112 protein-coding genes and 1 other annotated feature (2 of these 113 running past the window's edge) are annotated in these 115343 nt (G+C 36.7%); of the genes, 104 read left to right on the top strand and 8 right to left on the bottom strand.

The window, feature by feature from the left end:
• The 7 genes from coxB to FCI53_RS01335 all read left to right on the top strand — a co-directional run.
• Positions 1-847, top strand: the 3' portion of a protein-coding gene (gene coxB / locus FCI53_RS01365) for a cytochrome c oxidase subunit II (RefSeq protein ID WP_138415071.1). 263 nt of this gene lie to the left of the window's left edge; only the last 847 of its 1110 coding nucleotides appear in the window; its start codon lies beyond the left edge, outside the window; it ends in the stop codon at positions 845-847.
• Positions 848-900: 53 nt separating this feature from the next.
• A complete protein-coding gene (gene ctaD / locus FCI53_RS01360; RefSeq protein WP_138415249.1) occupies positions 901-2742 on the top strand; it encodes a cytochrome c oxidase subunit I in 1842 nt (613 codons plus the stop codon).
• Between the two features lie 2 nt (positions 2743-2744).
• Complete coding sequence (locus FCI53_RS01355; protein ID WP_138415069.1) at positions 2745-3365, top strand: cytochrome (ubi)quinol oxidase subunit III; 621 nt, start codon at positions 2745-2747, stop codon at positions 3363-3365.
• Positions 3366-3368: 3 nt separating this feature from the next.
• Positions 3369-3677: a cytochrome c oxidase subunit IVB gene (ctaF, locus tag FCI53_RS01350; RefSeq protein ID WP_138415067.1), complete on the top strand. Its 309-nt coding sequence runs from the start codon at positions 3369-3371 to the stop codon at positions 3675-3677.
• Positions 3678-3803: 126 nt separating this feature from the next.
• Positions 3804-4703: a cytochrome c oxidase assembly factor CtaG gene (gene ctaG / locus FCI53_RS01345; protein ID WP_138415065.1), complete on the top strand. Its 900-nt coding sequence runs from the start codon at positions 3804-3806 to the stop codon at positions 4701-4703.
• 18 nt (positions 4704-4721) lie between these two features.
• On the top strand, positions 4722-5183 hold the full coding sequence (locus FCI53_RS01340) for a DUF420 domain-containing protein (protein ID WP_138415063.1): 462 nt from the start codon (positions 4722-4724) through the stop codon (positions 5181-5183).
• 66 nt (positions 5184-5249) lie between these two features.
• Positions 5250-5735, top strand: coding sequence for a GNAT family N-acetyltransferase (locus FCI53_RS01335; RefSeq protein ID WP_138415061.1), 486 nt, complete (start codon positions 5250-5252; stop codon positions 5733-5735).
• A gap of 98 nt (positions 5736-5833) precedes the next feature.
• Here FCI53_RS01335 and ytvI read toward each other — a convergent pair whose 3' ends face one another.
• Positions 5834-6892 (bottom strand): sporulation integral membrane protein YtvI, encoded by a 1059-nt coding sequence (gene ytvI / locus FCI53_RS01330; RefSeq protein WP_138415059.1) that lies wholly within the window; start codon positions 6890-6892, stop codon positions 5834-5836.
• A gap of 197 nt (positions 6893-7089) precedes the next feature.
• Positions 7090-7455 (bottom strand): YugN family protein, encoded by a 366-nt coding sequence (locus FCI53_RS01325; RefSeq protein ID WP_138415057.1) that lies wholly within the window; start codon positions 7453-7455, stop codon positions 7090-7092.
• Positions 7456-7674: 219 nt separating this feature from the next.
• On the opposite strand from FCI53_RS01325, the gene FCI53_RS01320 reads away from it, so the two are divergent.
• The 5 genes from FCI53_RS01320 to FCI53_RS01300 all read left to right on the top strand — a co-directional run bounded on the left by FCI53_RS01320 (position 7675) and on the right by FCI53_RS01300 (position 10479).
• The gene (locus FCI53_RS01320) at positions 7675-8748 is read left to right on the top strand and encodes a CAP domain-containing protein (protein WP_138415055.1); all 1074 of its coding nucleotides are present in this window, start codon (positions 7675-7677) and stop codon (positions 8746-8748) included.
• Positions 8749-8973: 225 nt separating this feature from the next.
• Positions 8974-9390, top strand: a complete 417-nt coding sequence (gene ylbD, locus FCI53_RS01315; protein WP_138415053.1) for a YlbD family protein — start codon at positions 8974-8976, stop codon at positions 9388-9390.
• 11 nt (positions 9391-9401) lie between these two features.
• Positions 9402-9635 carry a YlbE-like family protein gene (locus FCI53_RS01310; protein ID WP_138415051.1) on the top strand — a complete coding sequence of 78 codons (234 nt, stop codon included), beginning with the start codon at positions 9402-9404 and terminating at the stop codon, positions 9633-9635.
• 61 nt (positions 9636-9696) lie between these two features.
• Positions 9697-10140, top strand: coding sequence for a YlbF/YmcA family competence regulator (locus FCI53_RS01305; protein ID WP_138415049.1), 444 nt, complete (start codon positions 9697-9699; stop codon positions 10138-10140).
• Positions 10141-10203: 63 nt separating this feature from the next.
• Positions 10204-10479, top strand: a complete 276-nt coding sequence (locus tag FCI53_RS01300; RefSeq protein ID WP_138415047.1) for a YlbG family protein — start codon at positions 10204-10206, stop codon at positions 10477-10479.
• 51 nt (positions 10480-10530) lie between these two features.
• On the opposite strand, the gene FCI53_RS01295 is transcribed toward FCI53_RS01300, so the two are convergent.
• Positions 10531-10908, bottom strand: a complete 378-nt coding sequence (locus tag FCI53_RS01295) for a DUF7147 family protein (protein ID WP_138415045.1) — start codon at positions 10906-10908, stop codon at positions 10531-10533.
• A 480-nt stretch (positions 10909-11388) separates the two neighbouring features.
• Between FCI53_RS01295 and rsmD the strand changes: the two genes are divergently transcribed.
• Both rsmD and coaD read left to right on the top strand, forming a co-directional pair.
• The gene (gene rsmD / locus FCI53_RS01290) at positions 11389-11952 is read left to right on the top strand and encodes a 16S rRNA (guanine(966)-N(2))-methyltransferase RsmD (protein WP_138415043.1); all 564 of its coding nucleotides are present in this window, start codon (positions 11389-11391) and stop codon (positions 11950-11952) included.
• Entirely contained in the window at positions 11949-12434 is a 486-nt protein-coding gene (coaD, locus tag FCI53_RS01285; RefSeq protein ID WP_138415042.1) for a pantetheine-phosphate adenylyltransferase, read from the top strand. Before rsmD ends, coaD begins: the two co-directional genes overlap by 4 nt.
• Positions 12435-12624: 190 nt before the next feature.
• Here the strand turns inward: coaD and ylbJ are convergent, their stop codons facing one another.
• The gene (gene ylbJ / locus FCI53_RS01280) at positions 12625-13842 is read right to left on the bottom strand and encodes a sporulation integral membrane protein YlbJ (RefSeq protein ID WP_342774153.1); all 1218 of its coding nucleotides are present in this window, start codon (positions 13840-13842) and stop codon (positions 12625-12627) included.
• 170 nt (positions 13843-14012) lie between these two features.
• Here ylbJ and FCI53_RS01275 point away from each other — a divergent pair, with 170 nt between their 5' ends.
• Together FCI53_RS01275 and FCI53_RS01270 are read left to right on the top strand one after the other, a co-directional pair.
• Complete coding sequence (locus FCI53_RS01275) at positions 14013-14807, top strand: patatin-like phospholipase family protein (protein ID WP_138415038.1); 795 nt, start codon at positions 14013-14015, stop codon at positions 14805-14807.
• A complete protein-coding gene (locus FCI53_RS01270) occupies positions 14797-15822 on the top strand; it encodes a SepM family pheromone-processing serine protease (RefSeq protein WP_138415036.1) in 1026 nt (341 codons plus the stop codon). The genes FCI53_RS01275 and FCI53_RS01270 overlap by 11 nt, the downstream gene beginning before the upstream one ends.
• 32 nt (positions 15823-15854) lie before the next feature.
• Here FCI53_RS01270 and FCI53_RS01265 read toward each other — a convergent pair whose 3' ends face one another.
• Positions 15855-17072, bottom strand: a complete 1218-nt coding sequence (locus FCI53_RS01265; RefSeq protein WP_138415034.1) for a nucleotidyltransferase — start codon at positions 17070-17072, stop codon at positions 15855-15857.
• A gap of 213 nt (positions 17073-17285) precedes the next feature.
• On the opposite strand from FCI53_RS01265, the gene FCI53_RS01260 reads away from it, so the two are divergent.
• The 43 genes from FCI53_RS01260 to pyrE all read left to right on the top strand — a co-directional run bounded on the left by FCI53_RS01260 (position 17286) and on the right by pyrE (position 65973).
• Positions 17286-17816, top strand: a complete 531-nt coding sequence (locus FCI53_RS01260) for a YceD family protein (protein ID WP_138415032.1) — start codon at positions 17286-17288, stop codon at positions 17814-17816.
• Between the two features lie 71 nt (positions 17817-17887).
• Positions 17888-18061, top strand: coding sequence for a 50S ribosomal protein L32 (rpmF, locus tag FCI53_RS01255; protein WP_138415030.1), 174 nt, complete (start codon positions 17888-17890; stop codon positions 18059-18061).
• Positions 18062-18650: 589 nt separating this feature from the next.
• Entirely contained in the window at positions 18651-19142 is a 492-nt protein-coding gene (locus tag FCI53_RS01250) for an RsfA family transcriptional regulator (RefSeq protein WP_138415028.1), read from the top strand.
• A 443-nt stretch (positions 19143-19585) separates the two neighbouring features.
• Positions 19586-21205, top strand: coding sequence for a bacillithiol biosynthesis cysteine-adding enzyme BshC (bshC, locus tag FCI53_RS01245; RefSeq protein WP_138415026.1), 1620 nt, complete (start codon positions 19586-19588; stop codon positions 21203-21205).
• A gap of 240 nt (positions 21206-21445) precedes the next feature.
• Positions 21446-21877, top strand: a complete 432-nt coding sequence (gene mraZ / locus FCI53_RS01240) for a division/cell wall cluster transcriptional repressor MraZ (protein WP_138415024.1) — start codon at positions 21446-21448, stop codon at positions 21875-21877.
• Positions 21878-21983: 106 nt separating this feature from the next.
• Positions 21984-22961: a 16S rRNA (cytosine(1402)-N(4))-methyltransferase RsmH gene (gene rsmH, locus FCI53_RS01235; RefSeq protein WP_138415022.1), complete on the top strand. Its 978-nt coding sequence runs from the start codon at positions 21984-21986 to the stop codon at positions 22959-22961.
• On the top strand, positions 22961-23356 hold the full coding sequence (gene ftsL, locus FCI53_RS01230; protein ID WP_138415020.1) for a cell division protein FtsL: 396 nt from the start codon (positions 22961-22963) through the stop codon (positions 23354-23356). Before rsmH ends, ftsL begins: the two co-directional genes overlap by 1 nt.
• 17 nt (positions 23357-23373) lie before the next feature.
• Positions 23374-25560, top strand: a complete 2187-nt coding sequence (locus tag FCI53_RS01225) for a penicillin-binding protein (protein ID WP_246049979.1) — start codon at positions 23374-23376, stop codon at positions 25558-25560.
• 119 nt (positions 25561-25679) lie between these two features.
• Positions 25680-27620 (top strand): stage V sporulation protein D, encoded by a 1941-nt coding sequence (locus tag FCI53_RS01220; protein ID WP_138415018.1) that lies wholly within the window; start codon positions 25680-25682, stop codon positions 27618-27620.
• A gap of 825 nt (positions 27621-28445) precedes the next feature.
• On the top strand, positions 28446-29924 hold the full coding sequence (locus FCI53_RS01215; protein WP_138415016.1) for a UDP-N-acetylmuramoyl-L-alanyl-D-glutamate--2,6-diaminopimelate ligase: 1479 nt from the start codon (positions 28446-28448) through the stop codon (positions 29922-29924).
• Between the two features lie 2 nt (positions 29925-29926).
• Entirely contained in the window at positions 29927-31282 is a 1356-nt protein-coding gene (locus tag FCI53_RS01210; protein ID WP_138415014.1) for a UDP-N-acetylmuramoyl-tripeptide--D-alanyl-D-alanine ligase, read from the top strand.
• A gap of 17 nt (positions 31283-31299) precedes the next feature.
• On the top strand, positions 31300-32313 hold the full coding sequence (mraY, locus tag FCI53_RS01205; RefSeq protein WP_171038023.1) for a phospho-N-acetylmuramoyl-pentapeptide-transferase: 1014 nt from the start codon (positions 31300-31302) through the stop codon (positions 32311-32313).
• Positions 32310-33659, top strand: coding sequence for a UDP-N-acetylmuramoyl-L-alanine--D-glutamate ligase (murD, locus tag FCI53_RS01200; protein WP_138415010.1), 1350 nt, complete (start codon positions 32310-32312; stop codon positions 33657-33659). Before mraY ends, murD begins: the two co-directional genes overlap by 4 nt.
• 137 nt (positions 33660-33796) lie before the next feature.
• On the top strand, positions 33797-34906 hold the full coding sequence (spoVE, locus tag FCI53_RS01195; RefSeq protein ID WP_246049978.1) for a stage V sporulation protein E: 1110 nt from the start codon (positions 33797-33799) through the stop codon (positions 34904-34906).
• Positions 34907-35360: 454 nt separating this feature from the next.
• A complete protein-coding gene (locus FCI53_RS01190) occupies positions 35361-36152 on the top strand; it encodes a cell division protein FtsQ/DivIB (protein WP_138415006.1) in 792 nt (263 codons plus the stop codon).
• Complete coding sequence (locus FCI53_RS01185; protein ID WP_138415004.1) at positions 36149-36853, top strand: DUF881 domain-containing protein; 705 nt, start codon at positions 36149-36151, stop codon at positions 36851-36853. The genes FCI53_RS01190 and FCI53_RS01185 overlap by 4 nt, the downstream gene beginning before the upstream one ends.
• A gap of 6 nt (positions 36854-36859) precedes the next feature.
• Entirely contained in the window at positions 36860-37582 is a 723-nt protein-coding gene (locus tag FCI53_RS01180) for a DUF881 domain-containing protein (protein ID WP_138415002.1), read from the top strand.
• On the top strand, positions 37582-37932 hold the full coding sequence (locus FCI53_RS01175; RefSeq protein WP_138415000.1) for a small basic family protein: 351 nt from the start codon (positions 37582-37584) through the stop codon (positions 37930-37932). Before FCI53_RS01180 ends, FCI53_RS01175 begins: the two co-directional genes overlap by 1 nt.
• A 240-nt stretch (positions 37933-38172) precedes the next feature.
• Entirely contained in the window at positions 38173-39456 is a 1284-nt protein-coding gene (gene ftsA, locus FCI53_RS01170) for a cell division protein FtsA (protein ID WP_138414998.1), read from the top strand.
• Between the two features lie 74 nt (positions 39457-39530).
• Positions 39531-40673, top strand: a complete 1143-nt coding sequence (ftsZ, locus tag FCI53_RS01165; RefSeq protein ID WP_138414996.1) for a cell division protein FtsZ — start codon at positions 39531-39533, stop codon at positions 40671-40673.
• Between the two features lie 739 nt (positions 40674-41412).
• Positions 41413-42333, top strand: coding sequence for a sigma-E processing peptidase SpoIIGA (gene spoIIGA / locus FCI53_RS01160; protein ID WP_138414995.1), 921 nt, complete (start codon positions 41413-41415; stop codon positions 42331-42333).
• Positions 42334-42359: 26 nt separating this feature from the next.
• Positions 42360-43079 carry an RNA polymerase sporulation sigma factor SigE gene (gene sigE, locus FCI53_RS01155; protein ID WP_138414993.1) on the top strand — a complete coding sequence of 240 codons (720 nt, stop codon included), beginning with the start codon at positions 42360-42362 and terminating at the stop codon, positions 43077-43079.
• Positions 43080-43212: 133 nt separating this feature from the next.
• Positions 43213-43992, top strand: a complete 780-nt coding sequence (sigG, locus tag FCI53_RS01150; protein WP_138414991.1) for an RNA polymerase sporulation sigma factor SigG — start codon at positions 43213-43215, stop codon at positions 43990-43992.
• 722 nt (positions 43993-44714) lie between these two features.
• A complete protein-coding gene (locus FCI53_RS01145; protein ID WP_138414989.1) occupies positions 44715-44984 on the top strand; it encodes a YlmC/YmxH family sporulation protein in 270 nt (89 codons plus the stop codon).
• Positions 44985-45042: 58 nt separating this feature from the next.
• A complete protein-coding gene (gene pgeF / locus FCI53_RS01140) occupies positions 45043-45855 on the top strand; it encodes a peptidoglycan editing factor PgeF (RefSeq protein ID WP_138414987.1) in 813 nt (270 codons plus the stop codon).
• Between the two features lie 12 nt (positions 45856-45867).
• Positions 45868-46548 (top strand): YggS family pyridoxal phosphate-dependent enzyme, encoded by a 681-nt coding sequence (locus tag FCI53_RS01135; RefSeq protein ID WP_138414985.1) that lies wholly within the window; start codon positions 45868-45870, stop codon positions 46546-46548.
• Between the two features lie 11 nt (positions 46549-46559).
• A complete protein-coding gene (locus tag FCI53_RS01130) occupies positions 46560-46982 on the top strand; it encodes a cell division protein SepF (protein ID WP_138414983.1) in 423 nt (140 codons plus the stop codon).
• A 16-nt stretch (positions 46983-46998) separates the two neighbouring features.
• On the top strand, positions 46999-47262 hold the full coding sequence (locus FCI53_RS01125) for a YggT family protein (RefSeq protein ID WP_138414981.1): 264 nt from the start codon (positions 46999-47001) through the stop codon (positions 47260-47262).
• Positions 47263-47319: 57 nt separating this feature from the next.
• A complete protein-coding gene (locus tag FCI53_RS01120; protein WP_138414979.1) occupies positions 47320-48093 on the top strand; it encodes a YlmH family RNA-binding protein in 774 nt (257 codons plus the stop codon).
• Positions 48094-48196: 103 nt separating this feature from the next.
• Positions 48197-48715: a DivIVA domain-containing protein gene (locus tag FCI53_RS01115; protein ID WP_138414977.1), complete on the top strand. Its 519-nt coding sequence runs from the start codon at positions 48197-48199 to the stop codon at positions 48713-48715.
• Between the two features lie 71 nt (positions 48716-48786).
• Positions 48787-49026: a binding site (T-box leader), on the top strand.
• Between the two features lie 145 nt (positions 49027-49171).
• On the top strand, positions 49172-51931 hold the full coding sequence (ileS, locus tag FCI53_RS01110; protein ID WP_138414975.1) for an isoleucine--tRNA ligase: 2760 nt from the start codon (positions 49172-49174) through the stop codon (positions 51929-51931).
• A 713-nt stretch (positions 51932-52644) separates the two neighbouring features.
• A complete protein-coding gene (lspA, locus tag FCI53_RS01105; protein WP_138414973.1) occupies positions 52645-53112 on the top strand; it encodes a signal peptidase II in 468 nt (155 codons plus the stop codon).
• Positions 53109-54020, top strand: a complete 912-nt coding sequence (locus FCI53_RS01100) for an RluA family pseudouridine synthase (RefSeq protein WP_138414971.1) — start codon at positions 53109-53111, stop codon at positions 54018-54020. The genes lspA and FCI53_RS01100 overlap by 4 nt, the downstream gene beginning before the upstream one ends.
• Before the next feature lie 175 nt (positions 54021-54195).
• Positions 54196-54738: a bifunctional pyr operon transcriptional regulator/uracil phosphoribosyltransferase PyrR gene (pyrR, locus tag FCI53_RS01095; RefSeq protein WP_138414969.1), complete on the top strand. Its 543-nt coding sequence runs from the start codon at positions 54196-54198 to the stop codon at positions 54736-54738.
• Positions 54739-55054: 316 nt separating this feature from the next.
• Positions 55055-56443, top strand: coding sequence for a solute carrier family 23 protein (locus FCI53_RS01090; RefSeq protein ID WP_138414967.1), 1389 nt, complete (start codon positions 55055-55057; stop codon positions 56441-56443).
• Positions 56444-56510: 67 nt separating this feature from the next.
• Positions 56511-57443: an aspartate carbamoyltransferase catalytic subunit gene (locus FCI53_RS01085; RefSeq protein ID WP_138414965.1), complete on the top strand. Its 933-nt coding sequence runs from the start codon at positions 56511-56513 to the stop codon at positions 57441-57443.
• Positions 57403-58701: a dihydroorotase gene (locus FCI53_RS01080; protein WP_138414963.1), complete on the top strand. Its 1299-nt coding sequence runs from the start codon at positions 57403-57405 to the stop codon at positions 58699-58701. Before FCI53_RS01085 ends, FCI53_RS01080 begins: the two co-directional genes overlap by 41 nt.
• Complete coding sequence (locus tag FCI53_RS01075; RefSeq protein WP_138414961.1) at positions 58676-59791, top strand: carbamoyl phosphate synthase small subunit; 1116 nt, start codon at positions 58676-58678, stop codon at positions 59789-59791. The genes FCI53_RS01080 and FCI53_RS01075 overlap by 26 nt, the downstream gene beginning before the upstream one ends.
• Entirely contained in the window at positions 59770-62970 is a 3201-nt protein-coding gene (carB, locus tag FCI53_RS01070; protein ID WP_138414959.1) for a carbamoyl-phosphate synthase large subunit, read from the top strand. The genes FCI53_RS01075 and carB overlap by 22 nt, the downstream gene beginning before the upstream one ends.
• Entirely contained in the window at positions 62970-63740 is a 771-nt protein-coding gene (locus FCI53_RS01065) for a dihydroorotate dehydrogenase electron transfer subunit (RefSeq protein WP_138414957.1), read from the top strand. The genes carB and FCI53_RS01065 overlap by 1 nt, the downstream gene beginning before the upstream one ends.
• A complete protein-coding gene (locus tag FCI53_RS01060) occupies positions 63737-64672 on the top strand; it encodes a dihydroorotate dehydrogenase (protein WP_138414955.1) in 936 nt (311 codons plus the stop codon). The genes FCI53_RS01065 and FCI53_RS01060 overlap by 4 nt, the downstream gene beginning before the upstream one ends.
• Entirely contained in the window at positions 64647-65360 is a 714-nt protein-coding gene (pyrF, locus tag FCI53_RS01055) for an orotidine-5'-phosphate decarboxylase (protein ID WP_246049977.1), read from the top strand. Before FCI53_RS01060 ends, pyrF begins: the two co-directional genes overlap by 26 nt.
• Positions 65344-65973, top strand: a complete 630-nt coding sequence (pyrE, locus tag FCI53_RS01050; RefSeq protein WP_138414951.1) for an orotate phosphoribosyltransferase — start codon at positions 65344-65346, stop codon at positions 65971-65973. The genes pyrF and pyrE overlap by 17 nt, the downstream gene beginning before the upstream one ends.
• 619 nt (positions 65974-66592) lie before the next feature.
• Here the strand turns inward: pyrE and FCI53_RS01045 are convergent.
• Complete coding sequence (locus FCI53_RS01045) at positions 66593-68314, bottom strand: Rqc2 family fibronectin-binding protein (protein ID WP_138414949.1); 1722 nt, start codon at positions 68312-68314, stop codon at positions 66593-66595.
• Between the two features lie 406 nt (positions 68315-68720).
• On the opposite strand from FCI53_RS01045, the gene FCI53_RS01040 reads away from it, so the two are divergent.
• From FCI53_RS01040 to spoVM, 15 genes are all read left to right on the top strand, one after another.
• Positions 68721-71369 (top strand): calcium-translocating P-type ATPase, SERCA-type, encoded by a 2649-nt coding sequence (locus tag FCI53_RS01040; protein ID WP_281279484.1) that lies wholly within the window; start codon positions 68721-68723, stop codon positions 71367-71369.
• 474 nt (positions 71370-71843) lie between these two features.
• Positions 71844-72728 carry a YicC/YloC family endoribonuclease gene (locus FCI53_RS01035; protein ID WP_138414945.1) on the top strand — a complete coding sequence of 295 codons (885 nt, stop codon included), beginning with the start codon at positions 71844-71846 and terminating at the stop codon, positions 72726-72728.
• Between the two features lie 142 nt (positions 72729-72870).
• Positions 72871-73131, top strand: a complete 261-nt coding sequence (remA, locus tag FCI53_RS01030) for an extracellular matrix/biofilm regulator RemA (protein WP_138414943.1) — start codon at positions 72871-72873, stop codon at positions 73129-73131.
• Positions 73132-73146: 15 nt separating this feature from the next.
• A complete protein-coding gene (gmk, locus tag FCI53_RS01025; protein ID WP_138414941.1) occupies positions 73147-73767 on the top strand; it encodes a guanylate kinase in 621 nt (206 codons plus the stop codon).
• Positions 73764-73967 carry a DNA-directed RNA polymerase subunit omega gene (rpoZ, locus tag FCI53_RS01020; protein WP_138414939.1) on the top strand — a complete coding sequence of 68 codons (204 nt, stop codon included), beginning with the start codon at positions 73764-73766 and terminating at the stop codon, positions 73965-73967. Before gmk ends, rpoZ begins: the two co-directional genes overlap by 4 nt.
• Before the next feature lie 139 nt (positions 73968-74106).
• Positions 74107-75312: a bifunctional phosphopantothenoylcysteine decarboxylase/phosphopantothenate--cysteine ligase CoaBC gene (gene coaBC, locus FCI53_RS01015; protein WP_138414937.1), complete on the top strand. Its 1206-nt coding sequence runs from the start codon at positions 74107-74109 to the stop codon at positions 75310-75312.
• The gene (gene priA / locus FCI53_RS01010) at positions 75309-77717 is read left to right on the top strand and encodes a primosomal protein N' (protein WP_138414935.1); all 2409 of its coding nucleotides are present in this window, start codon (positions 75309-75311) and stop codon (positions 77715-77717) included. The genes coaBC and priA overlap by 4 nt, the downstream gene beginning before the upstream one ends.
• Positions 77718-77732: 15 nt before the next feature.
• Positions 77733-78671 carry a methionyl-tRNA formyltransferase gene (gene fmt, locus FCI53_RS01005; RefSeq protein WP_138414932.1) on the top strand — a complete coding sequence of 313 codons (939 nt, stop codon included), beginning with the start codon at positions 77733-77735 and terminating at the stop codon, positions 78669-78671.
• Position 78672: 1 nt separating this feature from the next.
• Positions 78673-80022: a 16S rRNA (cytosine(967)-C(5))-methyltransferase RsmB gene (rsmB, locus tag FCI53_RS01000; RefSeq protein WP_138414930.1), complete on the top strand. Its 1350-nt coding sequence runs from the start codon at positions 78673-78675 to the stop codon at positions 80020-80022.
• A gap of 76 nt (positions 80023-80098) precedes the next feature.
• Positions 80099-80854: a Stp1/IreP family PP2C-type Ser/Thr phosphatase gene (locus FCI53_RS00995; protein ID WP_138414928.1), complete on the top strand. Its 756-nt coding sequence runs from the start codon at positions 80099-80101 to the stop codon at positions 80852-80854.
• Positions 80855-82843 (top strand): Stk1 family PASTA domain-containing Ser/Thr kinase, encoded by a 1989-nt coding sequence (gene pknB, locus FCI53_RS00990; protein WP_138414926.1) that lies wholly within the window; start codon positions 80855-80857, stop codon positions 82841-82843. It begins immediately after the preceding gene.
• 4 nt (positions 82844-82847) lie between these two features.
• Positions 82848-83729, top strand: a complete 882-nt coding sequence (gene rsgA, locus FCI53_RS00985; RefSeq protein ID WP_138414924.1) for a ribosome small subunit-dependent GTPase A — start codon at positions 82848-82850, stop codon at positions 83727-83729.
• A 2-nt stretch (positions 83730-83731) separates the two neighbouring features.
• Positions 83732-84379: a ribulose-phosphate 3-epimerase gene (gene rpe, locus FCI53_RS00980; protein ID WP_138414922.1), complete on the top strand. Its 648-nt coding sequence runs from the start codon at positions 83732-83734 to the stop codon at positions 84377-84379.
• Positions 84380-84584: 205 nt separating this feature from the next.
• Positions 84585-85238: a thiamine diphosphokinase gene (locus tag FCI53_RS00975; protein ID WP_138414920.1), complete on the top strand. Its 654-nt coding sequence runs from the start codon at positions 84585-84587 to the stop codon at positions 85236-85238.
• Positions 85239-85300: 62 nt separating this feature from the next.
• Positions 85301-85384 carry a stage V sporulation protein SpoVM gene (gene spoVM / locus FCI53_RS00970; RefSeq protein WP_342774155.1) on the top strand — a complete coding sequence of 28 codons (84 nt, stop codon included), beginning with the start codon at positions 85301-85303 and terminating at the stop codon, positions 85382-85384.
• Positions 85385-85619: 235 nt separating this feature from the next.
• On the opposite strand, the gene rpmB is transcribed toward spoVM, so the two are convergent.
• The gene (gene rpmB / locus FCI53_RS00965) at positions 85620-85808 is read right to left on the bottom strand and encodes a 50S ribosomal protein L28 (protein ID WP_138414918.1); all 189 of its coding nucleotides are present in this window, start codon (positions 85806-85808) and stop codon (positions 85620-85622) included.
• Between the two features lie 333 nt (positions 85809-86141).
• On the opposite strand from rpmB, the gene FCI53_RS00960 reads away from it, so the two are divergent.
• The 11 genes from FCI53_RS00960 (at position 86142) to rnc (ending at position 97209) form a co-directional block, all read left to right on the top strand.
• Positions 86142-86504 (top strand): Asp23/Gls24 family envelope stress response protein, encoded by a 363-nt coding sequence (locus FCI53_RS00960; RefSeq protein ID WP_138414916.1) that lies wholly within the window; start codon positions 86142-86144, stop codon positions 86502-86504.
• A gap of 98 nt (positions 86505-86602) precedes the next feature.
• Complete coding sequence (locus FCI53_RS00955) at positions 86603-88267, top strand: DAK2 domain-containing protein (RefSeq protein ID WP_171038022.1); 1665 nt, start codon at positions 86603-86605, stop codon at positions 88265-88267.
• An 854-nt stretch (positions 88268-89121) separates the two neighbouring features.
• The gene (gene sdaAB / locus FCI53_RS00950; protein ID WP_138414913.1) at positions 89122-89784 is read left to right on the top strand and encodes an L-serine ammonia-lyase, iron-sulfur-dependent subunit beta; all 663 of its coding nucleotides are present in this window, start codon (positions 89122-89124) and stop codon (positions 89782-89784) included.
• Positions 89785-89810: 26 nt separating this feature from the next.
• Positions 89811-90695, top strand: a complete 885-nt coding sequence (gene sdaAA / locus FCI53_RS00945) for an L-serine ammonia-lyase, iron-sulfur-dependent, subunit alpha (RefSeq protein ID WP_138414911.1) — start codon at positions 89811-89813, stop codon at positions 90693-90695.
• A 5-nt stretch (positions 90696-90700) separates the two neighbouring features.
• Positions 90701-92737: an ATP-dependent DNA helicase RecG gene (recG, locus tag FCI53_RS00940; protein WP_138414909.1), complete on the top strand. Its 2037-nt coding sequence runs from the start codon at positions 90701-90703 to the stop codon at positions 92735-92737.
• Positions 92738-92881: 144 nt separating this feature from the next.
• Positions 92882-93457, top strand: coding sequence for a transcription factor FapR (gene fapR / locus FCI53_RS00935; protein WP_138414907.1), 576 nt, complete (start codon positions 92882-92884; stop codon positions 93455-93457).
• A complete protein-coding gene (gene plsX / locus FCI53_RS00930; protein ID WP_138414905.1) occupies positions 93441-94445 on the top strand; it encodes a phosphate acyltransferase PlsX in 1005 nt (334 codons plus the stop codon). The genes fapR and plsX overlap by 17 nt, the downstream gene beginning before the upstream one ends.
• A gap of 2 nt (positions 94446-94447) precedes the next feature.
• On the top strand, positions 94448-95395 hold the full coding sequence (gene fabD / locus FCI53_RS00925) for an ACP S-malonyltransferase (RefSeq protein ID WP_138414903.1): 948 nt from the start codon (positions 94448-94450) through the stop codon (positions 95393-95395).
• Positions 95395-96135: a 3-oxoacyl-[acyl-carrier-protein] reductase gene (gene fabG, locus FCI53_RS00920; RefSeq protein WP_138414901.1), complete on the top strand. Its 741-nt coding sequence runs from the start codon at positions 95395-95397 to the stop codon at positions 96133-96135. Before fabD ends, fabG begins: the two co-directional genes overlap by 1 nt.
• 41 nt (positions 96136-96176) lie before the next feature.
• Positions 96177-96410, top strand: coding sequence for an acyl carrier protein (acpP, locus tag FCI53_RS00915; protein WP_138414900.1), 234 nt, complete (start codon positions 96177-96179; stop codon positions 96408-96410).
• A gap of 118 nt (positions 96411-96528) precedes the next feature.
• Complete coding sequence (rnc, locus tag FCI53_RS00910; RefSeq protein WP_138414898.1) at positions 96529-97209, top strand: ribonuclease III; 681 nt, start codon at positions 96529-96531, stop codon at positions 97207-97209.
• Positions 97210-97251: 42 nt separating this feature from the next.
• On the opposite strand, the gene FCI53_RS00905 is transcribed toward rnc, so the two are convergent.
• Positions 97252-97476 (bottom strand): DUF1128 domain-containing protein, encoded by a 225-nt coding sequence (locus tag FCI53_RS00905; RefSeq protein WP_138414896.1) that lies wholly within the window; start codon positions 97474-97476, stop codon positions 97252-97254.
• Positions 97477-97636: 160 nt separating this feature from the next.
• Between FCI53_RS00905 and smc the strand changes: the two genes are divergently transcribed.
• The 19 genes from smc to topA all read left to right on the top strand — a co-directional run.
• Positions 97637-101203 carry a chromosome segregation protein SMC gene (smc, locus tag FCI53_RS00900; protein ID WP_138414894.1) on the top strand — a complete coding sequence of 1189 codons (3567 nt, stop codon included), beginning with the start codon at positions 97637-97639 and terminating at the stop codon, positions 101201-101203.
• Positions 101204-101230: 27 nt separating this feature from the next.
• Positions 101231-102226 carry a signal recognition particle-docking protein FtsY gene (gene ftsY / locus FCI53_RS00895; RefSeq protein WP_138414892.1) on the top strand — a complete coding sequence of 332 codons (996 nt, stop codon included), beginning with the start codon at positions 101231-101233 and terminating at the stop codon, positions 102224-102226.
• Positions 102227-102301: 75 nt separating this feature from the next.
• Positions 102302-102628, top strand: coding sequence for a putative DNA-binding protein (locus FCI53_RS00890; RefSeq protein WP_138414890.1), 327 nt, complete (start codon positions 102302-102304; stop codon positions 102626-102628).
• A 12-nt stretch (positions 102629-102640) separates the two neighbouring features.
• Entirely contained in the window at positions 102641-103993 is a 1353-nt protein-coding gene (gene ffh, locus FCI53_RS00885; RefSeq protein ID WP_138414888.1) for a signal recognition particle protein, read from the top strand.
• A gap of 79 nt (positions 103994-104072) precedes the next feature.
• Positions 104073-104345 carry a 30S ribosomal protein S16 gene (gene rpsP / locus FCI53_RS00880; protein WP_138414886.1) on the top strand — a complete coding sequence of 91 codons (273 nt, stop codon included), beginning with the start codon at positions 104073-104075 and terminating at the stop codon, positions 104343-104345.
• A gap of 14 nt (positions 104346-104359) precedes the next feature.
• Complete coding sequence (locus FCI53_RS00875) at positions 104360-104587, top strand: KH domain-containing protein (protein WP_138414884.1); 228 nt, start codon at positions 104360-104362, stop codon at positions 104585-104587.
• Between the two features lie 81 nt (positions 104588-104668).
• Positions 104669-105058 (top strand): YlqD family protein, encoded by a 390-nt coding sequence (locus FCI53_RS00870; RefSeq protein ID WP_138414882.1) that lies wholly within the window; start codon positions 104669-104671, stop codon positions 105056-105058.
• A gap of 12 nt (positions 105059-105070) precedes the next feature.
• The gene (gene rimM / locus FCI53_RS00865) at positions 105071-105592 is read left to right on the top strand and encodes a ribosome maturation factor RimM (RefSeq protein WP_138414880.1); all 522 of its coding nucleotides are present in this window, start codon (positions 105071-105073) and stop codon (positions 105590-105592) included.
• Positions 105589-106320, top strand: a complete 732-nt coding sequence (gene trmD, locus FCI53_RS00860; protein ID WP_138414878.1) for a tRNA (guanosine(37)-N1)-methyltransferase TrmD — start codon at positions 105589-105591, stop codon at positions 106318-106320. The genes rimM and trmD overlap by 4 nt, the downstream gene beginning before the upstream one ends.
• Positions 106321-106448: 128 nt before the next feature.
• Positions 106449-106793, top strand: coding sequence for a 50S ribosomal protein L19 (rplS, locus tag FCI53_RS00855; protein WP_138414876.1), 345 nt, complete (start codon positions 106449-106451; stop codon positions 106791-106793).
• 193 nt (positions 106794-106986) lie between these two features.
• Positions 106987-107547 (top strand): signal peptidase I, encoded by a 561-nt coding sequence (gene lepB / locus FCI53_RS00850; protein WP_138414874.1) that lies wholly within the window; start codon positions 106987-106989, stop codon positions 107545-107547.
• Positions 107548-107557: 10 nt separating this feature from the next.
• Positions 107558-108412 carry a ribosome biogenesis GTPase YlqF gene (ylqF, locus tag FCI53_RS00845; RefSeq protein ID WP_138414872.1) on the top strand — a complete coding sequence of 285 codons (855 nt, stop codon included), beginning with the start codon at positions 107558-107560 and terminating at the stop codon, positions 108410-108412.
• Between the two features lie 612 nt (positions 108413-109024).
• A complete protein-coding gene (locus FCI53_RS00840) occupies positions 109025-109801 on the top strand; it encodes a ribonuclease HII (RefSeq protein ID WP_138414870.1) in 777 nt (258 codons plus the stop codon).
• Positions 109802-109810: 9 nt separating this feature from the next.
• Positions 109811-111067: a hypothetical protein gene (locus FCI53_RS00835; protein ID WP_138414868.1), complete on the top strand. Its 1257-nt coding sequence runs from the start codon at positions 109811-109813 to the stop codon at positions 111065-111067.
• A complete protein-coding gene (locus FCI53_RS00830; RefSeq protein ID WP_138414866.1) occupies positions 111064-111348 on the top strand; it encodes an EscU/YscU/HrcU family type III secretion system export apparatus switch protein in 285 nt (94 codons plus the stop codon). The genes FCI53_RS00835 and FCI53_RS00830 overlap by 4 nt, the downstream gene beginning before the upstream one ends.
• 85 nt (positions 111349-111433) lie before the next feature.
• Entirely contained in the window at positions 111434-112594 is a 1161-nt protein-coding gene (gene sucC, locus FCI53_RS00825; protein ID WP_138414864.1) for an ADP-forming succinate--CoA ligase subunit beta, read from the top strand.
• A 66-nt stretch (positions 112595-112660) separates the two neighbouring features.
• Complete coding sequence (gene sucD, locus FCI53_RS00820; RefSeq protein ID WP_138414862.1) at positions 112661-113563, top strand: succinate--CoA ligase subunit alpha; 903 nt, start codon at positions 112661-112663, stop codon at positions 113561-113563.
• Positions 113564-113629: 66 nt separating this feature from the next.
• Positions 113630-114565, top strand: a complete 936-nt coding sequence (dprA, locus tag FCI53_RS00815) for a DNA-processing protein DprA (protein WP_138414860.1) — start codon at positions 113630-113632, stop codon at positions 114563-114565.
• A 194-nt stretch (positions 114566-114759) separates the two neighbouring features.
• Positions 114760-115343, top strand: the 5' portion of a protein-coding gene (topA, locus tag FCI53_RS00810; RefSeq protein ID WP_138414858.1) for a type I DNA topoisomerase. The gene runs 1495 nt beyond the window's last position; 584 of the gene's 2079 nt are visible here — the first part of the coding sequence; the start codon lies at positions 114760-114762; its stop codon lies off the right edge, out of view.

The raw sequence follows: 115343 nt of genomic DNA, 5'->3' as shown, positions 1-115343 counted from the left end.
CAAAGTATTAGAGGTTGTCTGGACAGCAATTCCAATTCTATTATTATTAATTATTGCTGTACCAACCGTGCAAGCAACATTTGATCTTGCAGATGAATCAAGCAAAGGGGATGCTCTGAATATTAATGTAACTGGTAATCAATACTGGTGGCATTTCAATTATGACGAGCAAGATATTCAAACAAGTCAAGACTTGTACATTCCAACTGGAGAACGTGTTTATTTAAACATGATGTCAAGTGATGTGATCCATTCATTTTGGGTTCCTTCTATCACAGGGAAAATGGATACAAACCCTGAAAATGAAAACACAATGTATATCGAAGCAAATGAAGAAGGCGTTTATTATGGTAAATGTGCAGAGTTCTGTGGACCATCACACTCGTTAATGGACTTCAAAATTATTGCAGTAAGTCCTGAAGAATTTGAAACATGGGTTGCGGACATGCAAAATGTTGATCCAGAGGAAACTGTCGCTCAAGATGCAACGGAAGCAGTACAAGAAGGTCGAGAGCTATTCGATGAGTATAGTTGTATCAATTGTCACGCGATTGGATCTTCACCAACTGCCATTGGACCAAATTTAACAAACTTTGGTGATCGCACAAAGGTTGCTGGGGTTATACCTAGTGCTGTAGATGAGCAATATTCTAAAGAGGATCTTGTTAATTGGATTCTAAATCCTGATGAGTTAAAGCCAGGTAATAAAATGACAGATGCAGGATATCTATCAGATGAAAGTTTCGGTGAAGAAGAAGCAAGTAAAATTGCTGATTACTTAATGCAGTTACAACCATCCGAAATCACGCCTGATGATGCGGGTGAAGGTTTAACTGTCGAACAATAAAAATTAGGGATGGAAGAGGTTAAGGGAGGTTTATAAGCGTGAGCTCTACTACAATGACGCAAAAACAAGGATTCGCCGCCACGTTATGGGATTACTTAACCACTGTCGATCACAAAAAAATAGCTGTGCTCTATTTAATTGGTGGTGGGTTTTTCTTCATACTTGGTGGGCTGGAAGCGTTAGCGATTCGTATTCAGCTAATACAGCCAAACAATGATTTCGTAAGTAATGGTTTTTATAACGAAATAATGACAATGCATGGAACTACGATGATCTTTTTAGCGGCCATGCCGTTAATATTTGCATTAATGAATGCTGTTGTCCCATTGCAAATAGGCGCAAGGGATGTTGCATTTCCATTTTTAAACTCGTTAGGGTTTTGGTTGTTTGCATTTGGGGGTATTCTACTTAATTGTAGTTGGTTCTTAGGTGGAGCACCCGATGCTGGATGGACAGCGTATGCACCTTTATCGGTTGTATCGCCTGGACATGGAGTTGACTTTTATGTTCTAGGGTTACAGATATCTGGTGCGGGTACATTAATTGCAGGTATTAACTTTTTAGTTACAATTATTAACATGAGAGCGCCAGGTATGACCTATATGCGTATGCCTTTATTTACCTGGACAACATTTGTGGTAAGTGCTCTTATTTTATTTGCATTTCCAGCATTAACTATTGGTTTATTCTTACTAATGTTTGACCGCTTATTTGGTTCTGGATTTTTCGATGCAAGCTTAGGTGGTAACTCGATTATATGGGAGCACTTATTCTGGATTTTTGGTCACCCTGAAGTATACATTTTAATTCTTCCTGCTTTTGGGGTGTTTAGTGAAGTTATACCAACATTTTCCAAAAAGCGTTTATTTGGTTATACAGCCATGGTGTTTGCTACTGTACTAATTGGTTTCTTAGGATTTATGGTATGGGCCCACCACATGTTTACAGTTGGTATGGGACCTGCAGCTAACTCTATTTTTGCTGTAGCAACAATGGCAATTGCCGTACCGACTGGTATTAAAATCTTTAACTGGTTGTTTACGCTTTGGGGCGGTAACATTAAGATTAATTCTGCCATGCTATGGTCATTAGGCTTTATACCATCATTTACGATCGGTGGGATGACTGGTGTCATGGTTGCGACTGCACCTGCAGATTATCAATATCATGATTCGTACTTTGTTGTGGCACACTTTCACTACGTAATTGTAGGTGGGGTAGTGTTCGCTATTTTTGCGGGTCTTCATTATTGGTGGCCAAAAATGTTTGGTAAAATTTTAAATGAAACATTAGGCAAAATTACCTTTTGGACATTTTTCTTTGGTTTTCACCTAACCTTTATGATTCAACATTTCCTTGGGTTAATGGGAATGCCACGTCGTTATGCGGTGTACCTACCAAACCAAGAACTCGAATTAGGAAATGTTATCAGTACTATAGGCGCATTTTTAATGGCGTTTGGTGCGATTGTATTTGTCATTAATATCATTGTGACAACCACAAAGGGAGAACAGGTAAGTGGTGATCCATGGAATGGACGTACATTAGAATGGGCGATTCCAAATCCAGTACCACATTACAATTTTAAACAATTACCACTTGTACGTGGTTTAGATGCGTTATGGATTGAAAAAACAGAAGGAAGAAAAGAACTGGCACCTGCTGAACCATTGGATGATATCCATATGCCAAATCCATCCATATTACCATTTGTGATGTCCTTGGGCTTATTTATTGCTGGATTTGGATTTATCTATCAAGTCGATCATCCGAGCTGGCTAATTGTTCTGTTTATTGGTATGGGCATAACATTAGGCACAATGTTTATCCGTTCTATCAAGGATGATCATGGCCATCACATTCATAAAGAAGATTTAGATGAGGAGGCTCGGTAATTATGAGTCAAGATCATACATTAAATCCAGAAGTAATGCCGTCGGAGCCCGAGAAGGCCACATTAGAAGGTAAGAATAAGTTTTTAGGTTTTTGGTTTTTTCTAGGTGGAGAAACAGTTCTTTTCGCTAGTTTATTTGGGACCTATCTAGCTTTACAAGGATCAACTATGGGGGATAACACACCAGAAAAGTTATTTGGGCTTGGTTTAGTTTTCATTATGACAATGTTACTTCTAACAAGTTCTTTAACAAGTGTCTATGCGATTTATCATATGAAAAATAATGATTTTCGTAAGATGCAATTGTGGTTAGGGATTACAGTTATCCTTGGATTCACATTTCTCGGGTTTGAAATTTATGAATTCTATCATTATATTCACGGATATGAATTTACATTTCGATCATCTGCGTTTGGATCTGCTTTTTACACGTTGGTAGGATTCCATGGAGGCCACGTATTATTTGGTCTTTTATGGATTGTTACCCTAATGGTTCGTAATGCAAAACGTGGATTGAATTTATACAACGCACCAAAGTTTTACATTGCAAGTCTTTATTGGCATTTTATTGATGTTGTTTGGGTATTCATCTTTACTGTTGTCTATCTAATGGGGGTGATTTAAGCGATGGCTGAGAACACCAATTTAGATTACCAAAAAAAGAAGAACAAAGAAGAAATGAAACAACAAGTTATCACATTTGCATTAATGATTGTGTTTACCATCATTGCTTTTGCGATGGTTCTATCAGACTTAGATAAACTATTTGTAGTTCCGATTTTATTTCTATTGGCTGTTGTGCAAGTTATCTTTCAACTTTATTATTTCATGCATATGAGTCATAAAGGACACGAAATGCCAGCATTTATGATGTACGGCGGAATCTTTGCTGCATTTCTAACACTATTAGGTCTTACCGTACTTGTGTGGTGGTAAGTCTCAGCAAAAAGAGGTTCGGTTTTCCGAACCTCTTTTGTTTACATGAATAGAAAAAACAAGGTATGATAAGGGAGGAAAGAAATATATTACATACCTTAGAATGCATTGATGGAGTGGATAAAGATGTGGTTAGAATTACAAATTTTTGGATTTCGAGCACTTTGGAGTCCATATTATTTCTTGTTTATAGTAGCTTTAGGTATTATCTATCAATTGGTGACCGTTTTTTATCGGCATAAATTCACTTCAGAACCTAAACCAAGTAGGAAACAGCAGCTTTACTTTTATACTGGATTACTACTCTTATATATCATAAAGGGTTCCCCAATTGACTTACTAGCGCATATATTGTTTACGGCACATATGATCCAAATGGCACTATACTATTTAGTATTGCCAATTTTAGTAATTAAGGGACTACCTGTTTGGATATGGAAAAAAATCTTTTCGGCCCCTATTATCAAAAGAATTTTAAGTGTAATAACGAGGCCATTGATTGCATTGTTATTGTTTAATGCGTTGTTTTCAATGTACCATATCCCGAAGGTTTTTGATTTTGCAAAAGGTTCTCCACTTGCGCATGCGGTTATTACAACTGTCATATTAGTTGCCGCTTTTTGTATGTGGTGGCCGATCTTTTCCCCATTGCAGGAAACGAAGAAACTTTCCGCACTTGCGAAGATTGGGTATATTTTTGCTAATGGTGTATTGATTACGCCTGCTTGTGCGTTAATTATTTTTTCAGGCGGTCCACTATATGCCACTTATAATGAAGTAGGTGGATGGGTTCAAGCTCTGTCATTGTGTGTTCCTACTTCTGTACTCGGTGAATTGTCATTGACAGGACCGGAAATGTTTTCTCCTATGCCATTAATTGAGGATCAACAATTAGGTGGGATCCTTATGAAGGTAACGCAAGAAATTGTATATGGAGCGGTATTAGCACATGTGTTTTTTGGTTGGTTTAGAAATGAAAGTGAGCGAGTTGATCCACTGCCAACGACCAACCCAACTGAATCTTGAGATGGAAAGGGAATGTAAATGAATATAGAAGTGTTACCAACAATTAGTACATTTTTTATTGTTTTGAGTGCTGTTCTCGTCGCTGTCGGTTGGTACTTTGTTTCTAAGAAGAATTTCCGTGCACATAAAAAAATGATGGTTAGTGCAGCAATAAGTGCATTAGTGTTTTTTATCATCTATATGTCACGCACTATTTTTATAGGAAATACGAGTTTCGGTGGACCAGAACATTTAAAAATTTATTATACAATTTTTCTTATTTTCCATATTGCACTAGCTACTACGGGAGCAGTGTTTGGAATTGTTACCTTAACATTAGCATTTAAAAGAAAAATTGCAAAACACCGTAAGATTGGACCAATAACTAGCATCATATGGTTTTGTAGTGCATTCACCGGGGTCATTGTCTACTTATTACTTTATGTTTTTTATGATGGTGGACATACGACAAGTTTATTTAAAGCTATATTGGGATTATAATTATTAAAGACTATCTTCGCATATGTGAGGTAGTCTTATTTTATTAGGAAAAGGAAGTTATCAAAAATGTTAGCGACAAATCGAATCATGATTGAGCCTGTAAACACAGAGGAAGGGTACCATTTACTTCAAATGAAATATAAGAACCTTCATGATTGGCCGCCTTTTTCTTTAAAAGCACTACTGCCTTTTTATTTAGAACAAATAAACAATGATCCAAGTGTGATTGGTTATGGGCCTTGGTTGATAAAAGGTGCGAACAAAAAGGAACTTATTGGGAGTGTAAGTTTCAAAGGTAAACCTAATTCATTAGGTGAAATAGATATTGGCTATCATATTATTACTCAATACCGTCAGAAAGGGTATGCAACCGAAGCGGTCCAGTTACTTACAGATTGGGCTTTATCACAACTAGAAGTTAATGCTATAACTGCTAGTTGTTCGATTGATAATACCTCATCGCAAACGGTTTTAATTCGCAATAATTTTTTTAAAGTTGATGAGGTTGGAGAATGGCTCGTATATAATAAATCAAAAAACAACCTTTTATAAATGCAATAAATAATCTACAATCATGTTTTCGTATGTAACAAAAGTTCAGCGAAAAAAGGGTGTACTTCTGTTGAATGGAGTACACCCTTTTTCTTATATTAAATTTTTATGTTCCATCTTATAATTCCAGCTTCCTTAGCTGAATTAAATGCAATCACAACGAGTGGTCCTAAGATAAACCCAAGCACACCAATCAGTTGCAAACCTAAATACATAGCAATCAAGGTAGCGAGTGGGGATAGCCCAATATGTCTTCCCATTACTTTTGGTTCAACCGTACGTCTGATTGCAAGTAAGATAATGGCGAGTATGGCTAGTTCTGTTCCCATTACCAGATCACCAGTTATAAACATGTATAGCGACCATGGAGCAAGTACTGCAATCGATCCTATAATTGGGACAAAATCGATTAACCATATTAGGATGGACATAATAACAGCAAATTCAGGTGCTATATACAGTAACCCAATTAATGTCACAATAAAAATAATGATACTAACTAAAAATTGAGCTTTTAAAAACCCAAGTACGACATAAGCAAGACGAGCATTCATAAACTTTACTTTCTCTGCAGTCTCATCTGTTAAAAGCTCGTAGGTATTACTTTTTAATTTAGGAAGTTCTAGCATAAACATAAACAAAGCAATTAAATAAACAATTAAACTTACTAGATATTGTGGTATCTTAGCAACTGCACTCGCTATTTTATCTAATTGGATTTGTTCTTTAATTGTATCGCTAAATGCTCCTAAATTTTCTTGAATACCATTTTTAACTTCTTTAACGAATTCAGAAGGTAAATCTTCAGTGAAATGGTCTAAATCTGATTCCCATTTAATTAATTGTTCATTCATTTGATTCACGTAGGAAGGAGCATCTTCAGCAAAGTTAACTACATGAGTGACCGCTTTTGTAACAAAGTAAGTTCCTGTAATACTAATAAGAATTACAAAAACTAGAAATACAATAATAACTGATATTTTTCTGTTAATTTTAAACCGAAATTGTAACCATCGAATAGCAGGATTTAAAAATAGGGCTGTGAACAATGCCAATAATAAAGGAATTGACACTGGTAAAATAAAATATCCTGCAATGATTAATAAGATAGTAAGTAGTATTAAGATCCATTGACGTTTAGTTAGCAACCGAAACAATTTATGTATGTATCTCCTTTCATAAGGACAACCTTCTCTTTAAGCTTAACCATTTGAACTTAAAGGTATCATATTTTATGTAAATAATAATTTAATTTTAACATTTATTAGCGAAATATGTTAGTAATTTCAAGTGATTTTACAATGAAATAAACAGCTGTTGATTTATGTTTCAACAGCTGTTTTGTAACCGACTATTACTTTTTGTGTTGATCAATGTATTCTTTGATCTTTTTAATGGAGCGGTTCGCCCGATCAATAACGGTGTCAGGAAAAGTCTCTTGTTCCCCATATTCAACACCGTGAGGGTAATAATGCTTACCTAATAATGGAGTTTTAAGTTGAATGACCGCATCACCTCGGTCTACATCTCCTTCCAATGCATATCCTTGCACACGAACATAGTAGGTGATGTTTTTTTCTGCAGATTCAATCTTGAAGTCGTATGTAACTCTTTCGTAATCCCATTGTCCTGCTCGAACAAAAGCATGAATATCCATTAAATGGTCTAATGCTTTTAAGTCGACAACAGCACTCTCGATTCCAGTATCCTCTAACCTCATATATGTCACCTCACAAAAAAGATAAGTACCTAAGTATATAATAGTATGGATTATCTTTTCTTGCAATTCTTAGCTATCCAATAGCTCTCCCTTTTGAAAACTAAATCTATTGATAATTCTATTTCAATGAACTGTTGTAACATAAAATAGGGTTTCTTTCATATACCTCTATTGTAGAACGTTTTTTTGATAGAGGATGAAAAAAAGGAGTTAGGGGATATGAAAGGATCACGATACATTTTGTTATTTGGACTAATTTTGGTTGCGATTTTGTATATCATGCAGGGAGGAGGAAGTAATGGACCGTTCAATCAAGAAGTCAAACAACACAAAGGTAAAGAGATAGTAGATATAAGAAAGTCTTTTCCTAGCCAAATAAACCCAATTACAGGGCTTCCTGGATCTATTTATCAGTGGATAGGAAAAACATCAACCGACGTTGAAAAGGATTTAGGTCGTCCTATACGAAAAGACAAAAGTCCATATGGATATACATGGTGGGTGTATACCAACCAAGTTAATGAATATATACAGTTTGGTGTTAATGAAGATGATAAAATTGTCACTGTATTTGCAACCGGTGACCATTTGTCTGCTGAACCTGTAGCGATTGGACAACCGTATGATGAATTAGATAAACAATTTAAATTTACCAAAGAAGTTTCCATATCACAAGACATTACTTCTTATCGGTTTGAATTGACTCAACATGATCTAGAAACTAGACCATTGACACAAATAGGAACAAATAAATTTGCACAATTTTATTTTGATGTGTTTACAAATAATTTATCATCTATACGGGTGATGACAAGTGATGTTTTATTAAGACAACGTCCATATGAAATTTTTTATCGAGGTGATCTTCCAACTGATCCACTTTTATCTGAACAAGATTGGCAAGAGATAGATCGAGGTATGGAGAAACAAATTTTTGACATAACAAATATTATTCGATCTAGGCATGAAAAAAATATTCTCGATTGGGAAGATGAAGTAGCAGAAGTGGCATTAGCGCATAGTGAAGACATGGAAGATAATAATTATTTTTCCCATTATACCCAGAATGGTGAGGGGTTAAAAGAAAGGTTAAAGAATCGTAATGTGTTTTATTTTTCTGCGGGGGAAAATATAGCTGCTCAATATACTGATGGTCCAGCGGTAGTAGAAGGGTGGTTAAATAGCGAGGGACACCGTGAAGCACTCTTGAACGATAGTTATACACATCTAGGAGTAGGAGTGTATAGACATTATTATACGCAAAATTTCTTAGAGAAACCAGATCCGCACTAATAAAAGAACTACAATAAAGAATCAACTGCCGGTAAATGTCTGATTCTGTTCAAGGGTTTATCAGTCTCTTCTAGTAGTCCTAACATGCAGTGGAATAAGAGCAAAAAACGCCACTAAGTGAGATTTCACTTTATCTTTATAGGTATGTCCACTATCAACTGTCACAATGCCTATTTTTTAATCATAAACTATGACGAAAAGGTTAGAGAATTGAGGTGATGACAGTTGACAAACAAGAATTTACATCCGTCCATACAAGAATTTAAAGCGTTTGTTAAAAAACATCCAGGATTAATTAAGGAAGTAAAACGTAACGGAGAGAGTTGGCAGGATTATTATGAGAAGTGGGTCCTGTTAGGTGAGGATGATCCTTCGTGGGAAAAATATAAACATGAGTCTAATACAACAGAACAGAATTCGCCAAGCAAGGAATCGGATACAAAAAAAGATAAACAGGAATTAATTCAACAGTTTATGAAGATGGTTGAAAATGTGGACCTAAACAAAGTAGAAGGGCATATTAATCAATTAAACGGGGCAATATCTAATATTCAAACATTAGTTGGTCAATTTCAAGAAGTGAAAAAGCAATTCCCGTCGAAAAAAGCTAACTCCAATCCATTAAACATAAATAAAGATTAGGAGGCACCTTTATGCAGCCAGAGCTTTATCATTATTTACAAACAAGAACAGATCTATTACATTTTGTTCGTCAAAATCCCAAGTGGTATAGGACCTTATCTAGAGAACCGAATCGTGTAGGAGAATTAGAACAAGAAGCGAAATACTTCTATGGAAAAACAGTCCCCCAAAGAATAAATAAACTTTCAAATCAAATACAGATGATCACCATGTTACTTCAAATGGCAGGTTCAATGAAAGATTGAACCTGCCACTTTTAATTGGTAAGCAAACTTGTTATTATAAAAAGTGTGGAGGTGGTATAACATGTTAGCCACATTAGAAATAGTAGATGTATTGGATAAATCTGAACATATAGGTCAGATGATCCTCACATCTGAAACGATGGAAGAATATCAAAAAGCGAAACAAGCTTTAGAATTGGATAAAGAGGCACAAAAACGAATTGCTGTTTTTCAACAAACAAAGGATCAGTATGAGGAAGTTCAACGCTTTGGTCGCTATCATCCAGATTATAGTAAAATAATGAAGGATATTCGTGCTACCAAAAGAGAAATGGACATGAATGAGACGGTTGCTGCTTTTAAGGTTGCGGAACGGAATCTACAAAACCTGTTAGATAAAGTAAGTGAAATTGTTGCTTATAGCGTCAGTGAGCAAATAAAAGTACCGAAAGATGGGGCGATCTTAACAGATGGTGGATGTGGCTGTGGATCTGGAAGTAGTGGGTGTGGATGTAGAGCTTCATAACCAGCTTTTTCTTTGATGAACATACTATTAATAATAACAAATATTTTAAGTGAGGATAGATGTATGAGAACAAAGCGTCAAGGAATGATAATATGGTTCCAACACATGAAAAATATTAAACAAATTAAGCGTTATGGTCACTTAATTTACGTTTCTAAACATTTGAAGTATGCAATCATATATGTTAATCAAGATGAAATAGAAGATAAACAGCAAAAATTGCGTAGGCTTCCTTTTGTGTCGAAAGTAGATTTATCTTATAAACCATTCATTAGAACTGATTTTGAAAATGCGCAAGGTGATAAAGCAAAAGAATATGATTATAAAATGGGTATTTAACATAAGATAAGCCCCAACACGATTCAATTGTGTTGGGGCTTATCTTTTCAGTTATCTAATAAATCGGTTCATTCGAAATATACCAATTAAATATTGGTAGTACAACATTTTTTCGTGAAATGAAGTAGATGGTTTGACCGTTAACTCTTTGACAGTATGATTATGATCTCTTGCTGTCTTTTCAAATAATTGTAATCTTTTGCTTGTCTGTTGATCTCTCACAGGTACTCCCTCTAAAGATATGTAAATTGGTTGGAAATCACCAATATCTGTCGGTTTCATAATAATGGCGAACGACAGTAGTTGTGTATCGTTTTTAGTTGTGGATATTTTAATGAATTCTTCTAGACGGTCAGGCATATGACGTGCTAGTTCTATAAGTTCGTAGATATCGCCATATCCTTCCCCAAGTTCAATAAAACGTTGCATATGTTTGATCACCTCACTTATGAGTAAATGTAGCATAAGTAAGTGTAAGATGCGAGTGTTTTTAATTATCACTTTTCGTATCCTTTTTTATCCCATCCCGCTGCAATCGTCCGTAAGATTCCCACTGAGTAAGAATGGAAGGAAACTGATGAAGTGATGAAAAAAGATACAGTATTCTAGAAAATAAATACTAATTAAAAAAAGCCTGCAGATAATATTATCTGCAGGCCCTTTTTGTTTTCTGAATAGAAAACAAAAAGGCAAAGGGAGAGGAGAAACCGGAGGAAGAACTTATGGGGAAACGTAAGTCTTCTCCGTGTTCGGAAGCAACTAACATGTTTGTTAGCCGCTTCATTACGTTATTATTAACGGGATGATTAAAAATATACATATAAATTTTAATTAGTGTTCATTTCATCAATTCTTTAATTTATGGTAGGATTAATTCGAATATGTGAAAAATGAGGTGTTAGGCTAAAAATGAGAGTTATTTCAGGGAAATACAAAGGGCATCCATTAAAACCCGTTCCAGGTCGCTTTACTCGCCCAACAACAGATAAAGTGAAAGAAGCATTATTTCAAATGATTGGCCCCTTTTTTGATGGCGGGACATGCTTAGATTTATTTGCGGGTAGTGGTGGACTAGGGATAGAAGCATTAAGCAGAGGCATTGAAAAAACTGTTTTTGTCGATAAACACCCGAAATCAATCCAAACGATTTATGCTAATTTAAAAGCACTACGAATAGAACAAGAGGCAGAAGTTTTCAGAACAGATGCATTTCGTGCTCTTAAAGCAGCTAGTAAAAGAAACTTATCTTTTTCATTGATTTTTTTAGATCCGCCATACCAGAAAGTATCCTATGAGGATTTGTTAGAAAAAATAAATACATATGGTTTATTAGCACGGCAGGGAATAATCGTTTGTGAGCATGATGGGCATCAAGTTTTACCAGATACATATGAAGGATTTAAAAAAGTGAAGACTGAAATCTATGGAAGCACAACAGCGATCACACTTTATGAATTGGAGGGAGAAATATGAGTAGGTTAGCAATCTGTCCAGGAAGCTTTGATCCGATAACAAATGGACATCTGGATATTATTAGGCGAGGCGCAAAAATATTTGATCATGTGATTGTGACGGTTTTTAATAATCAGTCCAAGGCCCCATTGTTCACTGTTGAGGAAAGAATTGAATTACTCGAAGCAGCTACTAGTGATCTAGATAATGTGACAGTCGATGCAAGTTCTGGTTTGCTAATGGATTATGCCAAAGAAAAACAGGCGCATGCTATTTTAAGAGGGTTGAGAGCAGTAAGTGATTTTGAATACGAAATGCAAATAACGTCTATGAATAGAAAATTAAATGAAGACATTGAAACATTTTTTATGATGACAAATAACCAGTATTCCTTCTTAAGCTCAAGTATGGTTAAGGAAGTAGCGAAATATAATGCAAATGTTTCGGATTTAGTGCCTAAACCTGTTGAAACCGCTCTACAAAAGAAGTTTTTAAAAGATTAGAATGGATAACATTTTTTGCGATATTTAAAAAAAATCAATTTTCCGGTGCAACCGTTGGTAAGATTTTCGCGTCAAAACATCAAATGAGACGGCGATATTTAAAGCGGGAGTAAACTTTCGCTCACACCCTGGATGGTTCAACTAACACTCAGTGGGAGAGCACAAAAACCCCACTGAGTGAAGTTTCACTTTATAGATAGTTCCGTTGGCTTGTTAGTCGAATCATCATAATAAAAAGGGTTAATGCTAATGAGAATAAAGTTATAATTGGACCAACTTCTTGTAGTTTTTCTAAAGTGTTTAACCATTGCTCACCATTTGTTGTGAAAACTGACAGACTCCAGTTTGCTAATGTGAGTTGTTCCAAATAAAGTGGTTTAAACAATAAAATGGCTAAAATGCTGGCAATAATTCCATGGAGAATACGAGCAAAAAAGTATGGAGCGAATCGAATGTCGGTATCGGCAATAATACTTGCAACTTGAGCTTGTACTGAAAAACCATTGAAAGCTAGAATAAAACTAATAATAATAATTTGAGGTAACAGACTAGATATATTGGTTTCAGAAATTAATTGCGCTCCTAAGGTGATTTCAAATAAACCAGAAAACATAGGAAGAGCCAACTGTCCTGGTAATCCAATTGCTGTTAGTACAATCGCTAATCCATTCGCAAATATATTTGATATTCCATATAGGTAAATTAGCTTAGTGAATACGGAAAATATTATAATAAATCCGCCAATCATTAAAAGTGTTTGGACAGAATGAACGACCGCATCACCAAATATTTTTCCAAATGGTCGCTTATCATTCATTCGTGTTTGATGTAATTCATGAAATGCTTTAGATAATGAAAATTTATTGTTGCCTCTTCTAGTATGATCTTTTGTATCTCTGCCATAAAACCTCATGCAAATACCTACCAAAGCATTACCTACATAATGACAAACCGCCAAAAGCATACCTAGTTGTGGATCATGAAAAAAACCTACAGAAATTGCCGCAATGATAAATAGTGGATTAGATGCATTGGTAAAGGAAACGAGTCGTTCAGCTTCCACTTTTGTTAATTGATTCTCTTGTCTTAACCGTGTAGTTAGTTTAGCTCCTGATGGATAGCCACTTGCCATCCCCATTGCCCACACAAATCCGCCTACACCTGGAACATTGAACAATGGACGCATAATGGGTTCAAACAGTACGCCAATAAAGCGAACTACACCAAAACCAATTAACAATTCTGCAGTAATAAAAAATGGTAAAAGTGACGGGAAGACTGTACCCCACCACATATCTATGCCTCGCGTACTTGCGTCGAGTGCTTCTTTAGGGAATTTAATTAATGCAATAGCAATAAATACTGAAATACTTGCTAATCCGATTGACTTTAATTTCGATCTCAACATGATGCCTCCCACAGTAATCAATTTCACATCTCTGTACTTATGCTTATTCTGATAGTAGAATATGAATAACTTAGGTAGAGTACAAGCAATTCTATATAATATACGCTCATAGATGCTCCTTTTATGCCATATTATTGATAAAAACTGGTGTAATTTTGAGAGGTGGCGACATGCGGAAACCGAAAATTGGCTTAGCATTAGGTTCTGGAGGAGCGAAGGGTTTTTCTCATCTTGGAGTAATTAAAGTATTAGTAGACCATGGAATAAATATTGATTTAATAGCAGGAAGTAGTATGGGAGCATTTGTTGGTTCGTTATATGGTGCAGGCCAAGAAGTCGATAACTTATACCGACTAGCAACAACGTTCAAACGAAAGTATTTCCTTGACTTTACGGTTCCAAAAATGGGTTTTATACAAGGGGATAGGATTAAAGAATATATCCGTTTATTTACTTATAATAAAAATTTAGAGGATTTTAAGATTCCAGTTGGGGTGGTCGCTACTAATTTACATACAGGCGAAAAAAAAGTGTTTTATAGAGGCAATGCCGCGGATGCTGTGCGTGCAAGCATTTCCATACCGGGTGTATTTGTACCTATGAAAATAAAAAATGACATTTATATAGACGGTGGTGTAATTGACAGGGTTCCGATTTCCGTAGCAAGAGAGATGGGGGCAGATATTGTGATTGGAGTCGATTGTGCCCATTTCACAGCGAATGCGGATGTGCAATCTATATATGATGTCATGTTACAATCCATTGATATTATGCAAGATGAATTAATAAGTTATAATGAAGGTGATGCAGACTTGATGCTAAAACCCGATGTTTCAATATATAGTTCACGAGCTTTTACCAATACCATTGATATCATTACGAAGGGTGAAAAAGAAGCGGAATCTAAAATAGATCAAATTATTCATTGTATCAGTATTTGGAAGGGGAAAACGGATGAGAGTTAATCGACGAAGTATAGTGTTATCAGTTATTGTTATTGTTTTTGTAGCATTTCTTGTAGGTTACCGCCTACCTTATTATATCTATAAACCTGGTGGTGCAGATGCGCTAAATCCGATTGTTGAAGTCACTGATGGTTATGAGAGTGATGGTGACATGCATTTAGTAACAGTCAGAGGCGGACCAGCTACACCTTTTCAATATTTATTGGCATCAATAAGGCCGTATCATGATATCGATCCTATTGAAGAAGTATTTCCAGAGGGGATTTCCCAAGAAGATTATCACAAAGCACAATTACAAATGATGGAAAGTTCACAGAAACAGTCAACAGTAGTAGCCTATCAGGCAGCAGGAGCAGATATTGACATAAACTATGAAGGGATTTATGTCGTCAATGTGATGGAAGGCATGCCAGCAGACGGTATCTTACAAACAGGAGATAAGATATTGCAAGTAGATAATCAAACGATTAGTAAAACGGATCATTTAATTGATTACGTCTCTTCTAAACAACCAGGCGCTGTTATTACACTAACAGTTGAACGTAACCAGGAGAGAGTAGAAACAGAAATGGAATTAGAGTCCTTTCCTGATCAAGATAAAGTAGGGTTGGGAATTGGCTTAGTAACTAATTTAGAGATCGAACATGTTGAGCCAGAAGTTAAGTTTGCAAGTGGTGAGATTGGTGGACCGAGCGCCGGTCTTATGTTTAGTTTAGAGATCTACGACCAGTTGACAGAATTAGACATCTCTAAAGGGTATCATATTGCTGGTACAGGTGAAATAAGTTATGAAGGACAGATTGGGAGAATAGGCGGTATTGATAAGAAGGTTATAGCAGCGGACAGTCAAGGGTGTGATATCTTCTTTGCGCCAAATGAAGGTGGGGCTGATGATTCAAACTATAAAATCGCCTCACAAACTGCAGAAGATATAGAAACAGATATGGAAATTGTTCCTGTAGATACATTTGATGATGCTTTAAAGTATTTAGAAGAATTACCGCCGAAAGAATAATAAAAAGCCCTCTTTTCATGGAGGGCTTTTTATTATTTCAATAAGATATAGGGAGGGAGGAGCTTTTGTTTTCTCATTTTTATTTGCATCTCCGCACTTAAAATAGAATAGTATGCACTTGACACTTGTTCTTCTAATTGAAGCATGGGATCTAAGCTTTTATTGAGACTAGTAACAATCGGTATATCTAAGTGTTTCTTTATTTTGTTTAAATATGCCTGTCCTGTCTGAGACATACCTAGTAAACGTATATATGGTACACGATTAGGCTCGGTTAGTGATATAATCGTTTCGCTTTTGGTGTTAGTTAGAATATGAGTGAAAATCCGTTGTAATCGTGTCCAAGTATATCTCTTTGTTTTTAAATTTTCCATCCAATTTTTGAAGCTAGTTGCGTGATATGCTGTGTTTTTAATACGGTACTCAAGCCCTTCATCCACGCCGTGAATGCTACGGAGCTCTTCGAGGGACATTGTTAATACACGATAGTTCAGTAACTGAAAATAATGTTGCCATTCATGCCAAAAGCCCGTTTTTGATCGATATTCAGTTAATTGTTGTTTGGTGTGTCCTGGGATAGCATTTTTAATTTCTGAAGTCAGTTTTTGTTCACTGTTAAGTTGTTTTCGAATACTTGTAGCGCTGGCAATCGGATCGTTTATTGATTGGTCATGGTAGTCATTTTTTATCCGTTGTATCGTAAGTGGTAAAATCGTTTGATTAAAATCGAATATACTTTTTACGTAACTAAAACCAAGGATGTTATTTGGTTGTGATAAGTCCATTTCGCCTTCTGTTAATCCAATACTATGGTATGCTTGTTTACTTGCTTCTGGAAATGATAAACCTGCGGAAAGTTGCTTTCTCAATTCCTCATTAAACTGTTTATCCTGATTTGTGTATGTATGATATGCATTGGTAAAAGAGTCAATGTTTCCATGCTCACTGCCAAAACAAAGGGATTTAACACCAAGTGCTCCTAAAGTTAAAACAGCCCCCTTAGCAAAAAGATCACTATGTTGTACAGCATAAGCGAATGGTAACTCAATCACGAGATCGATACCTTGACTGATTGCTGCTTTTGTTCGATGATATTTATCTATAATGGCTGGTTCACCACGTTGTAAGAAATTTCCGCTCATTACTGCAATCATACAATCTGCATTTGCTACTTCTTTTGATTGTTGTAAATGATACTTGTGCCCATTATGAAAAGGGTTATACTCTACAATTAGTCCACACGCATTCATGAAAAACACCTCCATGATTATGATAGCACACGAATACTTGATAAAAAATCAGCAATTTATTGTTAAGCAACACCCTCGTATGTTAGGATATTAAATAGTCTATTGGTTATAGTAATCGTTAAAAGAATGGATAAATAAACATCTGTAAAGAAAAAATATTGACAAATGATGAAATACCTTTTAAAATAATTTTTGTGCCTTGAGGTGGTATGAATGAAATTTTCGATTCAAAAGCTGAAGATGGCTGGTTCGGAACCACTTACTTTTGAAGATTATGTGGATATTTCGGAAGTTGAAGAAATGAACAATGATATTCGAAAAATTAATCCGGTATTTGTTAAAGGCTATGCCACAATGCAAGGAGATGAAGTGAGTTTTCATTTCTCCATTGATGGCACGATGGTTTTACCTTGTGCTAGGACATTAGTTGATGTTAATTTTCCATTTCATGTAGATGCATTGGAAGTTTTTTCTACATCTCCTTATTATACGGAAGAAGATGAATCGGAAATACATCCTGTAAGTGGAGAAATACTTGACTTAACTCCTTATATCAAGGAAAATGTTTTATTGGAAGTGCCATTTCGAGTTTTTTCCGATGATAAGGAAGTGCAGGAAAATGCATTGACTGAAGGAGAAGGTTGGGAATTTACTTCTGAGAAAAAAACAACGGATAAAGTAGATCCACGACTGCAAAAGTTGCAATCATTACTAGATGATAACGATCAAAAAGAAAATCAATAAGGTTTTCTGAACCTTTCTTATTTGATTTAAAGTAAGGAGATTTTCGTTCGTGTTAAAAGGAGGTGTAAGACATGGCAGTACCAAAGAGAAGAACTTCTAAAAAAGTGAAAAACCAACGTCGTACACATAAAAAATTACATGTACCAGGTATGGTAGAATGTTCAAATTGTGGGGAACTAACAAAACCACACCATGTTTGTAAAGCTTGTGGAAATTACGATGGGAAACAAGTTGTTGAACAATAAAACCAACATGGGACAAACTTTATGACGTTTGTTTAGAAATAAAAGACGTTAAAAAAATGACTGCATAGGCAGTCATTTTTTTTATGCTAATTTTTTCTAGATTGATGTATGGCACACTAACTATAGAGTGCTGAGTACTTCTTGTGTAAGAATCGGCTCTATATGAGTTAATTGTAATTGTATCTCTTCGGTAAAGTACTGCGCTTTCCTTGGGCCACGGCCTCAAGCCTCGCTACTACTTGAATAACCTTCTTTGTTGCCTTGCGCCGAGGAATTAATCCTCATGGAATTACTAGAATACGCAGGCGCATCTTGCTTGAGCTTCAGAATTATGATGCGCGGTGTATTCCACAGCGGTAGTATAGCACTTATTTTGTTAAGAATAGAAGGAAAGGTTTATAAAGTTACATTGAAGTTTCTATCAACTTTAATTGATTTAAAAGGCTAGATGGTAAGAAAATTTTAATAACATGAATCACTTGAATTAATCGGAAAGAATAGTAATTTCAAAAAATAGAAAAGATTTTATTCTATCGCCCCTAGTGTTTGCATACATTGATAGCAAATGTAATTATCAAGGAGGGATGAGATGAATAATACAAGACAGGACGCATGGAGCCAGGATGAGGATATACTACTAGCAGAAACTGTTATGAGGTATATTAGGGAAGGGAAAACGCAACTTGAAGCGTTTAAAGAAGTAGGGAAACGCTTATCGAGAACACCGGCGGCATGTGGTTTTCGTTGGAATGCTTCCGTACGCAAAAAATATGAAAAAGCAATAGAACTTGCGAAGAAAGATAGAAAACAACAAGCGGAATCACTAGAAGATATACTTGCTGTTCATCAAGAGAACCAAGAAGGTGCACTTGATGCTGCGATTTCGTTGTTAGAAAAGATGAAAGTAAATTATTCAACGGAACAAAATAATGAAACCGCTGAAGAAAAGATTAGATTGCTAACAGAAGAAATAAATGAATTAAAACAACAATTAAGAAAGTATGAACAGGCATGGCACGAAATTTTGAATATATGTAAGACATTAGAAGAAAATAAACATGATAAGGTCTTATCCGAATAATAGGTATTGTTTGTACAAACCCTCGCTGATCATTATAGAATGACGGCAAGGGTTTTAATTATTTATAGGCATTACATATTTGTTTGAATCAATGATGTAATAACGTGTTGAGATATGTATATCGTTATATCAAGATGAATGAAAGCGATGCGATATATAGAATTTTTTTATCCGCATAGATAACAGGATAAATTAATTCCGGTGTAACCGTCCGTAAGTCTCCCACTTCAAAACATGAAGTGAAGCAGAAATGTTTAAGTGGAAGTAAAACGGACGATAACACCCCGAATGGTTCAACTTACGTTCAGTGGGGCGAGAGCAAAAACCCCCACTGAATGAAGTTTCATTTTATAAATGGCTGTTTGAAACATAATGAGTGATTTTAATATCATTTTTATGTAAAATACGGTTAGTAATTACTATTTGAAAAGGAGCAATATTGCATGTGGATCGACCCAATAAAATTAACGAAACCTAATAAATTGATAACTGAATATCGTACGAACGGTCCTGTCATGAAAAAATTTGATTATCAACCATATGCTTCTGAAACATATCAACAACGAGTTGCTGATTTAAATGAAAGAGTTTTCGATCGGGAAGGATTAACCTCTGTGTTGTATAAATTAAACCAGATGTGGGATGCGCCCAAATCGACGTTTGATAATATTCAACGGTTGAAAGACCAAAATAGTGTTGTTGTGATAGGTGGCCAACAAGCCGGTTTGTTAACAGGTCCTTTATATACTATACATAAAGTTATTTCTATTATTAACTTGGCCAAAAAACAAGAACAACAATTAGGAATACCTGTCATTCCAGTTTTTTGGATTGCTGGAGAGGATCATGATTTTGCTGAAATAAACCATATTAAATTAAAAGATACATATGGCATGAAAAAATATAATATTTCCCAGCAAGTATCCGAAAAGGTGCAAGTTTCAGAACTTCAACTTGATCAAGAAATGGCTAGAAAGTGGTTACATCAAGTATTTGAGCAGCTAGATGAAACGACATACACAAATGAGCTATACGAAAACCTTCAAGAAACGATTAAGGACTCATCAACCTATGTTGACTTTTTTGCTAAAATAATCTTTCGTTTATTTGAGAACGATGGCCTGGTATTAATAGATTCGGCTAACAAGTTAGTTCGTGATTTAGAAAGCAAGCATTTTACATCGCTTATTAAAAAACAGCCTGAAATAAGTGAGGGGGTCTATCAAACTACTCAACAGATGAAAAATCAAGGTTACAATATTTCGCTTGATGTGGAAGAAGTGGATGCGCATCTGTTCTACCATAAAAATGGGGAAAGGGTTCTGCTTAACAAGGTAGGAGATAAGTGGGTTGGGAAACAAAACCAGTGTGAATTTACTACTGAACAACTACTTCAAATTGCAGAAGAACAGCCTTACTTATTAAGTAACAATGTTGTTACACGACCAGTTATGCAAGAATTGTTGTTCCCAACATTAGCATTTTTAGGTGGCTTAGCAGAAGTAGGTTATTGGTCTGTTTTAAAACCTGCATTCCAAGCCTTACATATAAAAATGCCACCAGTTTTACCGAGGTTATCTTTTACCTTGGTGGATCGATCTGTGGAGAAGTTAATACAGCGTTACGGCTTACAAATAGATAGTGTGCTGAATCAAGGTGTTGATTATGAACGGGGGAATTGGTTAGCGGCTCAATCAAATCCACCGATTAAAGAGGTTGATGCTCAAGTGAAATACGCTGTTGAACGAGCACACCGACCTTTAAAAGAGCTTGCCCAAACGCTTGGAACAGATTTAGGTGAATTAGCAGATAAGAATTTAACGTATCTTTTCCAAGATATTGATTTTTTAAGCGATCGTTTAGTGAATGCGGTGAAGGAAAAACATAAAAAGAATGTAGAAGATTTTAATCTAATTGAAACGGAACTTTATCCTGAAGGCGGATTGCAAGAGCGGAGTTGGAATGTAATTCCTTTTATCAATCAATATGGTAGCAACTGGATTGACCAATTGGTTTCTCAAACATATGAGTATAATACAGATCATTATGTTATTTATTTATAAGTTTGTTTAGAATGAAGGAGAGAACACTTTTCATAATCACCACTTTCCACCACAAAAAATAAATAGTAAGGAAAAAGTGCTTAGCGATGCTTCGTTAAGCACTTTTTTTGTTTTTGAATTACAGGGTGTGAATGGTTAATATAGTAGGGTGTTTAGTAGGAATTAACTAAATTAGTAAAAACTGGTGGTGAAAGGTGGGGGATTGTGGTAACATAGATTTAGAAAGTGGGGGCGGTCTCTATGTTCATGGGTGAATTTCAACATAATATTGATACAAAAGGTCGTATTATCGTTCCTGCTAAGTTTCGAGAAGGTCTTGGAGATACATTTGTTTTGACTAGAGGCTTGGATCAATGTTTGTTTGCTTATCCCATGAATGAATGGCGCCTACTTGAAGAGAAATTAAAAAAACTCCCATTAACGAAAAAAGACGCTCGTGCTTTCACGCGCTTTTTCTTTTCTGGAGCTGTAGAGTGTGAAGTGGATAAACAGGGAAGAATTAATATTCCTTCCCCACTTCGAAAATATGCAGATCTACAAAAAGAGTGTGTGGTGATTGGTGTTTCTAATCGAATTGAGTTTTGGTCTAACGATGAATGGGAAACATATTTTGAAGAATCAGAAGAATCTTTTGCTGAAATTGCAGAGAACATGCTTGATTTTGATATTTAATATTATTGGGGTTTAAAAGCCCGTTAATGTCACAAACTGTTACAGAACGGTTCTTTTCATTGAGATAGTACAGGCATAAAATACAGACATAAAAGCAGGTGAAGAAATGTTCGAACATTTTAGTGTATTAAAACAGGAAGCGGTGGATGGATTAAATATTCAGCCAAATGGTACATATGTTGATTGCACGCTTGGAGCTGGTGGTCATTCTGAAGCCATTGCAAGTCAGTTAGGTGAGGGTGGCAAGCTTTTAGCTTTTGATCAAGATCAGCACTCAATTGAAGCAGCAAAACAAAGATTAAGTGACTATAATGATAAAGTGGTTTATGTTTATTCAAACTTTCGAAATCTTAAACAAAAATTACAAGAACATAATATCACGTCAGTAGATGGGATTTTGTTTGATTTAGGTGTCTCTTCGCCGCAATTAGATCAAAAAGAGCGAGGGTTTAGCTATCAACATGATGCATCACTTGATATGAGGATGGATCAATCCCAACAAACGACGGCGTATGAAGTGGTGAACCAATGGTCTTATGAGAAGTTAGTGAAAATTTTCTTTCGCTATGGTGAAGAAAAATTTTCCAAACAAATCGCTCGAAAAATAGAAGAGCGACGTGAAGAAAACGAGTTAAAGACTACTTTTGATCTAGTAGAAGTGATAAAGGAGGCAATTCCAGCACCTGCTAGAAGAAAAGGTGGACATCCAGCTAAGCGGGTATTTCAAGCGATTCGAATAGCTGTCAATGATGAATTAAATGCTTTTTATGATACCTTACATCAAGCTGCTGAATTAGTAAGTGTAGGTGGTAGAATCTCTATTATCACATTTCATTCGCTGGAAGATCGATTGTGTAAACAAGCATTTAAAAAGTGGAGTACAAATCCACCATTACCAAAAAATATTCCTATCATTCCAGAACATAGTAAACCTCCATTTAAACAAATAAATAGGAAACCAATTTTACCAAATGATGACGAGCTAGTGGCTAATCGGCGATCAAGATCAGCAAAACTACGTATAGTTGAAAAAGTAAAACCTTGGGATGAAAAATTCATGTATGAGGAAGGATGGAATAAGTAATGAGCGAAAGTCATGCGAAAAAATGGCAACAATCTTGGCAACAAACAACGAATCCAAACGTAGAAACACAGACAGAACCAAAACCAATAATTAAAGAAAAAACGCAAAAACGTTGGATTACACCAGGAGAAAAAGTTATTTATTCGGTATTTAGTTTTGTAACGATTGTCGCATTACTCTTTATGGTGTCGTTTAGTTCAAATACAGATACGCTCAATCGAGAAGTGCAACAATTAGAACGAAATGTTAATCAGCAACAAGATATTAATCAGAACTTATCTTATCAAGTAAAAGAGTTCAGCAATCCAGATCGCATCTTACGGATCGCCAAAGAAAATGGTTTGAAAGTTCAAAATTCAAAAGTAAAACAAGCTAGTTCATTAGTGAATAATTAAAAGGGCGTTGATAGAAAGTGAGAAAGAATAAAGCGACCCAAATAATGTCTATTGTTTTGATGCTTTCATTTGTGGCAATATTTTTAATTCTGTCTGGACGTTTTTTATACATACAAACAACAGGGGAAGTTGCTGGAGTATCTCTACAAGAATGGGCGGATAAAACAAGAACAAATCAATATAGTCTACCGGCTGAAAGAGGTAGAATACTAGATAGAAATGAGATGTCACTTGTTCAAGATCGACCAACATATAAGGTATATGCAATCGTTGACGAAACACATACTGGTATTAATAAAGAACCACTGTATGTCCAAGATGCTAGACAAACCGCAGAAGAATTGGCACCATTACTTGAAATGGAGCCGTCAGATGTTTTGGAAACGATCGATAAGGGGAAGTCAGAAGGGCGATTTCAAGTAGAGTTTGGGTCTGATGGAAAGAATCTAACACAGGACATCAAAGAACAAATTGAAGAATTAGAGTTACCAGGCATCAATTTTGAAAAGGACATACAACGTTATTATCCAAATGGTATGTTTGCCTCTCATGTTTTAGGGTTAGTAGATAAGTTAGATGGAGAACAGGTGGGCTTAACAGGTGTCGAACAAATGATGAATGATGTTCTTGCCGGAGAGTCTGGACATATTTCATATAAGCGTGATAAATATAATGCTAAATTATTACAACCTGAGGAAATCGTTAAAGAAGCCAAGGATGGAAATGATGTCTATCTAACGATTGATCAGAAGATACAGACGCTTTTAGAAGATGCGATGTCAGAAGTTAATGAACAGTATGAACCAGAGCGAATTACAGCAGCAGTCATGGATCCGAAAACAGGTGAAGTATTAGCGATGAGTAGTCGTCCTAGTTATGATCCAAATCAATTAGGAACGGTTGAAAATTGGTATAATGATGTGATTTCCACACCATTTGAACCAGGTTCTACTATGAAAATATTCACATTAGCTGCAGCCATTGAAGAGGGTGAATACAATCCAACGGAATACTTTCAATCTGGTAAATATCAAATTAGTGAAGGGGCTGCTATTCATGATTGGGACAATAAAGGTTGGGGCTCTATTACCTTCAGAGAAGGTATTCAGCGTTCATCCAATGTAGCTGCTGCCTTGTTAGCTTATGATAAAGTTGGTCCTGAAAAGTTTTATGAATATTTACAGGCATTTGAATTTGACCAACCAACAGGGATTGATTTGCCAGGTGAAGATATTGGTAAAATTATGTATAATTATAAAAGTGAAAAAATCACAACTTCTTACGGACAAGGGACAACGGTAACCCCGATACAGCAAATGAAGGCCTTAACAGCAGTCGCTAATAATGGTGAAATGCTACAGCCATATGTTATTAAAGCGATAAAAGATCCGAACACAGACCAAGTTGTTGAAGAAAAGTCTCCGAATGTTGTAGGTAATCCTATCTCGGCAGAAACAGCAAAAAAGGTTAGGGATGAATTAGGGACGGTTGTTTCTTCGGAAAATGGTACTGGTCGAAATTATAAGTTAGATGATTATTCAGTAGCTGGAAAAACTGGAACAGCCCAAATTCCAGATCGTGAAAATCCACAACCATACATGACTGGACATGGGAATTATGAGTACTCTTTTCTTGGAATGGCTCCAAAAGATGACCCGCAGTTAATGATGTATGTATCGGTAAAGCGCCCTGAGCTATCGGTCCATGAAGTCGGTTCAGAACCTGTTTCTTTTATATTTAAAAATGTAATGGGTAATAGCTTGCATTATTTAAATATTAACCCAGACATGGAAGCGCAACAGACAATTAACACATATGAAATGCCTGAAATCCTTGACAAGTCAGTGACAGATGTTAAAACGGAATTAGAAGACAAAGGACTGAGAGTTACTGTTATAGGAAATGGTGACCAACTTCAAGGCGCTAATGTTAAGGCCGGTGAAGAATTATTGCCAAACGAACGTATTTTTCTTCTAACCGCTAATCCAGTCATGCCTGATTTATCTGGTTGGTCTGTACGTGATGTGTTGAAATTTTCAGAAACAATAGACTTAGACATCAGTGTGCACGGGAGCGGCTATGCTGTCTCACAAAGCATTAGCCAAGGGAAGAACATACAAAAGCAAGATAAATTAACTGTTGAATTCACTTCACCTAATGCAGAATTAGAAGAGGAAGATCCTCCTGAACAAGAGATGGAATAAGCAAAGGTGTCGTCATCAGAATAATGAATAGTAAATAGTTTCATTTAAACAGTGTTCTATTCGTTTTTGGTCATTCATATATTGGATACAAGCATACCTGTTAAGTAAGGAGATGTCGTATGAAACGTGTATCCAATGTAACAATGCGAAAGCGTCTAGTCACTGTTTTTCTTTGTGCAATTGTCATCTTTGGTATCATTGATTTCCGGTTAGGTTACGTTCAATTTGTAATCGGTGATGTGTTAATGGAAAGAGCAAAAGAATCGTGGAGTCGTGATATTACGTTCGAACCTGAACGAGGTAAAATACTGGACAAGAATGGGGAAGTACTTGCGGAAAATGTGACTGCACCAACAGTGATGGTTGTACCTAGACAGATACAAGAACCACAAAAAGTAGCGGAACATTTTGCTGATATATTAGATATAACAGTAGAAAAAGCATATCAAGAAATCACACAAAATGAGAGGATTGTGCGCTTTAAAGAGGGTAGGAAGTTATCTGAAGAGCAAGTGGAAGCAATACGAACACTAGGACTTGATGGTGTATATATTGCAGAGGACTCAAAACGCCATTATCCAAACGGAACTTATTTATCCCATGTCTTAGGATTTACGGGGATTGATAACCAAGGTTTAATGGGGTTAGAGCTTTTTTACGATGACCAATTAATGGGTGAAGTGGGAAGTCTATCTTATTTCTCGGATGCTAAAGGCCATCGTATGCCTGAAATTGCTGATGTTTATGAAGAACCTAAAGATGGTGACAATTTAAAACTTACAATTGATTCACGGGTACAAACTATTATAGAACGTGAATTGGATCTTGCCGAAACAAAATACAATCCTGATGGAGCGTTAGCCATTGCTGTTGACCCAGACACTGGTGGTATTCTCGGTATGTCTTCAAGGCCAAACTTTCATCCAGAACATTATCAAGATGTGGATCCTGATACATACAATCGAAACTTGCCAGTTTGGAGCACATATGAACCAGGGTCGACATTTAAAATTATTACATTAGCAGCAGCATTGGAAGAAGGGGTTGTTGATTTAGAGGAGGATGAGTTTACCGATAATGGTGCTATTGATGTAGGGGGTGCAACATTACATTGTTGGAAAAGTGGTGGACATGGTCACCAGACATATCTAGAAGTTGTTCAAAATTCTTGTAACCCTGGATTTGTTACACTTGGTGAAAAATTAGGGGAAAAGAAGTTATTTTCCTATATTAATAATTTTGGCTTTGGTGAAAAGACAGGTATAGACCTTCAAGGGGAAGGGAAAGGGATTTTGTTTAATCCAGAACAGGTTGGTCCTGTGGAATTAGCAACTACCGCTTTTGGTCAAGGTGTTTCTGTGACCCCGATTCAACAAGTGATGGCTGTGTCTGCGGCTATTAATGGTGGCTATCTATACCAACCATATCTAGCAGAAGAGTGGACGAATCCAGTTTCGGATAAAACAGTTGAAAAGACAGACCCAATTTTAAAGGAAAGAGTAATTTCAGAGCAGACGTCTTCAGAAATTCGCAAAGCTTTAGAAAGTGTTGTCGCTAAAGGTACTGGTAGAGGTGCTTATGTTGAAGGATATCGTGTTGGAGGAAAAACCGGTACAGCGCAAAAAGTTGGTGAAGATGGCAAATACATGAGTAATAACCATATCGTATCTTTTATTGGTTTTGCACCAGCAGATGATCCTGAGATTGTTGTTTATCTTGCAATTGATAATCCGAAAGACACGGTTCAGTTTGGAGGGGTTGTTGCTGCACCAATTGTAGGGAATGTGATTGGAGATAGTTTAAGGGCGTTAGGCGTAGAACCTAGAAAAGATGGTTTGGAAAAAGAATACCAATGGCCAGATCAACCCTTAGTTGAAGTTCCCGATTTACGAGGTTTAACGAGAAAAGACTTACAACAATATCTTGTTAATTTATCTATTGAGGCATCTGGATCAGGTGATGTTATTGTTGATCAAGCACCGGAGCCAGGGGAGAAAATTGAGCAGGGCGGCGAGGTGCGTTTATACTTTGGTGATGACGATCCAAACAAAAATGATTAAAATTTATGTCTTTCCTTTTAGCTGTTTTCAAAAAGGTTGTTTGTTGTTTTGTCGCCATTACAATAAACTCCGACGTAACTTTAGAAAACACCTAAACTAATAGCTGAATTTAAATGCATGGCTATCGACGAAATTACCATGCACACAACAGGCGGAGGAAATACACGGAGACTCCTAGGGTCTTACAAGAGTTATGTACGCGTTGTCCTGTAAGACGGTTTTAGCCTGTAATCCTTAACGTATCCTAGGTGAGGTTCTGCAGTGAGGGATGAACGAGAACAAGGAAGGCTACGGAAGCATTTATCGCAGGCAGAAAATTGATTTGTATTTTCGAGGAGTCTCATTAACCCTTAGGATGCGCGTAGTGTATATTCACAGCGTTGGATTATCACTTTTTTTTAGCATAGGAAATTAAAAAATGGAATGGTTGTGGATAACTTTTATCTTAGCATTGGCCACGTCCAGCTCCAACGCTAAAGCTGTAACGAGACTTCCCTCACCTCCGTACGATAAGTCAACATCGACTTCCTTCGGTCCCAAAGAGTTTCCTTTATCTCCTACGGAATGATTGTTCGGTTAAGTCCGCCGCTCCTGAGCGGCAACACCGAACCACCTGCGATGCGCAGGCGCAGTCCGTACGTCGCTACCCGGGCGCTTGCGCTTTTGTTCATAAATAACTAGCGAGAGAATCGGTTAGTCGGAGCTTTTATCAACTACGACACAAAAAGCAACAAACTTTACAAAAAAGACTTGCTTTTAAAAAGTTGCTGTTAGCATATAGGTCTACCGGTGTATGAATATCTGTTATGTTAGGATGTGTATAGCATGAGATTACATGATCTTGCTAAAGTTCTCCGCTTTTATCAAGCAACAGCATCGATCGAAAATATAAACATTACAGGGTTGCAAATGGATTCTAACCAAGTAGAAGACGGCAATATGTTTATTTGTATTAATGGGTTTACGGTTGATGGTCATGCTTTTGCAAAGGATGCAGAAACTAAAGGGGCAGCTGCAATTATTGCTGAAAGAGATGTAGACGTATCGGTTCCAGTAATTATTGTCAATGATACAATTAGAGCACTGGCGTTACTTGCTAATAAATATTATAATAATCCTTCAAGCCATTTAAATCTTATTGGGGTTACAGGAACCAATGGCAAAACAACAGTTACCTATTTGCTAGACCATATATTTAGACAGGAAAACAAAACAACTGGTGTTATTGGAACAATTCAAATGAAAATGGGAAACGACCAATATAGTGTCAAAAACACGACTCCAGATGCTTTGTTCTTACAAAAAAGCTTTCGGCAAATGATTGATCGGAATATTGAAGATGTAATTATGGAGGTTTCCTCTCACGCGTTAGATTTAGGTAGGGTGTATGGGTGTGACTATGATATTGCGATTTTCACTAATCTATCGCAGGACCATTTAGATTATCATAAAAGTATGAATGAGTACTTACGAGCAAAAAGCCTACTATTTTCTCAATTAGGGAATAAGTATAGTTGTGAAGCGCCTAAATATGCAGTGATTAATCAAGATGATGGATATAGTTCCGTTTTTAAAAAGAGTACTTCACAGCCAGTGATTACGTATGGGATTGAATCGGAAGCGGATGTGAAGGCAGAGAATATTAACCTTAGTGCACATGGCTCACAATTTACACTTAAAACGAATGTAAGCTCAACCAAAATTCATAGTAAACTAGTTGGGAAATTCAGTATCTACAATATGTTAGCGGCTACGGCAGGTGCATTATGTCGAGGGGTTTCACTAACAACCATCAAAAAAGCATTAGAAACTACGGACGGTGTACGTGGTCGGTTTGAACCGGTCTTACTAAATCAACCTTTTGGTGTGATTGTGGATTATGCACATACACCTGACTCCTTACAAAATGTTCTAACCACGATACAGTCTTTTGCTAAAGGTAGGGTATATGTAGTTATTGGCTGTGGTGGGGACCGTGACAAGAAAAAACGCCCATTAATGGCCAGTGTAGCCATTTCAAATACAGACTTGGCAATATTCACTTCAGATAATCCAAGGTCCGAAAATCCGAGTGAAATTGTGAAAGATATGATTACGGGGATTGATGGGAACAACTATCAAATTATTCTGAATCGAAAAGAAGCGATAGATCATGCTATCGATTTGGCCCACGATGATGATATAGTATTAATTGCAGGAAAGGGACATGAAACCTATCAAGTCTTAGGTGACAAAGTTGTCGAATTTGATGATAGAGAAGAGGCTGCAAAAGCGATCGTAAAAAAGGTAGGTAAGGAGAAATAAGTATGTTATTTACAACAGAGTTTTTAGCAAAACTTTTTACAAACAATCGAGGGGCGGTTGAAGATCAACTACCTATACAAGAAATTTCCACTGATAGTCGAAAAAAATCAACCAAATCATTGTTTATACCATTAACTGGAGAAACTTTTGATGGTCATCAATTTATTGAGGATGCATTTTATAATGGAGCTGTTGCCACGCTTTGGGAAAAAGATAAGCAGTTGCCATCATTTTTACCAACGGATTTTCCCATTTTTTTTGTTGAAGATACACTAGAAGCGCTGCAACAGCTAGCCCATCATTACAGGCAAAAAGTAAATCCTGTTGTCATTGGGATAACCGGATCAAATGGTAAGACGACAACAAAGGACTTGGTCGGTACAGTGTTGCAAACCAATTTTAAAACACATCGAACTAATGGCAATTATAATAATCAAATTGGCTTACCTTTAACGATCCTTTCCATGCCAACAGATACAGAAGTACTTGTGTTAGAAATGGGAATGGATCACTTTGGGGAAATTGAGCGATTGTCAACTCTTTCTTGTCCTAATTATGCTGTCATTACAAATATAGGTGAATCACACATTGAATATTTAGGTTCAAGAGAAGGAATTGCACAAGCAAAATCAGAAATATTAGCAGGGCTACAAGAAAATGGATTGTTATTGATTGATGGGGACGAACGGCTGTTAAAGGGATTACATACCTATCCATATGTATCGACGGTTGGTTTTAGTGAAGAGAATGATTTCAACATTAGTTATGTTGAAATGACAGCAGATCAAACACTTTTCGAACTAGATCATGAAAATTATCAGTTAAATATGCTAGGCAACCATAATGTAAAGAACGCCACATTTGCTGTTGTCATTGCTAAAAAACTTGGTGTTCCTTTGGGCAAAATTAAAGACGCGCTTGTTCATTTAGAATTAACAGGAATGCGATTCGAGATAACAAAAGGACAAAATAATGTTACAATCATCAATGATGCATATAACGCTTCACCTACATCTATGAAAGCTTCGATCGATATAGTAAAACAAATGAAGGGATATCAATCTAAAGTCTTGGTTCTTGGTGATATGTATGAACTAGGATCATCATCGAAAGTATTGCATAGGTCCGTTGCAGAAGCTATTTCTGAAAAAATTGATGTTGTATATACAGTAGGTAGTGATTCTGAGGAGATAACGAAGGCGATTCGTGAATCAAGTGTTCATACTTCTGCAAAGCATTTTGACAACAAGCAGACATTAATAGAAGAATTACAAGCTTATTTAAGTGAAGATGTATTAATAATGTTAAAGGCTTCACGCGGGATGAAGTTAGAATCACTTTTAGATCATATCACATAATAAAATAAATAATTGGTATGGGCGGTTTGGTTAACAAAGGAGGAGAAAACGTGACTGAATACATTTTAATAATTACCATCGCAATAGCATTTCTTATTACCGTCCTAATCTCACCAATCGTAATTCCCTTTTTACGAAGGTTGAAGTTTGGGCAAAGTATACGAGAAGATGGACCTCAATCACATATGAAGAAAACAGGTACCCCGACAATGGGAGGGGTCATGATCTTAGTGAGTGTAACGATTACGACGCTCATCATGACTGGAAAGTTTGGAGCTGGTCCTAGTATTGAAGTTTACTTGTTATTAATGGTTTTACTAGGGTTTGGTTTGCTTGGTTTTCTTGATGATTTTATCAAAGTAGCTTTAAAGCGTAATTTGGGGTTAACCTCAAAACAAAAGATGGCTGGACAAGTTATTATATCGATTATTTTTTATTTTATTTTACGTCATCATGAATTTCCAACCTATGTACAAATCCCAGGAACCAATATTCAATGGGAGCTAGGATGGGGATATGCATTATTAATCATTTTTATGCTCGTTGGAGCTTCGAATGCTGTTAATCTAACAGATGGTTTAGATGGGCTACTAGCTGGTACAGCTGCCATTGCTTTTGGAGCATTTGGCATTTTAGCATGGTATGGATTCCCAAACATTGAAATAACGATTTTTTCATTGGCTGTTGTTGGTTCATTACTTGGATTCTTAGTTTTCAATGCACATCCAGCCAAGGTGTTTATGGGGGATACCGGTTCCTTAGCATTAGGTGGTGCAATTGCTGCGATCGCAATTTTAACAAAAATGGAAGTATTATTGGTTATTATTGGTGGTGTATTTGTGCTAGAAACCCTGTCTGTCATTATTCAAGTTATTTCTTTTAAAACAACGGGTAAGCGTGTATTTAAAATGAGCCCATTACACCATCACTATGAATTAATGGGTTGGTCAGAATGGAGAGTCGTTACTACATTTTGGTTAGTTGGGTTTCTATTTGCTGTACTGGCCGTTTATATTGAGGTGTGGGTATGAATACATTAAAGAATTTTCCTTATCAAAATATACTTGTGTTAGGATTAGCCAAAAGTGGGATGTCTGCTGCTAAACTTCTACATGCTAGTGGTAAGCATGTTACAGTGAATGATTTAAAAGCAAACACAGACGACCCTCAAGTGAATCAACTTAAAAATATTGGAGTAGAAGTAGTAATTGGTAGCCATCCGTTACAACTGTTAGATGGCGTTGAACTACTTGTGAAAAATCCAGGTATTCCATATCATAACCCAATCGTTGAAGAGGCGGAAGCTAGGGGGATACCTATTATTACGGAAGTGGAGTTAGCTTCACAATTAATAGGTGATTCCATGATTGGTATAACAGGGTCTAATGGTAAAACAACTACAACGACACTTATACATGAAATGCTAGTCCATAGTCAGCGAAAAGCAAAAATTGCTGGGAATATTGGAAGTGTTGCGACAGAAGTTGCGAGCACTATGAATCCAAAAGAAACAATGGTGGTGGAACTATCATCATTTCAACTTTTAGGAATTATGTCATTTCGTCCAAAAATTTCAGTACTACTAAATGTTTTTGAAGCACATTTGGACTATCACAAAACACTTGAAAATTATAAGCAAGCCAAAGCAAATATTTTTATGAATCAAATCGAAGATGATTACTTGGTTTATAATGATGACGATGAAACTGTTAAGCAGTTGGTAAAAGATGCAAAAGCGATCAAAGTTCCATTTTCAACCACCCAAAAACTAACAGATGGAGCTTGGTGTGATCGAGAGTATCTATATTTTAAACAAGAAAAGATAATTGCCCTTCATGATATTGCATTAGTAGGAAAGCATAACCTTGAAAATATTTTAGCTGCAGTAAGTGCTGCACTTCTGGATGGTGCTACTACTGAAGGAATCCATCATGTTTTGACCACATTTACTGGTGTGAAGCATCGGCTGCAATTTGTACAAAAGGTACATGAGAGAAGTTTTTACAATGATTCAAAAGCTACAAATGTACTAGCAACAACGAAAGCTTTAGCAGCCTTTAATCAACCAACAATCTTATTAGCTGGTGGTCTTGATCGTGGGAATGATTTTGATGATTTAATACCATTCTTATCCGAAGTAAAAGCAATGGTGTTATTCGGTGAAACAGCTCAAAAGTTAAAGATAACAGCTGATAAAGCAGGAATAGACTGTGTTGAATTTGTCGATAATGTAAAACATGCTACCCAAAAAGCATACGAACTCTCCGAAGAAGGTGATGTTATTCTCTTATCACCTGCATGTGCAAGTTGGGATCAATATCGCACATTTGAAGAAAGAGGAGACATGTTTGTAAGAGCTGTGCATACATTAAAGTAGGGGCTTGTTTTACTTATATAAAGAGTCCTCCAAAGGATGGTACTTATCCTCTATGGGGGACTTATATAAGAACTTGAGTAAACTCAAGAATTGATAGGCCCCACGTTCCAATGTTTTGGGAAATGGGGTGTTTTTTATTGAAGGCAAGAAAAAGGACATATCAAGCACCAGATCTGTTGTTAACAATCGCTATTCTATCATTATTGGCGATTGGGGCAATCATGGTGTACAGTGCGTCTGCTATTTGGGCAGACTATAAGTTTAATGATTCTTTTTATTTTGCGAAAAGGCAATTGTTATTTGCAGGTGTAGGTATTGTTTGTATGTTTTTTATTATGAACATTCCATACTTAACATGGCAAAAATATGCCAAACCTATTTTAATTATTTGTTTTATCCTCTTGATCGCGGTACTTATACCAGGAATTGGTATGGTTCGAGGTGGTGCTAGAAGTTGGATCGGTGTCGGCGCCTTTAGTATTCAACCAGCTGAATTTATGAAACTAGGTCTAATTATCTATTTGTCAACTTTTTTAGCTGCAAATCAAAAGTATATAACATCATTTAAAAAGGGATTTGTACCATCGATGTTATTGGTTTTCGTAGCATTTGGACTCATTATGTTGCAACCCGATTTAGGGACAGGCATGGTGCTTGTGTTGACCTGTGTAGTTATGATTTTTGTGGCTGGTGCTAAAATATCCCATTTTGTAGGTTTAGGCATTGTTGGATTGATCGGCTTTTTAGGTTTGATCATTTCTGCACCGTACCGTATTAACCGAATTACAGCCTTTTTAAATCCGTGGGAAGATCCTTTAGGTAATGGATTTCAAATTATTCAATCACTTTATGCGATCGGACCTGGCGGATTGATGGGGATGGGGTTAGGTCAAAGTTTACAGAAGTTCTTCTATTTACCAGAACCCCATAATGATTTTATATTTGCGATTTTAGCAGAGGAACTTGGGTTTATTGGTGGAACATTTGTATTACTGTTATTTTTATTGCTATTGTGGCGAGGGATACGTGTTTCTTTAGCTGCACCAGACACATTTGGAAGTCTGCTTGGCTTAGGGATTATTGGGATGATTTCAATCCAGGTAATGATAAATATAAGTGTTGTAATTGGATTGATTCCTGTAACAGGTATTACATTACCGTTTTTAAGTTACGGTGGTTCATCTTTAACTCTTATATTATGTTCGATTGGAATTGTGTTGAATATTAGTCGATATGCAAAATTATAATTACCAAATAGGTCTGATCTCTTATTTTTAAATAAGAGTGTCAGACCTTTTGCTTTTTTTGTTTATATGTGAACAGATTGTGGCGATTGTATGATATAATTTTAAGAGAAAAACTACTGAATTTGTCAATTTTATTTCCTAAGCAAAATGATGGAAGCTGTTTATTAATAAGGTACTGTTTGTAAGGTTGTTACTTTCTAGTGCATATTTGCTGTATTATGTGCACTAACTTTATGATGAACTTTTGCCATTCTTAATATTGGCACCTGTCACTAATCAGATAACCTAATTTAACGGAGTATTCTGTCGGAACGATTGCATGATACATATTAAAATCAGCCGGAAAGGACATAAGTTATTAAAATTCATGTATCATAAAACAGCTTTTATGCAGTAACAATAGTCTATTATTATAAGTATTTATAAAAAAGTACAAAAGAGGAAGATTTAAGGAATGAGCGAAAAAAATGTTGTTTCTATTGAAGATCGTATTCCAAAACTAAAACAAGAAAGAAAAAAGAAGACAAATCGGCGATTAATATTCTACTTATCGTTATTTTTTATTTTAATTTCTATTGTTGTTTATTTACAATCACCGCTTAGTCATATTCAATCGATTAATCTATCAGGAAATAACCATATTAGTGATGAACAGATTCACCATTTAAGTGATATAACCAAAGGAGATAATTTTTGGCGTGTTAATCATGAAGAGGTCGAAGAGCAAATTGTAACTCACCCAGAAATTAAAGCTGTACAAGTTGCGAAGCAGTTTCCAACTACAATTGACATCGCGGTTGAGGAATTTGATCGGATTGGTTATGTAAAAGAAGAAGACCATTATTTGCCCTTATTAGAAAATGGGAAACGCCTCACTACAAATCCTGTTGAGAATTCGATTGGAGATGCTCCATTATTATTAAGTTTTGAACAGCAACTATATTTACAAGAAATGTCTAAGGAACTAGCAAAATTGCCAAACAGTATTGTTGACTTGATTTCAGAAATTAGATGGAACCCAACAGAAGGGAACCCATATCAAATTGAGATGTATATGAATGATGGATATCAAGTAGAGACGACGATACGAAGTTTTTCTGAAACAATGAAAACATATCCTTCAATAACCGCTCAACTAGAGCCAGAAATCAAAGGTGTAATAAAAATTGGTACAAGTGGAGCGGTATTTAACCCATATGAAAGTGAGATAACAAATCAGGTTGAGGAAACAGGGGAGAGTTCATGAAGGTAAGAGGGAATCATGTGATCCTATCATTTGTATTAGTAGTTGCAGGTTTTTTAATCGCATTTAATTACCAACACACCACAAAATCGGAGTCACATTCAGCTGAAAATTTGGACCAAGAATGGGAAAAAGATTACTATTACCGAGACCAATTAATTGATATGGAAGAAGAGAATAAACAATTACGTCATGAGTTACAAAACAACCGCCAAGAGATACAACAATTAGAAGTGGAATTAGGAAATCAGCAAGAAATGATTGGGAATTTAGTCGATATAAAAACAGAATTACAGCTATATGCTGGTGAACTTCCTATAAATGGTTCAGGTTTAGCTATCACATTAAAAGATCCAGACTATATTCCAAGTGAAGAAAATGTTAACCAGTATATCGTTCATGATCGACATATCCACCTTGTCATAAACGAATTATTAAGTGCTGGGGCTGCTGCTATAGGTATTAATGGGCAAAGAGTATTCAATGATAGTTATATTGCATGTGTTGGACCAGTCATTATGGTTGATGGTAAGCAATATCAAGCTCCATTTACTATTACAGCAATTGGCGAACAGGATGTATTGGATAAAAGTCTAAATCTATCAAATGGGGTTGTAGACCAATTATTATCAGACAATATAGAAGTTGAATTGGAACATATTGATACCATCGAATTGGGAGCAAAAATGCCAGGAGAAAGGTGATAATAGATGCGTCGAAGTAAGTTCCTAATTTCCTTGGTATGTCTTTTAACGGGAATTATGGTTGCGATTCAATTTCAATCTAATCAAGAACCTAAACAACGTGACACGAGAGACTTATGGGAAATTAGAACACAGTTGCAGAAAGAGCAAAAAAGACAATTAGAGTTATATCAGGAAATAGCAGAAACAGAAGAGATTTTGCAGCAATATCAAGATCAATCCGAACAGGAATTAGTACAAACGCTAAATGATACAATTCAAGATTTGAAACAAAAAGTTGGACTAACAGAAGTAGTCGGAAGTGGTGTTGTTATAAATGTATTACCGATGGTGGATGAAACAAATTATTTGCAGACATACCCAACTGTAAGTCCAGAATTGCTTAATCGCCTCATAAATGAGTTAAATACCTATGGTGCTACAGATATAGCGATTGAAAATGAACGCATTATCCATACAACGCCTATTCGTCTCGTTAATGGTAAAACGTATGTAAATAACCGTCCATTACCAACAGGACCATTAGAAATCAAAGTATTAACGAACAATCCAGAACGTATGTTGGACCATGTGCAGGTGAGTCAGTCGCGTGATGAGTTTGCTTTAGAATATCTCGATTTGCAAACAGAAATAAGTGAACGTATTATTTTACCTAAATATGAAGGTGTGGTTGATTTTGATCGTTTACATGTACAAGATAATGAACAAATAGAAATGGGTGAGAATTAATGTGGCTACCGGTATTATTCCTATTACTAGGTGTAGGATTAGGACTATTAACAGATATCACGATACCAAATCAATATTCTAATTACCTTTCTATTGCCGTATTAGCTGCATTTGATACATTATTAGGTGGCATCAGAGCGCATCTGCAACAACTATTTGATGCAAAGGTATTTGTAACAGGGTTTTTCTTTAATATACTATTAGCTGCAATGCTTGCTTTTATAGGGATACAATTAGGGATAGACCTATATCTTGCAGCTGTGTTTGCATTTGGTGTAAGATTATTTCAGAATGTAGCAATCATTAGAAGGAAAATCATCGAAAAAAAACTGAATTATAAAGAAAATTAATAAAAATAAAAGAAATTTAAAGGAAATAAAATATTATATGTTGAATATTGATAATTAATGTTACTATGTAAGTAATGGTTATTTTCTTACTTATGTACTAATGGATTTTAATCAGTAACTAAATAACAAGATGAAAAAAACAATTTTTTGTATATTCATACAAAAATAATTGTAATTCTGCTTGAAATTCGTTAATATTTGAACTATTCAGATGCCTGAAAGATTAGGAGGTGCCTTTCTTTGAACAACAATGAAATATTAGTCAGCCTTGACATAGGTACATCAAAAATTAAAGTGATTATCGGTGAAGTACTCAATGATTCCCTAAATATTATTGGAGTTGGCACTGCAAAATCAAACGGAATGAAAAAAGGCGCTGTCGTTGATATAGATCAAACCGTACAATCTATTAAAACAGCTGTTGAACAAGCTGAAAGAATGGTAGATATGCAAATTGATCGTGTGTTAGTAGGTATAAACGGCAACCATATTCAATTGCAACCGTGTCATGGCGTTGTGGCTGTTTCGAGTGATAACAGGGAAATTGGTAATGAAGATATTGGGAGAGTTATCGATGCTGCACAGGTCATTTCAGTACCACCAGAACGGGAGATTATTGATGTTATTCCAAAACAGTTTATTGTAGATGGATTGGATGAAATTAATGACCCCCGTGGAATGATCGGAGTTCGATTAGAAATGGAAGGTTCGATCATAACTTGTTCTAAAACAATGCTACATAATATATTGAAATGTGTTGAAAAAGCTAATCTAGAAGTATTAGATATTTGCTTGCAACCATTAGCATCAGGTTCCATTGCGTTGTCAAAGGATGAAAAAAATCTAGGTGTTGCATTGATTGATGTGGGTGGTGGAAGTACAACTGTTTCTGTTTTTGAGGATGATCATCTAGTATCAACTAGTGTGGTTGCGCTTGGTGGAGACAACATAACTAAAGACTTGTCCATCGGATTACGAACGTCATCAGAGGAAGCGGAAGAAGTGAAAATGAATCACGGGCATGCTTTTTATGATGATGCAAGAGAAGAAGAGACTTTTGATGTTTCTATAATTGGAAGTAATAAAAGACAAACATTTAATCAGTTGCAAATTTCTGATATGATTGAAGCTAGGTTGGAAGAAATCTTTACGTATGCAGCAAAAGAAATAAGGAAAATGGGGTACAATGAATTACCAGGTGGACTTGTTTTAACTGGTGGTTGTGTTAGTATGCCAGGTGCTTTGGATTTAGCACAAGATTTATTTCAAACGAATATTAGACTAGCCATTCCGGATTACATAGGCGTACGAGAACCACAGTTTACTTCTGGTGTAGGAATCTTGAAATTTGCATACCGAAATGCGAAAATACAAGGAAAAGAGCTGTCAAATGCTGTTAAGCCACCTGAAGTAGAAGTTACTAGCCCTAAGAAAACGAAAAAAGTTTCCAATCAAAATGAAACAACGTCAAATAAGAAAAAAGAATCTGGAATCGCTAATTTGTTTAAGTACTTTTTTGATTAAACAAGCGTTCCCTAGACAGATAAAACTGTTACTTCAATGAATCTTGTAATCTTGCAAATAGGGAGGAACGAATAATGTTAGAGTTTGATACAAATATGGATCAGCTTGCTACAATTAAAGTGATCGGAGTTGGTGGCGGAGGTAGCAATGCAGTTAATCGAATGATTGAGCATGGCGTTCAAGGTGTTGAATTCATCGCTGTTAACACCGACTCACAGGCTTTAAACCTATCAAAAGCAGAAGTGAAAATGCAAATTGGGGAAAAACTAACACGAGGTTTAGGTGCTGGTGCAAATCCAGAAGTAGGACGTAAAGCAGCTGAAGAAAGTAAAGAGCAATTGGAAGAAGTACTAAAAGGCGCAGATATGGTATTTGTAACTGCTGGAATGGGTGGTGGCACAGGAACAGGAGCTGCTCCTGTGATCGCTTCAGTAGCAAAAGAACTAGGTGCTTTAACTGTTGGGGTTGTGACACGTCCGTTCTCTTTTGAAGGTCGCAAACGTTCGACTCAAGCAGTTTCAGGGATTGATAGTTTTAAAAATAGTGTCGACACATTAATTGTTATTCCAAATGATCGACTATTAGAAATTGTTGATAAAAACACACCAATGTTAGAAGCATTCCGTGAAGCTGATAATGTACTACGACAAGGTGTACAAGGTATCTCTGACTTAATTGCAGTACCTGGTTTGATTAATGTTGACTTTGCCGATGTAAAAACAATTATGTCGGAAAAAGGATCAGCTTTAATGGGAATTGGGGTTGCCACTGGAGAAAGTAGATCTGGTGAAGCGGCTAAGAAAGCAATTTCTTCTCCATTACTTGAAACTTCTATTGATGGTGCTCATGGTGTATTAATGAATATAACTGGTGGTACAAATCTGAGCCTATATGAAGTTCAAGAGGCAGCAGATATTGTTACATCTGCAGCTGACCAAGAAGTAAATGTTATCTTTGGTTCAGTCATCAACGAAGAGTTAAAAGATGAGATTGTTGTAACAGTTATTGCAACTGGATTTGATGAAACGCAATTAAATGAATCGAAACCTAAGCAAAGACCAGTAGTTGCTAAACAACAATCATCTGGTGAAAAGACACCTGAACCAACTCCAAATCCTACTAGGGAAAGAGAAGTTCCAGTGCAACAAAAAGTCAAAGAGGAAGAGGATACACTAGATATCCCAACCTTCCTAAGAAATAGAAACCGTAGAAGATAACTGAACCATACATACTATTTCATGATATGGTTGTAAGAACTAAGTCTGATTTCTGTTAATGAAACCACAAATCTTGTTTCCTTAACAGAAGTTCAGACTTTTTTTGTAGTCTCAAAACTTTAACTGATGTGTTTTTCTCAATAATTGGTTACTTACATATAGCAAATCCGTATAATAAGCATCTAAATTATAAGGATATTACGCTCCTCATAAGCAATGTCGTTAATTGCACATTTGCTGTATTATACGACATAACTCACCACTTCCTCTAAAAGATGAGTGCTTAAAAGTCGCTGCGGCAATACACTACGCTTTCCGTGTCCTATGGCAGCACGAGCCGAAGATCCCGCAGTGTATAAAGGACCACAGGCTAAGGGCGCCACAGACACGCGAGCAACGCCTTCGTGACCAACATCCTGTTGGCCCAGGCCGTTCCCATGGAAAGCGTAGTATTCTGTCGGAACGATCGTATAATACATATTAAAATCAGACGGAAAGAACACAAATAAATTAAAGTTATATCGTATAATACAGCTTACATGCAACAACCTCGTACGCCCTATTCTATGTTTTTTCAACCTAAGTATGAATCATTAAAGATAATATTTCACTGTATGACAAATTCACTAATAAGTTGTGAAAATTAGTTGTTTTGTTAGCACAAAATGTGACAGACTTCTGACATTTGATTGGTTATACTGTGTATAAATCATTTCTTGATGATGAAAGGGAGAACAAAGTGACAATATATCTTGACGCTGTATGGCTATTAAATTTCTTTTTAGATTGGATGATTCTTTTATTAGTTCAATCAATTACTAGGAACAATGCACAAAAATGGAGAGTTTTGCTTGGGGCTATGGTAGCGTCTCTATTAGTTCCTATTGCTTTGTTTGCTCCTGAATCATTTGTCATAACAACTTTTGGTAAAGCACTCTATTCATTGGTGATTGTTTTAGCGGCATTTGGTTTTATAAACTTTCGTCAATTTGTGCATCATCTACTTTCATTTTATTTTGTATCATTTGCACTTGGAGGTGGGCTAATTGCAATACATTTTTTCCTAGGAAATCAGTTATCAGTTAATAATGGTGGTATCTTAACATTTCAAACTGGTTATGGTGACCAGTTGAGTTGGTTGTTTGTGTTGTTTGGATTCCCTTTTATTTGGTGGTTTACAAAATCTAGGATGGACAAGCAAGCATTAGAAACATTTCGCTATGATCAACTATACCAAGTGACAATCAGAATAAAAGGAAAAAGTTTTTCTACCATGGGATATATGGATAGTGGTAACCAATTGGTTGATCCTATTTCTCGCAAACCAGTTATCATATGTGATCAAACGTTTATGTCTAATTGGTTTACGAGAGAGGAATGGAATCAGTTACAACATGCACAAGAGCACTTATCATTTGAATCGCTCCCAGATAGTATTGGGGATGCAATTCAAATTGTCCCTTATCAAGGTGTTGATGGTAATCGTACCTTCATGATTGTATTGAAGCCGGATGAATTATTAGTAAATGATGAAAACAATCAACTGACAATAAAAAAGGTATTGGTAGGTTTGCAATTTGGAGATCTCGCACCAGATGGTAGCTATCATTGTTTATTACATCCAACTATTTATAAACAGTCCGTAGCGACTTCCGCTTAATAAAGAGACAAAAAGGAGAGGTTTAAATGAGACAATGGAAGTTGAAAATTCAATTATGGTGGTACAAAGTATTATTTAAACTTGGGTACAAAACGGACGAAATTTATTATATTGGTGGTAGTGAAGCGTTACCGCCACCCTTATCAAAAGAAGAAGAACAAGAACTGCTTAAACGGTTACCTGTAGGCGACAAAGCAGCAAGAGCAATGTTAATTGAGAGAAATCTACGATTAGTAGTTTATATTGCTAGAAAGTTTGAAAATACTGGAATCAATATTGAAGATTTAATTAGTATTGGAACAATCGGGTTAATTAAAGCAATTAATACCTTTAACCCAGAAAAGAAAATTAAGTTAGCTACATATGCATCACGGTGTATTGAAAACGAAATATTAATGTATTTAAGAAAAAACAATAAAATTAAGTCTGAAATTTCATTTGATGAACCTCTTAATATTGATTGGGATGGTAATGAATTATTATTATCTGATGTATTAGGTACTGATGATGATATAACCATTAAAGATTTAGAAGCAAATGTTGATAAAAGTTTATTGAAAAAGGCGTTAGAACAATTAAACGATAGAGAAAAACAGATTATGGAATTACGGTTTGGATTAGTTGGCAAAGAAGAAAAAACGCAAAAAGATGTAGCGGATATGTTAGGGATATCTCAGTCCTATATATCTCGATTAGAGAAGAAGATTATTCGACGCCTAAAAAAAGAATTTAATAAAATGGTTTAACCCTTATTGTACAGTGGTTCGGCCTGTTTCGACCTGTTTTAAAACAGGCTATGAGTTAAATGCTTTTGCATAAAACACCCTCTCGATGGTGATACTGTTCCATGAATAGCATCTCCAACCGGGAGGGTAGATCATGACAAGACATAAAGTAGAAATTTGTGGAGTAGATACATCAAAACTACCTGTATTAAAAAATGATGAAATGCGAGAATTATTTAGACGAATGCAAGAAGGTGATGATTCAGCAAGGGAACAGTTAGTCAATGGTAATTTAAGACTTGTATTAAGTGTTATTCAACGCTTTAACAATCGCGGTGAATATGGTGACGATTTATTCCAAGTTGGTTGTATTGGGTTGATGAAATCAATTGATAATTTTGACTTAAGTCAAAATGTTAAATTCTCAACCTATGCTGTTCCTATGATTATTGGTGAAATTAGGAGATATTTAAGAGATAACAACCCAATCCGTGTATCAAGATCCTTGCGAGATATTGCCTACAAAGCATTACAAGTCAGGGAAAAATTAATTAATAAGACGTCAAAAGATCCGACACCAAAAGAAATTGCTGAAGAAATGGATATTCCTCAAGCAGATATTGTATTTGCGATGGATGCAATTCAAGATCCTGTTTCATTATTTGAACCAATCTATAATGATGGTGGTGATCCTATTTACGTTATGGATCAATTGAGTGATGATAAGGATAAGGATTCATTTTGGCTTGATAAATTATCATTAAAAGAAGGAATGTACCGTTTAGATGAACGGGAAAAAATGATTTTAAGTAAACGTTTTTTTCAAGGCAAAACACAAATGGAAGTTGCAGAAGAGATCGGTATTTCCCAAGCACAAGTTTCGAGATTAGAAAAAGCAGCAATTGATGAAATGAATAAAGAAATGTTTGAGTAAGTACACCCCTTTATCTCTATATTATTAGAGGTAAAGGGGTTTTGTTTGCTCTTTTCATATATTAGAGACTATTAGCTGTATTATATGCACTATCTTTGCCTTCTTTCATTCTGATTGAAAACAGTGTAATACTCTCGCTACGGGAGAATACTCCGCTTTCCATGGGCACGGCCTCAGCTAACTTGGTAAAGAAACCCACTTTACCAAGTGGATCTTCAGCTCGTGCTGTTCCCATAGGACAAGGAAGGCTTCGGCAGCGTTACATCGCACGAAGAAAATTGGGCTTTATTTTCGAGGATCTCCGTATTCTGCCTTCGCTAGGTTAATTTTTCTGATTAATGATAAGTGTATGCATGAGAAATCATACGTACAAAAAAAGGTGTTAATATTTTAATTAAGTAATATCAACTCTATATGTTCAACGAATTCTACTTAGCGAAGGAAATACACGGAGACTCTTATGGGACTAGTGGCATCGGTGAGACCCCGCAGTGAGGGACGAACGAGGAGGCTCACCAGCCCCCCATGGAAAGCGTAGTGTATTTCCGTAGCGATCAATTTGCACTCATTTTAATAAGGATGGCGGGAAGTATACCTCGGAGTTTATATTTATTGTGCCAAATGCAAGAGTGGCAGTTATTTTAAAACATTACTTATTTTAAAGGATTATAAGAAAAAAACGAACAACACTGCATATAGTTAGTATAAAGGCAGGTGTTATAATGATTACTCTTACAGAATTACAAATAAAGGATATTATAATGGTGGAAGATGGAAAGAAGTTAGGTAATATTACGGATTTAGAAATTGATGTGGATAAAGGTAAAATCTTACAACTTGTGATAGGAACGAAAGGAAAGATGATGGGGTTGTTTGGTAAGGAAGAGGAAATCGTAATTCCGTGGGAAAATGTAATGACAATTGGTTCAGATGTAATTTTGGTTAAGAAAGAACAAAATCCTAGACTTTATACAGACACAACCAATTATTAATGAATGTAAATAGAAGCAAAATATGGTAGAATAGTGAAAAATGTAAGGGAGGCTCAACATGGATCCTTTTCAACTAAAAGATGAAACAACACTAATGCTTAAGGATTGGATGAATATAGCCCCCCAATTGACGGTGGGGATGACAACTCGTAAAGGTGGTGTCAGTCCAGCACCATTTCATTCAATGAATTTGGGTTATCATGTACCAGATCATGATAAAAATGTAATAAACAACAGACAAATACTAGCAAATTTGCTAAACTTACCATTAGATACTTGGACAATCGGCGAACAAGTACATGGGACAAAGGTCTTCCGTGTTGCGAATGTAGATAGTGGGAAAGGATCCTTGACACATGAGAATGCGATACAAGGTGTGGATGGATTGATAACGAAGGAAACCAATTTATTATGTACCGCTTTATTTGCAGACTGTGTCCCAATTTTTTATTTTGATCCTGTTACAAATTGGATTGGTATTGCCCATGCTGGATGGCGGGGAACCGTTAATGGGATGGCTAAACAAATGGTTGAACAATTGAAAAATCAAGGCGTAGAGGTTCGATCTTTGTTAGTTGCTATTGGTCCGTGTATCTCGCAAGCACATTACGAAGTGGATACGAAGGTTATTCAATCCATACCAGAGACATTAAGTAAAGATACGGTAAAGACGCTAGAAAATGGTCGTTTTTTACTGGATTTACGCCAATTAAATAAACAAGTATTAGTTGACGCTGGAATACCTGAACATCATATCAGTGTAACGGAATATTGTACATATCGTGATGATCATTTATTTTATTCACATCGACGAGACCAGGGGAAAACAGGTCGAATGTTAGGGTTTATAGGCTTTTCAAGTCAAGCTTGAGGGGGGAGAAAGATGGAAGAGATAGCAGATAACCTAGCTACAATTCGCGACAATATCATACAGGCGTGTCAAAGGGCGAACAGAAATCCAGAAGATATAACCATCATTGGTGTAACAAAATATGTTACAATTGAGCGTGCAACCGAGGCGATTGAAACTGGAATTCTTGATTTAGGGGAAAATAGACTAGAAGGATTCTTGCAAAAGTATGAAGCATTATCCAAAAAGGCCACATGGCACTTTATTGGTTCACTTCAGTCTCGGAAGGTTAAAGACATTATTAATAAAATTGATACGATCCATTCATTGGATCGTAAGTCATTGGCAAAAGAAATTAATAAACGGGCGAATCGAGTGATTCCATGTTTTGTGCAAGTGAATGTTAGTGGCGAAGAATCGAAACATGGTTTGCCGTTTGAAGAAGTACATAATTTTATTGATCAACTGAAGAATTATTCCAACATTAAAGTGATAGGCTTAATGACAATGGCCCCATTAACAGAAGATGAACAGGTGATTCGAAATACATTTCGAAACTTAAAGGAATTACGTGACCAAATACAAGTAAACAAGTGGGAACATGCCCCGTGTAATTATCTGTCAATGGGAATGAGCAATGACTATTCAATTGCAATTGAGGAGGGAGCTACCCATATCCGCATTGGTTCAAAATTAGTCGGATCCAATCAATAGAGGTGAAAACAATGAGTTTAAAAAATAAACTGAAAACTTTTTTTACACTAGAAGATGACTTTGAGTATGTCGAGGAAGACGATCAACCTGAGCAGACAACAAGTAAACAAGAACCTTCCGCGCAATCACGACAAAATGTGGTAAGTTTAACAGCTATGCAGACAGCATCTTCCAAAGTTGTTCTTTGTGAGCCTAAAAATTTTAATGAAAGCCAGGAAATAGCTGACCACATTGTCAATCGTCGTGCAGTTGTGATTAATTTGCAACGCGTTGATCGTCCTCAGGCGAAACGGATTGTTGATTTTTTGAGTGGGACCGTTTATGCTGTTTCAGGTGATATGCAAAAATTAGGCTCACAAACATTTCTTTGTACACCAGATAATGTAAATGTATCTGGTACAATTTCAGATTTAATTGAGGAAGAAGATTTATAAAAAAGGTGGTAAATAAATGTCACAGTTATTTAGTCTAATATACTTAGCGATAGAAATATATAGTTTCGCACTAATTGCTTATATCCTAATGTCTTGGTTTCCGGGTGCGAGAGAATCATCGATTGGGACGTTTCTAGCAAGAATATGCGAGCCATATTTAGAACCGTTTAGAAAAATCATTCCTCCACTTGGAATGATTGATATTTCTCCAATCGTTGCTATTCTTGTGTTAAGTTTTGCTCGAACAGGACTACAAGTATTATATGGTATGTTAATTTGATGACTTGGCAAACAGCCAAGTTTTCTTATTCTAATAAGAAATTAACTAGGTGATAAAATGGATATCTATCAACACTTTCGAAAAGAAGAACATGCTTTTATTGATCAAGTGCTTTCATGGCGCGAAGAAGTAGGGAGGAGTTATCGCCCAAAATTAAGTGATTTCTTAGACCCGAGAGAACAAAAAATTTATGAGGCTGTGATAGGTAAAGATGATGATTTTCAATTGGGCTTTTTTGGTGGAAATAATAACTCTGAACGAAAACGTGCGATACTCGCACCCTTTTATGAAGAAATTAATGAAGCCGATTTTAACATTACATTATTGGAGTCGTCATATCCTGTTAAATTTGTCAACTTAGAACATCGGGATGTACTAGGTGCCTTTATGTCAACAGGAATCAAACGGAAAAAGTTAGGGGATTTACTCGTACAAGATGGAATCATACAAATCATTGTTTCATCTGAAATTGAACCTTACGTAAAAATGAATTTAACAGCAATAAAAAAAGCAACCGTTGCATTTGAAGAAAAACCTTTTACGTCCTTGTTAAGATCAAATGAAAAATGGGAATCAAACAGGGTGACTGCTTCATCCCTTCGGTTGGATGCCCTAATCAAAGAAATTTATAATTTATCAAGACAAAATGCGGCTGTTTTTATTCAAAAAGGACTAGTGAAAGTCAATTTCAGAACTGTTGAGCAACCAGCTTTTCAACTAGAAACTGACGATCTAATTTCGCTGCGTGGTAAAGGGAGAAGTAAAATCAAAGAAATTCATGGGCTGAGCAAAAAGGAAAAATGGAAAATAACGGTGCAAAAATTAAAATAATATTACTTATCGTGAAGGATTTTTCCTATTTCTGTCGAATAGATTGCAAATAAGGTCTAATAGTAACAAATATAGTACACAACTTTGTAAGGAGGTGGCCGATGTGCCATTAACACCATTAGATATTCATAACAAGGAATTTACACGAGGATTTCGTGGTTATGATGAGGATGAAGTGAATGAATTTTTGGACCAGGTTATTAAAGACTATGAACTTGTAATCCGTGAAAAAAAGGAATTAAAAGAAAAGGTTGATCAATTAAATGAAAAACTTGGCCATTTTTCAAATATTGAAGAAACGCTAAATAAGTCTATCTTAATTGCCCAAGAAACAGCTGAGGAAGTAAAAGGAAATGCTAACAAGGAATCAAAGCTAATTATTAAGGAAGCTGAAAAGAATGCCGACCGCATAATTAATGAAGCATTGCAAAAATCTCGTCGTATTTCAATTGAAGTAGAAGAATTGAAAAAACAAGCAAAAGTATTCCGTACAAGGCTAAAGATGCTTGTTGAAGCACAGTTAGAAATGGTTGAAAGCAATGATTGGGATGGTCTGTTTGAAATGGATATTGACGCAGATGATGTATCACTAAAAGAAGTATATGAAGAAAATAATGAATGAAAACTTGACGTTTGCTAGTTATTTACATATAATTCAATAATAAAAGCATTTAGATTATAAACAATAGAACGTCAAATACAGTGACAGGGACAGTATAAAGGTAGTTGCTAGCAAAAGCGAATCGGGGATGGTGTAAGCCTGGTGTAGCATACTTTTAGAAAATCACCCTTGAGTATCCATTTTGAAAAACAAGCTGAGTAGAATTGGACGAATCATTCACGTTACGAATGTTAAGTGGACAAGGTATAGAGTATTGTGTATTGTATGCCATGTCTACAAGGGTGGTACCACGAGTCCTTCTCGTCCCTTGCGGATGAGAGGGGCTTTTTTGTGTTCCAAAATCCAATAGTTGTGACAAACGCTGTTAAAGGGTTAATTGTTATTTTATTGACTGTTATATTGTCTACCGTAGTTGAAAACAACTTTGTAAAATAAAGATAAATAGGAGGAAATTGCATGGATTATAAACAAACTTTATTAATGCCACAAACAAAATTTCCAATGCGTGGTAATTTGCCGAATAAAGAACCGAAAATGCAAGAGCATTGGGATGAAGTAAATATTTATGAACAGGTACAAAAACGAACTGAAGGGAGACCGTTATTCGTATTACATGATGGGCCTCCTTATGCAAATGGCGATCTACATATGGGTCATGCGTTAAATAAAATTCTTAAAGATTTTATTGTTCGTTACAAATCAATGGCAGGTTTTCATGCACCATATGTTCCAGGGTGGGATACACATGGTTTACCAATCGAACAAGCACTAGCGAAAAAGAAAGTCAATCGTAAAAAAATGTCTGTTGCAGAGTTTAGACAAAAATGTGCGGAATATGCGTTAAAGCAAGTAGATAATCAGCGTACACAATTCAAACAACTAGGTGTTCGTGGTGACTGGGATAATCCTTATATTACACTTACAAACGATTATGAAGCAGCACAAATTAAAGTGTTCGGAGACATGGCTAAAAAAGGATATATTTATAAGGGGCTAAAGCCAGTTAATTGGTCTCCATCATCTGAATCAGCATTAGCGGAAGCTGAAATTGAGTATCAAGATAAACGATCTCCTTCCATTTATGTTGGCTTTGATGTAAAAGATGGAAAAGGGTTATTAGATGGAGATGAGAAGTTCGTTATTTGGACAACAACTCCATGGACTATTCCTGCAAACTTAGCGATTAGCCTCCACCCTGATCTTGAATATTCAGTAGTAAAAGTAAATGACGCTAAATATATTGTGGCTAGTGATTTATTAGAAACTGTTTCAGAGGGATTAGGATGGGAGAATAAAGAAGTAACCAAAACCTTCAAAGGACAAGAAGCAGAGCATCTAGTAGCACAACACCCATTATATGACCGTGATTCATTAATTATTTTAGGAGATCATGTCACTACTGAGGGTGGTACAGGCCTTGTTCATACGGCACCAGGACATGGGGAAGATGACTTTATCGTTGGAAAACACTATGGTTTAGATGTATTATGTCCAGTCGATGAAAAAGGTGTGTTCACAGATGAAGCACCAGGATTTGAAGGCTTATTCTATGATACGGCCAATAAAGAAATTACACAAAAGCTAGAAGAGAATGGCTCATTATTAAAATTGGAATTTATTACACACTCTTATCCACATGATTGGAGAACAAAGAAACCGACTATCTTCCGTGCGACAAATCAATGGTTTGCATCGATCAAAGACTTTAGAGAAGATATCTTAAAAGAGATTAATCGGATCGAATGGTATCCGAAATGGGGAGAAACGCGTCTATATAACATGGTACGTGACCGTGAAGATTGGTGTATTTCTCGTCAGCGTACATGGGGGGTTCCAATCCCTGTGTTTTATGGCGAAGATCGCACACCAATTATTACCGATGAAACAATCGATCATGTTGCAGACTTGTTCAAGCAACATGGTTCAAATATTTGGTTTGAATGGGATGCAAAAGATTTATTACCAGAAGGTTTCACATCTGAACATAGTCCTAATGGAACGTTTACAAAAGAAATGGATATTATGGATGTATGGTTTGATTCCGGTTCCTCTCACCAAGGTGTTTTAGAAGGGAGAACAGAACTTCAGCGTCCAGCTGATGTTTATTTGGAAGGATCTGACCAATATCGTGGATGGTTTAATTCATCCATTTCGACAGCTGTTGCCGTAACTGGTAGGTCTCCTTATGAGACGATTATTAGCCATGGTTTTGCTTTAGATGGAAAAGGACGTAAAATGAGTAAGTCTGTTGGAAATGTTGTTGTACCTTCTAAGGTGATGAAGCAATACGGAGCAGACATCTTACGGTTATGGGTAGCATCTGTTGATTATCAAGCCGATGTACGTATTTCTGATGATATTATTAAGCAAACGTCTGAAGGGTACCGAAAAATTAGAAATACGTTCCGATTTATGTTAGGTAACTTGCATGATTTTGACCCAACTACCAATGCGGTTCAAGAACAAGATTTACAAGAAGTGGATCGTTACATGCTACTTAAGTTACAAGAGTTAATTCAGAAAGTAACAGATGCATATGATCGTTATGATTTTTCAACTGTTTACAATACGATCCATAACTTCTGTACGATTGAATTGAGTTCTTTCTATCTTGATTTTGCTAAAGACGTTGTCTATATCGAAAGTGCAGAAAATATTCGCCGTCGTAGTATTCAAACTGTCTACCATGAGATTATTACATCATTAGTGAAATTATTATCACCAATTCTTTCACATACAGCCGATGAAGTGTGGAGTTATATTCCAGGCGTCGAAGAAGAAAGTGTACAGTTAACGGATATGCCTGTAGCGAGAGAGATCACGGGTTCTGAACAACTAAAAGCAAAATGGGATCATTTCTTTGAAGTAAGAGATGATATTCTTAAAGCGTTAGAAGAAGCTCGTAGTGAAAAAGTGATTGGTAAATCATTAGAAGCAAGCGTTAAAGTGAGTACGAACAATCAACAAACAAAAGATTTATTAGCTTCAATCGAACATATTCATCAATTGTTAATTGTATCAAGTTTTGAATTAGTCGATGAAGATGCAAATGCAAAATCCTATGAACATGTTTCCGTTTCTGTTGCAAAACACGATGGGGAGAAATGTGAACGTTGCTGGACATCATCTCATACTGTCGGAAACAATGAAAACTATCCAGAACTATGCACTCGCTGTGCAGACATAGTAGAAGAACACTATTCACACGTAGAATAATCAAAAAACAACTACCTCTTTAATCGATGAGGTAGTTGTTTTTATATTGACACATTTGCTATATTATACGACATAACCTTCGTAATTTTGCTCTCTACCATTCTGATTGAAATAAGAAATATACCACGCTGCAGAATACTCCGCTTTCCATGGGCACGGCCTCGGGCCAACACGATGTTGGTCACGCAGGCGTTGCTCGCGTGTCTGTGGCGATCTTAGCCTGTGTTCCTTTATTCACTGTGGATCTTCACCTCGTGCTGTTCCCATAGGACAAGGAAGGCTTCGGCAGCGTTACATCGCACGAAGAAAATTGTCTTTATTTTCGAGGAGTCTCCGTATTCTGCCTTCGCTAGGCTTAGTTCTCTGATTAATAGTAAATGTAATACGAAATAATTTCAAAAAATAGCAATGTTAACGCGACTTAACAAAAAGGTATATTTGATATTTTTTAAGTAATGCTCTATAAAACTTCAGATCACTGGAATAAGCGTAGTGTATTTCCGCAGCGATCTATTAGCACTCATCATATATAGGAAGTTGCAAGTTATGTCGTATAATATAGCTTTTATGCAGTAAATGAAATTTTTAACTAACAGCAAAACATCAATAAATATAACAATTTGCTCATTGTGAATGAAATACATTTTCTTTTCTAATTCGTTTTATGATAAAATGCTATAGAACATAGAACGATAATGAACGGGGGAAGATAAATGCTATACTATGTAATAGCATTCGTAATAGTACTGGTTGATCAACTGACAAAGTGGTGGATAGACACATCGATGGAACTACATCAGAAGATTCCAGTAATCGAAAATTTCTTTTACATAACATCCCATCGCAATACAGGTGCTGCATGGGGGATTCTATCCGGACAAATGGGCTTTTTTTACATTATTACGACAATTGTTATTGCTGTTGTCGTCTATTACATGTGGAAATATGCGAAAGAAAGTAAGTTAATGGGTTGGTCGTTAGCTTTTATACTCGGTGGTGCAGTTGGAAACTTTATTGATCGTATTTTTCGCAAACAGGTTGTTGATTTTTTCGATTTTTACTTTGGAGATTATAGTTATCCCATTTTTAATGTGGCAGATTCGGCTCTTGTTGTCGGAGTTATATTAATGCTTATCGTTACGTTTATCGATGAGAAACAGAAAGGAAGTTCAAAAGCATGACCATACATCATCATATCGTACAACTAGACGAAAAAGGATTACGAATTGATAAGGTACTTGCAAACCTAAATGAAGAAGCATCAAGGTCACAAGTGCAAATGTGGATAAAAGAAGGTTTAGTAAAAGTTAATGATGAAATAGTAAAAAACAAACACAAATGTCAAGAAAATGAAATTATTACATGGGAGATCCCGGAGCCTGAAGAGCTAGATTTAGTTCCAGAAGATTTGCCTATTGAGATTATTTATGAAGATAGTGATGTCCTGGTTGTTAATAAACCAAGAGGGATGGTCGTGCATCCATCTGCGGGGCACGGACGAGGGACACTTGTCAATGGTTTATTATTCCATTGTGATGATTTATCGAGCATTAATGGTGTCATTCGCCCTGGTATCGTTCATCGAATTGATAAAGATACAAGTGGTTTATTAATGGTTGCTAAAAATGATGTTGCGCATGTTTCATTAGTCGAACAGTTAAAGGCCAAGACAGTTAAACGATCCTACCAAGCCATTGTACATGGTGATATCTCGCATGAATATGGGACGGTTGATGCGCCAATTGGAAGAGATCCTAATGATCGACAAAAGATGGCAGTTGTAGATGGTGGTAGACAGGCTGTTACTCACTTTGAGGTAATCAAGCGCTTTGGGGATTATACCCATATTAAATGTGTGCTTGAAACAGGCAGAACACATCAAATTCGTGTTCATATGCAATATATTGGTTATCCATTAGCAGGAGACCCAAAATATGGTCCAAGAAAATCACTAGATATTGATGGACAAGCCTTACATGCTGCTGTAATTGGCTTTGAACACCCCAAAACAAAAGAATGGTTAGAGTTTGAAAAACAAGCACCAGAAGATTTTAAAACTTTGTTATCTCAATTAGAAAAAAAGAGTTGACATTTATATCATTATTTGAAATAATTATTTTAAGAATTAAATAAGCCCTTTAAACACAGTCCCGTGAGGCTGGAAAGGATACGGATGATTATCAGGATACGTATGTAAAAATCCCTTTTCCTACACGGAAAAGGGATTTTTATTAGGGTGAATTTGTCCGAGAGGAGGATTGGCAATGGAGAAAAAAGCGACAGTATTGGATGAAGCTGCAATTAGAAGGGCAATGACTCGAGTTGCACACGAGATTTTAGAAAAAAATAAAGGTGTTGAAGGATTAGTGCTTGTGGGTGTGAAAACAAGAGGAATTCCATTGGCAACACGCCTTAGAGACAAAATTGCTGAAATTGAAGGTGTTGAAGTCCCATTAGGTGAACTTGATATTACATTATATAGAGATGACTTGACTCATGTTATGTCAAATCATGAACCTAATCTTAAAGAAACAAACATTGAGGAAAACATCGAAGGTAAAACCATCGTTCTTGTGGATGATGTGTTGTTTACGGGCCGTACAGTAAGAGCTGCGATGGATGCAATTATTGATCAAGGAAGGCCATCACAAATTCAGTTAGCAGTATTAGTTGATCGAGGTCACCGGGAATTACCAATAAGAGCGGATTTTATAGGTAAGAACATACCAACATCAAGGGATGAAGTAGTTGTTGTTAAACTCGATGAAATCGATCAACAAGATCAAGTAAGTATATTTGAACAATAACATATTGACCTTTAACTAAGTCCAGAGAGGCTTAAAAGGTCGCCATTAGGATACGTGTATCTAAGAACACGTCTGCCTCTTTGCGACCTTTGCAAAGAGGCTTTTTTTATATAAAAAGCGAAGACGACTGATCAGGTCCGACTGGATAAGCAAGACGCCGGAATGTGTCATGGTTTACGACACATGTAGGTGAATTGCTTATAGCAGCGAGGACCTAGGAGTCGTAGCTAGATTAATAAAAAGCGAAGACGACTGCCAGGTCCGACTGGATAAGCGATTAATAGAATTAATAGAAAAATAAAAGGGGAGAAATAATATGTCAGACAAAAAGACGGTATTAGATATTCATGATGTACCAAATCTTTCAAAATGGATCATCTTTAGCATTCAACATTTATTCGCAATGTTTGGTGCAACGATTTTAGTACCAGCTTTAACAGGACTTTCACCAGCAGTAGCACTTGTTTCTAGTGGTACGGGAACATTAGCTTATTTACTGATAACACGAGGGAAAATTCCAGCTTATTTAGGTTCCAGTTTTGCATTTATTTATCCGGTGCAAATGGCAATGCTTAGTCAAGAAAGTGGCATTCCTGGAGCAATGGTCGGTAGTATGCTTGCAGGATTGGTTTATGGAATACTTGCTTTATTAATTGGGGCTTTTGGTTTGAACTGGTTAATGAAAATTTTACCACCAGTTGTTGTCGGTCCGATTATTATCGTAATTGGAATAGGGCTTGCACCAACTGCCGTAGATATGGCTATGAATGTCGATGGGTCTTATAGCGGAACACATTTTTCTGTTGCATTAGTTACATTAGCTATCACAGTTATAGGCTCACTTTTTTTTAAAGGTTTTTTTGGACTTATCCCAATTTTAATCGGAATTATCGGTGGTTACCTTTTCGGGCTATTGCAAGGAATTGTGGATACATCAAATGTACAAACAGCATGGTCAAATATCGTTAATGCCAATTCTGTAGGTGAGGTTTTTGGGGCAATCTTCTTAGTTCCTGATTTTGTTGTACCTTTTGTACACTATTCCCCATTTGAGATTATTAGTTGGGAAATTGCTGCAATTATGGTTCCTGTTGCAGCAGTAACAATTGCTGAACATATTGGTGACCAAATGGTGTTATCAAAGGTAGCGAGTCGTAATTTTATCAAAGAGCCTGGACTTCATCGCTCGATTCTTGGTGATGGGGTAGCGACCATGATTGCTTCTTTCTTGGGTGGACCACCAAACACAACATATGGTGAAAACATTGGTGTATTAGCAATTACTAGAGTGTTTAGTGTGTTTGTCATTGGCGGTGCAGCTGTGATTGCAATTTTCTTCGGATTTATCGGAATTGTTACGGAACTAATCGCTTCTATACCTCCTGCTGTAATGGGTGGGGTTTCCATCTTGCTTTTCGGTATTATTGCTTCAAGTGGTTTAAGAATGTTAGTGGATAACCAAGTAGATCTAGAAGAAAAACGTAATCTTATTATAACTTCTGTGATTTTAGTGATTGGAATTGGCGGTGCAATGCTCCGTTTTAATGTAGGGGGAGTTTCCGTTGAGATTGCTGGGATGGCCTTAGCGGCGATTGTCGGTGTCGTATTGAATCTTATCTTACCAGGAAAAGAGTCTGGCTTTGGAAATGGAAATATGTTTGAAACGAATAGAGAGATGGAGCCAGACGAAGATTTGGCATCATAATGCAGATCTAAAAGGACTGTTCGATTACACTCGTTTCGGGTCAGTCCTTACCTTTAGGAGGGAGATTATGAAAAACTTTGTATCAATAAAACATTTATCAAAGCATGAACTCTTACAACTTATTAAACTGTCAGACGATATCCAACGAAATGGGATTGATAGGTTTCCTAAACAGTTATTTGCTGCCAATTTATTTTTTGAACCAAGTACACGTACGAAAATGAGTTTTGTAGTTGCCGAACGAACATTGGGAATGGAAGTGCTGGATTTCATGAGTGAGCGTTCAAGTGTGCAAAAAGGTGAAAGCTTATATGATACTGCTAAAACTTTTGAGTCACTAGGTACATCACTTTTGGTTGTAAGACATCCAAAAGATGACGTAATTCAGGAATTGTCCGAACAGCTATCCATTCCGGTTGTAAATGCAGGAGATGGAAAAGGGGAACATCCGACACAATGCTTACTAGATCTTTTAACCATTTATCAAGAATTTCAAAAATTTTCTGGATTAAAAGTGGCGATAGTCGGAGACATCAAGCATAGCCGGGTAGCTAAGTCGAATGCATACGCGCTTAGCACATTAGGAGCACAGGTATTTCTCTCATCAAAACATGAATGGCAGGATCACTCTTTACCTTATCCTTATATGGATATTGATGATGCAGTAGAGCAATGTGATGTGGTGATGTTACTTCGTATTCAACATGAAAGGCACCACAAGCATTTAACCTTGAACAACCAAGATTATCTACAAAAATACGGATTAACACAAGAACGAGAGAAAAGAATGCCCCCACATGCGATTATTTTACACCCAGCTCCAGTTAATCGAGGAGTTGAAATTGATAGTGCACTTGTTGAATGTGCTAGATCAAGAATTTTTAAACAAATGAGTAATGGTGTATCTGCAAGGATGGCAATTATTTATCGATTATTACAAGATGGAGGGATTCATACTCATGCGAACAATATTAACGAACGCAGTGCAATTAGTAGATAATCAATTGGAAGCCTGTGAGATTTCTATTCAAGACGGCATCATTGAAGAAATCGGTGAAGGCTTATCCAAACATGGTGCAAAAGTGATGGATTGTAATGGAAATCTCGTCGTACCAGGTTTTATCGATGTCCATGTTCATCTAAGGGAACCGGGAGGAGAGGCAAAGGAAACAATTGAGACAGGAACAAGGGCGGCAGCTAAGGGTGGTTTTACTACTGTATGTGCGATGCCGAATACAAATCCAGTGCCAGATAATCATGAGACTTTAGATAACATAAAGAAAAAAATAGAGGATACAGCACATGTAAGAGTTTTACCATATGCTTCGATTACGAAAGGATTGTCTGGGGAGTTCTTGTCAGACATGGAGGCATTAACAGAAGCAGGCGCCTTCGCATTTACAGACGATGGGGTTGGCATTCAAACAGCAGACCAAATGCTTCAGGCAATGATAAAAGCAGCACAATTAAACATGCCAGTAGTAGCCCATTGTGAAGATAACTCACTCATACATGATGGTGTCGTTCATGATGGAATCACGAGCGATCGCCTGCAAGTTCCTGGCATACCGTCTGTTTGCGAATCGGTTCAAATTGCTCGAGATGTTTTGTTGGCAGAGGCGACTGGGTGTCATTACCATGTCTGTCATGTTAGTACGAAAGAATCGGTCCGTGTGATAAGAGATGCAAAAACTGCTGGAATTCCTGTCACGGCAGAAGTTACTCCACATCATTTAGTGTTAAATGAAGAAGCGGTTGTGACAGATGATGGGAACTTTAAAATGAATCCACCACTTCGCGCTAAAGAGGACCAACAAGCATTGTTAGAAGGTTTACTAGATGGAACAATCGATTTCATTGCAACAGATCACGCGCCACATACTGAAGATGAAAAGTCTAAAGGGTTAATAGATGCCCCATTTGGAATTGTAGGTTTTGAGACAGCTTTTTCTTTACTACATACGCATCTTGTTAAGACAGGAAAAGTTACATTACAACAATTAATTGATTGGATGACGATCAAGCCAGCTTTGGCTTTTGGTTTACCATATGGTCAATTAAAGCCAGGAGTTACTGCGGATATAACGATCATCGATCTTGAGAAAGAGACGGTAATTAATAAAAATAGTTTTTATTCAAAGGGAAAAAATACCCCGTTTGATCACTGGAAGGTAACAGGCGTACCAGTAATGACAATGGTTGCAGGAAGAATTGCTTTTGAGGAGGATTATTATGAAAAAACGACAGCTCGTGCTTGAAGATGGGACAACATTTGTGGGAACAGCATTTGGAAGTAGAGAGGCAAGTGTAGGTGAAGTGGTTTTTAATACTGGAATGACAGGCTATCAAGAAATTTTATCTGATCCGTCCTATTGTGGACAAATTGTAACGATGACGTATCCACTAATAGGAAACTATGGAATCAATCGAGATGATTTTGAAACGATTACCCCTTCAATTCATGGGTTAATCGTTAAAGAGGTATGCGATACACCATCAAACTTTCGCAACGAAGAAACACTAGATAGTTACTTAAAGGCAAACAACATACCTGGTATAGCTGGAATTGACACAAGAAAACTCACAAGGATTATTCGAAAACATGGAACAATGAAAGCAGTGTTTACGTCTATAGATGATTCAATAGAGGGGGCATTAGCAACAATCGCTAGAACTCCAGTTATAACCAATCAAGTAGAACAAGTCTCAACTGTCAAGCCATACGTTGTTCCAGGTCGTGGCCATCGTATCGTTTTAGTTGACTTTGGGATGAAACATGGCATTTTAAGAGAATTAACCAAAAGAAATTGTCATATTACGGTAGTGCCTTATCATTATTCAGCTGAAAGCATTCTTCGGTTAAAGCCTGATGGTGTGATGCTTACTAACGGACCTGGGGACCCTAAATCCGTTCAAGAGGCAATTGAAATGATCAAAGATATTGTAAAAAAAGTCCCAATCTTTGGAATTTGTTTAGGCCATCAATTACTTGCGCTTGCTTGTGGAGCAGATACAGAAAAGCTAACTTTTGGTCATCGTGGGTCCAACCATCCTGTAAAGGACTTGATTGTCAATAAAACGTATATGACCTCACAAAATCATGGATATGCGGTTACTAGAGAGTCATTACAAAAAACAGATTTACAATTGACACAAGTAGCATTAAATGACCAAACGGTGGAAGGCATTCAACATAAAAAATTCCCTGCCTTTTCCGTCCAATATCATCCAGAAAGTTCACCAGGTCCGGAGGATACGAACCAACTATTTGATCAGTTTTTGACTACGATCAATATGCATCAAACTACAACGAAGGAGGAGACGACATGCCTAAGCGTACAGATATAAATAAAATACTTGTTATTGGATCAGGTCCAATCGTGATTGGACAGGCAGCAGAGTTTGATTACTCGGGAACCCAAGCTTGCCAATCATTAAAAGAAGAGGGATATACGGTCATCTTAGCAAACTCGAATCCAGCCACGATTATGACGGATCATACAATCGCAGACACGGTTTATATGGAACCGTTAACCGTGGATTTCTTATGTAAGATTATTCGAAAAGAACGCCCTGATGCAATTTTACCAACACTAGGGGGGCAAACAGGTCTTAATCTTGCGGTGGAAATTGAGGCGACAGGTATTTTAGAAGAATGTAACACAGAATTATTAGGCACCTCCTTAGATGCTATTCAGCGGGCAGAAGATCGTGAAAAATTTCGAACATTAATGAATGAATTGGATGAACCAGTACCGGAAAGTACGATCGTTACCACTACGGATCAAGCTTTAAGGTTTGCTGAACAAATTGGTTATCCACTAATTGTAAGGCCTGCCTATACACTTGGTGGAACCGGTGGGGGAATGTGTTACAACGAAGCAGAATTAAAAGAGATTACCCGTAATGGTCTATCCTTATCGCCAGTGAATCAATGTTTAATAGAGAAAAATATTGCTGGTTTCAAGGAAATTGAATATGAAGTGATGCGAGACCAACATGATCAAGCAATTGTTGTTTGTAACATGGAGAACATCGATCCGGTTGGGATACATACAGGGGATTCTATTGTTACAGCTCCATCACAAACCTTAAGTGACCGAGAGTATCAAATGCTAAGAAATGCATCCCTAAAAATTATTCGAGCATTAAAAATTGAGGGTGGGTGTAATGTTCAGTTAGCGTTAGATCCAAATAGTTTTAATTATTACATTATTGAAGTGAATCCGAGGGTAAGCAGATCATCAGCTCTTGCTTCGAAAGCTACTGGATATCCAATTGCTAAGATAGCAGCTAAAATATCGGTTGGTTTAACATTGGATGAAATTATTAATCCAATCACGGGAACAACTTATGCTTGTTATGAGCCTGCACTAGACTATGTTGTAACCAAACTACCTCGTTTTCCTTTTGATAAATTTACAACGGGTAACCGAACACTTGGTACACAAATGAAAGCAACTGGTGAGGTCATGGCGATCGGTCGTACGTTTGAAGAGTCTCTTCTTAAAGGGGTACGCTCCGTTGATATTAGTTCTGAAGATTTATGGATACCGAATTTAACAGACCTTTCTCAAGAACAGTTAAAACACAGACTAGTCACACCAGATGATGAACGGATTTATATTCTTGCTGAAGCATTACGACGCAGGTTTACAGTGGAGGACTTGCACGAGTTGACCAAGATTGATCGTTATTTTTTAAGGAAATTAGAGAAAATAATAGACTTGGAGCAAAAGCTTTCCGAACATAATCAATCGATAGAATTGTTAAAACTAGCAAAAGAAATGGGTTTTTCAGATACACAAATAGCAAGAATATGGAATATGCCAGTGGACGACGTTTATGCATTACGTCAAGCACAAAAAGTCCAACCTGTATACAAAATGGTCGATACATGTGCGGCTGAATTTGAGTCGGAAACACCTTATTTCTATAGTACGTATGAAGAAGAAAATGAATCGATTGTAACAAGTCGGTCAAAAGTTCTTGTTCTAGGGTCTGGACCTATCCGGATTGGTCAAGGAATTGAATTCGATTATGCAACCGTTCATTCCGTACTTGCATTAAAAGAAGCAGGTTATGAAGCGATCATTATGAATAATAATCCTGAAACAGTTTCAACTGATTTTAGTGTTTCCGATAAATTATACTTCGAACCGCTAACATTGGAAGATGTGATGCACGTTATAGAATTAGAAAAACCAATTGGCGTGATCGTTCAATTTGGTGGTCAAACAGCTATCAATCTAGCAGAAGGTCTCCAACGAAGAGGTGTTACAATTTTAGGAACCTCACTTGAAGCAATCGATCAAGCGGAGGATCGTGATAAATTTGAACAGCTTTTAGGTGAATTAAATATTTTACAACCACAAGGAAAAAGTGTTCGAAGGTTGGACCAAGCGATTGATGCTGCGAATGACATTGGTTATCCAGTATTAGTGCGTCCTTCTTATGTCATTGGTGGTAGTCAAATGGAAATCGTCTATAATGATGAAGAGTTAGACAGTTATTTAGTCAAGACAAATAACACGAAACATAAGCACCCAGTATTAATTGATAAATATTTAACAGGTATTGAAGTAGAAGTTGACGCAATAAGTGATGGTGAAACAACCATCATCCCTGGCATTATGGAACATATTGAACGTGCAGGGGTACATTCAGGTGATTCGATCGCTGTCTACCCAACCCAACGAATTAGTGAAACGATGAAACAACAATGTGTGGACATGACATTAAAAATTGCATCAAAGTTACAAGTCAAAGGGCTACTTAATATTCAGTTTGTCATCCATCATAATCAAGTCTATGTCTTAGAAGTAAATCCTAGAGCAAGTAGAACAATTCCATTTTTAAGTAAAATTACTGGAGTGACAATGGCAAAGATTGCAACAAATTGCATTCTAGGACAGTCTCTAGCAGAAATGGGATATAAAAATGGCGTATTAGCAGAACCTGATCACGTTTCTGTAAAAGTACCAGTATTCTCATTTGAGAAATTGCGTAGTGTGGACACAATGTTAGGACCTGAAATGAAATCAACTGGTGAAGCAATTGGGCGTGATAAAACATTAGAAAAAGCATTATATAAAGGCTTGATCGCATCAGGGGTGAAAATTCCAATGGAAGGTGCTGTTTTATTGACAGTTGCAGATAAAGATAAACAAGAAATGCTAGATATTGCCAAAAGATTTTATCAATTAGGTTTTCAATTATATGCAACAGAAGGAACAGCAGCTTTTGTGAATCAACATGATTTGCCTGTTACAGCCGTAGGGAAGGTTGATGCTGAGGGGAAAAATGTACTGTCTATTATAGAACAGGGAGAGGTTCAATTTGTTGTTAATACACTGACCTCTGGAAGGCAACCACGCTCCGATGGATTTAGAATTAGAAGAGAAGCGGTGGAACATGGCCTTGCTTGTTTAACAAGTCTAGATACGGCTGAGGCGATTTTAAATGTAATCGATTCGACAACATTTACTGCAAGACCAGTTGTAGAAAGAAAGGCTGTTGTTTTGTAATGAAAAAGAAAATAGTGGAAGTTACTAAGGTAGAGACTATTGCACAGGACACGATCGAGATGACATTAGCGGCACCAGGTATTACAACAGGTATACAACCAGGACAGTTTGTTCATATCAATGTTGGCAGTAACAGTTCACATCTACTAAGAAGACCAATATCGATTGCGGATGTTGATTTAATGGAACAGACAGTGACGATTATTTTTAAAGTAGTTGGATCAGGTACTGCACAATTAGGACAATACAAGGTTGGCGAACGGTTAGAAGTGCTGCTCCCATGTGGAACGGGCTATCCTATAGATTCGATCAATATGTCGAAGGCTTTATTAATAGGGGGAGGGATTGGTGTTCCCCCGCTTTATTACTTAGGAAAAAAATTAGCAGACCAAGGTATTGAGGTTATTTCCATTTTAGGATTCCAATCAAGTTCCAATGTATTTTATGAATCAAAATTTAACCAACTTGGAGATTGTCATGTCGTAACAGATGATGGCACATATGGGTATAAAGGATATGTAACAGATGTAGTTGATCAACTCTCTTTGAAATATGATTATTACTTTTCATGTGGACCAACGGGAATGTTGCAAGCCGTCACAAACAAATTGGCATATCAAGATGGATATATTTCAATTGAACAACGAATGGGGTGTGGAATTGGCGCTTGCTATGCCTGCGTTGTTCCAACAAATGATGGAACAAATGGCTTTAAAAAAATATGCAAAGATGGACCAGTGTTTCGAGCGAATGAGGTGGTATTAAGATGAATTTACAAACAAGACTGCCAGGGTTAGATTTAAAGAATCCAGTCATGCCAGCATCTGGTTGCTTTGGGTTTGGTCGTGAATTTAGTGAACTGTTCGACTTAAATCAACTTGGAGCAATCATCATTAAAGCTGCTACGAAAGAGGAGCGCTATGGAAATCTCACACCAAGGGTTGCGGAAACATCATCAGGTATGCTGAATGCAATTGGCCTACAAAACCCAGGTGTTGAACGCATTATCGACGAAGAACTATCCAATTTACGATCGTATGATGTACCGGTTATAGCAAATGTGGCGGGTAGTACAGTTAGTGAATATATCGAAGTTACAAAGGTATTGACAAGCAAAGCGAAAGTCGATGCGATTGAACTAAATATTTCATGTCCGAATGTGAAACAGGGAGGGATCCAATTTGGGACAAATCCAGAATTAGCTAGTGAAGTGACGTACCATGTCAAACAAGCAAGTGGGAATGTCCCTGTTTATGTCAAATTATCACCAAATGTAGCAGATATCGTTGGTATGGCTAAGGCTGTAGAGAATGCTGGAGCGGATGGATTAACGATGATTAATACATTAACAGGGATGCAGATTAGCCTAGAAAATCGTACCCCTGTTCTTGCGAATAAGACTGGTGGTTTATCTGGTCCTGCAATTAAGCCAATTGCGATCCGAATGATTTATGATGTCTATCAGCATGTGTCGGTCCCAATTATTGGTATGGGGGGGATTATGACTGCCGAGGATGTGCTTGAATTTTTGTTAGCAGGAGCAAACGCTGTTGCAATTGGTACAGCTAATTTTCATAATCCAACTGTATGTCCAGAAGTAATTCAGGCATTACCTCATGTTTTAAACAAATATGGATTCTCTTCGGTTGAGGATGCTGTTGGAAAGGGGCATGAACATGAAACCAATCTTTCTCGCGCTTGATTTCCCAAATTGGTTCCAAACAGATACTTTCATTAAGAAGCATCAATTACAAGGAGTCCCTGTTAAAGTGGGAATGGAATTATTTTATAAAGAAGGGCCTATAGTGATCGAAAAGTTAAAAGAGAACAATCATCCAATTTTTTTAGATTTAAAACTGTATGATATTCCTACAACGGTAAAAAATGCAATGTGTAATTTAGCTACACTTGGGGTGGATGTGGTGAATGTTCATGCATTCGGTGGTCGTGAAATGATTCATGCTGCTAAAGAAGGACTAATTCAAGGTACCAGTCAAGGGTTACCGCCGAAATTAATAGCGGTGACGGTTTTAACTTCAATGGATACTTGTACTCTTCAGGAAGATTTACAAGTTAAATCAAGCATAAATGATACGGTTCAGCATTTAGCTAAGTTAACCAAAGACAGTGGTGGAGATGGGGTCGTTTGTTCTGTTCATGAGGTCCCAAACATTAAGGACCATTGTGGAACAGACTTTTGGACGATAACTCCTGGCATACGCTTAACAAACACTAGTACAAATGATCAGAAAAGAGTGGCAACACCCGGATTGGCAAAGGAATATGGAACAGATGCGCTTGTAATAGGAAGAAGCGTCACAAGTGCCATAGATCCGCGTGAAGCCTATCAAAAAGCAGAGAAGGAGTGGTTACATGTTAAGAAAGCGTGAAATTGCAAATGATTTATATGCGATTGAAGCAGTCCAAATTGATTCTAATGCTCCTTTTACATGGACATCAGGCATTCAGTCACCTATTTATTGTGATAATCGATTGACAATGTCTTATCCAAAAATTCGAGAAAAAATTGCAGAAGCATTTATCGAGTTAATCAATCGATTAGATGAAAAGCCAGATGTAATTGCAGGATGTGCCACTGCCGGTATACCACATGCTGCGTGGATAGCAGAGAAAACAGGTTTACCGATGGTTTATGTGCGATCAAAACCAAAGGAACATGGAAAAGGCAATCAAATTGAAGGTGAGATTGTACCAGGGCAAAATGTTGTAGTGATAGAAGACTTAATATCAACTGGTGGATCTTCTTTAAACGCGGCACTAGCATTACAACAGGAAGGTGCGAACATTCTTGGTGTTTTAGCGATTTTTAGTTATGGGTTAACACAAGCTAGCGAAGCCTTTAATAGAGAGGGTTTGTCAATGCAAAGCCTAACAAACTTTGATGTGTTGTTAGACGAATTAGTTATAGCAGAAAAACTAACGACCGAGGAACAGCAACAATTGCTTACTTGGCGAGACGGTTTGTTTAAGCAATTAACATAATTTCCAGCTAAGCATAAGTTAATCACGCATTAGTTTACTTTTATATTCAAATTCATTGACATGCTATTTATTGAAGATTACCTGCATAGTATCTATATAATATGACATAACTGCATATGACTTCTGTCCATTCTAATAAGGTTAGTGCTAAACGGCGCTACGGAAATACACTACGCTTATTCCGGTGATCTGAAGTTTATAGAGCATTGCTTAATAAAGATCATAAATATAAATATACATTTTTATTGTTAAAGGCACGTTAACACAACATTACAGAACTCGCTATTTTTAATTTATATAGTATTCCATTTACTACTAATCAAAGAACTTATCTCAGCGAAGGCAAAATACGGAGACTCTTCGAAAATACAAACCAATTTTCTTCGTGCGATGTATCGCTACCGAAGCCTTCCTTGTCCTATGGGAACAGCACGAGCCGCAGCGACCTCATAGCACTCTTTTCAATTATAGTAAGATTAAGTAAATTTATTGCGTATTATATAGATTGTGCGCATTAAAGAAGTGATGTTTACGAAAGTAATAGTGTTACAAAACGGTTTTAAATTGAAAGGAACACGAGCTTTGTTTGATTGCTCGTGTTCCTTTTTGTTTCATTTAATTATTGAGATGTAGGTCGTTGTTTTAATTTCTGTACATCGTCAGCTTCGGGAGTAACAAATAATGTTTTTTGGTTGTCATATGTTACAAAACCAGGTTTGGCACCATTTGGTTTTTTGACGTGACGGATTAAAGTGTAGTCAACTGGAACAGATGAAGAATTTTTAGATTTACTAAAATATGCTGCTAATTGAGCTGCTTCCATTAGTGTCTCTTCACTTGGATTTTTATCACGTATGACAACGTGTGAACCAGGAATATCTTTTGTGTGTAACCAAATATCGTCTCTCGCCGCTACTCGATTTGTTACGTATTCATTTTGTTTATTATTTTTTCCTACTAGAATTAAGGTGCCGTCACTAGCGAAAAATTGCTCAGGTTCTGGTTTCATTGGTTTTTTACGCTTTTTCTTATTCGTCCCTTTCGATTTGAGATACCCTTGCTCACGTAACTCCTCGCGAATTTCTTCAATATCCTGTTCACGAGCACCCTCGATTTGTTGTATTAAATCATCTAAATAGCGAATTTCTTGTTCTGCTTTGTCAATTTCTTCCACAACAATTTGTTTTGACTTCTTCAATTTCTGATAGGTTTTAAAATAGCTTTGAGCATTTTCACTTGGGGTCTTGTTCGGGTTTAACTCAATCTCAATTTCTTTTTGTTCTGGATCATAATAGTCAAGTACTGTTGCTGACTTGTCCCCATGTTTTATAGCATGCATATTAGCTGTAAGTAGTTCACCAAAATGCTGATATTTTTCAGCCTTATCCGCCTTTTTTAATGTTTGTTTATGTTTCTTGATTTTACGTGTGTTTTTATCTCGTTCGTTTTTTAGAAAACGTGATAAATCTCCAGCTTGTTGTTTCACTCGATCACGTTCTGCTTTGCCTGAATAAAATGTGTCAAGCATACCGCTAATAGTAGAAAAACTCTTTATTTCAGAATTCATGGATGTTAACGGTAAGACATAAAAATCTTCTTTATTTGTTTTGAAAATTGCTGGTTCATAGTGATGATTTAAAATAGTATGTTGAATATCTGTAAATACCGTTCGATAACGGTCAACAGATCCCAGGTGTGCCTGTTGTACAATTTCCTTTGCAATTAAAGGGGAAAAACCCATGAAGTTGCTGACAATCTGTTTATCTAATTGACCGGCATTGAAATCCAACTTTTTGATAAAAGTAGCACTGTCTATTGTAAGTGGATTTATTTTGCCTTGATCTGGCGGTAAGATATATTCCTGACCTGGCAAGATCGTTCTAAACCGATTTTGGGCAGGTGGGACATGTTTGATGCTATCCAAAATATGTCCTTTGTCTTTATCAATTAATAATATGTTGCTATGTTTCCCCATTACTTCAATTATTAACGTTTTGCTTGTTTCATCACCAATTTCATTTTTACTTTTCACATGGAAGTAGACAATACGTTCATTTTCGTATTGTTCAATTGATTCAATGAACCCGCCAATTAGATGCTTTCTGAGAAGCATACAAAACATTGGGGGCTCTTTTGGATTATGGTAAGTGTCTTCCGTTAAATGAAAACGAGAGTAGCTCGAATGAGCAGATAGTAACAATGTTTTATTTTTCCCGAAACTTCGAACTGTCAAAAGCAATTCTGTTTCTGTTGGTTGGTAGATTTTCATTACTCTTCCTGTTGTTAATTCCTGACTTAGTTCATTCGTTATTGCTCTTGTGACAATGCCGTCAAAAGCCATATTAATCACCTCTTGTAAGTGGGCAGTATTCTCCATGATTTTTTTCCGAAATAATGATATATGTGCACATAATTTTGTTTCGATCTTCCTTCTTCTTTTGAAAGGAGATCTATGTATCCTAACCTAGAGGATAAGTATCCTTATTGATTGGCAAAGCTTCCTCTTATTTGATCTAATCCTATACCAAAGTAGAAGTGGAATTTGTGCAGAAATTTTAATATATCAAATACGCTGCAATCAAAACAACCATGTTAGAACGCCTTAAAGTTAAACAGAACGGGCCTCGTAGCAAAATACTCGATTAAGAAATGATACTAGCCCAAACATGTACACCTAATTATAGCATTTTTTTGGACGAGTCTGAATACATATACAACAGACAGATACGTACATGGAGGAATGTTATGTGAAATGGTACCAATATGATACGGACTCATTAAGAAAAAAATTGGGGGTGGATACGGATTACGGTCTTACCTCAAAAGAAGCAGATAATCGTTACAAGAAATTCGGTGCAAATGTATTACAAGATGGTAAGCAGACACCATTATGGCTTGTATTCTTAAAACAATTTCAAGACTTTATGGTATTAGTATTGCTAGTTGCTACTTTAGTCTCTGGGTTATTAGGGGAGTATATTGATGCAATCGCCATTATGGTCATTGTTCTTATTAATGGATGTATAGGTTTTTTTCAGGAACAAAAAGCAGAAAGATCATTAGCGAAATTGAAAGAATTATCTGCTCCAATGGCTACTGTATGTCGTGATGGAAAGTGGATAAAAGTTCCATCAAGTGAAGTTGTAATCGGTGATATGGTGAGGGTGAATAGTGGTGACCGTGCTGCAGCAGATATCCGCTTAATTCAATCGAATAGCTTAGAGATGGAAGAATCCGCGCTTACTGGTGAATCTCTGCCGATTGCAAAACACGCCTCCGTAATTCAACAAGAAGATTTAGAGCCATCTGATCAGAAAAACATGGCTTTTATGGGAACGTTAGCTACAAGAGGCAGCGGAATAGGGATTGTCGTTGGGACAGGCATGAATACTGCGATGGGACAAATCGCTGACTTACTTGTTAATACGGAAAAAGTAGTCACTCCATTAGAACGTAAATTAGCGGAATTAGGGAAAATTTTAATTGTTGTAGCACTTCTTTTGACGGCATTCGTTGTTGTTGTCGGAGTGTATCAAGGACATCCAACATATGATATGTTTTTAGCGGGTGTATCCCTTGCTGTCGCGGCCATTCCTGAAGGTCTTCCAGCAATTGTTACCGTTGCTTTATCGTTAGGGGTTCAACGGATGATTAAGAAAAAAGCAATTGTACGGAAACTGTCCGCAGTGGAAACCTTAGGTAGTGCTTCGGTAATTTGTTCAGATAAAACGGGAACAATGACAGAAAATCAAATGACAGTCAAACAAATTTATGTCAATCATCAATTAATTGACGTATCTGGTGAGGGGTATGACATAAAAGGGGCCTTTTATAAAAATGGAACAAAAATGAAGGATTCAAATTTAGATGAGATGTTGTTATATGGTGCGATATGTAATCATGCTAGTTTAGAAAAAAAGAAAGGGAATTGGGTCGTTGATGGTGACCCAACAGAAGGTGCGCTGCTTGTAGCAGCACGAAAAGCCAAAATTGATCAAAAAGAAACAGAACAATTTAAAATCGTACATGAAATACCATTTGACTCAGATCGTAAAAGAATGACGGTAGTGGTAGAAAATGAAAATGGACACCGTTTTGTTGTTACCAAAGGTGCACCAGATGTGTTGTTACCACGCACAACTTATATTCAAGAGGATGGTGCAAGACGACCACTGCGAGCAAAAGATCAAAATAACATTAATTATGTGATTGACCAGATGGCTGAGCACGCATTACGGACGATTGCAGTATGTGTGAAATCAATTTCTCCTGATCAACCTTATGACGATTTATTACTGGAGAAAGATTTGACTTTTGTTGGTATTAATGGACTAATTGATCCACCACGTAAAGAGGTAAAAGCAGCGATAGAAGAATGTAGGCAAGCAGGGATTAAAACGGTTATGATTACTGGGGATCATGCAAAGACTGCTCATGCGATTGCAAAGCAACTACAAATAATCCCTGAATACGGAAAAGTAATAGAAGGCCACCAACTAAGTAATATGACAGAAGAACAATTAAGTGAAATTATAGAAGAGGTTTATGTATTTGCTAGGGTATCCCCGGAACATAAATTGAAAATTGTCAAAGCCTTCCAACAAAAAGGACATATTGTGGCGATGACAGGTGATGGTGTTAATGACGCGCCAGCCATTAAAGCGAGCGATATCGGTATTAGTATGGGGTATAGTGGGACAGATGTTGCCAAGGAATCCTCTTCTCTTATATTACTAGATGATAACTTTGCTACCATTAAATCTGCTATTAAAGAAGGAAGAAATATTTATGAAAATATAAGAAAGTTTATTCGTTACCTACTTGCTTCAAATGTTGGGGAAATATTAGTTATGTTGTTTGCGATGTTGTTGGCATTGCCGTTGCCTTTAGTTCCAGTTCAAATTTTATGGGTGAACCTTGTGACGGATGGTTTACCAGCGATGGCGCTTGGATTAGATCAATCCGAAGGCGATGTCATGAAACGGAAACCAAGAAACCCTAAAGAGGGTGTTTTTGCTAGAGGGTTAGGTTTTAAAATTATTACAAGAGGGTTTATGATTGGAATTGTGACACTGATTGCATTCATGACCGCCTATCAAGGTAACCCTGATCATTTACGTTACGCACAAACCGTTGCTTTTACTACTTTAGTAATGGCACAACTCATTCATGTGTTTGATTGTAGAAGTGAAAAGTCTGTATTTGTTCGTAACCCATTTGAAAATTTATATTTAGTAGGGGCCGTCATATCTTCTATATTACTTTTATTAGTAGTTATTTATTTCGAGCCACTGCAACCAATTTTCCATACAATGCATTTAGGATTACACGATTGGATGTTAATCTTATCCCTTAGTGCAATACCAACTGTTTTATTTGGATTCACAAAAAAATAATAGTGGTATAAGGAGGCTGTCTCTTGCTTATGGGACAGCCTCTTCAATTTGTATCACATATGCATCCAAGTTATTTTTTGTTATGATGGAAGATGACTTGCTTTTACTATCGAAATCCTACGCCTTTGTGGATGATAGTATAAATTTAACTAAAGCTCTGCCTTCGCTGACGCTTGGTAGTCGTCAAGTTTTCTTTACACTGATCGAAAAAATAAAATTTTAGCGCGGATGATGCGCGGCGTAGTTAAAATTTTTAGGAAATCAGTATAAGTGCAACTAAGGCTCTGCCTTCGCTAACGCTTGTCAGTCGTCAAGTTTTCTTTACACTGATAGAAAAGATAAAATTTTAGCGCGGATGAATCACGACGTAGTTAAAATTTTTAAGAAATCAGTATAAGTGCAACTAAGGCTCTGCCTTCGCTAACGCTTGGCAGTCGCCAAGTTTTCTTTAAAAAATGTAATGGATGTGATTTTATGGTGTTAAGTATGACGGGGTATGGAAGAAATGAGATGTCTATAGAGAACATGACTGTTGCGGTTGAGATCCGCAGTGTAAACCATCGATTTTTAGATATCTCCTTAAAAATGCCTCGTTCTTTCATGGTAATGGAAGAAAGGATTAAGAAAGCTATTAAATCTTATTTCCATCGTGGCAGAATTGAGGTATTTATTTCTCTCGAAGGAGAAGGTAGTGTACAACGCGATCTAATAGTCGATTGGGATTTAATGGATCAATACATACATAGTTTGAAGCAAACAAAAGAACGGTATCAACTTGAAGGGGACATACCGATGGAGGTTGTGACCCAAATGGATAGTTTATTCTCTATTCAAGAAAAGGAATATGTCGATGAAGATGTACATGAAACCATTTATAAAGCACTAGATCAAGCGTGTCAGCAAGTAATATCCATGCGAAAAGTAGAGGGGGAACAATTAGGTGAAGATCTCCTGAAACGAATGGATTTTATACAGAAGACAGTGGAAAAGTTGGGAAATCGAAGAAATATTGTTATAATAGAGTATCAAGAAAGAATTCAAAAACGTATAGCTGAGCATCTTCAAGAAGAGCAGCTACCTAACCAAGAAACAAAGCTTTATCAAGATATTGCTTTACTTGCAGAGAAAGGTGACATAACGGAAGAGGTTATTCGCTTGCAAAGTCATGCTGAGCAATTTTTAGAAACAATCAAACAACAAGGCGCGGTTGGTAGAAAATTGGATTTTATCTTGCAAGAGATGCATCGCGAAACAAATACGATCGGCTCCAAATCAAATGACGTACAAATTAGTGAGTTAATTGTCCTGTTAAAGAGTGAAATAGAGAGAGTCAAGGAACAAATTCAAAACGTCGAGTAAGTTATTTGTTTCCAAGGATACAATTCATATATTATAATAAAATTTGTGCGCATTATCCAAGTAATGGTAATATAGATAGAAAAAATACATTTCGATATTATAGATGTGTATAAAAACGTACACACTTAGAGGGGGAACTACGATGAGTTTACGTTTAATAAATATTGGTTTTGGTAATGTAGTATCAGCAAATCGGATTATATCTATCGTATCACCTGAATCAGCACCGATTAAAAGAATTATCACAGTTGCAAGAGATAATGATAAATTAGTAGATGCTACATATGGAAGACGTACAAGAGCAGTTATTATTACTGATAGTGATCATGTTGTGTTATCTGCTGTTCAGCCAGAAACGGTAGGACAACGCGTAATCAGTCATGAAGAGATTTCTGACGAATAGCTAGGAGGAAAGATAGTGATTAAAGAGAAGGGAATTTTGTTTGTATTATCCGGTCCATCAGGTGTTGGGAAAGGGACGGTTCGTAAAGCTCTATTTGAAAAAGATACCGAATTAAAATACTCCATATCGATGACGACACGTGCAATGAGAGAAGGAGAACAGGAAGGTATTGATTATTTTTACCGAAGTAGAGATGACTTCGAAAATATGATTCAAAACAATAAACTACTGGAATACGCCGAATATGTTGGTAATTATTATGGGACACCAAGGGACTATGTCGAGGAAACTTTAGAATCAGGTAAAGATGTCTTTTTAGAGATTGAAGTTCAAGGAGCCCTTCAAGTAAAGAAAAACTTCCCAGAAGGCGTATTTATTTTCTTGTTTCCTCCGAGTCTAGAGGAATTGAAAAATCGAATCGTAAGTCGTGGGACAGAAACGGAAGAATTAGTAAAGAATCGTTTGTTGGCAGCTAAAGAGGAAATTGATATGATGGATGCGTATGACTATGTGGTTGTAAATGATAAAATTGACCATGCTGTTGAAAAAGTTCAATCGATTGTGCGTAGTGAACATTGCAAACGTGAACGAGTTGCAAAGCAATATAAAAAGGTATTGGAGGCTGATTTAGGATGATGCTCGAACCATCCATTGACAAATTACAAACAAAAATTAATTCGAAGTATACGCTCGTTACATTATCAGCTAGACGTGCTCGTCAAATGCAAGAGACGAAAAGGTTTCAGTTAGATAATAGGAAGTCACACAAATATGTCGGTATGGCACTAGAAGAAATCCAAGCGGGTAAATTAACGTATACTCCTGGTGAGGAATAAGAAAATACCAATCATATAACGAATATCACAAAACTAAGTGGTATGCTAACCCTCGTTCTGCTCTCTTGCTAGCGAGGGTTAATTTATTTGAGTTTGGTACAAATATGTAATTACTAATTGGAAGGAGAAACCAGTTAAAATGCTAAAAGATCAAAATGTTGTTTTAGGTGTATCGGGTGGTATCGCTGCTTATAAAGCTTGTGCATTGACAAGCAAATTGACACAGCAAGGGGCAAATGTAAAAGTAATCATGACGAAAAATGCGACAGAATTTGTTTCTCCTCTAACCTTTCAAGCGCTATCACGTAATCCAGTTTATACCGATACATTTGATGAGAAAGACCCAGCTAAAATTGCACATATCGATTTAGCAGACTGGGCCTCAATTTTTATTATTGCACCCACCACTGCTAACATGATCGGAAAACTGGCAAATGGGATTGGCGATGATATGTTATCCACCACACTACTTGCAACAGAAGCACCTGTTTATATTGCAACAGCGATGAATGTACATATGTATAATCATCCAGCAGTTCAAGAGAACATGATCAAACTGGACAAGTGGGGATATAAGTTTATTGAACCTGGTAGTGGTTACTTGGCATGTGGCTATGTAGGGAAAGGGAGATTAGAAGAACCTGAAACAATCATTGATGTAATAAGCAATGATAGTAACATCTCTCCATTATTAAAAGGAAAAAAAGTACTAATCTCTGCTGGGCCAACAATAGAGAGTATTGATCCGGTACGTTTTTTTACCAATCATTCTTCTGGAAAAATGGGATTTGCGTTAGCTTCTGAGGCTTCACGACTAGGTGCTGATGTAACATTGGTTGCAGGGCCAGTGCATTTATCCACTCCAAACGGGGTCAACAGAATTGATATAACAACAGCGGAAGAAATGTATCAAGAAATGATGGTGCACTTTCAGCAAGCAGATATCGTAATAAAAGCTGCAGCTGTTGCGGATTACCGACCAGCTACTGTTTATGATCAAAAAATGAAAAAAGACGAAGGCAATCTATCCATTGAGATGGAACGGACAAAAGATATTATAAAAGAACTTGGGGAAAGAAAACAAAACCAATTTTTAGTCGGTTTTGCAGCGGAATCATCCAATGCGATTACCTATGGTCAGAAAAAATTAACCGAAAAAAATCTAGATGCCATTGTCATTAATGATATTACGACTGATGGCGCTGGTTTTGGTGGAGATACGAATGTAGTGACATATTTAAATAGCAAAGGGGATAAATCTTCGCTTCCGTTATCCAGTAAAACGGAAATTGCTAAACAACTGTTGCAATTCATTCGTTCGGACTTTGAGGATGAGTTGAAATGAATATTGCCAGAGTGGTAGTCGATGTTCCGGCTAGTCAAACCAACCATGTTTTTGATTATCAAATACCAAATAGGTTTAAAGGTTCTTTGAAAAAAGGAATGCGGGTGATTGTACCATTTGGTCCTAGAAAAATTATGGGGTTTGTTTTAGAGATTACAGACGAATCTGAGTTTAACAAGTTAAAAAATATTGATGATGTTATGGATGTCACCCCGGTATTAACAGAAGAGTTACTAACGTTGGGGAAATGGATGGCTGAAAAAACATTAAGTTTCTATATTTCAGCATTTCAAGTTATGTTACCCCAAGTGTTAAAGGCAAAATACCATAAACAGTTACAACGATTAACCGAAGAAGGGTTGCCAGAACGATTAGAACAAATCTTCGCAGGGAGAGATAATATAGATTATGAGGAGTTCACATCTAGGAATGGGAGTTTGTCATCGCTTCAACAAGCAATAAACGATGGCATTATAGAAGTGAATTATTTAGTTCATTCCAAAGAAACAGTTAAAAAGATGACGATGATAAAAGCCAATCATGAATCATTTGACCTAGATGAAGAAATCGAAAATTTGCCCAAGCAAGCAACAAAACAAAAACATATTCTTCATTTTATGGCAAGTCAACCAGGCCCTATAAAACAAAGTGACTTATTAGCGCAATTAGGGACCAGTAGATCGACGTTGAAGCCACTTATTGATCGCGGGTTCCTAATAGATTTTAAACAAGAAGTGTACCGAAATCCGTATGATGAAAGACGATTTACAAGAACGTCCCCCTTGCCATTAACCAATCAACAACAAGCGGCAATTGAACCTATTCATGCATCGATTAATCAAAGGCAACACGAGGTTTTCTTGCTACATGGTGTCACTGGTAGTGGAAAGACAGAAGTTTATTTGCAATCAATTCAAACAGTGATTGACCAAGGAAAGGAAGCAATCGTACTTGTTCCAGAGATAGCTTTAACACCGCAGATGGTCGATCGTTTTAAAGGACGATTTGGATCTGAAGTAGCTGTATTACATAGTGCATTATCGAAAGGTGAAAAATTTGATGAGTGGAGAAAAATTCAACGGAAACAAGTAAAAGTAGCAGTTGGTGCACGGTCAGCAATCTTTGCCCCATTTGAAAATATTGGAATTATTATTATTGATGAGGAGCATGAAACAAGTTATAAGCAAGAAGACCACCCACGTTATCATGCCCGGGATGTAGCGATCTTTCGTGGTAGGCAACATGATTGTCCAGTTGTTTTAGGAAGTGCAACCCCAACGCTCGAATCGTTTGCGAGAGCAAAAAAAGGTGTCTATCAACTGTTAACACTTTCAGAACGAATGAATAATGCGACAATGCCTGCGGTGAAACTAGTAGATATGCGTGATGAATTACATGCAGGAAATCGGACGATGTTTTCGACACAGTTGAAAGAACAAATGGAAGCAAGATTACAACGAAATGAACAGATTGTATTATTTTTAAACCGAAGAGGATATTCAACATTTGTCATGTGCCGGGACTGTGGTCATGTGATGAATTGTCCGCATTGTGATATTGCGTTAACCTATCATCGTAGAAATGAACGCTTAAAATGCCATTACTGTTCGTATGAAGAAAAAATGCCAATGATTTGTCCAGAATGTGAAAGTGATATGATTCGTTATTTTGGTACGGGAACACAGAAGGTTGAAGAAGCGTTGCAGCAGTTGTTACCGGAAGGTCGTGTTATACGCATGGATGTTGATACTACAAGAAGAAAAGGTGCACATGAAAAATTATTAAATCAGTTTGCAAACAAGCAAGCAGATATTCTTCTTGGTACACAGATGATTGCAAAAGGGTTAGATTTTGCAAATGTTACACTAGTAGGAGTGTTAGCCGCTGATTCGTTATTAAACTTACCTGATTTTCGTGCAGCTGAAAAGACGTTTCAGTTGTTGACTCAAGTTAGTGGCAGAGCAGGACGGCACCAGTTACCAGGAGAAGTTATTATTCAAACTTATACACCTGAACATTATAGTGTTCAGTTAGCTAGTCAGTATGATTATGAAGCCTTCTTTCAGGAAGAAATGAAGATTAGGAAGACGTTTCAGTATCCTCCATATTTCTTCTTAACCTTAATTACGGTTTCTCATCCAAACCAAGCGAAGGTGATCGAGGTCACCCAAACTATAACACAATTAATGTTAAAATATTTATCAACACAAGCGACTGTTCTAGGGCCAACCCCTTCACCCCTAACAAGAATCAAAGATAGATATCGTTATCAATGCATGATAAAATACAAAAATGAACCGAACCAACGCAAGATCATACAAAAAATTTTAGCGCATTACCAAACAGATATACAGAAAAATGAGTTGTTAATAAGTGTTGATTTACAACCTTATCAATTGATGTAATAAAGGAGTAGGATCATGAAAAAAATTGCTTTTATGGGAACACCAGATTTTGCTGTTCCAATTTTACAACAGTTAATTCAAGATGATTTCGAGGTTGTTGTGGTGGTTACCCAACCAGACAGACCAAAAGGGAGAAAAAAAACGTTAACACCCCCACCTGTAAAGGTTGAAGCAGAAAAACATGGTATTCCAGTGTTTCAACCAGAAAAAATAAAACATGATTACCAAACGGTATTAGATTATCAACCAGATATTATCGTAACTGCTGCTTTTGGACAAATACTACCGAAACCACTATTAGAAGGCCCAATATATGGTTGTATTAATGTTCATGCATCGCTATTACCAGAACTTCGTGGTGGCGCACCTATTCACTATGCAATTTTACAAGGGAAAACTGAGACAGGGGTTACCATCATGTATATGGTAGAACAATTAGATGCTGGTGATATGATAAGTCAAGTCTCAGTACCTATTACGAACGATGACCATGTAGGTACGTTACACGATAAATTAAGTCAAGCTGGAGCAGAACTCCTGCATCAAACACTACCAGATTTATTAAATGGCAAGAGTGAAAGACAAAAACAAAATGATGAAATGGCAACTTATGCGTACAATATAACTAGGGAACAAGAGAAAATTAATTGGGAACGACCTAGTAGGGAAATTTACAATCATATACGTGGTCTTCACCCATGGCCGGTAGCCTTTACAACGCTACATAATAAGAATGTGAAAATATGGTGGGGAGAAGAAACGAATGAAGGCTATCGAGCTGAACCAGGGGAAATTGTTAAGTTAACTGATGATGGAATGATTGTTGCGTGTGGAGATGGCAAAGGGATCAAAATTACGAGTATTCAACCGGCAGGTAAAAAACGGATGGACGCTGGTGACTTTCTAAGAGGAACAGGAAGCGTAACAAAGATAGGGGAAAAGTTAGGAGAGTAATATGACCAAATACATACTACGAAACACAGCGTTAGATATCTTAGTACGAGTAGGTGAAAAAGGCGGGTATAGTCACTTAATGGTCGACCATGCCATTGCAAATAAGGGTTTAAGCGGCAAAGATGAAGCATTGTTAACGGAAATAGTCTATGGTACGATTCAAAGAAAATTAACTCTTGAATATTTTGTGTTCAGTTTTGTTGACCGAAAGAAAAAAATGCAAGCATGGGTAAAGTGGTTGTTATATATGTCCATCTATCAAATGGAATACTTAGATAAAGTACCAGACCATGCCATATTACATGAGTCTGTTGAAATTGCCAAAAAACGTGGTCATAAAGGGATTTCATCATTTGTAAATGGTGTTTTACGTAATGTCCAGCGAAAAGGTCTACCGGATCTATCCAAGGTGGATGATCAAGTGAAACGAATTAGTTTGGAAACAAGCCATCCGCTTTGGCTTGTGCGTCGTTGGACCGATATGTATGGAATGAAGACAACGGAGATCATGTGTCAAACGAATCTAAAGCACAAACCGTTAAGTGTTCGAGTCCAACCTTTAAAGATTACGAGGAAAGAAGCGATTACTAAGCTAACAAATGAAGGGTTTGAAGTGGAACCATCTACCATTTCAACTCAGGGAATAATTGTAATTAAAGGAAATATTTTAAAGAGTGAATTGTTTAAGCAATCTTACTTAACTGTGCAGGATCAAAGTTCGATGTTAGTTGCAGAAATGTTAGAAGTGAAACAGGGGATGAAGGTTTTAGATGCTTGTAGTGCACCGGGTGGCAAAACGACTCATATCGCTGAAAAAATGAATAATATAGGTGAAGTTCATGCCTATGATTTGCATGACAAAAAGGCTAAGTTAGTTACGAAAAAAGCGATGGAACTTGAACTAACTATTATTAATGCGAAACAAGCTGATTCAAGGAAGTTAGACACCTTGCATGATACAGAATCATTTGATCGGATTTTATTAGATGCGCCATGTTCTGGTTTAGGTGTGCTAAGAGGTAAACCAGATATTAAATATAATAAGTCAGAGGAAGATATAGAAAAATTAGCATCCATTCAGTTAGAATTGATTGAAAGTGTGGCCCCACTATTAAAAAAAGATGGTAAACTTGTTTATAGTACCTGTACAGTTGATAAACATGAAAATGAACAGATTATTCAACAGTTTGTAGAGCGTCATCCAGAATTTGAAATGGATCAACAATTTTTTGAAGAGTTACCAGAATCATTGCAACATATAGAAGGGATCTCCTCGTTAGGGTTGCAATTATTTCCACAAGATTTTAATACGGATGGATTCTTTTTAACACGTTTGATAAAAACTAGCTAATCCAAATAAGTTTATTTTGAACTAGCTGACCGATACACTTAAATAGTGTAGTGTGAAGAGGAGACGAGGTGAAATAATGGACGCTTACTTTTTAACAGATCAAGGTCGTGTAAGAAATCACAATGAAGATGCAGGTGGCGTTTTTAAAAATGCTAATCATCAAATTTTAGTAGTTATTGCAGATGGAATGGGAGGACACCAAGCTGGGGATGTCGCAAGTAATATGGTGATTGAAGGCTTAAATAAAAAATGGGAAACAACAAATTTTTTTACAAGTCCTGATGAAGCTGAAGCATGGTTACTAGATGCTATCATGGAAACGAATAATAGTATTTATCATCATGCACAGAATCATGAAGAATGTAAAGGTATGGGAACCACTATTGTTGCGGCTATTTGTACAGCTGATTTTATTTCTATCGGTCATATCGGTGATAGTAGATGTTATTTATATAATGAACAGGGATTTAAACAAGTAACAGAAGACCATTCTTTAGTAAATGAACTAGTTCGTAATGGTCAGATCTCAAAGGAAGATGCTGAGTATCACCCGAGGAAAAATGTACTGTTGAAGGCGTTAGGTACAGAGTTAGATAGTAGACCTGATATACAAACAATTGGATGGGATAAAGGTGATACACTAGTATTATGTTCTGATGGCTTATCAAACAAATTAGAAACAGAAGAGTTGAAAACATCTATTAAAGAAATGGATACGATACAGGGGACATTGCAAAGTCTTGTTAATAAAGCGAATGAACGCGGTGGCGAGGATAATATTTCAGTGGCATTAGTTCAATATCGAGATTCACAGGAAGTAGGTGAATCATAAATGTTGGACCGCGAAATATTGAACGAAAGATATAAGGTTAAGAAGATGATCGGCGGGGGAGGTATGGCGAATGTTTACCTCGCCAGAGACATCATTCTTGATCGAGAAGTTGCCATTAAGGTATTACGGTTAGAGTATGCCAATGATGAAGAGTTTATAGCTCGTTTTCATCGAGAAGCGCAATCTGCAACAAGTCTTGCACACCCAAACATTGTTAATATTTATGATGTAGGTGAAGAGGATAATATCTATTATATGGTGATGGAATATGTGGAAGGCATGACTCTGAAAAAGTACATACAGATGTATGGTCCAATTGAGGTCCAAGAATCGATAGATATCATGAAGCAAGTCACATCTGCTATTTCACACGCCCATGAAAATGATATTGTTCACCGAGACATCAAGCCACAAAACATCTTAATAAATCCATTTGGACAAGTGAAGGTAACCGATTTTGGAATTGCAGTAGCGTTAAGTGCAACATCCTTAACACAAACGAATTCTGTATTAGGTTCTGTTCATTATTTATCACCTGAACAAGCTCGTGGAGGAATGGCAAATAAAAAATCCGATATTTATTCTTTAGGGATCGTATTATTTGAACTCCTTACCGGCAGACTTCCTTTCTCAGGTCAGTCTGCAGTATCAATTGCTTTAAAACATTTGCAGAGTAATACACCGTCAATAAGGAGATGGAATCCTAATTTACCTCAAAGTGTAGAAAATGTCGTATTAAAAGCAACAGCAAAAGATCCATTTCATCGCTATTATTCAGTAGATGAATTGCATGAAGAATTGGAAACAGCACTTGATCCTGATCGTTTGGATGAGGAAATCTTCACACCTCCTGAAGACCAAGGTGAGGCAACGAAAGCTATTCCAATTATTACAGACCAAACATTTAAAGAACATAAAACAACTCAAGATACGATTGTAACTTCTGATCATACAAATCCACACCTTGAAACGAAGAATCAGGATAACGATAAAGTAGAAAAGAAACGTAAGAAAGTAATTATTACGGTGTCCATTCTTTTGTTTGTTGTATTAGGATCGATCATCTCTGCATTATTTATTATTCCAGGTTTATTCCAACCAAAAGATGTTACCATTCCGTCGGTAGAGGGAATGGAGTATGAGGAAGCCTATGATCAACTTAACGATTTACAATTAAATGTGGAACGAAAAACGGAGCATAATGATGAAGTGGAAGAAGGAATGGTAATAAAAACAGCACCATCGGAAGGGAGAACGGTAAAAGAAGGTGATACCGTTACTGTTTATTCAAGTCTTGGTAAAGAAAAAATAGCTTTTGATAATTATGTTGGTCGAGATATTAATCAAGTGACTAGTATTTTAAATCAGTTGGGATTTGACGATACAGATATTCGGATATACAGACAATTTGATGATGAACCAGAAGATCAAATCTTAACCCAAGTACCGTCACCAAATAAACAGGTAGTACCAGAGGAAACTAATGTTATTTTTGAAGTGAGTAAAGGACCTGAACCAGTAACATTACAATCACTAGAGGACTTAACACAACAAGAAGCTGTCACCTATTTAGATAATGAAAATCTAAATGCAACGATAACAGAGGAATATTCGGATGAAGTGGAAGAAGGCAAAGTTATTCGACAACAACCAGATGCCTTTACACAAGTGGAGCAACGGTCAGATGTTGAAATTGTTATTTCATTAGGTCCAGAAGATATTCCACCAATTACACATTCTGTTGAAATTGATGTTCCATACACTGAGGGTAATCAAAATGGTAATGGACCACCACAGGAAGTGCGTATTTATGTAAATGACTTAAATCGTACGTATGCAGAGCCTGTTGAAACAAGGTCGATACAGGAAGATTGGTCGACTACAATCGAACTAGTCATCCCAGCAAATGGAGAGGCGACATATAAAGTGGAGACACCTGAAGATGTAACGGAAGAAACAGTCACATACGAAGAAGTGGAAGGTGAGTGAATGAATGGCAGAGGGTAAAATCGTAAAAGCATTGAGTGGGTTTTATTATGTGCAAAGTGGTGAAGACCGTTATCAATGCCGGGGTAGAGGAGTTTTAAGAAAAAATAAAGTTACCCCATTGGTTGGTGATCAGGTTGAATTTGAAGAAAGTAATCCAGGGGAAGGCTATATTCTAGCAATAAAACCACGAAAGAATGAACTTGTTAGGCCACCTATAGCTAATATTGATCAAGCTGTAATTGTTGTGTCCGCCACTCAACCTAATTTTAGCACATTACTGTTAGATCGCTTTCTAGTATTAATTGAATCGAAACATATAGAGCCTATGATCATCATTTCAAAAATGGATACAATTGATGACGAAAAAGAAAGCCAAATTGCCCAATATAAACAGGATTATGAACAAATTGGCTATGTGGTTGAATCTGTTTCGATCAAGCAGTTAGATGAGATCAAGCAAGCAGTTCGTCATTTTAAAGGGAAAATTTCGGTTATAGCAGGTCAATCTGGTGTAGGGAAGTCTTCTATATTAAATGCAATTAACCCACAGTTGAAATTAGAAACCAATGAAATATCAGAAAGCCTTGGAAGAGGGAAACACACAACTCGTCATGTAGAGTTAATTGAAGTAAATGATGGACTTGTCGCCGATACACCTGGTTTTAGTTCATTAGAGTTTAATGAATTACAAATAGAAGACGTACCAGATTGTTTTCCAGAAATGAGGGAACGAAAGCATGCGTGTAAATTTAGAGGGTGCATGCATCACAAAGAGCCGAAATGTGCGGTTAAACTAGCTGTAGAGAACGGAGAAATACCAACTTATCGTTATCAACATTACCTACAATTTTTAGAAGAGATACAAAATAGAAAGCCGAGGTATTAACAATGACAAAAATAGCACCATCCATTTTATCAGCAGACTTTTCCATTTTAAAAGAAGAAATCCTAGATGTTGAGAAAGGTGGAGCAGATTATATCCATGTAGATGTTATGGATGGCCACTTTGTTCCTAATATTACAATTGGCCCACTAGTAGTTCAGTCCATTCGCCCAATTACGTCTCTACCATTAGATGTTCATCTAATGATTGAAAATCCAGATCAATATGTAATTGAATTTGTTAAAGCGGGTGCGGATATTATTACGGTACATCAAGAAACATGTACACACCTGCATCGAACGGTGCAAATGATAAAAAATGCTGGTGTGAAGGCAGGTGTCGTTATTAACCCTGCTACGCCAGTAGAGTTGATTAAGCCTATTTTATCTGAAGTAGATCTTGTCTTACTCATGACGGTTAATCCAGGATTTGGTGGGCAAGCGTTTATACCAAGTGTACTTGAAAAAGCAAACACACTTAGCATGTGGCGTAAGGAATTGGGCTTATCATTTGAAATCGAAGTAGATGGTGGGGTAAATCCCGATACTGCAAAACAGTGTAAACAAGCAGGTGTTGACGTACTAGTTGCTGGAAGTGCGGTCTTCAATAAACAGGATCGACAGCAGGCAATGGATAACATAAGAAATGCGTAAAAAAAGATTGCCATTTGGCAATCTTTTTTTACGCAAAGCGTAGTATTCTGCGGGAACGATTGTATAGCACTTGTTACACTAGACCTGGAAGAAATAAAATTTATACAAGGTTAGTCAACATATAAACAATGTACATTAAAGAGCAAAATTTACAACAAAGAGTCATGCAAGAAGATTGAAGTAAATCAAAAAGTAGGTGAAAAGTATGTCAACAATAGCGATTGTGGCAGGTGGACCAAAACAACAAATTCCGCAACTCGATGATTTCTGTACAGGAGTTACAACATGGATTGGTGCTGATCAAGGGGCAATCACGTTACTAGATGCAGGAATTACTCCTGATTTAGCAATTGGTGATTTTGATTCAATTACGGATTCACAGAAAGAGATTGTTAAACAAAAGGCATATTCTTTTCAAGAGTATCCGATTGAAAAGGATGAAACCGATCTAGAATTAGCAATTGATTCAGCTATAGCCGCTGGTGCCAATAAAATCTATTTGTTTGGTGTAACTGGCGGTAGAATGGACCATGGGATGGTCAGTGTTCAACTATTGTATCGTCTACTAAAAGACTCAGTGGAGGGTGTAATTATTGATCAAGCGAATTTAATTCAACTTTATTCTCCTGGTACATATCATATCAAGGAAGATAAAAATTATCCAAATATCTCATTTTTGCCATTTTCAAAACAAATTTTCGGCATATCTTTAGAAGGTTTCTACTATAAATTAAGTAATGCTGATATATCTTGGGGATCAACACTCTGTATATCGAATAAGCTTCTTTTAGAAAAAGGTACTTTTTCGTTTAATGAAGGCATACTATTAGTAATAAGGAGCCGCGATGTACTCATTTGATGTTTTTATCATAGGATAATCTGAGCGATCTTTATTGCTATTTGGAAAAAGAGGAGGGGGATATGATGAAGTTTTATACCTTTAAACTCCCGAGGTTCATTGGTGGCTTTGTACGTGCAGTGATGGGTACATTTAAAAAAGACTAAGGTAAAAAGGTTCAGGGCGTCCGGTAAACGACGTACGAACTAAATTGAGCAAGGAAACGATGAACAGAGTAATCGAGTTGACTTATCGTGCGAAGTTGAAGAAAATTGCGCTAACTTTAGCGCTAGAGCCGGACGTAATTAGCTTAGCATGGCCTACAACAAGAAAAATGTATTATTTCTTACAAAACAAAAAAAGCACCATTTGGGTGCTTTTTTTGTTAGCTTTTATTGATGACTATACGCGTTCTACTTTGCCCGACTTAAGTGCGCGAGCAGAAACATAAACACGCTTAGGTTTTCCATCAACCATAATACGAACTTTTTGTACGTTAGCTTTAAAGTTACGTTTGTTAGCATTCATAGCGTGTGAACGGTTGTTACCTGTGGTAGTTTTACGACCAGTTACAACACATTTGCGTCCCATGTAAATCCCTCCTACTACCATGTATATCTTTACATACTAATATAATTTATCATAGGTAGGCAATTAATGCAATATATGTTTGTAATTATATCAAGAATTATTGCTTGACAGAATTTCCATTTTCGTCCATTGTATAAAGGGGTTTACTATTATATGCATGCATTTGGTGGTATTAACTAAATGAATAAATTGACATATAATTGAATCTTAAGTCTTAGAAAATGGCTCTCAGATCACTTAATGTACCCGTTGTCATTGTAACAGCTTTTATATTTTTATAAGATATAGTAAAATAAGCTTAACTATTAAGGATTATGCCAAGGAGGATTCTATATGTCCATTGAACTAAATACAAAAGATGGTCATGTCACAATAACGACAGATGTGATTTCTACAATAGCAGGCGGTGCAGCGATCGAATGTTACGGTATCGTCGGAATGGCGTCAAAAAATCAATTAAAAGATGGGATTGCTGAAATATTACGAAAAGAAAATTTTTCCCGTGGTGTTGTCGTTAGACAAGAGGAAGAAAATCTACACATAGATATGTACATAATAGTTAGTTATGGTACAAAAATTTCAGAAGTAGCTCACAATGTACAGTCACAAGTAAAGTATACCTTGGACAAGACGTTGGGTTTATCAATTAACTCTGTTAATATCTTTATTCAAGGTGTAAGAGTAGCTAACGATTAAAAAGTTCAGATTAAAAGGGATACTTTTTCTTTGTTTCATTTAAATAAAAGGGAAAGGCACGATCAATATCTAGATCGTTTAGAAGGAGGAAGTTGTAAGTGACGTTACGAACGTTAGATGGAAATACATTCGCACAAATGGTACTCACTGGAGCAAACCATTTAACGAATAATGCGCAAATGATAGATGCTTTAAATGTCTTTCCTGTACCAGATGGGGATACAGGAACAAATATGAACTTATCCATGACATCAGGGGCAGAGGAAGTAAAGGTTGCAAACAATCAACAAGTAGCAGAAGTTGCTCAAGCACTTGCTAAAGGACTATTAATGGGAGCTAGAGGTAATTCTGGTGTTATTTTATCCCAGTTATTTAGAGGGTTTGCTAAAGGTGTCGAAGGAAAAACGACACTATCCACTATTGATTTTGCTAAAGGTTTTGAGGAAGGTGTAAATACTGCGTACAAAGCTGTGATTAAACCTGTTGAAGGCACCATTTTAACGGTTGCCAAGGATTCATCAGCAAAAGCAAAGGAATTAGCAAGTTCTACAGATAACGTAATTGAGTTCATGGAAGGCGTTGTAAAAGCAGCGAAGGCTTCCTTGCAATCCACACCAGACTTGTTGCCTGTTTTAAAAGAAGTTGGAGTAGTTGATAGTGGTGGCCAAGGTCTTGTTACTATTTATGAAGGGTTTCTTGCATCATTAAAAGGTGAAGAGTTACCTGAAACTTCTGAGACCACTGTTGACTTAGAAGATATGGTGAATGCAGAACATCATAAGTTAGCTCAAGACTTCATGGATACAGACCAGATAGAATTTGGTTATTGTACCGAATTTATGGTTAAATTCGAACAGGATAAATTGCAGCAACACCCTTTCAGTGAAGAGGAATTTAGAAATGAACTTAGTGAATATGGAGACTCATTACTCGTTGTTTCTGATGATGAATTAGTAAAAGTGCATGTTCACGTGGAATATCCAGGTGAAGTAATTAATTTGGGACAACGGTTTGGAAGTTTTGTCAGTATAAAAGTTGAAAATATGAGACAACAGCACACATCGATTGTTGGAGATAAAAAGGAACCAGCAAAACCTGCTGAAAAATTAGAAAATGCCATTGTGTCAGTAGCTATGGGAGATGGTATCAAAGAATTATTGGAAAGCCTTGGTGTTAATGTTGTCATCCAAGGTGGACAAACCATGAATCCGAGTACACAAGATATTACGGATGCAATTAATCAAGCTAATGCGAAAAATATTGTCATCCTGCCAAACAATAAAAATATTGTTATGGCAGCAGAACAAGCAGCGAAATTAGCTGAAGAAAATGTGGTAGTTGTACCAACAAAAACAATCCCACAAGGAATGAGTGCATTACTAGCCTATCACCCAGAAGCAGAACTTGCTGATAATAAAAAGAACATGATTGAAGCAAGTAAACAAGTGAAAACAGGTCAAATCACATATGCTGTTCGTGATACACAAATTGAAGGAATGACAATTGAGAACGGTAATTTTATGGGGTTAGCCGATGGGAAAATTAAAGCGACCGATAAAGACCAATTAGAGGCAACAAAATTACTCATACAAGAAATGCTTGATGAGGATGATGAAATCATTACGATTCTTCAAGGGGAAGATGCAAGTGATGAAGAGGTGCAGAAGTTAGAACAATACATTGAAGACAACTATGATGAAGTTGAAATTGAAATTCATAAAGGAAACCAACCAATTTATTCTTATATAATTTCAATTGAATAGAAGTTTTTATAAAGTCCCTGTTGTCATTCAGGGGCTTTTTTATGTCGCATAAGCTGTATTATACGACATAACCTTGCTTTCTTTTGCTCACTCTTAATAATGTGAGTACTTGAATGTCGCTACGGAAATACACCTACGCTTTCCGTGGGTGGCTGATGAGCCTCCTCGCTCGTTCCTCGCTGTGGGGTCTCATCTAGGCCATTCCTCCCACAGGAGTCTCCGGTGTATTTCCTTCGCTGTTTGAGTGCATTGTATTTTTTGCAATTTTTACTTTGTCAAAGTAAGCAAAATGTCATCTATTAGAAAAGCTATTTTAAGTTTAATACAGATTTTATAGTGTCAGAACTTATAAGCTTTTTCTTCATGGTGGAGAACGCGACAAAGTGTTAATTTTCACGGCAAACACTCGCTATTAATCAGAAAACTAACACCAGCGAAGGCAGAATACGTAGACTCCTATGGGAACAGCACGAGCTGAAGATCCACTTGGTAAAGCGGTTTTCTTTACCAAGTTAGCTGAAGCCGTGCCCATGGAAAGCGTAGTATTCTGCCGTGGCGTTGGTATAACACTTATTCCAATCAGAATAGTAGAAAGCAAACTACATGGTTATGTCGTATAATACAGCTTATATGCATTTGGCATAATTAGAATAGAAGGTAAATGTTCTGAAATTTTAAAAGTGTTTTCATCGGATGGATCCTAATAACAAACAGCAGATTAAGATGGGCTATCATTTAAATAAACACGAACAAAGCTAATGGTGATGGCTCAAGTTATCCTTCTTTTTTAGATTTGAACACGTTATACTATAGAAAGAGCATTTTTTAAATAACATCTGACAGGTGGTGAATGTATGAAATATAAATCTGTTTTCGATATTATTGGACCTGTTATGATTGGACCTTCAAGCTCACATACTGCAGGTGCAGCTAGAATTGGTCGGGCAACACGTACATTGTTTGGGAAAGAACCAACATGGGCAGAAATCCATCTATATGGTTCATTTGCTAAGACATATAAGGGTCATGGTACAGATGTGGCGATTGTTGGAGGATTATTAGACTATAATACAGATGATACAAGGATTAGTGATTCACTTTCAATTGCTAAACAAAAAGGTATTAACATACAATTTTTCCAAGATGACGCAGCAACAGATCACCCTAATACGGCAAGAATTAAAATGGGTGATGGAACGGATCAACTCGAATTAGTTGGTATTTCCATTGGTGGTGGAAAGGTGGAAATTACGGAATTGAATGGATTTGAATTACATCTTTCGGGGAACCATCCTGCAATACTAGTAATGCATAATGATCGTTTTGGTGCGATTGCATCTGTTACAAAAATTTTAGCAAAACACGAAATTAATATTGGGCGAATGGAAGTTTCACGAAAAGATGTCGGGCAAGAAGCATTAATGGTGATTGAAGTTGACCAAAATGTGGATGATTCCATTGAAAAAGAATTACGCGGGGCAGATCACATCTTGCACATTACGAAGATTGTAGATTAAAAGTTACATCAAGAGGAGGGAACGCTTTGTTTCGAAATGTTGCTGAGTTATTAGAAATAACGGAAAAACAAGGTATTTCCATTTCAGAAGTGATGATTCAACAGGAAATGGATGTTCAAGAGAAATCTAGGCATGAAGTGATGGGGCAAATGGATCGCAACCTACAAGTTATGGAAGATGCTGTTGAACAAGGGTTGAGTGGTGTTAGCTCGCACTCGGGTTTAACCGGGGGAGATGCGGTGTTATTACAAACCTATATGAATGATCACCAACCGTTATCAGGGACGTTATTGTTAGATGCGGTAAGTAAAGCTGTGGCAACAAATGAAGTCAATGCTGCAATGGGAACGATTTGTGCAACACCAACTGCTGGTAGTGCTGGTTGTGTTCCAGGTGCTTTATTTGCCGTTAAAAATAGATTGCAACCAACAAGAGAACAAATGATTCGATTTTTGTTCACATCTGGGGCGTTTGGATATGTAGTTGCTAATAATGCTTCTATCTCAGGGGCTGCAGGTGGTTGTCAAGCTGAAGTTGGTTCTGCTGCAGCGATGGCATCTGCTGCGGTTGTTGAAATGGCGGGAGGTGCACCTAAACAAAGTGTAGAAGCATTTGCTATCACACTAAAAAATATGTTGGGATTAGTATGTGATCCTGTTGCGGGATTGGTTGAGGTTCCATGTGTAAAACGAAATGCAGCAGGGGCCTCAAACGCAATAGTTTCTGCAGATATGGCGCTTGCCGGCATTACTAGTAGAATTCCTTGTGATGAGGTGATAGGAGCGATGTACAGAATAGGTCGCTCAATGCCGACTGCTTTAAAAGAAACTGCTGAAGGTGGATTAGCAGCAACGCCAACTGGCAGGGCACTTGCCGCTAAGATTTACGGAATGCCGCTAGAGAAAGAGTGAGAAAATTGTTAAATGAATCAGTCATTCATGTTAAAGGGATCGGGGAAAAATTTTGTCAACAATTAGTGGATATGGGGATTGAAACGATTGAGGATTTAATGTTTCATTTCCCTCATCGCTATGATAGTTATGAGATTAAACCGCTTAGTGAATTAATTCATGACGAAAAAGTAACCATTGAAGGGGAGGTCATTGGTGAGCCTTCCCTTACCTTTTTTGGAAAAAGAAAATCAAGGCTTGTCGTTCAACTGCAAGTCGAACAAGTTGTGGTTAAGGCTGTGATGTTTAATCGTGCCTTTGCCAAGAAACAGTTAAATCAAGGGGATGCTGTAACGATGACCGGTAAATGGGATCAGCATCGCTTGCAAATCACCGTGAGTCATTATAAAAAAGGAACAGCAAAAAGTGAGACATCTATTCAACCAATCTACCCATTAAAAGGATCTGTAACGAATCAACAATTGAAAAAAGCGATTCGGACTGCATTGAATCAATACGGAGAATACATACAAGAACTATTACCAGATCAGTATTTATTAGAATATAAGCTTCCTAATCGAACTCAGGCACTTAAACAAATGCACTTTCCGACCAGCTTCCAAGCCTTAAAACATGCAAAGCGCAGATTTACATATGAAGAGTTCTTACTATTTCAATTGAAAATGCAATGGATTCGAAAACGGACCAAAGAAGCAACAGTTGGTAATAGTCAAACATATGACCAACATAAAGTACAATCATTCATTTCTAGTTTGCCTTTTCCGTTAACTAATGCTCAGGATCGATCGCTACGTGAAATTTTGGATGATATGAAATCACCTTATCGTATGAATCGATTGTTACAAGGAGATGTAGGATCAGGAAAAACAGCTGTAGCTGCAATTTGCATGTACGCATCGATTACCTGTGGAAAGCAAGCGGCCCTGATGGTTCCAACTGAAATTCTTGCTGAACAACATTATCAATCGTTGCTCGATATGTTTGATGGGCTTGCTGAAGTAGTACTATTAACAGGGTCCGTCAAAGGGAAAAAACGTAGAGAAGTACTAGAGAAAATTCAAGAGCAAAAAGCTGATATTGTAATAGGAACACACGCCTTGATACAAGATGAGGTTGTGTTCAAAGACTTAGGTATGGTAATTGTTGATGAGCAGCACCGTTTTGGTGTCAATCAGCGTAGAATTTTAAGGGATAAAGGATTGATGCCCGATGTCTTATTCATGACTGCTACTCCAATCCCTCGTACTTTAGCAATATCTACTTTTGGAGATATGGATGTATCACAAATAGATGAAATGCCCCAAGGTCGGAAGCAAGTTGACACCTATTGGGTGAAAGATAATATGTTTGATCGTGTCTTGAAGTTTATTGAAAAAGAGGTTGATAACGGGCATCAGGCCTATGTTATTTGTCCATTAATTGAGGAATCAGATAAGCTAGATATTCAAAATGCGGTTGATTTATTTACAAATTTACAACACTATTTTGAACCAACTATTCATGTCGGTCTTATGCATGGAAGGCTACAAGTGGAAGAAAAAGACGAGGTAATGAAACAATTTGCTTCTAATGATATCCAAGTATTAGTATCTACTACCGTGGTAGAAGTAGGTGTAAATGTTCCAAATGCAACTGTTATGGTAATCTATGATGCGGAACGTTTTGGTCTTTCCCAATTACATCAATTACGAGGTAGAGTTGGAAGAGGAGCATCACAAAGTTATTGTATTCTCATTGCGGATCCAAAAGGAGAAGTGGGCAAAGAAAGAATGAAAATAATGACGGAAACAACCAATGGATTCGAACTATCTGAACAAGATTTGCAGTTAAGAGGACCAGGTGATTTCTTTGGGAAGAAACAAAGTGGTCTACCAGAATTTAAAGTTGCCGATGTCGTTCACGATTACCGTGCTCTAGAGACTGCTAGAAAAGATGCACATCAACTAGTTAATTCAGGCGCTTTAGAAACTGATCCTGCTTATGAAAAGTTAAATCAATTGTTAACGGAAGATCATATACTTTCCGGTACGTTATTAGATTAATTTATTATTCTTATTAAAAATTTTGAAAGTTTCGCTTAAATAAGGTGATGCTTGCATTATTTTTATTGGTATTATATATTACTATTAGTACCTAGTCATAAAAATGTTATTTGGTGTTAACGGGAAAACTGGACGGTGTAGAAAATGAAGAAAACGAAAAAAGAAAGACAAAAGCTATTACAATCGACAATAGAAGAAATGCCGTTTATAACCGATGAAGAATTGGCAAAACGCTTTGAAGTGAGCATTCAAACGATTCGCTTAGATCGAATGGAACTAGCGATACCTGAATTAAGGGAACGGATAAAGTCTGTTGCGATGGTAAAGGCACTTCCAATTGAAGAAGTAATCGGAGAAATTATTGATTTGGAATTAGATAAACGAGCAATATCTATTTTAGATATTGGCGGGGAACATGTCTTTTCAAGAAATAGAATTGCTAGAGGACATCACCTTTTTGCACAAGCTAATTCATTGGCAGTTGCTGTTATTAACGATGAACTAGCATTAACTGCTCGATCGGAAATTAAGTTTACCCGTCAAGTAAAACAAGGGGAACGTGTTGTAGCCAAAGCACATGTCATCGATAACCATTATAATGACAGAACTACCGTACAAGTCGATAGTTATGTTGAGAATGAACAAGTTTTTAGTGGAGTTTTTGATATGTTTCGATCGAATCAACCAAAAGGGGACGTTGACAATGAAAATAGCAATTGATGCAATGGGCGGGGATAACGCACCAAAAGAAGTTGTGTTAGGTGCGATGGAAGCAGTTAAACATATCCCAAATTTACATATCACTTTAATTGGGGATCAACAAACGATTACCCCAATTCTATCGGAAACCTCTAATATTGATGTGATCCATACAGATGAAGTCATTACTGCAGAGGATGAACCAGTCCGTGCTGTTCGACGTAAGAAAAATTCCTCCCTCGTACAAATGGCAAAACAAGTGAAAGAAAACAAAGCGGATGCTTGTATTTCTGCTGGGAATACGGGTGCATTAATGAGTGCTGGCTTATTTGTTGTTGGTAGAATTAAAGGTGTAGATCGCCCAGCGTTAAGTCCAACATTACCTACGCAAGATGGAAAAGGATTTCTTTTACTTGATGTGGGAGCGAATGTAGATGCGAAAGCACAACATTTACTTCAATATGCGATTATGGGGTCGATCTATTCAGAGAATGTACGAGGTATAAAAGCACCAAGGATTGGATTGCTTAATGTGGGAACAGAAGATAAAAAAGGAAATGAACTTAGTAAAAAGGCTTTTCAATTATTAAAACAAGCACCTATAAATTTTGTTGGTAATGTCGAAGCGAGAGATCTGCTAAATGGTGTGGCAGACGTCGTTGTTACCGATGGGTTTACGGGTAATATTGCACTAAAGACAGTGGAAGGTACGGCACTTACCATGTTTTCGATGATCAAGCAGACGTTTATGTCTAACTTTAAAACGAAATTAGCAGCAGGTCTTGTTAAATCCGACTTAAAAGGATTAAAAGATCAATTAGATTACTCTGAATATGGTGGAGCAGGATTATTTGGTCTAGCAGCACCTGTGATTAAAGCACATGGTTCTTCCAATGCTAGGGCAATATTTAATGCAATACAACAAGCATGCCACATGGTTGAACATAATGTAACACCTACAATTCAAACTACCATGGAAACGTTACAAGTCGAAGGGGAGGAAGAATAACAATGAAGCGAGTTGCTTTTGTTTTCCCAGGCCAAGGATCACAATCAATTGGTATGGGAAAAGAACTATATCAACACTTTCCAATTGCGACAAAATTATTTGATCAGGCAGATCAGTTGTTGGAAACTTCTTTAACAACATTAATGTTTGAAGGACCGGATCAGGAATTAACACATACAGCTAATGCACAACCCGCATTGCTGTTAACAAGTGTCGCTATTAATAATATTTTAAATGAACACGGAATTTTTCCAACAGTAACAGCAGGACATAGTTTAGGCGAATACAGTGCTCTAGTTGCTTCTAACGCTTTAACATTCCAAGAAGCATTACCTTTAGTTCGCAAAAGAGGCCAATTAATGGAACAAGCCTATCCTAAGGGGAAAGGGACAATGGCTGCTGTACTGGGGTTAGATAGCGATGAAATTCAACGTACACTGGATCAAGTGAATCAGCAAGATGAAGAAATGGTGGACATTGCGAATATGAATTGTCCAGGACAAGTAGTAATTTCTGGTACGGTCCAAGGGATAGATAAGGCAACAGCTTTACTAAAAGAAAATGGTGTGAAAAGAGTGTTACCATTGAATGTAAGTGGGCCTTTCCACTCAAGGTTAATGAAGCCTGCAGCCGAACAATTTGCCGAACAACTTGATAATGTTAATGTGAACAATGCAGACATTCCAATCTACGCAAATGTAACGGCTGATCGTGTTTCAACTAACGAAGAGATTGCGGATTTACTTGTCAAACAATTGTATTCACCTGTTCGCTTTGAAGAAACAATTGAAAAGTTAATAGCTGATGACTTAGATGCAATTGTTGAAGTTGGAAATGGAAAAGTATTAACAGGCTTAGTAAAAAAAGTAAATAGAAGAACGAAAACATTCACCGTACAAGACCCGGAATCAATTGACAAGTTTATTAAGTGGTATAAGGAGGAAGCCTAATGTTACAGGGAAAAGTTGCCTTAGTTACAGGTGCTTCTAGAGGGATAGGTAGAGCTATTGCCTTAGAATTAGCTAGGCAGGGAGCAAAGGTTGCCGTTAATTATGCAGGTAGTGAGGCAAAAGCACAACAAGTAGTTGAGGAGATCCAAGAACTTGGGGCAGAAGCAATGATGATACAAGCGAATGTATCCAATGAATCGGATGTCAAAGATATGATCAAACAAGTTGTTGGGTCTTTCGGTAGCTTAGATATCTTAGTGAATAATGCCGGCATTACCAGAGATAACTTATTGATGCGTATGAAGGAAGAAGAGTTTGATGACGTAATTCAAACCAACCTTAAAGGAGTTTTCCTTTGTACTAAAGGTGTAACAAGACAAATGATGAAGCAAAAAAGTGGTAGAATTATTAACATTGCTTCCATTGTCGGAGTTAGTGGCAATCCTGGACAAGCTAACTATGTCGCAGCTAAAGCTGGGGTTATCGGTTTGACAAAAACGACAGCCAAAGAATTAGCGACAAGAAATATTTTGGTTAATGCTGTTGCGCCTGGATTTATTGAAACAGATATGACGGATGAATTAACGGAAGAGCAAAAGTCAAGTATGTTGGAACTTATTCCGTTAGAGAAATTAGGGAAAAGTGAAGATGTTGCAAAAGTCGTTCGCTTTTTAGCGTCTGAGGATGCCAATTACATTACCGGCCAAACAATTCATGTTGATGGTGGTATGGTGATGTAACATAACATTGCTACGATAACTTTGAAAGGGGGTGAAACAAAATGGCAGAAGCATTTGATAAAATCAAACAAATTATTGTTGATCGTTTGGATGTAGAAGAGTCTAAAGTAACAATGGAAGCTTCATTTAAAGATGATTTAGAAGCAGATTCTCTTGACGTTGTGGAACTTGTTATGGAACTTGAAGATGAGTTTGATATGGAAATTTCTGATGAAGATGCAGAAAAAATTGCAACGGTAGGAGATGCTGTTAATTACATAAACAGCAATCAATAATACTTTATGACTAAAACAGTACTATCCCACTTATAGAGTAAGTGAAAGTCTCGCATCAAGTGTGGGGCTTTCTTCCTTACTTCTTTTTATAAGTGATAAGAATAGGGTAGGTGGAAAAATGGACTTTGAAAAGCTTCAGCAAGACCTAAACATACATTTTGATAATGAACAATTGCTAAAACAAGCTTTTACCCATTCATCTTATGTGAATGAGCATCGTAATAAAAATTTTGAGGATAATGAGCGCTTAGAATTCCTGGGAGATGCTGTATTAGAATTAGGTGTCTCACAGTATTTGTACCGGAAATATCCCAATATGGCAGAAGGTGAGTTAACGAAACTTCGTGCATCGATTGTTTGTGAACCATCCCTTGTTGAATTTGCCAATGATATTCATTTCAGTGATTACATTCTACTTGGAAAAGGCGAGGAAATGACCGGGGGAAGAAATAGACCAGCCCTGCTAGCTGATGTATTCGAAGCATTTATCGGTGCGCTATATTTAGAGAAAGGTTATGATGATGTCATTTCCTTTTTAGAAAGTAACGTTTATCCTAAAATAACTAAAGGTGCTTTTTCGCATGCGATGGATTATAAAAGTCAATTGCAAGAAATCGTGCAACGTAAAAAGAATGGAAATGTTGACTATGAGATTGTGGAAGAACGAGGACCTGCCCATGATCGTGAGTTTGTTGCAGAAGTGCTAATTAAAGATCAAGTAGCAGGGGTTGGCATAGGTCGGACAAAGAAAGAAGCCGAACAACGAGCGGCTAAAAAAGCAATAGATGCATATGAATAGATATAAAAACCTGACACTAAGTGTCAGGTTTTTTTACAGACCTTACTTTCTTATTGATGATAATTCTTGTATAAATGCTTGTGTTTCGGCAACGCTGAGTGATCCTTTTTGTTTTAGCATATCATATAATGATTTCAGTTCATCATATTTACTTATGTCGTAATCTTCTGGATCCATAATTGATCGATTTACCACCTGTAACATACTAGCTAATTCATTAATAATAAACTCTAAGTTTTCCTCTGTTGCCTCATTTAGTTGACTCATACAACTCCCCCTTCATTTATCATACAATCCATTCTTCTATGTACCAATGGTTTATGATAGAATATAAAAGTTGAAATATAAATAAAATACTTATGCGTATTTATACATATACGATAACATATATGACGATTAAAAGTAAGTGCAGGTAGGAGAATGAAATATGTTTCTAAAACGCTTAGATTCGGTTGGATTTAAATCATTTGCTGAACGAATTTCTGTTGATTTTGTTCCTGGTGTTACAGCAGTGGTAGGGCCAAACGGAAGTGGAAAAAGTAATATTACGGATGCCATTCGCTGGGTTCTTGGTGAGCAATCCGCACGTTCATTAAGAGGTGCAAAGATGGAAGATATTATCTTCCAAGGAAGTGACTCGCGTAAACCTTTAAATGTGGCAGAGGTTACGTTAACATTAGACAATAGTGATCACGTTTTACCTGTGGATTATGAAGAAATTAGTGTGACAAGACGAGTGTATCGATCAGGTGAAAGTGAATTTTTAATTAATAAACAAGCCTGCCGGCTAAAAGATATTATCGATCTTTTCATGGATTCAGGATTAGGTCGAGAAGCGTTTTCGATTATCAGTCAGGGAAAAGTAGAAGAAATTCTAAGTTCAAAAGCTGATGAGCGGCGTAGTATTTTTGAAGAAGCGGCAGGTGTATTAAAATACAAAAATCGTAAAAAGAAAGCAGAGTACAAACTGGCAGAAACACAGGAAAATTTAAATCGGATTGAAGATATTATCTATGAAATAGAAAGCCAGTTAGATCCATTAAAGGAACAAGCTTCTGTTGCGAAAGATTATCTAGCGAAAAAAGATGAATTGAAAGAACAAGAAATCTCGTTATTAATTACAGAAATTGAGCAGTTATACGGGGAATGGAAATCTGTTTTGGAAGAAGTGGAAAAACAAAAACAGAAAGAGCTTCAACATAAGACTAAAATTCAGACTAAACAGGCAAAGGTAGAGGAAGAACGTGCTGCAGTCCAAGCGCTAGATGAGCAGGTAGAAAAACTCCAAGATCAGCTAGTCGAACTTACGAAAGAATTAGAAACACTTGAAGGGAATAAAAAGCTGATCAATGAACGTTTTCGACATTTTGAGGAAAATAAAACAAAACTAGAACAAGAAGAAGAACAATTACAAACTAGAATTTCTACAGTAGAACATCAATTACAAACACAACAGCAGCAGTTACAACAGTTGATTGACAACCGAGACAGGACAAAACATGAAGCGAGCCAAGTAAAAGACGATCTCAACCAAACAAAACAAAACATTTCGGAACAGATAGAAGATTTAAAAAGTGAATATATCGAGCTACTTAATCAACAGGCAGCTAAAAAAAATGAGCGACAATCGATCGAACAACAATTAAACCAAATGGAACATCGAAAAAATAACCAACAAGATAAGTTTCAAAATGTAATTGCGGAACGGGAAAAAGTTGATAAGGAGATTCAAGACCTACAAGTAACATTCGAACAAACAAAACTTGAACGACAAACCACCGATGAAAAAATTCAGTCGGCCAATCAACAACTAGAGCGGGATAAATCGACTTATCAAGAGTTGCAAACAAAGCTTTACCAAGGGTATCAATATATTGAAAAGTTAAAATCAAAAAAAGAAATGCTTGAAGATATGAAAGAAGACTTTCAAGGTTTTTTTCAAGGTGTTAAAGAAATTTTAAAAGCCCGAGAAGAACAAAAATTGCATGGGATTGATGGTGCGGTAATTGAGTTGGTTGATGTTCCGTCATCCTATATTACAGCAATCGAAACAGCACTTGGTGGACAAGCGCAACATATCATTGTAGATAATGAAGCCGTTGCACGTAAATCGATTCAATGGTTAAAACAATCCCAAAAAGGGCGTGCCACCTTTCTACCATTGTCCGCAATTAAACCAAAGTACATTTCAAACGAACTACTTACAACTGTAAGGGAGCACCAAGGGTTTGTCGGTGTTGCCTCAGATTTAATCGATTTTTCGGATAGACATCAACATGTGATTAAGTCTCTGTTAGGTAATGTAGTTATTGCCAACACACTTAAGGATGCAAATGAAATTGCTAGCAAATTATTACGTAGGTTTCGAGTTGTCACACTTGAAGGGGATGTCGTGAATCCTGGAGGTTCAATGTCTGGTGGTTTTAAGAAAAAAACAAACCAGTCTCTGTTTACAAGAGAGAAAGATCTTACAGACATTACAGATAAATTAGATCAATTTGAACAAAAAGCAAAAGACTTTGAAAGAAAAGTTAATCATCATAAACAAATAATTGCTGATCGAGAAGTTCAAATTGACGAGTGGAGAAATGAACTGAAACAGCAACAAAGTCAGGAACATCAAGCACATTCCAATTTGATGGAGGCAAAAGCAAGGAAACATCACATCAATGAAAATTTAAAAGTATACGATCAAGATAAAGAACAATATGAAAAAGATTATCATCTTATGCAAGATAGAAGTGAAAAATTAATCATAGAGCTCAAACAACTTGATGAAAAATTGTCGCATACACAATCTGAAATTGATCTGTTGACAAAACAACAGAATGATTATCAACAAAATCAAGAACAACTCCAACAACAACATCACAAATTGCAAGTTACGTTAGCAGAACAGGAAGCACAAGTGCAAAACCAACAAGAGAAAACAAATACCATTCAAACCTCTTTGCAAGAATTGCAACAATCCTTGCATGATAATCAAAAGCAGTTACAACAAATGAAAGAATGGAATAAAAATGGAGAAACAGAAGCGGAAATAAGTGAGAAAGTTCAACAAAAACAGCTAGAAAAAGACGAAACAGTTGAATCTATTCAATCGAAACGACAAGAAAGAGCTAATCGAACACAATATATAACAGATGAAGAAAGAGAACTGAAAGAGCTTAACCGTATACAGCAACTATTTATACAAACGATCCAAGAAAAAGAAGTGCAAGCAAATAGATATGATGTTGAATTAGAGAATAGGTTGTCAAGACTACAAGATGAGTACACCATCACATATGAAAAAGCACAAGATATGTATCCAAAATCAGAGGACATAGAATCAACGAGACAGTCAGTGAAATTGATTAAGCGGTCGATTGATGAGTTAGGTACAGTTAATCTCGGAGCAATCGAAGAATACGAACGAATTGAAGAGCGTTATCAATTTATGACAACCCAACAAGCAGATCTTATCCAAGCTAAGGAAACTTTATATGGGGTTATTGCTGAGATGGATGATGAAATGGTGCGACGATTTTCATCGACCTTTAACCAAATCAAAGAAGAATTTTCTGTTGTATTCGAACAACTATTTGGTGGAGGAAAAGCGGAACTAAAGTTAACAGATCCCGACCACTTGTTAGAAACAGGGGTTGAAATCAGCGCACAACCTCCAGGTAAAAAGTTGCAACATCTTGGGTTGTTATCCGGTGGTGAACGAGCATTAACCGCAATTGCTTTATTATTTGCCATTCTGAGGGTTCGTCCTGTGCCATTTTGTGTATTAGACGAAGTGGAGGCAGCATTGGATGAAGCAAATGTGAATCGTTTTGCTCGCTATTTAAAAGATTATAGTAAAAACACACAATTTATTGTAATTACCCATCGAAAAGGTACAATGGAAGAGGCGGATGTTTTGTATGGTGTTACCATGCAGGAATCTGGTGTATCTCGACTTGTGTCGGTACGATTAGAGGAAACAAACGAACTGGTAAATGCATAAGTAATAATTGAATGAAAGGAAGATTCGATGAGCTTTTTTAAGAAACTTAAGGACAAGTTTACTGGCAATAGTGAAAATGAAGAAGTATCCGATAAATATAAAGAAGGGTTATCCAAAACAAGAAATTCTTTTTCCAGTAAAATAAATGATTTAGTTGCTAGGTATCGAAAAGTTGATGAAGATTTTTTTGAGGATCTAGAAGAAATTCTAATTTCTGCTGATGTTGGTGTGTCGACTGTTATGGACTTAATTGATGAGTTAAAAATGGAGGTGAAACGTCAAAATATCAAAGACTCTGCCAAAGTAAAAGAAGTTATATCTGAAAAGCTAGTTGAGATCTATTATGGGGAAGAAGATGACCAAGTTGAAGAATTAAATATAAAAGACAACGAACTTTCCGTGATGTTATTTGTTGGGGTAAATGGTGTCGGTAAAACAACGACTATTGGGAAAGTGGCTCATAAATTAAAGCAAGAGGGAAAGAACGTTGTATTAGCAGCTGGTGATACTTTCCGTGCGGGAGCAATTGATCAATTACAAGTATGGGGAGACCGTGTTGGTGTAGAAGTTATCAAACATAATGAGGGTAGTGATCCAGCAGCTGTTATTTATGATGGTGTTCAAGCAGCAAAGTCTAGAAATGCAGATGTTCTATTATGTGATACGGCGGGCAGGCTACAAAATAAGGTGAACCTTATGAATGAACTATCCAAAGTAAAACGTGTCATTGAGCGAGAAATTCCTGGTGCCCCTCATGAAGTATTACTAGTTCTTGATGCCACGACAGGTCAAAATGCAATGAGTCAAGCGAAAACTTTCTCAGAATCTACAGACGTCTCTGGTATTGTGTTAACTAAATTAGATGGAACGGCTAAAGGTGGTATAGTGTTAGCTATTCGAAATGAACTACAAATCCCTGTTAAATTAGTCGGACTTGGTGAAAAAGTAACAGATTTACAAACATTTGATGCTAACGCATTTGTCTATGGATTATTTGCTGATATGTTAGAAGAACAAGAATAACTCCTTGACAGAGTAGACTGATTGCTTTAATATTTTCAATTGTAAAGGCATTTCACTTAACAAGGGGTGCTTGTGATGTTAGAGAAGACAACTCGTATCAATTATTTATTTGACTTTTACCAAGAACTTCTAACACCGAAGCAAAGAAATTACATGGAAATGTACTATTTAGAAGATCTTTCCTTAGGTGAAATTTCGGAGACCTATGATGTATCAAGGCAAGCAGTCTATGATAATATTCGTAGAACAGAGACAATGTTAGAAGCATATGAACAAAAGCTTCGTTTATATGAAAAATTTCAGCACCGTAACCATGTTGTGACACAATTAGAAAAAGAATTGATGGAGTTCAATTATGAGGGTGCAAGAGCGTTAATTGGTGATTTAAAAGAATTAGATTAGGAGGCGAGAATTATGGCATTTGAAGGCTTGGCCGATCGCCTGCAACATACGATACAAAAGATTAAAGGTAAAGGCAAAGTAACGGAACAAGATGTGAAAGAAATGACCCGTGAAGTTAGGCTGGCTTTACTTGAAGCAGATGTTAACTTCAAAGTTGTCAAAGACTTTATAAAGCGGGTTAAAGAGCGCGCAGTGGACCAAGAAGTGATGGAAAGTTTAACCCCTGGCCAACAAGTTATTAAAGTTGTAAAAGAAGAGTTGACCGACTTGATGGGGGGAGATCAGAGTAAGATTGCTGTTGCTGATCGTCCGCCGACTGTTATTATGATGGTTGGTTTACAGGGTGCAGGTAAAACAACGACAACTGGTAAACTGGCCAATTTGTTACGTAAGAAATATAACAAACAGCCAATGTTAGTTGCCGCTGACGTTTATCGCCCTGCTGCAATTAACCAATTGGAAACACTTGGTAAACAACTGGACATGCCTGTATTTTCACTTGGAACTGAAGCAAACCCTGTTGATATTGCCAACCAAGCGATTGAGCAAGCAAAGAATGAACATCATGATTACGTGATCATTGACACCGCTGGTCGATTACATGTTGATTCCGATTTAATGGATGAGTTGCAACAAATAAAATCGAATGTCACCCCTGATGAAATCTTTTTAGTTGTAGATGCCATGACAGGTCAAGATGCCGTTAACGTGGCGGACAGTTTTAATGAGCAACTAGATTTAACAGGTGTTGTCCTAACGAAGCTTGATGGTGATACACGTGGTGGTGCAGCATTGTCTATTAAAGCTGTTACAGATAAACCAATTAAATTTGCAGGTATGGGTGAAAAATTAGATGAGTTAGAAGCATTCCACCCTGAAAGAATGGCATCCCGTATTCTTGGAATGGGAGATGTGCTTTCTTTAATTGAGAAAGCACAAGATAATGTTGATGAAAAACGAGCGAAAGAACTAGAAGAAAAAATGCGTTCAGCATCTTTCACATTTGATGATTTCTTAGAACAAATGGATCAAGTCAAAAGTATGGGACCCTTAGAAGATTTAATTGGTATGATTCCTGGTGCTAATAAAATGAAGGGATTAAAAAATGTTCAATTTGATGATAAACAACTTTCTCATGTGGAAGCAATTATTCAGTCGATGACAAAGGCAGAACGACAAGACCCTAGTATCATGAACGCTAGTCGTAAGAAACGTATTGCTCAAGGCGCAGGACGTTCTGTATCTGAAGTAAACCGTTTATTAAAGCAGTTTAATGAAATGAAGAAAATGATGAAACAAATGTCAGGTATGCAGAAGGGTAAAAAAGGGAAAAAGGGTAAAGGATTTAATTTTCCATTCATGTAATGGAAAAACACTTTACAGACAAAAAAACTTCTGCTACAATTTAAACTTGTGTAAAACAAATATTTTGGAGGTATGAAAAATGGCAGTAAAAATTCGCCTAAAACGTATGGGATCTAAAAGAAATCCTTTTTATCGTGTGGTAGTAGCTGATTCACGTTCTCCTCGTGACGGACGTTTTATTGAACAGATTGGAACATACAATCCGATTGCTAACCCAGTTGAAGTGAAATTAGATGAGGAAAAAGCTCTTGACTGGATGACGAAAGGTGCAAAACCAAGCGATACAGTACGTAACTTATTCTCAAAAGAAGGCATCATGACGAAATTCCACGACTCTAAAACTCAAAAGTAAAGTAGAGTGATAGCATGAAAGCCTTAGTTGAAACGATTGTTACGCCATTAGTTGATCACCCAAATGATATTGTCGTTACAGAGAATGAAGAAGAACATAAGATTGTTTATCATTTAACTGTTAACCCTGATGATGTTGGAAAGGTGATTGGAAAGAATGGTAGAATAGCAAAATCGATCCGTACACTAGTTTATGCAGCTGGAACGGATACAAAAAAACGTATCTATTTAGATATAATGTAAAGGGGAGAGGGGAAAAACCTTTTCCCTTTTTCACTATATAAAACTTGAATATTTCTCGTGTGGGAAAGGAATGGAATTACTTTGCATATCATTCGAAAAATTCCCGTTAAACAAATTCTAACCGAACAAAGTAAAACAAAACTTAGGAATAGTTTTTTAAATCAACAACAGCAACTTGAACAAGAGTGTCAACAGCTTCTATTTGAACAAAAGAAACTTCAACGCAAAAGTGGGGTCTCTCAACAACAAGAAGTATATAAGAGGTTTCAGCAAGAAATAACTAAACGTGAACAAAAAATAAAAGATATTGATTTTCAATTAGAACAACTAGATTTTTTACCATTAGGTAGTGAAATAATAGAACGTCAAGTTGAATCTCTTGTTGAGGTTGAAGAAGGGCAAGATTGGGAAGAACTAATGAACGATAAAGAAATTATCGTTAAAGATGGGATCGTTATACAATTAAAATAGCAGGTGAACTAGATGGAACAAAAATTATTTAATGTTGGAAAAGTTGTAAACACACACGGAATAAAAGGAGAAGTAAAAGTAATCAGGATTACAGATTTTGAGGAACGTTTCCAACCTGGGACCAACTTAGTCTGGGTTAATAAAGAGGAAACAAAGCAAGTCCCATTGGTCGTTGATGGACATCGCAAACATAAAGACTTTGACTTGCTTCATTTTCAATCCTATAACTCAATTAATGATGTTGAATCATTTAAAGGTGGTTTGCTTAAAATACAGCATGAGGATTTAACCCCGTTAGATGAGGGGGAATTTTATTATTATGAAATCATAGGTTGTACAGTTTATACCACTACAGGAGAGGAAATTGGCACGATTAAAGAGATACTGTCTCCTGGTGCTAATGATGTATGGGTCGTTCAACAACAGAAGAAGAAAGATCTACTTGTTCCATACATTGAAGATGTTGTCAAAGAAATTATAATTGATGATAAAAAGGTTGTCATTGAACCAATAGAAGGGTTGCTAGATGAATGAGAATTGATATACTAACATTATTTCCTGAAATGTTTGAAGGTGTGTTTAATTCATCCATCTTAAGAAAAGCACAAGAGTTAGAAGCGTTTGACTATAATTATGTAAATTTTCGAGAATATACCGTGAACAAACATAATAAGGTAGATGATTATCCATATGGTGGTGGGGCTGGAATGGTACTCACACCACAACCAATTTTTGACGCTGTCAAAGATGTCACAAAGCAAAGTTCAAAAAAGCCACGTGTTGTTTTGATGTGTCCACAGGGGCAACCACATTCACAACAGAAGGCGGTTGAACTTTCCAAAGAAGATCACCTCGTTTTTATTTGCGGTCATTATGAAGGATATGACGAGCGAATACGTGAACATCTTGTTACCGATGAAATTTCGATTGGTGATTATGTATTAACAGGTGGCGAGTTGGGTGCAATGGTTGTGATTGATAGTGTTGTTCGTTTACTTCCTGGTGTATTGGGAAATGAAGCATCGGCACCAGAAGACTCGTTTTCCAATGGCTTATTAGAACATCCACACTACACACGTCCGGCAGATTTCAGAGGTATGAAAGTGCCAGAAGTATTAACCTCGGGAAATCATGCAAAAATTGAAGAGTGGCGCCGTCAGCAATCATTAAAAAGAACTTATGAACGTCGTAAGGATCTTTTAGAAAACTATTCCATTTCAGAACAAGAAGAAAAATGGTTGCAAAAGTTAAAAGATCAATAGATAAGGTTGAATAACAACATAATCTATGATATATTATTTGTTGTGCTTGAGTTTGTCTCAAGCTATAAACGATGTTCCGCTTTCGAATTCCTTCGATATGAACATTAGTTTGGAAGGAGTGTAACAGGATGCAAAACATTATCAATGAAGTAACAAAAGAACAGCTTCGTACAGATCACCCTGATTTCCGTCCTGGAGATACTGTTAAAGTTCACGTTAAGGTTGTTGAAGGTAACCGTGAGCGTATCCAGGTATTTGAAGGTGTAGTAATCAAACGTCAAAACGGCGGAATCAGTGAAACATTTACTGTACGTAAGATTTCTTATGGTGTTGGTGTAGAGCGTACTTTCCCAGTACATTCACCACGCATTGCTAAGATTGAAGTTAGCCGTCGTGGTAAAGTACGTCGTGCTAAACTTTACTACTTGCGTAACCTACGTGGTAAAGCCGCACGTATTAAAGAAATTCGCTAATTATGAGTAATGAAAGGAGCTTGCCTGTCAAGCTCTTTTTTTCTACCATTTAAACAGAAGCAGTACACGGTTGTTTTTGTAATCTTCTTCAAACGGACAAATTATTACCTACTTATACTAAACCCTATAGGATGAATATATTCGCCAAAAGTTATTAAAATAACAAATATGTAAACTTTTTGGAGGTAAGGTTATGACCAGAAAAAAAAACGAATGGCTTGATTGGATTAAAGCACTGGTTATAGCTGGGCTTTTGGCCTTTATTGTACGGATGTTTTTCTTCGCCCCGATTGTTGTTGATGGACCTTCCATGTTGCCAACACTAAAAAACGGGGATCATATGATTGTTAATAAATTTAATTATTTGATTGGAGAACCTGAGCGATTTGATATAGTTGTATTTCATGCCACTGCTAATAGAGATTACATAAAACGTGTTATTGGCTTACCAGGTGAACATGTGGCGTATGAAAATGATACGTTATATATAGATGGACAAAAAATGGACGAACCATTTTTAAATGGTGAGAAAAGTACTTTATTAGAAAAACAATTATATACTTTTGATTTCACTTTAGAGGATGTACCTGGAGACTTTGAGACGATACCCGAAGAACATGTGTTAGTTCTAGGCGATAACCGAGATAATTCAACAGATAGCCGCATATTAGGCTTGATTAGCTATGAACAAATAGTCGGGGAAGCGGATCTAATCTATTGGCCACTAAATCGTTTTTCTTTGATAAAGGAATAGGAGGATAAACATGGCAACGATACAATGGTTTCCTGGGCATATGGCAAAAGCAAAACGAGAAGTACAGGAAAAGTTGAAATTAGTTGATTTTGTCATTGAACTTGTCGATGCAAGAGCACCAGAATCATCACAAAACCCAATGTTACAGCAAGTACTACAAGACAAACCCAAAATGATGGTATTAATGAAAAAAGATTTAGCCGATCCATCCATAACAGAAGAGTGGTTACATTATTATAAAAATAAACAAATACCAGCTTTATCCATCGATGTTCAAAATAAACAGGATATACAGGGTATTGTACAATTAGCAAAGGAAATGGGGAAGGAAAAACGAGAAAAACTCCAGAAAAAAGGTATTCGCCCTAGACCAGCTCGTGCCATGATTATTGGAATTCCAAATGTTGGTAAATCAACACTTATTAACCGCTTGGCAAACAAAAAAATTGCAAAGACTGGAGACCGTCCAGGAGTGACAACCGCGCAACAGTGGATAAAGGTGAAAAAGGACTTTGAATTGCTTGATACACCAGGGATACTGTGGCCAAAATTTGAAGATGAAATGGTTGGGTTGCGGTTAGCAGCAATTGGTACGATAAAAGATCAAATTTTATCACTAGATGATGTTGCAGTGTTTATCATCAATTATTTGAAGGAACATTACCCAAATGTATTGGAACAACGGTTTAAAGTAGATGAGAGCATGAATGAAATCGTCGGGATTTTTGAACATATTGGTAAGCTTAGAGGATGTTTAGAAAGTGGCGGACATATAAACTTTGAAAAAACGGCCGATGTGATTATTCGAGATCTTCGAGGTGGCAGATTAGGACGACTAACGTTTGAACAACCGACCAATGAATAATATACAATTGCAATAAAGGCGTTCACCTATAAAGGGAACGCCTTTTGTTCGTTAAAGGCTTTTTACGTTAGTTTTTGTCATAATAACTATAGACTCAGACGTAAGCGCCATTATAAGTTAACTTTTTCTGATTAGAATTGCGCTTTATACAACCGCTGCGGTAGAATACTCCGCTTTCCATGGGCACGGCCTCGGGCCAACAGGATGTTGGTCACGCAGGCGTTGTCACAGGACGTGACGACCTTAGCCTACGTTCCTTAATATCATGGGTACTTCGGCTCGTGCTGTTCCCATAGGACAAGGAACGCTTCGGCAGCGAAACATCGCACGCAGAAAATTGGTCTTTATTTTCAACGAGGCTCATCAGCTACCCATGGAAAGCGTAGGTGTATTTGCGCAGCGATCGAGTAGAAGTCATTTTATAATAATGAGCGAGATAATCATTAGTTACATCGGTTTTCTGCCAATTTCGACATTTATAAAGTAACAACTTTATTACAAAGAAAATCCTTTCTTAAAGATTGCTGCTTTTCTCATTGTGAGCAATATCTTATACATATTTTAAAAATAACTAATTTATGCCGTTATAAATAGAGATGGGGGAATAAACAAATGAAAAACCAGACCATTACAGAAATATCAAAGCAATTAATGAATAATGAGTATACAGACGAGGAAATTAATTTATTAAAGGCAGACCAACGTGTTGGTGTTCAGAAACTGCTTGTTAAATATGAAAGAGAACAAATGAAAGCCGAACAGCAAAAGCAACAATTCAAAGAGATGTCCATTTTTGAAAATAAACAGTATCAACAAGGTAAAACATACGTTGCAGGCATTGATGAAGCAGGGCGAGGTCCTTTAGCAGGTCCTGTTGTTGCTGCTGCTGTTATATTGAAACCAGACTTTTATCTACCAGGATTGAATGATTCTAAACAATTAAGTAAGCAGGTACGTAATCAATTTTATGACATGATAGTAGAGGAATCGACCAGTTATGGAATTGGAGTTATACATAGTGACGAAATCGACCAATTAAACATTTATCAAGCAACCAAGAAGGCGATGAAAAAAGCTATTCAACAATTAGAACCGAAACCAGACCATGTTTTAATAGATGCAGTACAATTACAGGACTTGCTTTGTACTAGTGAGGCGATTACAAAGGGTGATCAAAAGAGTGTATCCATTGCTGCAGCAAGTATACTAGCGAAGGTAACCAGGGATAACATGATGGAGGAAATCCATCAAAACTACCCACACTATCAATTTTCCTCGAATATGGGATATGGGACAAAAGAACACATACAAGCAATTCATGCATATGGAGTTTCACCATACCATCGACATTCTTTCGCACCAATTAAGGATATCGTTGAAAAGAAATGAGGGTCATAGATGAATAATGTAGCATCATCACAATTATTAAAATCTGTTCAGCAATCAAATAAAATTAGTCTATTGAACATGATCAAACCGGGACAAATTTTATCAGGTAAGGTAACTCAGTTGTTTCCAAATAACCGTGCAGCCGTTGTATTAAATGGAACACAATTGGTTGCGCAACTGGAAACAGCCCTTACGCTTCAGAATAAGTATTGGTTTCAAGTGCAATCTTCTGATCAAATTATTCGTTTAAAAGTATTATCAGATAAGTCTATTCATAAAAAAAGACAAGGTAATCAACTATTGCTGGACGAACTTGGTATCAAAGAGACCAAGGACCGTTCCGCCTTTATTTCGAAACTGACAGATGAACAAGTACCTTTTAATAAACACAATTTACAACAAGCTATTTCGCTTCTAGAAAAAGAACATTATAGTGAAACAGCACAAAAAGTGATCAAAGACATGTTAACCAATGGCTTTCCTATTACTTCATCTATCTACCATTCATTGTTGACCGTAAATGATACGGACTTCAACCAACAGTTAGTAGATATTCAAACTGAATTGAATACAATAACGTCACCATCAGATATACAAAATCAACTGTTAGAAAAAATGAACCAGTTTATAGGAGGTTATGAAGAGTCCATCGACCCTAAAGCTAGTTTATTAGAACAATTGAAAAGTTTGTTAACAATTACTGGCTTAAACTATGAACATCAAATTTTTAATCAATCATTAACAGACACCAACCACACTTTCATTCAATCACTTAAAGGACTTTTATTACAACTGCTTCAGGAAGGTGGAAGCAATAGTGGAAAGATGGAACGCTTCCTAGATTTTTTAAATGGAAGTCAATTGCGAGCATTTCAAGAAAATGAACAAATGATGGAGATTAGTCTACAAATACCAGCTAACAAGCTTGGTTTGAATCATGCTATTCATGTAGATCTTAAAAGTTATAAAAATAAAAAAGGTCAAATTGACCCGGAATTTTGTAGGTTGCACTTTTACTTACATTTGCAACAGTTGAAGGATACGATTGTCGATGTGACGATTCAAAAACGAAATGTAAATATAACCGTATTAAATAATCATCCACAACTAAAACAACTGACGAATATAGTAAAACCAAAATTAGAGGAAGGACTAGCGAAAATAAACTATCATCTTTCTTCAATACAAGTAAAACCAATTACCGATCCTGTATCTCAAAAAAGTTATACTAAAGCTCATACACAAGGAGTGGATTTTCGAATATGAGTGAACAGCATTATATAAAAAGAGCTGCAGCGTTACAATATGATAGAAGTAACGACGTGGCACCAAAATTGACGGCTAAAGGTAATGGAGCAATTGCAGAAACTATCATAAAAAAAGCTAAAGAAAATAATATTCCTATCCAAGAAGATCCCTCATTAGTTGAGTTATTATCTAAGATAAACATTAATGAACAGATACCAGAAGAGCTTTATCAAGTGATCGCTGAAATCTTTGCATTTATTTATCAAACCGATAAATTGCTAGAAAAAACAGAGAATTAAGAAACATCGATGGTAAATAATGGACAATGTATTGTAATTTTTTATACAATAAACGTGCAATGATTATTTGATGGGAGGATGGAACATGAATATTCATGAGTATCAAGGCAAAGAAATCTTGCGTAAATACGGTGTCGCGGTACCAAATGGTAAAGTAGCATATACTGTCGACGAAGCCGTAGATGCAGCAAAAGAATTAGGCAGCAGTGTATCTGTTGTAAAAGCACAGATCCATGCTGGAGGTAGAGGTAAAGCCGGTGGTGTAAAAGTAGCTAAAGGCCTTGATGAAGTGCGTACATATGCGGATGAGATTCTTGGGAAAACATTGGTTACACATCAAACAGGACCAGAAGGAAAAGAAGTTAAGCGGTTACTTATAGAAGAAGGTTGCGATATTCAAAAAGAGTATTATATAGGGGTTGTGTTAGATCGTGCCACTTCAAGAGTAACGATGATGGGATCAGAAGAAGGTGGTACTGAAATCGAAGAGGTTGCAGCAGAAACACCTGAGAAGATCTTTAAAGAAGAAATTGATCCTGTTGTAGGATTAACAGCATTCCAAGCACGTAGACTTGCGTTTAATATGAATATACCAAAAGACTATTTATCTAAAGCAGTTAAGTTTATGCTAGGTTTATATACTGTGTTTGTGGAAAAAGATTGTTCAATCGCTGAAATCAATCCACTTGTAACAACAGGGGATGGTGAAGTATTAGCATTAGATGCTAAACTAAACTTTGATGATAATGCGCTATTCAGACAAAAAGATATTCAAGCATATCGTGACCTAGACGAAGAAGATGAAAAAGAAATTGAAGCCTCAAAATATGATTTAAGTTACGTAGCCCTTGATGGAAATATCGGTTGTATGGTAAATGGTGCAGGGTTAGCAATGTCCACCATGGATATAATTAAACATTCTGGCGGTGAACCTGCAAACTTCCTTGATGTTGGTGGTGGTGCAACTGCTGAAAAAGTAACAGAAGCGTTCAAAATCATTCTTTCAGATGCAAGTGTAAAAGGTATCTTTGTGAATATCTTTGGCGGCATTATGAAATGTGATGTTATTGCAGAAGGTGTCGTGGAAGCTACCAAACAAGTAGGGTTAGAACTGCCACTTGTTGTTCGCCTTGAAGGTACGAATGTCGATTTAGGTAAAAAAATTCTTGCTGAATCTGGACTTAATATTACAGCAGCAGAATCAATGGCTGATGGAGCAGAAAAAATCGTATCATTTGTAAAATAATACTTGAAACACAGAAGAGTTATTAGAAGGAAACAAAGGCAATAGATTCAAGGGAGGACGGAGTAGATGAGTGTATATATTAATCAAGATACAAAAGTGATTGTACAGGGGATTACAGGTTCAACCGCCCTTTTTCACACCAAACAAATGCTAGAATACGGAACCAAAATTGTTGGTGGTGTAACACCGAAAAAAGGTGGAACAGAAGTCGAAGGTATACCTGTGTTTGATACCGTAAAAGATGCAGTTGATCAAACTGGAGCGACCGCTTCTGTTATTTATGTACCTGCCCCTTTCGCAGCTGATGCTATTTTGGAAGCGGTTGATGCAGAACTAGATCTAGCAATTTGTATTACAGAACATATTCCGGTTATGGATATGGTGAAAGTAAAGCGTTATATGGAAGGGAAAAAGACAAGACTTGTTGGACCAAACTGTCCAGGGGTTATAACACCTGAAGAATGTAAAATTGGAATTATGCCTGGTTATATTCATAAAAAAGGTCATATTGGTGTTGTATCCCGTTCAGGTACCTTAACTTATGAAGCCGTACACCAATTATCAGAAAATGGATTTGGACAATCAACCGCTGTAGGTATTGGTGGAGATCCTGTTAATGGAACGGACTTCATTGATGTGTTAAAAGCGTTTAATGAAGACCCAGAAACAGAAGCAGTTATGATGATCGGTGAAATCGGTGGTACAGCAGAAGAAGAAGCTGCACAGTGGGTAAAAGAAAATATGACAAAGCCTGTTGTAGGTTTTATTGGTGGTGTTACCGCACCTCCAGGAAAACGTATGGGTCACGCTGGTGCGATTATTTCTGGTGGTAAAGGAACGGCAGATGAAAAAATAAAAGTAATGAACAACTGTGGGATTGAAGTGGCAGAGACACCTGCAGTAATGGGTGAAACTTTAATTGGTGTATTAAAAGAAAAAGGAATTCATGATAAGTGTAAAACACATTAAGTTTGAGAAAAAAGGGCTGGCTTTTATGTAAGGCCAGTCCAAATTTTATAAAGAGGAAGTGACGATATGGATAAAAGAAAGTTAACATTGCTACATTTACACCGCGCTCGAGGTGTGACAAGAGTTTTAATTCGCAATATTCTTCGTAAAGACTCGCAGTTAACAGATGTGTATAGATGGACGTCTCATCAGTGGCAACAATATTTTTCATTAGATAGTTCACGAGCTTCGATTATATACGCTGATTTACATAATCGAGAAGTCTTTACCTCATTGATTTATGATCTAAAGAAGTTTCAAGTGTTAACTATTTTTGATTCAGGTTATCCTCCGTTATTACGACATATTCAAGATCCTCCATATGTTCTTTATTTACTAGGTAACTCTAAACTGTTCTATCAACTTCCTTCATTAAGTGTAGTCGGAACAAGAAACCCAACAAGTGAAGCTAAGCAAAAAATAAATCATATAATTAGACCTCTAGCTCGTAAAGGCTGGATTGTGGTGAGTGGCATGGCAGTAGGAATTGACGGGTTAGCACATCAAATGGCTATTGAACAGGAAGGGAAGACAATAGCAGTATTAGGTTCTGGATTCCGTCATATATACCCACAACAACATAACCAGTTATTTCAATCATTAGTAGCTACACAGCTTGTTGTTTCAGAATATACCCCCAACACACCACCTCGTAAATACCATTTTCCTGAAAGAAACCGAATTATAAGTGGATTAAGTTTTGGGACGATTGTAATTGAAGCGAAACAAAAAAGCGGCTCCTTGATAACGGTAAATCAAGCACTTGATCAAGGAAGGGAAGTGTATGCGATACCGGGTTCCCCACTACATCCTCAGACACATGGTTGTCATCAAATGATTCAAGATGGTGCAAAGTTAGTACAAAATACCTATGATTTACTGGAAGAATGGGAACAGTTAGGGGATAAATGGTGTCAAATTATGTCAGATTTTAAAGAAAACGCTTCCTATACAAATGGTTAATTTTCGTGTTATGTTTGACAAACAGTAAATAAGTATTTAATAATAAGGAAGATTTATAAACTAAATAAGAAAGTACAGACTTTGGTAATTATTTTTGTGTTTGATGACAAACAAAAGCCAATATGTGAAATATGCATACCAAAATAAATGGCTACTATAAAGATAAAAAGAATTACCTCTTGGGAGGAACAGACATGGCAGATTATCTTGTAATTGTTGAATCTCCAGCAAAAGCAAAAACAATTGAAAGATACTTAGGAAAAAAATATAAAGTAAAAGCATCTATGGGTCATGTAAGAGACTTACCCAAAAGTCAAACGGGCGTAGATGTAGAAGATGGATATAAACCAAAATATATTACAATTCGTGGGAAGGGACCAGTATTAAAAGAATTAAAAACAGCTGCCAAGAAGGCAAAAAAAGTTTATCTCGCAGCCGACCCCGACAGAGAAGGGGAAGCAATTGCCTGGCATCTTGCACACAGTCTTAATATAGAAGAAGATTCACCATGTAGAGTGGTCTTTAACGAGATTACAAAAGATGCAATTAAAGAATCATTTAAACATCCAAGAACGATTGACATGGATTTAGTTGATGCACAGCAAGCAAGAAGAATACTAGACAGATTAGTAGGTTATAATATTAGTCCATTGTTATGGAAAAAAGTGAAAAAAGGCTTGAGTGCAGGACGGGTTCAATCTGTTGCCGTTAAAATGATCATTGATCGTGAGAGAGAAATTGAGAATTTTAAACCAGAAGAATATTGGTCGATTGATGC

This window comes from Aquibacillus sediminis (assembly GCF_005870085.1).
GTDB classification, from domain to species: domain Bacteria; phylum Bacillota; class Bacilli; order Bacillales; family Amphibacillaceae; genus Aquibacillus_E; species Aquibacillus_E sediminis.
Note: the sequence above shows the minus strand (reverse complement) of the source record. Positions and strands in the feature narration are given on the sequence as shown.

Coding starts and splice junctions, on each gene's coding strand:
- fabG (WP_138414901.1), top strand. CDS start 95,395: ATGTTACAGGGAAAAGTTGCCTTAGTTACAGGTGCTTCTAGAGGGATA.
- carB (WP_138414959.1), top strand. CDS start 59,770: ATGCCTAAGCGTACAGATATAAATAAAATACTTGTTATTGGATCAGGT.
- FCI53_RS01335 (WP_138415061.1), top strand. CDS start 5,250: ATGTTAGCGACAAATCGAATCATGATTGAGCCTGTAAACACAGAGGAA.
- FCI53_RS01100 (WP_138414971.1), top strand. CDS start 53,109: ATGACCATACATCATCATATCGTACAACTAGACGAAAAAGGATTACGA.
- FCI53_RS01210 (WP_138415014.1), top strand. CDS start 29,927: ATGTTATTTACAACAGAGTTTTTAGCAAAACTTTTTACAAACAATCGA.
- rpe (WP_138414922.1), top strand. CDS start 83,732: ATGACAAAAATAGCACCATCCATTTTATCAGCAGACTTTTCCATTTTA.
- sucD (WP_138414862.1), top strand. CDS start 112,661: ATGAGTGTATATATTAATCAAGATACAAAAGTGATTGTACAGGGGATT.
- FCI53_RS01275 (WP_138415038.1), top strand. CDS start 14,013: ATGCGGAAACCGAAAATTGGCTTAGCATTAGGTTCTGGAGGAGCGAAG.
- ffh (WP_138414888.1), top strand. CDS start 102,641: ATGGCATTTGAAGGCTTGGCCGATCGCCTGCAACATACGATACAAAAG.
- FCI53_RS00840 (WP_138414870.1), top strand. CDS start 109,025: ATGAAAAACCAGACCATTACAGAAATATCAAAGCAATTAATGAATAAT.
- priA (WP_138414935.1), top strand. CDS start 75,309: ATGAATATTGCCAGAGTGGTAGTCGATGTTCCGGCTAGTCAAACCAAC.
- FCI53_RS01295 (WP_138415045.1), bottom strand. CDS start 10,908: ATGCAACGTTTTATTGAACTTGGGGAAGGATATGGCGATATCTACGAA.
- bshC (WP_138415026.1), top strand. CDS start 19,586: ATGTGGATCGACCCAATAAAATTAACGAAACCTAATAAATTGATAACT.
- mraY (WP_171038023.1), top strand. CDS start 31,300: ATGGGCGGTTTGGTTAACAAAGGAGGAGAAAACGTGACTGAATACATT.
- pgeF (WP_138414987.1), top strand. CDS start 45,043: ATGGATCCTTTTCAACTAAAAGATGAAACAACACTAATGCTTAAGGAT.
- FCI53_RS01120 (WP_138414979.1), top strand. CDS start 47,320: ATGGATATCTATCAACACTTTCGAAAAGAAGAACATGCTTTTATTGAT.
- dprA (WP_138414860.1), top strand. CDS start 113,630: ATGGATAAAAGAAAGTTAACATTGCTACATTTACACCGCGCTCGAGGT.
- ctaF (WP_138415067.1), top strand. CDS start 3,369: ATGGCTGAGAACACCAATTTAGATTACCAAAAAAAGAAGAACAAAGAA.
- FCI53_RS01265 (WP_138415034.1), bottom strand. CDS start 17,072: ATGAATGCGTGTGGACTAATTGTAGAGTATAACCCTTTTCATAATGGG.
- rpmB (WP_138414918.1), bottom strand. CDS start 85,808: ATGGGACGCAAATGTGTTGTAACTGGTCGTAAAACTACCACAGGTAAC.
- ylbJ (WP_342774153.1), bottom strand. CDS start 13,842: ATGTTGAGATCGAAATTAAAGTCAATCGGATTAGCAAGTATTTCAGTA.
- FCI53_RS01085 (WP_138414965.1), top strand. CDS start 56,511: ATGAAAAACTTTGTATCAATAAAACATTTATCAAAGCATGAACTCTTA.
- coaD (WP_138415042.1), top strand. CDS start 11,949: ATGAGTAGGTTAGCAATCTGTCCAGGAAGCTTTGATCCGATAACAAAT.
- FCI53_RS01325 (WP_138415057.1), bottom strand. CDS start 7,455: ATGAGGTTAGAGGATACTGGAATCGAGAGTGCTGTTGTCGACTTAAAA.
- FCI53_RS00835 (WP_138414868.1), top strand. CDS start 109,811: ATGAATAATGTAGCATCATCACAATTATTAAAATCTGTTCAGCAATCA.
- FCI53_RS00890 (WP_138414890.1), top strand. CDS start 102,302: ATGTTAGAGAAGACAACTCGTATCAATTATTTATTTGACTTTTACCAA.
- trmD (WP_138414878.1), top strand. CDS start 105,589: ATGAGAATTGATATACTAACATTATTTCCTGAAATGTTTGAAGGTGTG.
- rplS (WP_138414876.1), top strand. CDS start 106,449: ATGCAAAACATTATCAATGAAGTAACAAAAGAACAGCTTCGTACAGAT.
- FCI53_RS01175 (WP_138415000.1), top strand. CDS start 37,582: ATGTGGCTACCGGTATTATTCCTATTACTAGGTGTAGGATTAGGACTA.
- rpoZ (WP_138414939.1), top strand. CDS start 73,764: ATGATGCTCGAACCATCCATTGACAAATTACAAACAAAAATTAATTCG.
- pknB (WP_138414926.1), top strand. CDS start 80,855: ATGTTGGACCGCGAAATATTGAACGAAAGATATAAGGTTAAGAAGATG.
- FCI53_RS01250 (WP_138415028.1), top strand. CDS start 18,651: ATGAATAATACAAGACAGGACGCATGGAGCCAGGATGAGGATATACTA.
- FCI53_RS01080 (WP_138414963.1), top strand. CDS start 57,403: ATGCGAACAATATTAACGAACGCAGTGCAATTAGTAGATAATCAATTG.
- ftsL (WP_138415020.1), top strand. CDS start 22,961: ATGAGCGAAAGTCATGCGAAAAAATGGCAACAATCTTGGCAACAAACA.
- acpP (WP_138414900.1), top strand. CDS start 96,177: ATGGCAGAAGCATTTGATAAAATCAAACAAATTATTGTTGATCGTTTG.
- FCI53_RS01305 (WP_138415049.1), top strand. CDS start 9,697: ATGTTAGCCACATTAGAAATAGTAGATGTATTGGATAAATCTGAACAT.
- FCI53_RS01075 (WP_138414961.1), top strand. CDS start 58,676: ATGAAAAAACGACAGCTCGTGCTTGAAGATGGGACAACATTTGTGGGA.
- FCI53_RS01300 (WP_138415047.1), top strand. CDS start 10,204: ATGAGAACAAAGCGTCAAGGAATGATAATATGGTTCCAACACATGAAA.
- FCI53_RS01270 (WP_138415036.1), top strand. CDS start 14,797: ATGAGAGTTAATCGACGAAGTATAGTGTTATCAGTTATTGTTATTGTT.
- mraZ (WP_138415024.1), top strand. CDS start 21,446: ATGTTCATGGGTGAATTTCAACATAATATTGATACAAAAGGTCGTATT.
- FCI53_RS00875 (WP_138414884.1), top strand. CDS start 104,360: ATGAAAGCCTTAGTTGAAACGATTGTTACGCCATTAGTTGATCACCCA.
- pyrF (WP_246049977.1), top strand. CDS start 64,647: ATGAAACCAATCTTTCTCGCGCTTGATTTCCCAAATTGGTTCCAAACA.
- FCI53_RS01320 (WP_138415055.1), top strand. CDS start 7,675: ATGAAAGGATCACGATACATTTTGTTATTTGGACTAATTTTGGTTGCG.
- fabD (WP_138414903.1), top strand. CDS start 94,448: ATGAAGCGAGTTGCTTTTGTTTTCCCAGGCCAAGGATCACAATCAATT.
- FCI53_RS01035 (WP_138414945.1), top strand. CDS start 71,844: ATGGTGTTAAGTATGACGGGGTATGGAAGAAATGAGATGTCTATAGAG.
- FCI53_RS01220 (WP_138415018.1), top strand. CDS start 25,680: ATGAAACGTGTATCCAATGTAACAATGCGAAAGCGTCTAGTCACTGTT.
- sigG (WP_138414991.1), top strand. CDS start 43,213: ATGACAAGACATAAAGTAGAAATTTGTGGAGTAGATACATCAAAACTA.
- FCI53_RS00830 (WP_138414866.1), top strand. CDS start 111,064: ATGAGTGAACAGCATTATATAAAAAGAGCTGCAGCGTTACAATATGAT.
- plsX (WP_138414905.1), top strand. CDS start 93,441: ATGAAAATAGCAATTGATGCAATGGGCGGGGATAACGCACCAAAAGAA.
- FCI53_RS01190 (WP_138415006.1), top strand. CDS start 35,361: ATGAGCGAAAAAAATGTTGTTTCTATTGAAGATCGTATTCCAAAACTA.
- FCI53_RS00975 (WP_138414920.1), top strand. CDS start 84,585: ATGTCAACAATAGCGATTGTGGCAGGTGGACCAAAACAACAAATTCCG.
- ftsZ (WP_138414996.1), top strand. CDS start 39,531: ATGTTAGAGTTTGATACAAATATGGATCAGCTTGCTACAATTAAAGTG.
- murD (WP_138415010.1), top strand. CDS start 32,310: ATGAATACATTAAAGAATTTTCCTTATCAAAATATACTTGTGTTAGGA.
- rnc (WP_138414898.1), top strand. CDS start 96,529: ATGGACTTTGAAAAGCTTCAGCAAGACCTAAACATACATTTTGATAAT.
- ctaD (WP_138415249.1), top strand. CDS start 901: ATGACGCAAAAACAAGGATTCGCCGCCACGTTATGGGATTACTTAACC.
- rpsP (WP_138414886.1), top strand. CDS start 104,073: ATGGCAGTAAAAATTCGCCTAAAACGTATGGGATCTAAAAGAAATCCT.
- rsmB (WP_138414930.1), top strand. CDS start 78,673: ATGACCAAATACATACTACGAAACACAGCGTTAGATATCTTAGTACGA.
- lspA (WP_138414973.1), top strand. CDS start 52,645: ATGCTATACTATGTAATAGCATTCGTAATAGTACTGGTTGATCAACTG.
- FCI53_RS01260 (WP_138415032.1), top strand. CDS start 17,286: ATGAAATTTTCGATTCAAAAGCTGAAGATGGCTGGTTCGGAACCACTT.
- sucC (WP_138414864.1), top strand. CDS start 111,434: ATGAATATTCATGAGTATCAAGGCAAAGAAATCTTGCGTAAATACGGT.
- FCI53_RS01310 (WP_138415051.1), top strand. CDS start 9,402: ATGCAGCCAGAGCTTTATCATTATTTACAAACAAGAACAGATCTATTA.
- FCI53_RS01355 (WP_138415069.1), top strand. CDS start 2,745: ATGAGTCAAGATCATACATTAAATCCAGAAGTAATGCCGTCGGAGCCC.
- ileS (WP_138414975.1), top strand. CDS start 49,172: ATGGATTATAAACAAACTTTATTAATGCCACAAACAAAATTTCCAATG.
- FCI53_RS01130 (WP_138414983.1), top strand. CDS start 46,560: ATGAGTTTAAAAAATAAACTGAAAACTTTTTTTACACTAGAAGATGAC.
- remA (WP_138414943.1), top strand. CDS start 72,871: ATGAGTTTACGTTTAATAAATATTGGTTTTGGTAATGTAGTATCAGCA.
- FCI53_RS01180 (WP_138415002.1), top strand. CDS start 36,860: ATGCGTCGAAGTAAGTTCCTAATTTCCTTGGTATGTCTTTTAACGGGA.
- FCI53_RS00960 (WP_138414916.1), top strand. CDS start 86,142: ATGTCCATTGAACTAAATACAAAAGATGGTCATGTCACAATAACGACA.
- ylqF (WP_138414872.1), top strand. CDS start 107,558: ATGGCAACGATACAATGGTTTCCTGGGCATATGGCAAAAGCAAAACGA.
- ctaG (WP_138415065.1), top strand. CDS start 3,804: ATGTGGTTAGAATTACAAATTTTTGGATTTCGAGCACTTTGGAGTCCA.
- rsgA (WP_138414924.1), top strand. CDS start 82,848: ATGGCAGAGGGTAAAATCGTAAAAGCATTGAGTGGGTTTTATTATGTG.
- FCI53_RS01340 (WP_138415063.1), top strand. CDS start 4,722: ATGAATATAGAAGTGTTACCAACAATTAGTACATTTTTTATTGTTTTG.
- rimM (WP_138414880.1), top strand. CDS start 105,071: ATGGAACAAAAATTATTTAATGTTGGAAAAGTTGTAAACACACACGGA.
- rpmF (WP_138415030.1), top strand. CDS start 17,888: ATGGCAGTACCAAAGAGAAGAACTTCTAAAAAAGTGAAAAACCAACGT.
- FCI53_RS01045 (WP_138414949.1), bottom strand. CDS start 68,314: ATGGCTTTTGACGGCATTGTCACAAGAGCAATAACGAATGAACTAAGT.
- FCI53_RS00995 (WP_138414928.1), top strand. CDS start 80,099: ATGGACGCTTACTTTTTAACAGATCAAGGTCGTGTAAGAAATCACAAT.
- fapR (WP_138414907.1), top strand. CDS start 92,882: ATGAAGAAAACGAAAAAAGAAAGACAAAAGCTATTACAATCGACAATA.
- smc (WP_138414894.1), top strand. CDS start 97,637: ATGTTTCTAAAACGCTTAGATTCGGTTGGATTTAAATCATTTGCTGAA.
- spoVM (WP_342774155.1), top strand. CDS start 85,301: ATGATGAAGTTTTATACCTTTAAACTCCCGAGGTTCATTGGTGGCTTT.
- sdaAB (WP_138414913.1), top strand. CDS start 89,122: ATGAAATATAAATCTGTTTTCGATATTATTGGACCTGTTATGATTGGA.
- rsmD (WP_138415043.1), top strand. CDS start 11,389: ATGAGAGTTATTTCAGGGAAATACAAAGGGCATCCATTAAAACCCGTT.
- FCI53_RS00905 (WP_138414896.1), bottom strand. CDS start 97,476: ATGAGTCAACTAAATGAGGCAACAGAGGAAAACTTAGAGTTTATTATT.
- FCI53_RS01125 (WP_138414981.1), top strand. CDS start 46,999: ATGTCACAGTTATTTAGTCTAATATACTTAGCGATAGAAATATATAGT.
- FCI53_RS01065 (WP_138414957.1), top strand. CDS start 62,970: ATGAAAAAGAAAATAGTGGAAGTTACTAAGGTAGAGACTATTGCACAG.
- FCI53_RS01060 (WP_138414955.1), top strand. CDS start 63,737: ATGAATTTACAAACAAGACTGCCAGGGTTAGATTTAAAGAATCCAGTC.
- FCI53_RS01145 (WP_138414989.1), top strand. CDS start 44,715: ATGATTACTCTTACAGAATTACAAATAAAGGATATTATAATGGTGGAA.
- FCI53_RS01215 (WP_138415016.1), top strand. CDS start 28,446: ATGAGATTACATGATCTTGCTAAAGTTCTCCGCTTTTATCAAGCAACA.
- sigE (WP_138414993.1), top strand. CDS start 42,360: ATGAGACAATGGAAGTTGAAAATTCAATTATGGTGGTACAAAGTATTA.
- ftsY (WP_138414892.1), top strand. CDS start 101,231: ATGAGCTTTTTTAAGAAACTTAAGGACAAGTTTACTGGCAATAGTGAA.
- FCI53_RS01135 (WP_138414985.1), top strand. CDS start 45,868: ATGGAAGAGATAGCAGATAACCTAGCTACAATTCGCGACAATATCATA.
- coaBC (WP_138414937.1), top strand. CDS start 74,107: ATGCTAAAAGATCAAAATGTTGTTTTAGGTGTATCGGGTGGTATCGCT.
- fmt (WP_138414932.1), top strand. CDS start 77,733: ATGAAAAAAATTGCTTTTATGGGAACACCAGATTTTGCTGTTCCAATT.
- pyrR (WP_138414969.1), top strand. CDS start 54,196: ATGGAGAAAAAAGCGACAGTATTGGATGAAGCTGCAATTAGAAGGGCA.
- FCI53_RS01185 (WP_138415004.1), top strand. CDS start 36,149: ATGAAGGTAAGAGGGAATCATGTGATCCTATCATTTGTATTAGTAGTT.
- rsmH (WP_138415022.1), top strand. CDS start 21,984: ATGTTCGAACATTTTAGTGTATTAAAACAGGAAGCGGTGGATGGATTA.
- lepB (WP_138414874.1), top strand. CDS start 106,987: ATGACCAGAAAAAAAAACGAATGGCTTGATTGGATTAAAGCACTGGTT.
- FCI53_RS01090 (WP_138414967.1), top strand. CDS start 55,055: ATGTCAGACAAAAAGACGGTATTAGATATTCATGATGTACCAAATCTT.
- pyrE (WP_138414951.1), top strand. CDS start 65,344: ATGTTAAGAAAGCGTGAAATTGCAAATGATTTATATGCGATTGAAGCA.